89 protein-coding genes, 2 tRNA genes, 1 other RNA gene, 1 pseudogene and 1 riboswitch (1 of these 94 running past the window's edge) are annotated in these 115,343 nt (G+C 48.8%); of the genes and pseudogenes, 50 read left to right on the forward strand and 43 right to left on the reverse strand.

What is annotated here, in order from left to right; genetic code table 11:
• The 10 genes and pseudogenes from tuf to rpoC form a co-directional block, all read left to right on the forward strand.
• Positions 1–307 (forward strand): annotated as a pseudogene (gene tuf / locus QZ311_RS01280) (elongation factor Tu); the annotation flags it as partial.
• 124 nt (positions 308–431) lie between these two features.
• Positions 432–504, forward strand: a tRNA-Trp gene (locus tag QZ311_RS01285).
• Positions 505–519: 15 nt separating this feature from the next.
• Positions 520–720, forward strand: a complete 201-nt coding sequence (gene secE / locus QZ311_RS01290) for a preprotein translocase subunit SecE (RefSeq protein ID WP_123613573.1) — start codon at positions 520–522, stop codon at positions 718–720.
• Positions 721–741: 21 nt separating this feature from the next.
• A complete protein-coding gene (gene nusG, locus QZ311_RS01295; RefSeq protein WP_297063064.1) occupies positions 742–1,293 on the forward strand; it encodes a transcription termination/antitermination protein NusG in 552 nt (183 codons plus the stop codon).
• Positions 1,294–1,482: 189 nt separating this feature from the next.
• The gene (rplK, locus tag QZ311_RS01300; protein ID WP_297063066.1) at positions 1,483–1,926 is read left to right on the forward strand and encodes a 50S ribosomal protein L11; all 444 of its coding nucleotides are present in this window, start codon (positions 1,483–1,485) and stop codon (positions 1,924–1,926) included.
• A 12-nt stretch (positions 1,927–1,938) separates the two neighbouring features.
• The gene (rplA, locus tag QZ311_RS01305) at positions 1,939–2,634 is read left to right on the forward strand and encodes a 50S ribosomal protein L1 (protein WP_136414882.1); all 696 of its coding nucleotides are present in this window, start codon (positions 1,939–1,941) and stop codon (positions 2,632–2,634) included.
• Between the two features lie 22 nt (positions 2,635–2,656).
• Entirely contained in the window at positions 2,657–3,187 is a 531-nt protein-coding gene (gene rplJ / locus QZ311_RS01310; protein ID WP_297063070.1) for a 50S ribosomal protein L10, read from the forward strand.
• Positions 3,188–3,267: 80 nt separating this feature from the next.
• Positions 3,268–3,642: a 50S ribosomal protein L7/L12 gene (gene rplL / locus QZ311_RS01315; RefSeq protein WP_123613568.1), complete on the forward strand. Its 375-nt coding sequence runs from the start codon at positions 3,268–3,270 to the stop codon at positions 3,640–3,642.
• Positions 3,643–3,942: 300 nt separating this feature from the next.
• Entirely contained in the window at positions 3,943–7,758 is a 3,816-nt protein-coding gene (gene rpoB, locus QZ311_RS01320) for a DNA-directed RNA polymerase subunit beta (protein ID WP_297063073.1), read from the forward strand.
• Between the two features lie 103 nt (positions 7,759–7,861).
• Entirely contained in the window at positions 7,862–12,184 is a 4,323-nt protein-coding gene (rpoC, locus tag QZ311_RS01325) for a DNA-directed RNA polymerase subunit beta' (protein WP_297063075.1), read from the forward strand.
• Between the two features lie 240 nt (positions 12,185–12,424).
• Here the strand turns inward: rpoC and QZ311_RS01330 are convergent, their stop codons facing one another.
• Positions 12,425–13,693, reverse strand: a complete 1,269-nt coding sequence (locus QZ311_RS01330) for an ATP-binding protein (RefSeq protein WP_297063077.1) — start codon at positions 13,691–13,693, stop codon at positions 12,425–12,427.
• Positions 13,694–14,506: 813 nt separating this feature from the next.
• Here QZ311_RS01330 and QZ311_RS01335 point away from each other — a divergent pair.
• The 11 genes from QZ311_RS01335 to ffs all read left to right on the forward strand — a co-directional run bounded on the left by QZ311_RS01335 (position 14,507) and on the right by ffs (position 27,006).
• Positions 14,507–15,235, forward strand: a complete 729-nt coding sequence (locus tag QZ311_RS01335) for an HNH/ENDO VII family nuclease (RefSeq protein WP_297063080.1) — start codon at positions 14,507–14,509, stop codon at positions 15,233–15,235.
• A 135-nt stretch (positions 15,236–15,370) separates the two neighbouring features.
• Entirely contained in the window at positions 15,371–16,855 is a 1,485-nt protein-coding gene (locus QZ311_RS01340; RefSeq protein WP_297063082.1) for a hypothetical protein, read from the forward strand.
• Positions 16,845–17,921 carry an AHH domain-containing protein gene (locus tag QZ311_RS01345; protein ID WP_297063084.1) on the forward strand — a complete coding sequence of 359 codons (1,077 nt, stop codon included), beginning with the start codon at positions 16,845–16,847 and terminating at the stop codon, positions 17,919–17,921. Before QZ311_RS01340 ends, QZ311_RS01345 begins: the two co-directional genes overlap by 11 nt.
• A gap of 706 nt (positions 17,922–18,627) precedes the next feature.
• On the forward strand, positions 18,628–19,479 hold the full coding sequence (locus QZ311_RS01350) for a WYL domain-containing protein (RefSeq protein ID WP_297063086.1): 852 nt from the start codon (positions 18,628–18,630) through the stop codon (positions 19,477–19,479).
• Between the two features lie 611 nt (positions 19,480–20,090).
• Positions 20,091–20,396 carry a hypothetical protein gene (locus tag QZ311_RS01355; protein WP_297063088.1) on the forward strand — a complete coding sequence of 102 codons (306 nt, stop codon included), beginning with the start codon at positions 20,091–20,093 and terminating at the stop codon, positions 20,394–20,396.
• Positions 20,393–20,758 carry an HNH/ENDO VII family nuclease gene (locus QZ311_RS01360; RefSeq protein WP_297063089.1) on the forward strand — a complete coding sequence of 122 codons (366 nt, stop codon included), beginning with the start codon at positions 20,393–20,395 and terminating at the stop codon, positions 20,756–20,758. Before QZ311_RS01355 ends, QZ311_RS01360 begins: the two co-directional genes overlap by 4 nt.
• Positions 20,759–20,783: 25 nt before the next feature.
• Complete coding sequence (locus QZ311_RS01365; protein ID WP_297063090.1) at positions 20,784–22,544, forward strand: hypothetical protein; 1,761 nt, start codon at positions 20,784–20,786, stop codon at positions 22,542–22,544.
• Between the two features lie 213 nt (positions 22,545–22,757).
• Positions 22,758–24,917 (forward strand): cation:proton antiporter, encoded by a 2,160-nt coding sequence (locus tag QZ311_RS01370; protein ID WP_297063092.1) that lies wholly within the window; start codon positions 22,758–22,760, stop codon positions 24,915–24,917.
• Between the two features lie 36 nt (positions 24,918–24,953).
• Positions 24,954–25,223 carry a hypothetical protein gene (locus tag QZ311_RS01375; RefSeq protein ID WP_297063094.1) on the forward strand — a complete coding sequence of 90 codons (270 nt, stop codon included), beginning with the start codon at positions 24,954–24,956 and terminating at the stop codon, positions 25,221–25,223.
• A gap of 475 nt (positions 25,224–25,698) precedes the next feature.
• Positions 25,699–26,721 carry a hypothetical protein gene (locus tag QZ311_RS01380; protein ID WP_297063096.1) on the forward strand — a complete coding sequence of 341 codons (1,023 nt, stop codon included), beginning with the start codon at positions 25,699–25,701 and terminating at the stop codon, positions 26,719–26,721.
• A 185-nt stretch (positions 26,722–26,906) separates the two neighbouring features.
• Positions 26,907–27,006, forward strand: an RNA gene (gene ffs, locus QZ311_RS01385) — signal recognition particle sRNA small type.
• A 127-nt stretch (positions 27,007–27,133) separates the two neighbouring features.
• Here ffs and QZ311_RS01390 read toward each other — a convergent pair.
• The 6 genes from QZ311_RS01390 to QZ311_RS01415 form a co-directional block, all read right to left on the reverse strand.
• The gene (locus QZ311_RS01390; protein ID WP_297063098.1) at positions 27,134–28,168 is read right to left on the reverse strand and encodes a hypothetical protein; all 1,035 of its coding nucleotides are present in this window, start codon (positions 28,166–28,168) and stop codon (positions 27,134–27,136) included.
• Positions 28,169–28,281: 113 nt separating this feature from the next.
• The gene (locus QZ311_RS01395; protein WP_297063099.1) at positions 28,282–28,872 is read right to left on the reverse strand and encodes a sigma-70 family RNA polymerase sigma factor; all 591 of its coding nucleotides are present in this window, start codon (positions 28,870–28,872) and stop codon (positions 28,282–28,284) included.
• A 499-nt stretch (positions 28,873–29,371) separates the two neighbouring features.
• A complete protein-coding gene (locus QZ311_RS01400) occupies positions 29,372–31,549 on the reverse strand; it encodes a M3 family metallopeptidase (RefSeq protein ID WP_297063101.1) in 2,178 nt (725 codons plus the stop codon).
• A 79-nt stretch (positions 31,550–31,628) separates the two neighbouring features.
• On the reverse strand, positions 31,629–32,774 hold the full coding sequence (locus QZ311_RS01405; RefSeq protein ID WP_297063104.1) for an endonuclease/exonuclease/phosphatase family protein: 1,146 nt from the start codon (positions 32,772–32,774) through the stop codon (positions 31,629–31,631).
• Positions 32,771–33,727 carry a rhomboid family intramembrane serine protease gene (locus QZ311_RS01410; protein WP_297063105.1) on the reverse strand — a complete coding sequence of 319 codons (957 nt, stop codon included), beginning with the start codon at positions 33,725–33,727 and terminating at the stop codon, positions 32,771–32,773. Before QZ311_RS01410 ends, QZ311_RS01405 begins: the two co-directional genes overlap by 4 nt.
• Entirely contained in the window at positions 33,714–34,478 is a 765-nt protein-coding gene (locus QZ311_RS01415; protein WP_297063107.1) for a rhomboid family intramembrane serine protease, read from the reverse strand. Before QZ311_RS01415 ends, QZ311_RS01410 begins: the two co-directional genes overlap by 14 nt.
• Before the next feature lie 196 nt (positions 34,479–34,674).
• On the opposite strand from QZ311_RS01415, the gene QZ311_RS01420 reads away from it, so the two are divergent.
• Positions 34,675–34,746: transfer RNA gene (locus QZ311_RS01420), tRNA-Met, on the forward strand.
• A gap of 53 nt (positions 34,747–34,799) precedes the next feature.
• Here the strand turns inward: QZ311_RS01420 and QZ311_RS01425 are convergent.
• Positions 34,800–35,444, reverse strand: a complete 645-nt coding sequence (locus QZ311_RS01425; RefSeq protein ID WP_297063109.1) for a sugar O-acetyltransferase — start codon at positions 35,442–35,444, stop codon at positions 34,800–34,802.
• Positions 35,445–35,606: 162 nt separating this feature from the next.
• Here QZ311_RS01425 and QZ311_RS01430 point away from each other — a divergent pair, with 162 nt between their 5' ends.
• From QZ311_RS01430 to QZ311_RS01470, 9 genes are all read left to right on the forward strand, one after another.
• On the forward strand, positions 35,607–36,095 hold the full coding sequence (locus QZ311_RS01430) for a GNAT family N-acetyltransferase (RefSeq protein ID WP_297063110.1): 489 nt from the start codon (positions 35,607–35,609) through the stop codon (positions 36,093–36,095).
• A gap of 252 nt (positions 36,096–36,347) precedes the next feature.
• Positions 36,348–36,599, forward strand: coding sequence for a hypothetical protein (locus QZ311_RS01435; RefSeq protein WP_297063112.1), 252 nt, complete (start codon positions 36,348–36,350; stop codon positions 36,597–36,599).
• 27 nt (positions 36,600–36,626) lie between these two features.
• Complete coding sequence (locus QZ311_RS01440; RefSeq protein WP_297063114.1) at positions 36,627–37,604, forward strand: substrate-binding domain-containing protein; 978 nt, start codon at positions 36,627–36,629, stop codon at positions 37,602–37,604.
• Positions 37,605–37,798: 194 nt separating this feature from the next.
• Positions 37,799–39,427: a tetratricopeptide repeat protein gene (locus QZ311_RS01445; RefSeq protein WP_297063116.1), complete on the forward strand. Its 1,629-nt coding sequence runs from the start codon at positions 37,799–37,801 to the stop codon at positions 39,425–39,427.
• Positions 39,428–39,636: 209 nt separating this feature from the next.
• Positions 39,637–41,307 (forward strand): AMP-binding protein, encoded by a 1,671-nt coding sequence (locus tag QZ311_RS01450; RefSeq protein WP_297063118.1) that lies wholly within the window; start codon positions 39,637–39,639, stop codon positions 41,305–41,307.
• Between the two features lie 111 nt (positions 41,308–41,418).
• Positions 41,419–41,811 (forward strand): thioesterase family protein, encoded by a 393-nt coding sequence (locus tag QZ311_RS01455; protein ID WP_297063120.1) that lies wholly within the window; start codon positions 41,419–41,421, stop codon positions 41,809–41,811.
• On the forward strand, positions 41,808–42,917 hold the full coding sequence (gene dprA / locus QZ311_RS01460) for a DNA-processing protein DprA (RefSeq protein WP_297063122.1): 1,110 nt from the start codon (positions 41,808–41,810) through the stop codon (positions 42,915–42,917). Before QZ311_RS01455 ends, dprA begins: the two co-directional genes overlap by 4 nt.
• 88 nt (positions 42,918–43,005) lie before the next feature.
• Complete coding sequence (locus tag QZ311_RS01465) at positions 43,006–43,881, forward strand: nucleoside phosphorylase (RefSeq protein ID WP_297063124.1); 876 nt, start codon at positions 43,006–43,008, stop codon at positions 43,879–43,881.
• Between the two features lie 38 nt (positions 43,882–43,919).
• Complete coding sequence (locus tag QZ311_RS01470) at positions 43,920–44,645, forward strand: hypothetical protein (protein ID WP_297063126.1); 726 nt, start codon at positions 43,920–43,922, stop codon at positions 44,643–44,645.
• On the opposite strand, the gene gluQRS is transcribed toward QZ311_RS01470, so the two are convergent.
• Complete coding sequence (gluQRS, locus tag QZ311_RS01475; protein WP_297063128.1) at positions 44,635–45,612, reverse strand: tRNA glutamyl-Q(34) synthetase GluQRS; 978 nt, start codon at positions 45,610–45,612, stop codon at positions 44,635–44,637. The genes QZ311_RS01470 and gluQRS overlap by 11 nt on opposite strands.
• Before the next feature lie 179 nt (positions 45,613–45,791).
• Here gluQRS and QZ311_RS01480 point away from each other — a divergent pair, with 179 nt between their 5' ends.
• The 3 genes from QZ311_RS01480 to QZ311_RS01490 all read left to right on the forward strand — a co-directional run bounded on the left by QZ311_RS01480 (position 45,792) and on the right by QZ311_RS01490 (position 48,428).
• Positions 45,792–46,535 carry a NigD-like protein gene (locus QZ311_RS01480; RefSeq protein WP_297063131.1) on the forward strand — a complete coding sequence of 248 codons (744 nt, stop codon included), beginning with the start codon at positions 45,792–45,794 and terminating at the stop codon, positions 46,533–46,535.
• Positions 46,536–46,611: 76 nt separating this feature from the next.
• Positions 46,612–47,178 carry a sigma-70 family RNA polymerase sigma factor gene (locus tag QZ311_RS01485; protein WP_297063133.1) on the forward strand — a complete coding sequence of 189 codons (567 nt, stop codon included), beginning with the start codon at positions 46,612–46,614 and terminating at the stop codon, positions 47,176–47,178.
• Positions 47,179–47,180: 2 nt separating this feature from the next.
• The gene (locus QZ311_RS01490) at positions 47,181–48,428 is read left to right on the forward strand and encodes a porin family protein (RefSeq protein WP_297063135.1); all 1,248 of its coding nucleotides are present in this window, start codon (positions 47,181–47,183) and stop codon (positions 48,426–48,428) included.
• 11 nt (positions 48,429–48,439) lie between these two features.
• On the opposite strand, the gene QZ311_RS01495 is transcribed toward QZ311_RS01490, so the two are convergent.
• The 4 genes from QZ311_RS01495 to QZ311_RS01510 are packed head-to-tail and all read right to left on the reverse strand — an operon-like array spanning position 48,440 to position 53,777.
• Positions 48,440–49,438: an iron ABC transporter permease gene (locus tag QZ311_RS01495; protein ID WP_297063137.1), complete on the reverse strand. Its 999-nt coding sequence runs from the start codon at positions 49,436–49,438 to the stop codon at positions 48,440–48,442.
• Between the two features lie 59 nt (positions 49,439–49,497).
• On the reverse strand, positions 49,498–50,640 hold the full coding sequence (locus QZ311_RS01500) for an ABC transporter substrate-binding protein (protein WP_297063139.1): 1,143 nt from the start codon (positions 50,638–50,640) through the stop codon (positions 49,498–49,500).
• Positions 50,641–50,650: 10 nt separating this feature from the next.
• Positions 50,651–51,706: a hypothetical protein gene (locus QZ311_RS01505; RefSeq protein ID WP_297063141.1), complete on the reverse strand. Its 1,056-nt coding sequence runs from the start codon at positions 51,704–51,706 to the stop codon at positions 50,651–50,653.
• A gap of 55 nt (positions 51,707–51,761) precedes the next feature.
• On the reverse strand, positions 51,762–53,777 hold the full coding sequence (locus QZ311_RS01510; protein WP_297063143.1) for a TonB-dependent receptor: 2,016 nt from the start codon (positions 53,775–53,777) through the stop codon (positions 51,762–51,764).
• Between the two features lie 25 nt (positions 53,778–53,802).
• Positions 53,803–54,022, reverse strand: a riboswitch (cobalamin riboswitch).
• Positions 54,023–54,203: 181 nt separating this feature from the next.
• Here QZ311_RS01510 and QZ311_RS01515 point away from each other — a divergent pair.
• The 4 genes from QZ311_RS01515 to QZ311_RS01530 all read left to right on the forward strand — a co-directional run bounded on the left by QZ311_RS01515 (position 54,204) and on the right by QZ311_RS01530 (position 58,662).
• The gene (locus tag QZ311_RS01515; RefSeq protein WP_297063515.1) at positions 54,204–55,049 is read left to right on the forward strand and encodes a DUF3737 family protein; all 846 of its coding nucleotides are present in this window, start codon (positions 54,204–54,206) and stop codon (positions 55,047–55,049) included.
• Between the two features lie 190 nt (positions 55,050–55,239).
• A complete protein-coding gene (locus QZ311_RS01520; RefSeq protein WP_297063145.1) occupies positions 55,240–56,403 on the forward strand; it encodes a MalY/PatB family protein in 1,164 nt (387 codons plus the stop codon).
• A gap of 69 nt (positions 56,404–56,472) precedes the next feature.
• Positions 56,473–57,882 (forward strand): MATE family efflux transporter, encoded by a 1,410-nt coding sequence (locus tag QZ311_RS01525; RefSeq protein ID WP_297063147.1) that lies wholly within the window; start codon positions 56,473–56,475, stop codon positions 57,880–57,882.
• A gap of 132 nt (positions 57,883–58,014) precedes the next feature.
• Positions 58,015–58,662 carry a hypothetical protein gene (locus QZ311_RS01530; protein WP_297063149.1) on the forward strand — a complete coding sequence of 216 codons (648 nt, stop codon included), beginning with the start codon at positions 58,015–58,017 and terminating at the stop codon, positions 58,660–58,662.
• A 123-nt stretch (positions 58,663–58,785) separates the two neighbouring features.
• On the opposite strand, the gene ilvC is transcribed toward QZ311_RS01530, so the two are convergent.
• The 17 genes from ilvC to ilvA form a co-directional block, all read right to left on the reverse strand.
• Complete coding sequence (gene ilvC / locus QZ311_RS01535) at positions 58,786–59,829, reverse strand: ketol-acid reductoisomerase (RefSeq protein WP_297063152.1); 1,044 nt, start codon at positions 59,827–59,829, stop codon at positions 58,786–58,788.
• Positions 59,830–59,888: 59 nt separating this feature from the next.
• Positions 59,889–60,638, reverse strand: coding sequence for an acyl-ACP thioesterase domain-containing protein (locus QZ311_RS01540; RefSeq protein ID WP_297063154.1), 750 nt, complete (start codon positions 60,636–60,638; stop codon positions 59,889–59,891).
• A gap of 21 nt (positions 60,639–60,659) precedes the next feature.
• On the reverse strand, positions 60,660–61,208 hold the full coding sequence (gene ilvN, locus QZ311_RS01545) for an acetolactate synthase small subunit (RefSeq protein WP_297063156.1): 549 nt from the start codon (positions 61,206–61,208) through the stop codon (positions 60,660–60,662).
• Positions 61,209–61,221: 13 nt separating this feature from the next.
• Positions 61,222–62,946, reverse strand: coding sequence for a biosynthetic-type acetolactate synthase large subunit (gene ilvB, locus QZ311_RS01550; RefSeq protein ID WP_297063158.1), 1,725 nt, complete (start codon positions 62,944–62,946; stop codon positions 61,222–61,224).
• Between the two features lie 60 nt (positions 62,947–63,006).
• Positions 63,007–64,839 carry a dihydroxy-acid dehydratase gene (gene ilvD, locus QZ311_RS01555; RefSeq protein ID WP_297063159.1) on the reverse strand — a complete coding sequence of 611 codons (1,833 nt, stop codon included), beginning with the start codon at positions 64,837–64,839 and terminating at the stop codon, positions 63,007–63,009.
• A 210-nt stretch (positions 64,840–65,049) separates the two neighbouring features.
• Complete coding sequence (locus tag QZ311_RS01560; protein ID WP_297063161.1) at positions 65,050–67,980, reverse strand: fimbrillin family protein; 2,931 nt, start codon at positions 67,978–67,980, stop codon at positions 65,050–65,052.
• 74 nt (positions 67,981–68,054) lie between these two features.
• Positions 68,055–69,317 (reverse strand): fimbrillin family protein, encoded by a 1,263-nt coding sequence (locus tag QZ311_RS01565; protein ID WP_297063163.1) that lies wholly within the window; start codon positions 69,315–69,317, stop codon positions 68,055–68,057.
• Positions 69,318–69,373: 56 nt separating this feature from the next.
• On the reverse strand, positions 69,374–70,312 hold the full coding sequence (locus QZ311_RS01570; RefSeq protein WP_297063165.1) for a DUF5119 domain-containing protein: 939 nt from the start codon (positions 70,310–70,312) through the stop codon (positions 69,374–69,376).
• On the reverse strand, positions 70,309–71,475 hold the full coding sequence (locus QZ311_RS01575; RefSeq protein WP_297063167.1) for a DUF3575 domain-containing protein: 1,167 nt from the start codon (positions 71,473–71,475) through the stop codon (positions 70,309–70,311). The genes QZ311_RS01570 and QZ311_RS01575 overlap by 4 nt, the downstream gene beginning before the upstream one ends.
• Before the next feature lie 297 nt (positions 71,476–71,772).
• A complete protein-coding gene (gene meaB / locus QZ311_RS01580; RefSeq protein WP_297063169.1) occupies positions 71,773–72,858 on the reverse strand; it encodes a methylmalonyl Co-A mutase-associated GTPase MeaB in 1,086 nt (361 codons plus the stop codon).
• A gap of 33 nt (positions 72,859–72,891) precedes the next feature.
• Positions 72,892–73,974: a DUF1573 domain-containing protein gene (locus QZ311_RS01585; protein ID WP_297063171.1), complete on the reverse strand. Its 1,083-nt coding sequence runs from the start codon at positions 73,972–73,974 to the stop codon at positions 72,892–72,894.
• A gap of 93 nt (positions 73,975–74,067) precedes the next feature.
• Positions 74,068–74,448, reverse strand: coding sequence for a DUF1573 domain-containing protein (locus QZ311_RS01590; RefSeq protein WP_297063173.1), 381 nt, complete (start codon positions 74,446–74,448; stop codon positions 74,068–74,070).
• Between the two features lie 617 nt (positions 74,449–75,065).
• Positions 75,066–77,339 carry an NADP-dependent malic enzyme gene (locus QZ311_RS01595; RefSeq protein ID WP_297063175.1) on the reverse strand — a complete coding sequence of 758 codons (2,274 nt, stop codon included), beginning with the start codon at positions 77,337–77,339 and terminating at the stop codon, positions 75,066–75,068.
• Between the two features lie 189 nt (positions 77,340–77,528).
• Complete coding sequence (locus tag QZ311_RS01600; RefSeq protein ID WP_297063177.1) at positions 77,529–79,229, reverse strand: leucine-rich repeat domain-containing protein; 1,701 nt, start codon at positions 79,227–79,229, stop codon at positions 77,529–77,531.
• Between the two features lie 48 nt (positions 79,230–79,277).
• Positions 79,278–80,093, reverse strand: coding sequence for a DUF6562 domain-containing protein (locus QZ311_RS01605; protein WP_297063179.1), 816 nt, complete (start codon positions 80,091–80,093; stop codon positions 79,278–79,280).
• A gap of 391 nt (positions 80,094–80,484) precedes the next feature.
• Complete coding sequence (locus QZ311_RS01610; RefSeq protein WP_297063181.1) at positions 80,485–81,018, reverse strand: SPOR domain-containing protein; 534 nt, start codon at positions 81,016–81,018, stop codon at positions 80,485–80,487.
• A gap of 37 nt (positions 81,019–81,055) precedes the next feature.
• Positions 81,056–82,258, reverse strand: coding sequence for a threonine ammonia-lyase (ilvA, locus tag QZ311_RS01615; protein ID WP_297063183.1), 1,203 nt, complete (start codon positions 82,256–82,258; stop codon positions 81,056–81,058).
• Positions 82,259–82,513: 255 nt separating this feature from the next.
• Between ilvA and QZ311_RS01620 the strand changes: the two genes are divergently transcribed.
• Positions 82,514–83,131, forward strand: coding sequence for a DJ-1/PfpI family protein (locus QZ311_RS01620; protein WP_297063185.1), 618 nt, complete (start codon positions 82,514–82,516; stop codon positions 83,129–83,131).
• Between the two features lie 162 nt (positions 83,132–83,293).
• Here the strand turns inward: QZ311_RS01620 and trxA are convergent, their stop codons facing one another.
• The 5 genes from trxA to QZ311_RS01645 are packed head-to-tail and all read right to left on the reverse strand — an operon-like array spanning position 83,294 to position 89,788.
• Positions 83,294–83,602: a thioredoxin gene (trxA, locus tag QZ311_RS01625; RefSeq protein WP_297063187.1), complete on the reverse strand. Its 309-nt coding sequence runs from the start codon at positions 83,600–83,602 to the stop codon at positions 83,294–83,296.
• Between the two features lie 51 nt (positions 83,603–83,653).
• The gene (locus tag QZ311_RS01630) at positions 83,654–84,415 is read right to left on the reverse strand and encodes a biotin--[acetyl-CoA-carboxylase] ligase (RefSeq protein WP_297063189.1); all 762 of its coding nucleotides are present in this window, start codon (positions 84,413–84,415) and stop codon (positions 83,654–83,656) included.
• Positions 84,412–84,858, reverse strand: a complete 447-nt coding sequence (gene tsaE / locus QZ311_RS01635) for a tRNA (adenosine(37)-N6)-threonylcarbamoyltransferase complex ATPase subunit type 1 TsaE (RefSeq protein ID WP_297063191.1) — start codon at positions 84,856–84,858, stop codon at positions 84,412–84,414. Before tsaE ends, QZ311_RS01630 begins: the two co-directional genes overlap by 4 nt.
• A gap of 56 nt (positions 84,859–84,914) precedes the next feature.
• Positions 84,915–86,459, reverse strand: a complete 1,545-nt coding sequence (locus tag QZ311_RS01640; protein ID WP_297063194.1) for a bifunctional response regulator/alkaline phosphatase family protein — start codon at positions 86,457–86,459, stop codon at positions 84,915–84,917.
• Between the two features lie 47 nt (positions 86,460–86,506).
• A complete protein-coding gene (locus QZ311_RS01645; RefSeq protein ID WP_297063196.1) occupies positions 86,507–89,788 on the reverse strand; it encodes a tetratricopeptide repeat protein in 3,282 nt (1,093 codons plus the stop codon).
• A gap of 391 nt (positions 89,789–90,179) precedes the next feature.
• On the opposite strand from QZ311_RS01645, the gene QZ311_RS01650 reads away from it, so the two are divergent.
• The 4 genes from QZ311_RS01650 (at position 90,180) to QZ311_RS01665 (ending at position 95,946) form a co-directional block, all read left to right on the forward strand.
• Positions 90,180–91,325: a phosphatidylserine decarboxylase gene (locus QZ311_RS01650; RefSeq protein WP_297063198.1), complete on the forward strand. Its 1,146-nt coding sequence runs from the start codon at positions 90,180–90,182 to the stop codon at positions 91,323–91,325.
• A 179-nt stretch (positions 91,326–91,504) separates the two neighbouring features.
• Positions 91,505–93,214, forward strand: a complete 1,710-nt coding sequence (gene gadC, locus QZ311_RS01655) for a putative glutamine/gamma-aminobutyrate antiporter GadC (RefSeq protein WP_297063200.1) — start codon at positions 91,505–91,507, stop codon at positions 93,212–93,214.
• A gap of 40 nt (positions 93,215–93,254) precedes the next feature.
• Complete coding sequence (locus tag QZ311_RS01660) at positions 93,255–94,589, forward strand: MFS transporter (protein WP_297063202.1); 1,335 nt, start codon at positions 93,255–93,257, stop codon at positions 94,587–94,589.
• 49 nt (positions 94,590–94,638) lie between these two features.
• Entirely contained in the window at positions 94,639–95,946 is a 1,308-nt protein-coding gene (locus QZ311_RS01665) for a porin (protein ID WP_297063204.1), read from the forward strand.
• Between the two features lie 94 nt (positions 95,947–96,040).
• Here QZ311_RS01665 and QZ311_RS01670 read toward each other — a convergent pair whose 3' ends face one another.
• The 8 genes from QZ311_RS01670 to QZ311_RS01705 all read right to left on the reverse strand — a co-directional run bounded on the left by QZ311_RS01670 (position 96,041) and on the right by QZ311_RS01705 (position 104,851).
• Complete coding sequence (locus QZ311_RS01670) at positions 96,041–96,667, reverse strand: DUF3256 family protein (protein WP_297063205.1); 627 nt, start codon at positions 96,665–96,667, stop codon at positions 96,041–96,043.
• 21 nt (positions 96,668–96,688) lie between these two features.
• The gene (locus QZ311_RS01675; RefSeq protein WP_297063207.1) at positions 96,689–98,407 is read right to left on the reverse strand and encodes a DEAD/DEAH box helicase; all 1,719 of its coding nucleotides are present in this window, start codon (positions 98,405–98,407) and stop codon (positions 96,689–96,691) included.
• A 73-nt stretch (positions 98,408–98,480) separates the two neighbouring features.
• Entirely contained in the window at positions 98,481–99,914 is a 1,434-nt protein-coding gene (locus QZ311_RS01680; RefSeq protein ID WP_297063209.1) for a peptidoglycan DD-metalloendopeptidase family protein, read from the reverse strand.
• A gap of 76 nt (positions 99,915–99,990) precedes the next feature.
• A complete protein-coding gene (locus tag QZ311_RS01685) occupies positions 99,991–100,869 on the reverse strand; it encodes a DUF4292 domain-containing protein (RefSeq protein WP_297063211.1) in 879 nt (292 codons plus the stop codon).
• Entirely contained in the window at positions 100,866–102,608 is a 1,743-nt protein-coding gene (locus QZ311_RS01690) for a tetratricopeptide repeat protein (protein WP_297063214.1), read from the reverse strand. Before QZ311_RS01690 ends, QZ311_RS01685 begins: the two co-directional genes overlap by 4 nt.
• Positions 102,609–102,631: 23 nt before the next feature.
• A complete protein-coding gene (dut, locus tag QZ311_RS01695; RefSeq protein ID WP_297063517.1) occupies positions 102,632–103,066 on the reverse strand; it encodes a dUTP diphosphatase in 435 nt (144 codons plus the stop codon).
• Positions 103,067–103,407: 341 nt separating this feature from the next.
• Positions 103,408–104,232: a nucleotidyl transferase AbiEii/AbiGii toxin family protein gene (locus QZ311_RS01700; protein WP_297063216.1), complete on the reverse strand. Its 825-nt coding sequence runs from the start codon at positions 104,230–104,232 to the stop codon at positions 103,408–103,410.
• On the reverse strand, positions 104,216–104,851 hold the full coding sequence (locus tag QZ311_RS01705) for a hypothetical protein (RefSeq protein ID WP_297063218.1): 636 nt from the start codon (positions 104,849–104,851) through the stop codon (positions 104,216–104,218). The genes QZ311_RS01700 and QZ311_RS01705 overlap by 17 nt, the downstream gene beginning before the upstream one ends.
• 177 nt (positions 104,852–105,028) lie before the next feature.
• Here QZ311_RS01705 and QZ311_RS01710 point away from each other — a divergent pair, with 177 nt between their 5' ends.
• The 7 genes from QZ311_RS01710 to secA form a co-directional block, all read left to right on the forward strand.
• Complete coding sequence (locus tag QZ311_RS01710) at positions 105,029–105,910, forward strand: hypothetical protein (protein ID WP_297063219.1); 882 nt, start codon at positions 105,029–105,031, stop codon at positions 105,908–105,910.
• A 153-nt stretch (positions 105,911–106,063) separates the two neighbouring features.
• The gene (locus tag QZ311_RS01715) at positions 106,064–107,413 is read left to right on the forward strand and encodes a peptidylprolyl isomerase (RefSeq protein ID WP_297063519.1); all 1,350 of its coding nucleotides are present in this window, start codon (positions 106,064–106,066) and stop codon (positions 107,411–107,413) included.
• Between the two features lie 37 nt (positions 107,414–107,450).
• Positions 107,451–109,505, forward strand: a complete 2,055-nt coding sequence (locus QZ311_RS01720; protein ID WP_297063220.1) for an OstA-like protein — start codon at positions 107,451–107,453, stop codon at positions 109,503–109,505.
• Entirely contained in the window at positions 109,502–111,415 is a 1,914-nt protein-coding gene (gene mutL, locus QZ311_RS01725) for a DNA mismatch repair endonuclease MutL (protein ID WP_297063222.1), read from the forward strand. The genes QZ311_RS01720 and mutL overlap by 4 nt, the downstream gene beginning before the upstream one ends.
• A 72-nt stretch (positions 111,416–111,487) precedes the next feature.
• Positions 111,488–112,675 carry a DUF4105 domain-containing protein gene (locus QZ311_RS01730; RefSeq protein WP_297063224.1) on the forward strand — a complete coding sequence of 396 codons (1,188 nt, stop codon included), beginning with the start codon at positions 111,488–111,490 and terminating at the stop codon, positions 112,673–112,675.
• Positions 112,648–114,363 (forward strand): alkaline phosphatase family protein, encoded by a 1,716-nt coding sequence (locus QZ311_RS01735; RefSeq protein WP_297063226.1) that lies wholly within the window; start codon positions 112,648–112,650, stop codon positions 114,361–114,363. The genes QZ311_RS01730 and QZ311_RS01735 overlap by 28 nt, the downstream gene beginning before the upstream one ends.
• Positions 114,364–114,436: 73 nt before the next feature.
• Positions 114,437–115,343 carry the start of a preprotein translocase subunit SecA gene (gene secA, locus QZ311_RS01740; protein WP_297063228.1) on the forward strand. It continues 2,510 nt past the right edge of the window, so only the first 907 of its 3,417 coding nucleotides appear in the window; the start codon lies at positions 114,437–114,439; the stop codon falls past the right edge of the window.

A 115,343-nucleotide genomic window follows, 5' to 3' on the forward strand; every position in this document is an offset into this window, starting at 1 on the left:
CTGCCACCCCGGAGTTGTTAAACCTCACAGCAAGTTCAAGGCTTCTGTCTACATCCTTAAGAAGGAAGAAGGCGGCCGTCACACTCCGTTCCACAACCACTACCGTCCCCAGTTCTACATCCGTACTCTTGACGTAACTGGCGAAATCACTCTTCCCGAAGGTGTAGAAATGGTAATGCCCGGTGACCACGTAGAGATCAACGTTGAGCTCATCAACCCGGTTGCTTGCGACGCAGGTCTTCGCTTCGCTATCCGTGAAGGCGGTCGTACAGTAGGTTCTGGTCAGATCACCGAAATTCTCGAATAATACCTTACGGTATAATTCTTAAAAAGCCATTCAAGAGCCTGTTGGTGCAGGCCTCTGAATAAAACCAAAACCGACCCTCGTTTCGGCGGGGTGACTCAAAGAATCGAAGGTCGGTTTTCCTTATACGGGACTAGCTCAGTTGGTAGAGCACCGGTCTCCAAAACCGGGTGTCGGGAGTTCGAGCCTCTCGTCCCGTGCAAAAAACACGACAAATGAGTAAACTTAAACTGCTTACAGATATCGAGGAGTCTTATACCGAACTTCGGTATAAGACTACTTGGCCTACAAGAAGCCAACTGGTCAAGAGCGCAGTTATCGTGCTGATCGCTTCCATCATTATAGCCGCGATAATTTTCGCGATGGATCAGGTGGTCAATACCATAATGCACTTCATTTATAGCCTCGGTCAGTAATCTCTTAACAGAAGAAAATCAATGGCGGAAGAATTGAAAAAAGCCTGGTATGTGCTGCGTGCCATTTCAGGTAAGGAAGCTAAGGTCAAAGAAGTATTGGATGGAGCCATCCGTAACACCGGCCTCGGCAATTACGTCTTTCAGGTCTTGATTCCTACTGAGAAGGTAATGTCAGTCCGCAATGGCAAGAAGGTGGTAAAGGAGAAAAACCTTTACTCCGGCTATGTCTTTGTGGAATGCATTCTTACAGGCGAGGTGCTTTATGAGCTCCGTAACACTACAAATGTGATTGATTTCCTTCGTGGACGTGGCAAGAACGCGGCTCCCGAGGCATTACGCGAAAGCGAAGTGCTTAGAATGATGGGTACTGCCGATGAAATGATTGACACTCCTGACGATGGAAATGATTACATGGTAGGTGAGACCGTAAAGGTGACTTTCGGGCCTTTCAGTGGTTTCTCAGGAACTATTGAAGAGGTTAACCGTGAGAAGAAGAAGCTTAAGGTAATGGTCAAAATCTTCGGACGTAAAACTCCGTTGGAACTCGAGAATTCTCAGGTAGAGCGTGAATAATCATCGCGCGGTGTCGAGGATTTTTCCACGACACCACGGGAGATGTCACAGTTTCCGAGCCAAAATTTGAAACATTAATTTAAATGACGGCTCTCCGGCACTTGGTTACGAAGGTAGTCGGGGAGACATCATGGTGAAGAAGAGATGGCATCGTTTTAACCGAATCATTAACAAAAATTTAGATTTATCATGGCTAAAGAAATTGCTGGACAGATCAAATTGCAAATCAAAGGCGGAGCAGCCAATCCTTCGCCTCCAGTTGGTCCTGCTCTTGGTTCCAAGGGTATCAACATCATGGAGTTTTGCAAGCAATTCAATGCCCGCACTCAGGACAAAGCCGGTAAGGTACTTCCGGTAGTCATCACTTATTATACCGACAAGAGCTTTGACTTCGTAGTCAAGACTCCCCCGGTGGCAATCCAGCTCCTCGAAGCTACCAAGCTTAAGAGTGGTTCTGCACAGCCCAACCGTAAGAAAGTCGGCGAAGTGACTTGGGAGCAGGTTAAGGCAATTGCTGAGGACAAAATGCCCGATTTGAACTGTTTCACCGTCGCATCGGCAATGCGTATGGTTGCCGGTACAGCCAGAAGCATGGGTATCACCGTTAAAGGAACATTCCCCGAAAACATCTAAACTTCAATTGACATGAGTAAACTGACAAAAAATCAAAAGATTGCCCAGGAGAAAGTTGAAGCCGGGAAGGTGTATAGTCTTGCTGAAGCAGTAAACCTCGTTAAGGAAATTACCTTCACAAAGTTCGATGCTTCGCTTGACGTGGATGTTCGACTTGGCGTTGACCCCCGTAAGGCTAACCAGATGGTACGTGGCGTTGTGACGCTGCCCCACGGAACCGGCAAGCAGGTGCGTGTACTCGTACTCTGTAACTCAGATGCCGAAGCTGCTGCTAAGGCTGCCGGTGCAGACTATGTAGGTCTGGACGAATATATCGAAAAAATCAAAGGCGGTTGGACTGACGTTGATGTCATCATCACCCAGCCCGCTATCATGGGTAAGATCGGAGCCCTCGGCCGTGTCCTCGGTCCCCGTGGCCTCATGCCTAACCCCAAGAGCGGTACTGTGACCAATGACGTTGCCAAGGCCGTTGAGGAAGTGAAGAAGGGTAAAATCGACTTCAAGGTTGACAAGAACGGTATCGTTCACTCGTCAGTAGGTAAGGTTTCTTTTGAAGCTCCCGCTGCTGCCGACAATGTCCGTGAGTTCATCAACACCCTCATCAAGCTCAAGCCCGCTGCCGCTAAGGGTACTTATATCAAGAGCATTTATCTTTCGAGCACAATGAGTCCGGGTATCAAGATTGACCCCAAGTCAATCGACGAATAACTTCTAAAGCTGACTGTACAAAATGAAAAAGGAAGATAAAATCATTGCTATTGAGAATATAGCTAAGACTCTTCAGGAGTATAGCTGCTTCTATCTCACTGAAACTGCCGGCCTCGATGCCGAAAAGACCACAGCTCTCCGCCGTGCCTGCAACAAGGCCGACATCAAGCTCATGGTCGTGAAGAACACTCTTCTTCACAAGGCTCTCGAATCGCTCGAAGGTGACTATTCAGAACTCTACGGAGCTCTCCACGGTTCGACCTCTCTGATGCTTTCAAACACAGGCAATGCTCCTGCAAAGCTTATCAAGGACATCAGAAAGGCTGACAAAGACGCCACTCTTCCCCGACTCAAGGCCGCTTACGTTGAAGAGACTGTCTACATGGGTGAAGACCAGCTCGACACCCTCGTGGCTATCAAGAGCAAGAACGAGCTTATCGCCGACGTTGTCGCTCTTCTCCAGTCTCCCGCCAAGAACGTTATTTCCGCACTTTCTTCTGGTGGAAACAAACTTCACGGCATCCTCGAAACTCTTTCGAAGAAGGAAGCGTAAGCCTTATATCCTACAGCCTCTCTGCTCAATACCCCTTAACCAATCATCAAATTTAAAAACAACAATAAAACTATAAAATCATGGCAGATCTTAATGCTTTTGCAGAACAACTTGTTAACCTCACCGTTAAGGAAGTAAACGAACTTGCTCAGATCCTCAAGGAAACTTACGGCATCGAACCCGCTGCTGCAGCTGTTGCAGTTGCTGCCGGTCCTGCTGCTGGCGCACCCGCTGAAGAAGAGAAGACCTCTTTCGACGTAGTCCTCAAGTCTGCTGGCGCTTCTAAGCTCGCTGTTGTTAAGCTCGTTAAGGAACTCACCGGTCTTGGCCTCAAGGAAGCTAAGGAAATGGTTGACGGCGCTCCCAGCGTTATCAAGGAAGGCATGGCTAAGGCTGATGCAGAAGGCCTCAAGAAGCAGCTCGAAGAAGCTGGTGCTGAGGTTGAGCTCAAATAATATTCCTGCTCATCAGGTACAATGGGTTAAGATTCTCCCTTACGGGAGTTTCTTAACCTATTTGCGTTAAAATGGACGGGTTGCTATAAAAAATCATAAATATTTATATTTATAAATAAAAATTCAGCATCGGCCGGTTTCATAAGTCGCTCATTCACGCCTCATTGGGTTATTCTCTTATTTGCCGAGGCCTGAATATTGGGCGATGCTGGGGTTAATTAATGTTAAATTGACTCTTCCTGCGCACTACCATCAACAACACAACGAGTTTCTTTTTTAATGTTTAATCCAAAAGATTAGATGTCAGACATAACTTTAGCTAAACCACGCGTAAACTTCGCGTCGGTTAAAAACCCTCTTCCTTATCCCGATTTCCTCGAGGTGCAGCTAAAGTCCTTTCAGGACTTCCTCCAGCTCGACACTCCGCCGGAAAAAAGAAAAAACGAGGGCCTTTTCAAAGTGTTTGCCGAAAACTTCCCTATCGCCGACACTCGCAACAACTTTGTACTTGAGTTCCTTGACTATTACATCGACCCGCCGCGCTACTCAATCGACGAGTGTCTCGAACGTGGTCTGACCTATAGCGTGCCTCTCAAGGCTAAGCTCAAACTTTACTGTACCGACCCTGACCACGAGGATTTTGCTACCGTGATTCAGGATGTATACCTCGGCCCGATTCCCTACATGACAGACAAGGGTACGTTTGTCATCAACGGAGCCGAGCGTGTTGTCGTGTCACAGCTTCACCGTTCGCCCGGTGTGTTCTTCGGTCAGAGCACCCATGCCAACGGTACTAAACTCTACAGCGCACGTATCATCCCGTTCCGTGGCAGCTGGATTGAGTTTGCGACTGACATCAACAATGTGATGTATGCCTACATCGACCGTAAGAAGAAACTCCCTGTCACCACACTTCTTCGTGCCATCGGCCTTGAAAGCGATAAGGACATTATCGAAATCTTCGGACTTGCAGAGGAAATAAAGGTCAATAAGACCAACCTTAAGAAAGCCGTAGGCCGTAAGCTCGCTGCCCGTGTGCTCAAAACATGGGTTGAAGACTTCGTTGACGAGGATACCGGCGAAGTTGTGTCTATCGAGCGTAACGACGTGATCCTTGATCGCGAGACTGTGCTTGAGGAAGACAATATTCAGGAAATTCTTGACTCGGGGGTTCAGACTGTGCTTCTCCACAAGGAAGATGCCAACACCTCCGACTACTCGATTATATTCAACACCCTTCAGAAGGATACATCAAACTCCGAGAAGGAAGCTATCCAATACATCTACCGGCAGCTGCGCAACGCCGAGCCACCGGACGATGCAAGCGCGCGCGAAGTCATCACCAACCTTTTCTTCTCCGAAAAGCGTTATGACCTCGGCGAAGTGGGCCGCTACCGTATCAACAAGAAACTCGGCCTCACTACTTCGATGGACGTGAAGGTGCTCACCAAGGAGGACATCATCGCCATCATCAAATACCTCATTGAACTTATCAACTCGAAGACCGATGTCGACGACATCGACCACTTGAGCAACCGTCGTGTGCGTACTGTAGGCGAACAGCTCTACAATCAGTTCAACGTCGGTCTCGCCCGTATGTCGCGCACAATCCGTGAGCGCATGAACGTGCGTGACAATGAGGTGTTCACTCCGATCGACCTTATCAACGCCAAGACAATTTCGAGCGTTATCAACACATTCTTCGGCACTAACGCCCTGTCGCAGTTCATGGACCAGACCAACCCTTTGGCCGAGATCACCCACAAGCGCCGTATGTCGGCCCTTGGCCCCGGCGGTCTTTCGCGTGAGCGTGCAGGTTTCGAGGTGCGCGACGTACACTATACACACTACGGACGTCTTTGTCCGATCGAGACCCCTGAAGGCCCGAACATCGGTCTTATCTCTTCGCTCTGTGTCTATGCCAAGATCAACGATCTCGGCTTCATCGAGACTCCCTACCGCGAGGTTAAAGAAGGTGTTGTCAACCTCAACAACGACGAGGTTGTCTATCTCACAGCTGAAATCGAGGAAGGCAAGATCATCGCTCAGGGCAATGCTCCTGTCAAGGACGACGGCGAGTTTATCAACGACCGCGTGAAAGCCCGTCTTGACGCCGACTTCCCGATTGTCGCTCCCGATCAGGTGGAACTCATGGACGTGTCGCCCACACAGATTGCATCTATCGCGGCATCTCTCATCCCCTTCCTTGAACACGACGACGCTAACCGTGCGCTCATGGGATCTAACATGATGCGTCAGGCTGTGCCTCTGCTGCGCAGCGAATCTCCAATCGTCGGAACAGGCATCGAAGGACAGCTCATACATGACAGCCGCACCCAGATTATGGCTGAGCGCGAGGGTACAATCGAATTTGTCGACGCTACCGTCATCCGCATCCGTTATGACCGCACCGAGGACGAAGAATTTGTTTCGTTCGAGGACAGCGTCAAGGAATACCGTCTGCCGAAATTCCGCAAGACCAACCAGAGCACCACTATCGACCTCCGTCCTATCTGCCAGAAGGGTCAGAGAGTGAAGCGTGGCGACATCCTCACCGAAGGCTACTCTACTGAAAAGGGCGAGCTCGCTCTCGGCCGCAACCTCAAGGTTGCCTTCATGCCTTGGAAGGGCTATAACTATGAGGACGCTATCGTGCTCAACGAGCGTGTGGTCCGCGAAGACATCCTCACATCTGTCCATGTCGATGAGTACACCCTCGAAGTCCGCGAAACCAAGCGCGGTATGGAGGAACTTACATCTGACATCCCCAACGTGTCGGAAGACGCTACAAAGGATCTCGACGAGCGTGGTATCATCCGTGTGGGAGCCCACATCGTCCCCGGCGACATCATGATCGGTAAGATTACTCCTAAGGGCGAAAGCGATCCCACTCCTGAAGAGAAACTCCTCCGTGCCATCTTCGGCGACAAGGCCGGCGATGTGAAGGATGCATCTCTCAAGGCTTCTCCGTCGCTCAAGGGTGTTGTCATCGGCACACATCTTTTCCAGAAAGCCGAAAAGAAAAAGACCAAGAAGAGCGCCAGCGCTGTCCTTCCCAAGCTCGACGAGGAATACGAGGATCGTCTCAACGCTCTCAAGGATCTCCTTATCCGCAAGCTCATGACCCTTACCGACGGCAAGACCTCGCAGGGTGTGAAGGATTTCCTTGGAACAGACATTATCCCGAAAGGCTCGCGATTCTCGGCAGCCACTCTCCGTGAGATTGACTTCGACACAATCAACCTCTCGAAGTGGACGTCTGACAACCGCATCAACGATATGATTCGCGCCACAATCGTCAACTATCTGCGCAAATCAAAGGAAATCGATGCCGAGCTCCGTCGCAAGAAATTCGACATCTCTATCGGCGACGAACTTCCTTCAGGCATCATGAAGCTTGCCAAAGTCTATGTGGCCAAGAAGCGTAAGATTTCTGTGGGCGACAAGATGGCGGGTCGTCACGGTAACAAGGGTATCGTGTCGCGCATCGTGCGTCAGGAAGACATGCCATTCCTTGCCGACGGTACTCCTGTCGACATCGTCCTCAACCCGCTTGGTGTGCCTTCGCGTATGAACCTCGGTCAGATTTTCGAGACTGTGCTCGGATGGGCAGGCCGTGAGCTGGGCGAGAAGTTCGCAACCCCGATTTTCGACGGTGCTACGCTTGAAGACCTCAACGAATGGACCGACAAGGCCGGAATACCCCGCTACGGTAAGACCTACCTCTATGACGGAGGAACAGGCGAGCGTTTCGACCAGCCCGCTACCGTGGGTGTCATCTACATGCTTAAGCTCGGCCACATGGTCGAAGACAAGATGCACGCACGTTCGATCGGTCCGTACTCACTCATCACTCAGCAGCCGCTTGGCGGTAAGGCGCAGTTCGGTGGACAGCGTTTCGGAGAGATGGAAGTCTGGGCGCTCGAAGCATTCGGCGCCGCCCACATCCTTCAGGAAATCATTACAGTCAAGTCCGACGATGTTACCGGTCGAAGCAAGACTTACGAAGCTATCGTCAAGGGCGACGCAATGCCGCCTGCCGGCATTCCCGAATCGCTCAATGTGCTTCTCCATGAGCTCCGTGGCCTCGGTCTGAGCATCAACCTTGAGCAGTAATATCACTCTCCTTATTGACGGTGTATCGGAGTCCGGCCATCGTGCCCGGATTTCGATATACCATCGAAAAAATTACTTAACATCGCTTTTGAATATCTAAAATATGGCTTTTAGAAAAGACAATAAACAAAAAACCGGTTTCTCGAAAATCTCTATCGGCATCGCTTCGCCCGAGGAGATTCTTGAGAAGTCAAGCGGCGAGGTGTTAAAACCCGAAACCATCAACTACCGCACCTACAAGCCTGAGCGCGACGGCCTTTTCTGCGAGCGCATTTTCGGTCCTGTAAAGGACTTCGAATGTCATTGCGGCAAGTACAAGCGCATCCGTTACAAAGGCATTGTCTGTGACCGTTGTGGTGTGGAAGTGACTGAAAAGAAAGTGCGTCGTGAGCGCATGGGCCACATCAAGCTTGTTGTGCCCGTGGCTCATATATGGTACTTTCGCTCGCTGCCTAACAAGATCGGTTATCTTCTCGGTCTTCCCTCAAAGAAGCTTGATGCCGTCATCTACTACGAGCGCTACGTTGTCATCAATCCCGGTGCGGCCGCCGATGGTGAGAATCCCGTTCAGCGTCTCGACCTTCTTACCGAAGAGGAGTATTTCGACATCATGGATCGTCTTCCCCGCGAAAACCAGCTTCTCGACGACACAGACCCCAACAAATTCGTTGCCAAGATGGGAGCCGAGGCTATCTATGATCTGCTCAAGGACATCAACCTCGACGACCTCTCTTACGCACTCCGCGATCAGGCAAATTCCGAAGGTTCGCAGCAGCGCAAGACCGAGGCCCTCAAGCGCCTTCAGGTTGTGGAATCGTTCCGCGCCTCTCGCGAGCGCAACCGTCCTGAATGGATGATTCTTCAGGCCGTGCCGGTGATTCCCCCCGAACTCCGCCCCCTCGTGCCTCTTGATGGTGGCCGTTTCGCCACATCCGACCTCAACGACCTCTATCGTCGTGTGATCATCCGCAACAACCGTCTCAAGCGACTCATCGAAATCAAAGCTCCCGATGTGATTCTCCGCAACGAGAAGCGTATGCTTCAGGAAGCTGTCGATTCGCTCCTCGACAACTCTCGCAAGTCGTCGGCTGTCAAGACCGAGGCCAACCGTCCGCTCAAATCGCTCTCTGACTCGCTCAAGGGTAAGCAGGGCCGTTTCCGTCAGAACCTCCTCGGTAAGCGTGTCGACTACTCGGCCCGTTCGGTTATCGTCGTTGGTCCTGAGCTGAAGATGCACGAGTGCGGTATCCCCAAAAACATGGCTGCCGAGCTCTACAAGCCCTTCGTTATCCGCAAGCTCATCGAGCGTGGCATCGTCAAGACCGTCAAGTCGGCCAAGAAGATTGTCGACCGCAAAGAGCCTGTCGTATGGGATATCCTCGAATACGTAATGAAGGGTCACCCGGTGCTCCTCAACCGAGCCCCGACTCTTCACCGTCTCGGTATTCAGGCATTCCAGCCCAAGATGATCGAAGGTAAGGCTATCCAGCTCCATCCGCTCGCATGTACGGCATTCAACGCCGACTTCGACGGTGACCAGATGGCGGTTCACCTTCCTCTTGGCAACGAGGCCGTTCTCGAAGCACAGCTTCTCATGCTCGGTTCTCACAACATCCTCAACCCCGCCAACGGCGCGCCTATCACCGTGCCTTCTCAGGACATGGTGCTCGGTCTCTACTATATCACCAAGCTCCGCAAGGGCGACAAGGGCGAAGGCCTCAAGTTCTACGGACCTGAGGAGGCTGAAATCGCCTACAACGAAGGCCGTGTGACTCTCCACGCCCCCGTTTCGATTGTGGTTGACGACATTGACGAATTCGGCAATCCCATCAAGCACCTCGTCGAGAACACCTCTGTCGGCCGTGTGCTTGTCAACCAGTATGTCCCCAAAGAGATTGGCTATGTCAATGAGATTCTTTCTAAGAAATCACTGCGTACCATCATCTCGCGCGTAATCAAATATTGCGGTATCCCCCGTTCGGCCCAGTTCCTCGACGACATCAAGAACCTCGGTTACTACATGGCCTTCAAGGGCGGTCTGTCGTTCAACCTCGGCGACGTGCTTATTCCTGCCGAAAAGGAACAGTATGTCAAGGAAGGCTACGAGCAGGTACAGGAAGTCCTCAACAACTACTCGATGGGCTTCATCACCAACAACGAACGTTACAACCAGATTATCGATATCTGGACACACGTCAACTCTCGTCTTGCCGACACGCTCATGAAGCAGATTTCTGCCGACAAGCAGGGATTCAACCCTGTCTACATGATGCTTGACTCCGGAGCCCGTGGTTCTAAGGACCAGATTCGTCAGCTCTCAGGTATGCGTGGTCTTATGGCCAAGCCGCAGAAGAGCGGTGCTGAGGGTGGTCAGATCATCGAGAACCCGATTCTTGCGAACTTTAAGGAAGGTCTTTCGGTGCTCGAATACTTCATCTCGACCCACGGTGCGCGTAAGGGTCTTGCGGATACTGCGCTTAAGACTGCCGACGCAGGTTATCTTACCCGTCGTCTTGTCGACGTGGCCCACGACGTTATCATCAACGAAGAGGACTGCGGAACGCTTCGCGGACTTGTCTGCACCGAGATCAAGAACAACGACGAGGTTGTCGCTTCGCTCGGCGAACGTATCCTCGGACGTGTCTCTGTCCACGACATCATCGATCCCACCAATGGCGAACTCATCGTCGCTGCCGGTGAGGAAATCAACGATATCGCCGCCGACCGCATCAATGAGTCGCCGATCGAATCTGTTGAGATCCGTTCAGTGCTCACTTGCGAATCCAAGAAGGGTGTCTGCGCCAAGTGCTACGGTCGCAACCTTGCCACCCACCGCATGGTGCAGATGGGCGAGGCTGTCGGCGTGATTGCAGCCCAGTCAATCGGTGAGCCCGGTACTCAGCTTACACTCCGTACGTTCCACGTCGGTGGTGTGGCTTCGAACATCGCTGCTGTCAACTCACTCACTTCGCGCTACGACGGTATCCTCGAAATCGACGAGCTCCGCACCGTACAGACCGACGAGGCCGACTCAAAGGGCCGCAACGTTGACGTGGTCATCGGCCGACTCGCTGAAATGCGTATCGTCGACCCCAACACCAAGATGATGCTGACCAACGCCAACATCCCCTATGGTGCGAAACTCTTCTTCGACAACGGCGCTACAATCAAGAAAGGCGACGTCATCTGCGAATGGGACCCCTTCAACGCCGTTATCGTCAGCGAAGTCGGCGGTAAGGTCGAATATGTCAACTTCCAGGAAAATGTCACCTACCGCGTCGATTCCGACGAACAGACCGGTCTCCGCGAAAAGATTATCATCGAATCCAAGGAGCGTGGCAAAGTCCCCGAAGCCAACATCGTCGATGCTACCGGCGAGGTTGTCAAGACCTATGCCCTCCCTGTGGGCGCTCACCTCATGGTCGACGACGGCGACACCGTCAAGGCCGGTGAGATCTTCGTCAAGATTCCTCGTGCGGCAGGTTCTGCCGGTGACATCACCGGTGGTCTTCCCCGAGTTACAGAGCTCTTCGAGGCCCGTAACCCGTCTAACCCCGCCATCGTTTCTGAAATCGACGGTGAGGTGCGTTTCGGCAAGGTTAAGCGTGGCAACCGCGAGATTTCCGTGACATCCAAACTCGGAGAGACCAAGAAATACCTCGTGCCCCTGTCGAAGCAGATTCTCGTGCAGGAAAACGACTACGTGCGTGCCGGCACACCGCTCTCCGACGGTGCGATCACTCCCGCCGACATCCTCAACATCATGGGTCCGACAGCCGTTCAGGAATACATCGTCAACGAAGTTCAGGACGTCTACCGCATGCAGGGTGTGAAGATTAACGACAAGCACTTCGAAGTCATCGTACGCCAGATGATGCGCAAGGTCAACATCCTCGATCCGGGCGACACCAACTTCCTCGAGCAGCAGGTTGTCGACAAGCGCGACTTCATGGACGAAAACGACCGCATCTGGGGCAAGAAGGTTGTCACCGACGCAGGCGACAGCGAGAACGTCAAGCCCGGTCAGATCATCACTGCCCGCAAGCTCCGCGACGAAAACTCATCGCTCAAGCGTCGTGACCTCCGTCCGATTGTCGTTCGTGATGCACAGCCCGCCACTTCCGAGCAGATTCTTCAGGGTATCACTCGTGCCGCCCTCCAGACATCGTCGTTCATGTCGGCTGCATCATTCCAGGAAACCACCAAGGTGCTCAACGAAGCTGCCATCAACGGCAAGGTCGACTACCTTCAGGGCATGAAGGAAAACGTAATCTGCGGTCACCTCATCCCCGCCGGTACAGGCCTCCGCTCCTACGAGCGCATCGTGGTCGGTGGCAAGGACGACATCGAGGATGCCTTCGATCTCCCTGTCATTCCCCGTCAGGAAGCCCCCGAAGTCATCGACGTGGCTCACACCGAACTCTGATAAATCCGTCAGACAGCGTCTGAACTCTCAGATAAACGTCTGACCCCCCAATAAACATCCAGCGCCGACCCCACCCGGGCCGGCGCTGCTGTTTTATATCCACCACCGATTTCACCATACCGTCAAAACATTCGACTGTACTCGAAACTTTCCACGAAAACATCAAAACTTTCGACTGTACTCGAAAAAACGATACTTTCCCCTCTATACTGAAAATCTAACTCCAAGCCATGAACCTATCTACAATTCCGTTCCCAATTCCCATGCCCGCAGATGGCGGACACCGTTGCGCATCGGCAACAGGTCGTCGTCCATTGTTATCAGAAACTTCTCACCCTCGCCCTTGACATGTTCAAGAGATTCATACTCCCTCTGAGCCGTTTCCTCATCGAGTACAGAATAAGCGACCTGTGCATAGACGGTGCGCCCGTCCTTCACCGCTATGAAATCGACTTCACGCCCTTTCACAACGCCCGTATTGACAACATAGCCTTTTCTCACAAACTCCAGATACACGATATTTTCCAACACATATCCTAACCCATATCTCACAGACGAAAACAGATAATTATGGTAGGCTTGGTCATTTATATAAAGTTTGAAATTACCTGCGAGCAGTTCCTTACCGCTGATATTGTAGCGCTCTGACTTATGTACGAGAAAAGCCTCCTGAAGATACATGATATAGGCTGCTACCGTATCGTAGGTCGACCTGTTTCCGCGGCTCTTTATGAAATTTACTATACCGGTTATGGAAATCATATTGGAGGCATTGTTGACAAGATATGCAAAGAGACTTTCGAGAAGCCCTACATCCTTTATCGAATATCGTTTTACAATATCCTTGAGCATTATCGAATCGCGCAGTCCGGCCACATAGCGTTGCTTCACCTCATCGTCCGGGAGATTAATCAGTTCCGGCAGTCCTCCGTCTTTCATATATCTCAGAAAAGCTCCGCGTTCTTTTTCGAAGGAGTGAACTCCGCAGTATTCGTCAAACGACAGAGGGGTTATCATAAACTCCACATACCGTCCCGACAGAAGCGAGGCGAGTTCGCCGGAAAGCAGCCGTGAATTTGAACCTGAGATAAACAGCTCTGCCTCCACAGTGTAGTCCTGCGACATTGAATTGACCGCACGTTCCCATTCATCGATTTCCTGCACCTCATCTATAAAGATATAGAGACGTCCGGCGGGATTGAAGCGATTGCGGTAAGCGCTTACAAGACTGCTGAGGTCATCAGCATTTCTTATGAAACCGAACACCGACAGTTCACAGTTGATGAAAAGCGTGTTCTCCGGTTTTATACCGCTCTTTATAAGCTCGTTGGCAACCTGTCGCATGATATAGCTTTTGCCAACGCGTCGCTGACCGGTCAACACCTTAACGAGCCGGTTTCCGGTATACTTCATAAGGCTTCGGGTGTATGTGTCACGTGTGAATCCGGCGGGAAGTTGATTCCCGTACCATAGATTATATGGGGCTATTATGTCTAAATATTCTTCCATAGTCGAATCTTTTTGCAAATATAGCTAAATTTTCGACTGTACTCGAAACTTTCCACGAAAACATCAAAACATTCGACTGTACTCGAAAAAATCCTTACTTCTTTCCCTCTATACTTTAAACTCTATACTCCCATAGTGCCTTGGCGGACTTTACGCTCTGTCGTCACCGTGATACGGCATCCTTGACCAATATGATTACTCACTTAGCCAATTTATGATGTTAAATTTTCATGCTTTTGCTGTCAGGCTACAAAGGGGTGACGTTCTGAATAAATTTCACGGCACTGCGCAACCGAATTCTGAAAATTAAACCACGGGTGTTTCAGTGTTTGAAACACCCGTGGTTTAATTTTGCGGATACATCGAAGAAAATGCGGTCGGGAGAGTGTTAAACCCCTTCCTGATATTGCAAATGTGGAAGGAAAATGATTATATTTGCACAGAGCTACCATCGCGGTAGCCGTCAATCACTGATTATTAACCTTAACATCGTATTATCAAGAACCGGACATTGACCGACTCCCCAAAATATTAAGCCACAAGCTTTGACATTTTATCGTAATCTCCAAGGGTAAATCTGGAAAATTTCTCGACAATGGAATGAATATGATAAAAATGCGGCTAATCAGTGTAGGCTCACGCCTGCACTGTGTGCAAAGTTTTGTGTGTCCTCGATTCGAGGGACACTGACAGCATTTTCTTCGTTTTGTTTCATTCCAAGGCATTTTCCAGAGCCTTCCCGAGATGCAAAACTTGAAATGTGTCAGTGTTCTTTTTTTGTATCGATTAAATTCAAAAAAATAATTGAATTATATGAGATTAAGAAGTACAATAACAATAATCATAGCATCGCTATTTCTATTTCCTGCGTATTCTACTGGACAAGTCGCAAAAACTATTGTAAGACAAATTATAAAGAAAGAAATAAAGCAGGCAAAAAAAATTGGCACTAAAAAGGTGACCAAATTGATTGAAAAAAAAGCGGGTAAAGAGTCTCAGCGTAGTATGATTAAAACTGTTTCTAAATCCACAACGATAGGACTGAGTTCTAAAGTGGCTGCATCAATGACAAAAGAAGTTGCGGAAGTCTTTAAGAAAGGAGCCTATAGTGAAATTAATGTGATAATTAGAGGACGTAGTAAACCTCTTTTAATATCACCTAAATTCGACCCATATTTGAAGATTTCAAGGAAATATACGGGAGATTTTGACCCAGTTAAATTTCATAAAGGTAATCCCCGTTTTGTGAAAGATGGGTGTGAGACGAATTTGGGGAGAATGAAAAGAGGTTTAGCGCCATTATATAAAGACCCTTCCAATCAGAGAATTGCCGACCATGGATACAGTGCTTTTGAACTTCATCATGGAGGTCAAAAATCAAATCCGAATTATTTCGCTTTAATGGCGGAAGATCATAAGACACAGTCATCGGTATTACATCCAATCCGGAAAGGGAGTGAAATTAATCGAGGAGAATTTAGCAAAAAAGAAAGAGCTCCTATGTATAAAGAAATAGCAGATTATATTGATTATATTTTATAATGAAGTTATTTAAAATAAGTAGGTTTGCGATTTTTAGAAAACAACAAAAAATAGCATGAATTCTGTGTTGTCAACTTGAAGCGAAAATATGAAATCAATCAGATAATAACTTAAATAGAAACTATGTGTGATAATATGAAAGGAATTAGTTTTTTAGTGCGATTAATGAAACTAAAAATCGCCATATTTAGCATCGGATTCATAACTTCGATGACTTTGTCGAGTTGTATCACAACAGTAGAGGACGTCGCAGGCCAATATGATATTAGAGGACCGGTTGAATTTGCTCAATGGTATGCCGATGATTTTTCAACCGATTCGCTATGGAATAAAGCCATCGAAGATTCAATAATGCCTCTTATTTTAGCACTTCCTTTTGATGATATTGCGCAAATAGGAGCTATAATTAAAGAAACGCCTGCATTTAAATTATTGTCTGCTTCGGCGATTGATAAAGATAAGATGATGGGTAGTTTTCGGAATCGAAACTTCAAAGAATGTGCGGAATTTTATGCTAAATACTATTCCGTCTTCCCGGAATTGACAAGTGTTTACTGTGATTCGATATTGAAAAATGCAGATAAAGAATCATTTGACCAGATAGCTGAGACAGGTGTTATTGTAAATAAATCGCCAGCTTTAAAACCTTTGATTGGAATGTCTTTTGAGCGAGGAAAAATAATGGAAAGTTTTTATGCGCGAGATTTGGATGAGGGTGTTAACTTCTACATTAAATATCATAGGATATTTCCAATGATGGATTCGATATTTACAGATTCGATTATTCCGATAGCCGAGTCCGCACCATATCCGATATTGGAGAATATTGCTAAGAAGCTTTCAGCTAAAAATATAAAATTTGTTGATGATAGTATTTTAACTGCATCCAAATATTCATATTTAAGCGAAATTCGTGATGAGATTTTTGAATGTAAAATGAATTCAATTGAAATCTATGATCAAATAGTATCTGCATCTATTGAGCTTGAACTGGATTCATTATCGAATGAAAGTCTCAGGAAAGTGATTGATAAATTCTCTGGTGGAATTTTAGATTATAGACGTTTGCTTGTCGTATTCGGTAGAGACGAGTCAAAGTTTAAGGAACTGTGGCAGGAATATATTGACGGTGAGGACTATACTGATATATTTTATCGGCATATATCCTCAATGTTGAGAGATATGTATCAACTTCAATTAGAATATTATAATGCGTTTACCGGCCGAGAGTTGCAGATAGAGCCGAAAATGGTTGACCCTAAGAAAATCAATATAGAATTTCCCGATGGGGAATTGGCGCATATAAAAGAATTTATAGGAAAAGAAAAGACAACAGGCTTGGTTAACGCTGCTTCTAATGCTTTTTCTTTAACTTCTCTAAGTTCAGACCCGAGATTTTTTGCTCTTCAAATAATTGTAGAGGCTGGAACAGATCTTGCTGATGTGATAATTTCTGAACCTGAAGAACTGGATTCAAATGATGAACTTGTTGCATATTGTCAATATGCGATTTTGGCGCAAATACCTGAGAATTATCGGGAAGATTTGAGGAATCAAGTATTGATGCTTATAAATAATAGTTATGATAATCTTTATAATAATATAGCCGATGCGATTTAAAAGAATTTTAGCCTTATTTTTTATCATTGTCTTGATTGTGGGCAATGACTGCTCCTATAACTATGCTAATGCACAGACAGGAAAGGCTGTAAAAACAGTGACAAAAAAAGTAGTAAAAAAGACAGTAAAAAGGAATCCCAAAGAACTTGCTAAATTTGCAATATCGCATGGCGACGATTTATTGGCGAATCAAGTTTTTCGTAAAAGCATGCGTGCTCAGTTGAAAAAGACATTTGAGAGGGAAGGTGTGAAAACGATTCTTGAATTTTCAAAGAAAAAAAGTAAAAACATGATTGTTTCCCCTTCTCAATTACGCACAACAAAGGCTGTCGTCGCAAAACGTTATTCCTCAGTATATAAGCAATCATTGAAATCTGGTTCGAAAGCGATAAAATTATCTTATGCAGGAAAAGTCTGTCTAAAAAGTGGTACAAAAGAATTTTTGCTACCAAAAGGTAAAGAGGCTATTAAGGTTGTGTGGGATCCAGTTAAAAGGAAACCTGTGCCCTTGGTTAAAAATTTAGCTTCTGACGGATCAGACGTATCGAAAAAGTATAATGAAATTCTTCTGCGTGAGCGCAGAAAAGCTATTTCTCCATATCACCAGTTCCTTACGCTTGAACAGATAGGCAATTATGATAAATCAGGACTGATTTTAGGGCAAAAAGCATCCGGTGATATTCTTCGCAAGAATATGTATAAGGCGATGCCGTCCCAAAACAAGAATATTCATTGGGGTTTTGGTGGCGCCGCTGCTCATCATGTAGTGGAAGGCGGTGATAAATATGCCGACCAAAGTAGGAAGATTCTTGAAAAATTTAAGATAGATATAAATGCTCCTGAAAATGGAATCTTTTTGCCAACTGATGTCAATAGTATTTTTAAGGGTGCAGTCCATAAGACAGGCCACCAACGTGCATATTCTGAGTATGTATATTCAAAACTTAAAGATGCTAAAAACGAAAAGAATTGTTATGAGATTTTGAATACTATAAAACATGAGTTATATGAAGGCAAACTGTCTTTGGAAGGGCCAAAACAACTGATAAATTCAAATAAAATTTAAGTGAATCATAAAAGCGTGAATTATTTTATAAATCTAAGTATATGTATAATCGTGAAGAACGAAAAATGAAGTGTGATAAGTGTGGGCATAAGTTTACTCAGATTGTAACATCCGGTTTTATCAAGAGATGTGATCCGAACAAATGCCCTAATTGCGGCTCATATCGGATTAGTCCCAGTTCAGGATTAATTGATTTATTTTTGGATATTTTTAAATAACAATGCGTTCTACCAAATAACCCTCAAAACAAAATAAAATTTATAACCATATAAAAAAACAGCCTATGGCAGATAAAGTAAAATGTAAAAATTGTGGTTGCGTATTCGAAAAGAGATCAATACTACGTTGTCCAAAGTGAGGACCTTTCAGAGTGAAAGGTTATGATTCATGGATTGATAATATTCTTTCAATTTTTGGAAATTAAATAAAACTAAAATTTAAATTAACTGTGTTCTTATAGGAAAACATGATGCTATTAAGGACGTCGAACCTGAAGATGTTGGGACTTTAGTTGGCACTCTTATCAAAATTTTTAAAGATTTAATGAAATAGAGTAGCTAAATCTGAAAAAGAAAGTTCAAATTCTAAACTTTCTCGCAGGTGTTTCACGAAATGAAACACCTGCGTTGTAATTTTGCGGGTGTAAACGAAAAAACAGATTGAAATCATGTCGACTTTACCCATCATACAAAGATATATTTGGCTTGTGAATACGATTGCGCGCTTTGACGGGCGGCTGACCTTCGGAGAAATCAGCCGGAGGTGGGAGGATTCGCCGCTCAACGACGGGTCGCCGCTGTCGCGCTCCACGTTTTACCGCTACCGCGAGGGGATAAGGGAGTTGTTCGGTATAGCGCTGGAGTGTGACGCGGCGCGGGGGAATGTCTATTACATCGCTCAGGACGATTGCGACGGACGCTTGCAGACGTGGCTCCTTGACACGCTCGGCCTTGTCAACACCGTCGGCGAGAGCCGCACGCTGGCAGGCCGGATTCTGCCGGAGCATTCGCCGTCGGGTGGTCCGAAACTCGCCGTTGCTGTCGAGGCTATGCAGGCAGGGCAGGTGATGACGATGAGCTATGCCGGTTTCAATCCCCACAATGTCCCCTCGACGTTCCGCATCATGCCCTACGCCGTGAAGCAGAGCATGAACCGGTGGTATCTCATCGGCGAGGGAGAGGACGGGCGCATCCGCCCCTACGCCTTCGACCGCATCAGGGAGCTCACCCCGACGCAGGATACGTTTGAATTTCCCGCCGGTCTCGATGTCGACGGACTGTTTGTCCACTCCGTAGGCGTGATGACCGACGAAGCCCCGGAGCGCATTGTCATAAAGGTCCTCGACGGTCAGGCCAACTATGTCCGCTCGCTTCCGCTCCACCACTCGCAGGAGGAGGTCGAGGGAGAGCCCGACACGTTTGCGATCTTCGTCCGTCCGACCATTGACTTCATCATGAAGCTCCGTTCCTACGGGCCGGCCATCGAGGTCGTCGCTCCCTCGTGGCTGCGCGGACAGCTCGCTTCGGAAGCCGACATCATCCGACAGCGCAACAGCTGAAAAACAAGGAATCATGGTCGGTGTACAGAAATTCTTGCTGTCAGGCTACAAAGGGGTGACGTTCTGAATAAATTCCCCCCGGCACTGCGCAATCGCATTATGAAAATTAAACCACGGGTGTTTCAAACACTGAAACACCCGTGGTTTAATTTTGCGGATACATCGAAGAAAATGCGGTCGGGATAGCGTTAAACCCCATCCTGATATTGCAAATGTGGAAGGAAAATGATTATATTTGCACTACGCTACCATCGAGGTAGCCGTCAACCACTGATTATTAACCTTAACATCGTATTATCAAGAACCGGGCATTGACCGACTCCCCAAAATATTAAGCCACAAGCTTTGACATTTTATCGTAATCACCAAGGGTAAATCTGGAAAATTTCTCGACAGCGGAATGAATATGATAAAAATGCGGCTAATCAGTGTAGGCTCACGCCTGCACTGTGTGCAAAGTTTTGTGTGTCCTCGATTCGAGGGACACTGACAGCATTTTCTTCGTTTTGTTTCATTCCAAGGCATTTTCCAGAGCCTACCCTGAGATGCAAGACTTGAAATGTGTCAGTGTTCTTTTTTTTGATATGTTTTTTAATATAGTATTCAATTATATGAGATATAAGACTATAATAGCAATATTTGTAACTTTAATGTTTTTATGCCCACTATATTCGGATGGGCAAGTGGCGAAGACCATAGGAAAACAAGTTATAAAAAAAGAGGTAAAACGAGCCGAAAAAGCAGGAGCGAAGAAAGCAGTGAAGACTGTAGGTAAGGATGCCGGAAAAGGAACGGCCCGTAGCCTTGCGAAGACGGCAGCTAAATCGACTGCACGTGGTCTGAGCCCCACTGTGGTAAAGTCCATGACAAAAGAAGTGGCAGCGGTTTTCTCTAAGGGTGGTTATCGTGAAATATGAAAGTCTCGAGGAAGTATACTGGTGATTTTGACCCTGTGAAATTCCACAACGGTAATCCGCGATATGTAAAAGACGGTTGCGAGACTAATCTCGGTCGAATGAAACGTGGGTTAGCTCCACTATATAAGGACCCGACAAATAAAAATGTTGCAGATCATGGGTATAGTGCATTTGAGCTTCATCATGGCGGACAAAAGTCTGATCCAAAGTATTTTGCGTTGATGGCTGAAGATCATAAAACGCAATCGTCGGTTTTGCATCCTATTCGTAAGGGAAGCGAGATAAACCGAAACGAGTTTAGTAAAAAGGAAAGAGCTCCTATGTATAAGGAAATTGCGGAATATATAGATTATCTATTATAACGAACCCTTAAAATTCAGTATAAATATGAAAAGAATACTATTTCTATTGTCTGTAGTGTTGCTGCTAACTTCATGTGGTGACAATGACTCAGACTTGCAAAATGCAGACTATTCATCCTTATATGATGAATTAGTAATGGAGCATACTTCACTTGACAGTCTCAGCAGTCTGACAAATGTTCCAAAAGAATCGCTTGTCAAGATGAGATTCTACTTGATTGACGAGGATTCAGATTTGACGGAAAAACTTAGGGAAATCCTTATTGCTTGCAGAAATAAGGATAAGGACAAATTGAACTCCATTAAAGATGATAAGCAAGATTTTGACTTGACAGATAAGGGCAGCGCGCAGATTGAACGCGCACGCAAATCCAAAGCTGCTGCGATTCAGGAGTTTGCCGCTGTTATAGAGCAGAAAGTCAGCAGTAACGGCTATATCTCCGAGGAAAGCTATAATATGGATATGCAAAAGCTCCATAAAATGCAGCAGGACGCAGAAGCCTATTTCGCGAGTCTCAGCAAAACCTATGATGATATCAGATTGAAGCGAAATCATAAGTTTGGAGAAAAACTTCCGGATATTATTTCCGATTATGTCAGCGAAGAAGTTGACGGTTTTATAGAAAGTAAATATACATTGTTTACGGCGATTCCTAATACATGGAAATATTATACAAAGTCAGATGAAGATTTTGCTCAAGATTTTCTTGCTGAACTGAATACATCTGATTTAGGCGTAAAATGTGAGTCCTATTATGTTCAGCGCGTCAACAACTATAAGAATGTTGTCTGTGAAGAGTCTGAGATCATGGGCGACGAGTTGTCTATCCCGGATTTCAGTATTATTCCCGGAGACAGTCCGATAGAAATAGATTCGACTCTAAAGAATCTTGTTATAGAACGGACAAAATCACAGATTAAAGAAATATCCTCTGATATATTTTGGGATGTGATTATTGTGTTGATTATCAGTTTTATTATCTCCTTGAGAATTGCCAATGCGATAGACGTCGCTAAAAAAGAGGCGATTGACAGTTTCCTTCGTCGTGTAAGGTGGAAAAAGGGTGATGGCATTTTACAAAATTTAGGTAATGCTGCTTTACACGCGTTAGGTGCTTACGGAGAATGTGAATACAAAGTAAATGCGATAAAGGCAAAGTATAATGCATGGAAATATATAGCCAATATCTGTGTATTTGTCATATCGTTTGTCGTCACATGGTTTTTCTTTATCATCCCTCAACTGAGGATGGAGGGAGATATTAATGCCGAGCTTACAACTAAAATCATAGAATCTTCCAATACGCTTAATATGAATCCGGAACGTATAATTAACAGATATATGAATATCGGGGAATCTTATGAAGCCAATGAAAATGAAGCAATTCCTGATGAGGAGATAGTTGTTGAGGCTGACACTTGTTACAGCCCCGACTATTTTGTTGATATGCCAAAATCAATATATATATTGTTGGGAAAAATTGGGAATAATGATGTGAAGGTAAATTTCACGATTAATAATTCTACCAAAGAAATATCGGGTGATTACATCTATTTGAAAAATGGTAAACCATATAGTGCTGTGCTCAATCTTAATGGCAGATATAATGAGCAGTGTAATACTAATGTGTTTACTTTAGATGAGACCACTCAGGAAGGTTTAAAATGTGCCAGTTGGAATGGTACTTTAGAGTTTGATGAGGCTGGAGCTGTGAAGATGAAGGGGCAACTGACTAATAGTAAGAATCAAAGATTTGATTTTGAAATTAATAGTTCGGATGATTGAGTTTAACATGGTCTCTCTATTTGGGATTTTATAAAATATTTTTTGATTTTTCTTCGGAGGTGTTTCAGGTTCTGGAACACCTCTGTTGTAATTTCTTTCCTGTCGGTTTCAGAAAAAAACTTTCATCTCCGGTTTGCGCTTCAGGCTGTGCTTTGCTCTTTTCATGGCCGGGTATTTCGATAATTGCGGGCTTTTAGCTAATTTTGCATCACTATGTTGCTATCGCTCGCCATACCGGCCACTGCCCCGCTGATCACTGCTCCCGTCCCGATATTCCTTACCGTGATGGCTATAATCCTATTGACTCCGCTCGTCCTGAGCCGTCTGAGGATTCCCCACGTCATCGGTCTGATAGTGGCGGGTGTCGTCGTCGGGCCTCACGGCTTCAACCTTCTGGCGCGCGACATGAGTTTCGAGGTCTTCGGACAGGTCGGCATTCTCTACCTCATGTTTCTCGCTGGTATAGAAATCGACATGTACCACCTGCGCAAAAATCTGCGCAAGGGACTGACATTCGGCCTGTTCACATTTGTCATACCGCTGATACTGGGCGCTCTCGTGGCTATGGCAGCCCTTAGGATGCACTTCCTTGAAGCCACGCTGCTCGCCTCGATGTTTGCCGCACACACGCTGATTGCCTATCCTATAGTGACACGCTTCGGGGTGACGAAATCGCCTGCCGTCGTGATAGCCATCGCCGGAACTATCGTCACCGTGCTCGGCTCGCTCATCGTGCTTGCGGGCGTCCTCGGTGTCTACCGCGACGGATCGGTCACCTCGCTCATCCCCGTCATCTGTTATCTTGCGCTCTACTGTGTGGGGCTGATATACATCTATCCGCGTGTCACGCGTTATTTTTTCAAACGCTACAACGACGGCATAGCCCAGTTCATCTATGTCATGGTGATGGTCTTCGGGGCTGCCGCCCTTGCCTCGTTCATCGGTCTCGAAGGGGTGTTCGGCGCATTCTTTGCCGGACTGGTGCTCAACCGCTTCATCCCGGCACGCTCGCCGCTGATGGGACGGCTGGAGTTTGTCGGCAACGCCATTTTCATCCCCTATTTCCTTATTGGAGTCGGGATGCTGATTGACCTCCACGTGGTGATGGACGGGTGGTCCACGCTCTACACCGCAGCGGTTATGAGCGCCGTGGCAATGCTCTCGAAATGGATTGCCGCATGGGTGACACAGAAGGTCTACAGGCTCACTCCGATTGACCGCTCGATAATGTATCAGCTGTCCAACGCACACACGGCTGTGGCGCTCGCAGTGGTCATGATCGGCTATGAAATGCACCTGTTTGACGTGACTGTGCTCAACGGAACGGTGGTGATGATACTTGTCACCTGCACCGTGTCGTCGTTCGGAACGGAGCGTGCAGCCTCGCGCCTTAAGGTCCAGCTGCTTGAGCAGGACGATGAGGAGGGCGTCAAGGATGATTCGACCGCGCATCCGCGCACTCTTGTGGCCATCTCCAATCCGCTGACCGCCCCCTCGATTGTCGACCTTGCGCTTTCGATGCGTTTCCCCGACACATCAGTGACCGGCGACCTTTATGCCCTTCATGTCCGCAACGACAATTCCGCCTCGTCAAAGGCCATCGGGCGCAATTCGCTCGACGTTGCCGAGCGTGCGGCCGCCGCTGTCGAGACAAGTCTTACTGCAATCGAGCGTTTCGACCTCAATTTCATCACCGGTGTGCTCAACACCATGGAGGAACGCGACATAACCGAGCTCGTTCTCGGAATCCACCGCCGCACGAGCATCATCGACTCTTTCCTCGGCGAGAAAATCGAGCAGCTGCTGCGCTCGACCAACCGCATGGTGGTCATGTCGCGCTGCTTCATTCCGCTCGCCACCGTGACGCGCATACTGGTGGCTGTCCCCAAAAAGGCGCAGTTCGAGACCGGTTTCCGCCGCTGGGTGCAGGCCGTCGGTAATCTCGGCCGTCAGGTGGGATGTCGCGTGGAGTTCTGGTGTGAGGATTCGACCGCGCCTCTCATACGCACCGTAATCACCCAGAGCAAACTGGGCATACGGATGTCGTTTTCGACCGTGGAGAGCTACGACGACTTTGTCATCAAGTCAAATGATATTAACGACGACGACCTGCTTATCGTCATTTCGGCGCGACGTTCGTCGGTGTCGTTTGACAGCGACATGGATGCCGTCCCCGAATATCTGCAGAAATATCTTGCAGGCAACAACCTTATCGTGATCTATCCGGGTCAGTTCGGCTCTGAGCCTCCGATGACCATGGCCGAGACGATGGCTACCGATATCGTTTCGCCACCCAATCCTGTATTCCTTTTCGCCATGAACCAGCTCCGCCGTCTGCGCAAGATGTTGCGTAAGGCATATGGAAGGAAGTGAACCGGCCGACGATTCTATCTCCCCCAGGATGTAGTTATGGAAAAATTCATTCTGTCAATCATTACGCTTCTCTCGCTATTTGCCGTTGCCGGATGCTCAGGCTCTGCCGACCGCACACTCTACGAAGCTGAGGCGGTGATGACGGAGCATCCTGATTCCGCCTCTCTCGGGCCTATTTGTTTGAGAAATAGGAAATTTCAGGATGCGAGAAATGTCCTCCCGAAGTCAAAAAAGGAAAATTATATCAGTAAAAACGTTAGATACGAGAGTCTATTGCCACTAATCGCCAATTTCTCAATCATTTAATTTTCGTCAAACTTGCGTTGAAATAGTAATATGAGGTAAATATGTCATCCATTTCAAAGAATATATTCGATATATACACAAGCATATTTTATCAATGTGTGGTAGTCGTTGGCTTGATTGTGGCTATTTGCTATATGATATGGGAAATAAGTACAGGCTCAATCAACGATAGAAATGTAATAGTAGACATATGGGCTATTATTACGTGTGTAACTTATATTATGGGTAAAAATAGCAAGTATAAATACATGGTAATGTGGATAGTGCTGTTTTCTCAGCTCATGTTGGCATTATGGATTGTAAAATAAACAGTAAAATAGATGTTACCATTATCCTTAATCCGGGTTACACAAATGATAGACGGCACAGCTGTGGCGGCACAGGTTTGCATTGGTTAATCAATTAGTAAATTTAATAAATATTCAGTGCATTCATCGTTAAGACGATAGATGTTCTGAATTAAAAATATCATATTATGAACTTACAAATTATACGCCTTTTACTATTATTTTTATCATGCGTATTAGTGACATCCTGTGACAATAATGACAGTCCCGGCCGTCCGGGCAATGAAAAGCCGGGCGATGAGGAGACATTCAGTCCGCACTGGGACTATATTGTCGAGACAGGTATGCCGGACAGCCAGACTTTTATAGGTACACGCTATCTTGGGATAGATGATAGAAACGAAAGCATCCCCATGCCTCCGTCTGATGGTCTTTATGTGGGCTGTGTATGTAAGAGTGATTGTTTCGGAAACAGTTTTGATGATGAGGTGACAGGTGACAAGAACCAAGCAGGGATTATCGCTACATTTGGGAACGGTTGGAGTGACTATATGGCGAATGACTATATTCCCCGGTCGATAAATTATGTTGATTTTATAAAAGCGACAATACGTTCGCAGGAATATGCTGACTTTATAGCTGACAAACATTCGCCGGGAGTCTATGGCTTTTGCAATCTGGAGTCGATGGACAATCTGAAGTATTTTTTCTCGGATAATGTGAAGTTTGCCGAAGGAATTGCCGAGAGCATCCGTCTGCGTTCGGGCATCGAGAGCCCCGGGAGTCTGATGTTTGGCAAAGCGGTGTTTAAGGGCATGACAGTCACACTGGAGACACCGGCTGACGGTATTTTCAAGACTGCTCCTGCCGATGCCGACAGCCTTGTCTACATCAAAAGTCTGACTTATGGGGCATCGGCATATTTCGTCGTGGTTAGTGATAAGGAGTATGCCGATGTGATGGCCTGTTTCAAGGGACTTGGTGGAAGGACGTTGCAAGAGGAATTCAGTGAGGAGGATGGAGTGCTTCGCGGATCGGAAATTTATACATTTATCATAGATGATGTGACGCAGAATGCCCGTGTCGGTACGACGGTTGACAGCCTCATAGACTTTATGGATAATCCGTTCAAGCCTCTCGGCTACGGCTATCCTCTCTATGTCGACGGATGTTGGCTGAATGGAGATGGCGCTTACCGACCCGAAAAATAATGACGACTGACTTCGTGGCTCGGAATATTGATGGGCGTATGGTGCTCCGGCAGTTTTTATTTAGCGCTGTCGGTGGGCGTGACACTCTGAGATAATAGGCATATAGCTAATGAAATACGTGAAGTCGCGAAATTAAACCGCCGAAAATGCTTGCGGATTCAGAAAAAAGTCGTACCTTTGCAGCCGGGTAAGTCCTACACGACCAGCTCCCCGAAAACCCCGCCAGGTCTTGATCGAAGCAACGGTATCGGGTTGTAGCGGTGCGATGTAGTCAGCTTACCCTTTTTTTTGTAGTAATGTTCCGGCAAAAGGCCGGAAAAACATATCTGCGCAAGCGACCGATAAAGTCACTTGCGCAGATATGTTTTTTGTCTCAAGCTGAGAGATTCCTTGGGTGGCTGATAGCCTGCCGTCAGAATTTAATGACCATTTCGGCGCATATCTTGTCACCGCCGCCGACAGGGACTGTGGCATCGTGGTGGTAGAAATATTTTTCGTAGTCAAGCCTGAGGTCGCAGTGGATGGCTTTGTAGTTATATGAAAGAGTTCCGCCTACGGTGATGCGGTTGCGGGCCGAATGGGTGGTCGAGAGGAGGCCGAGGTCGTTGCGCAGGCCGTTGCTGTGGGCTGTCATGCCATCGAAGCGTGCTTGGACTGAGGCGCGGTTGAATACGCCGGCATTAACCGGGAAGGCGTAGTCGGCAAAGAAGTTATAGCCGTGGGCTGCTTTGTGGGCGTTGTTGACGTAGTGTTTGTTGAGGTATTCGCCTTCAACGGTCCAGCGTCCGCAGGACCAAGTGGCGGATGCGGTCAGGGAATTAATGCGGACTGAATCCGGGATGAGGGTTTCAGCTCCGGCGGCTAATTTCACGTTGCCTACCGAATAAAGGGCTTTGCCTCCATAGGCCATTTTTTTGACCCAGATGTTCTGGTCGGTGATTGTCGTCGGGTTGAATGCTCCGGCTTCGACGAGCAGCGACGAGCTTTCGGGAAGGGCGAAGGTGTAGGAGAGTTTTGCGCCTACGCCACGGACGTTGTTCATCGTCCCGCCGATAAATGAGCGGTTGGCGAAGATGTAGTTGCCCGGACCACGGAAGCAGTCAGTGCCGAAGGGGATGCGGAACTGTCCGGCCTGAAATTTCAGTGCGGGAGTGATGGCTATGCGTCCCCAACCGTCGAGAAACAGGATTTTGCCTCTGTCGCAGAAATCGGCCTGAAAATAGTAGTCGATTTCAGGAGCGAGCATTCCGTTGACGCTCAGACGTGCGTTGCGGAGCTGGAAACGGTTTTCACCACCTTTTGTGTCCATTTCCCAGCGCGGGCGGATGACACCGTGGAGCTGTGGGGTGAGGTCGACATTCTGTTTGGTTTCCACGGCTGCCACAGGCATGGCGGTCAGGATTGAGAGCAGGAGTAGAGTGAGATTGCGAAACTTGAAACGTGACATGTTTTTTATCGGAATTGATGAGATGCAGATGGCGCGTGGAGGAGTAGGGCGGCAGGAGAAGAGGTGATGATACGTAGGGATGAGAGGAATGGCATTGGCGCGGTCTGATGGAATCAGATGGCCAATGCAATTTTGTTTTCAGCTGCAATGCGGCGCATGTTCATGATCGCATAGCGCATTCGCCCGAGGGCTGTGTTGATGCTGACGGATGTCGCTTCGGCTATTTCCTTGAACGACATGTTTCGGTAGAACCGCATCACGAGCACTTCGCGCTGGGCATCGGGGAGGGCCATGACTATGCGACGGAGATCTTCGTCAATCTGTGTGCTGACGAGGACATCCTCGATGTTCCCTTCGCAGAGGTCACGCCGGTTGAGTATGTTGGTTCCTTCTTCGTCGGCCGACACGGCATTTTCGATTTTTTCCTGACGGAAATAGTCGATTATTAGATTGTGGGCGATACGGGTTAGCCATCCGGAGAATTTTCCGTGCTCCATATATCTGCCCTGTTTGATAGTCATGATTGCCTTGACGAAAGTTTCCTGAAAAATGTCGTCGGCGACATCCTTGTTTTTCACAATGTGTAAGATATAGGAATATACTTTCTGCTGATGGCGCTGGAGAAGTACGTCGAATGCTTCATTATTGTTGTTGGCATAAGCGGCGACCAGATCCCGGTCAGTAAGCTTAGTCAGTTGTTCCATTTTATCGGTTTTGATTGGTTAGAGTAGCAGTGTGTCTATAGGCGGTTAAAATTTAGTTAAAAATATTAAAAATGAGAATTGTTGATACAATAAATCCGTGTATCCTACGCAAAAGTAGGTATTATTCGCAGTACTTACAATATAATTGACATTATTTAACCCCATAAAATCAGATTGCTATGCAATAATTCTGCGATGTTGGAGTAAGTGATGGCGGCAGGTCTGTTTGTGCAGACAAGAAATCCGGCTACTCTCACGAGTGGCCGGATTCGTAACCTATGATTCACTTATTAGTTAACGTAGGTTGTTTCTAACATAATGCAATAGTTTAGAATAAATACGTTACATGTGAATTTTAGGGTTTCGCAAATTGTTATGTATCCGATTTAATTGCTGAAACAAAGATAGGCCATTCTTTTGGAATGGCCTATCTTTGGGGATATGTTAAAAAGCATAATGAGCTTCTTTTAACATTAATTATGAATTTAGGGGTATGGCTTTATTTGCCGCCGGGGATGTTGATATCGCCACCTTTTGCAGCTTCATTGCGGGGAGCAAGTCCACGGAGACGCAGGAGGGCGTCGACTTTGGGCTCATGGCCGCGGAAGCGCTTGAACAATGTCATCGGGTCTTCGCTGCCGCCCATTTCAAGAATGTTTTCCTTGAATGACTTAGCGGTAGCCGGGTCGAAGACTCCCTTTTCGGTGAAGAGTTCGAAGCCATCGGTGTCGAGCACTTCGGCCCACAGATAGGTGTAGTAGCCGGAGGCATATCCGTCACCGCCGAAGATGTGTTTGAAGTAGGGCGAGCGGTAGCGGTAGGCAATCTGTGAAGGCATGTCGAGTTTGGCAGCGACCTGCTTTTCGAATTGGTCGATGTCGATGTTGTCGCTGTCGGAGGGGTTGAGCGCTCCCCATTCGAGGTCGAGAAGTGCGGCAGTCACACGTTCGGTCATTTCAAAGCCCTGATTGTGGGTAGAGGCGGCTTCGAGCTTCTTGATGAGTGATTCGGGGATGACTTTGCCGGTTTTGTAGTGGAAGGCGTATTCTTTCAGGAGTTCAGGTTCCAAGGCCCAGTGTTCGGTGATCTGAGAGGGGAGCTCGACGAAATCGCGGTCGACGTTTGTGCCTGCTTGACTGCGGAGCTTCGCTTTGGTGAGCATTCCGTGGAGTCCGTGGCCGAATTCGTGGAACATGGTCTGCACCTCGTCGATGGTAAGGAGGGCGGGAGTGTCGGCTGTCGGACGGGTGAAGTTGCCCACGTTGTAGACGATGGGGCGTGCGGAAGTACCGTCGGCATCTTCAAATGCGCCTCTGAATTCGCTCATCCATGCGCCCTGACGCTTTGAGGGGCGGGGGAAGTAGTCGGTCATGAACACGGCGACATGGTTGTTGTCCTTGTCCTTGACTTCGTAGACGTTGACTTCGGGATTGTATTTGGGCGCATCGGGAAGTTCGGTGAATGTCACTCCGTAGAGGCGTTCGGCAAGGGTGAAGATTCCTTTGCGCACGTTGTCGACAGAGAAATAAGCGCTGACCTCGTTCTCGTCGAGGGCATATTTCTTGCTACGTACCTTGTCGGCATAGTAATAGTAGTCCCATGGAGCAAGCTTGAATTTCTCGCCCGATTCATCGATGTAGGCCTGCATCTCTGCGACTTCTTCGGCCACTTTGTCCTTGGTCGGACTCCAGATCTGGAGCAGGAGGTTGCGAGCGGCTTCGGGAGTCTTGGCCATCACCTTGTCTGTCATATAGGACGCGAAATCGTCGAAGCCGAGAAGACCGGCCTTTTTTGAACGTGCTTTGACGATGTTGCCGATGACAGGGCGGTTGTCATAAGGAGCTTCGGAGGCAAGATTCATGTAGCCTTTATACATTTTTTCGCGTAGCGTGCGGCTGTCGGCATATTTAAGAACCGGCAGACGGCTTGGGGCATGGAGAGTGAAAACCCACTGGCCTTTTTTGCCGCGTTTCGCAGCTTCTTCGGCAGCGGTGCTGACGATTCCGGCGGGGATGCCTTTGAGTTCGGCAGGGTCGGTGACTGTAAGCTCGAACTTGTTGGTCGCTGCGAGGAGATTTTTATTGAATGAGAGGAAGAGCTGGGTCAGTTCGTTGTTCACAGTCTTGAGTTCTTCCTTCTTTTCGGCTGAAAGGAGAGCGCCGTTGCGGGTGAAGCTCTTATAGGAGAGTTCGACCGCACGTTTCTGCGGACCGTCGAGATTGAGTTTGTCGCGGTTGTCGTAGAGATACTTGACACGCTTGAACAGCTTGTCGTTCATCATGATTTCATCGGAAGCGGCCGAGACCATTGGATAGGCCTTCTCGGAGATAGCGAGCATGTGTTCGTTGTTGTCTGTCTCGTCGAGCGCACCGAACACAAGCATTACTTTTTCAAGCAGCGCGCCGCTTTTTTCCATCGCAAGGATGGTGTTGTCGAAAGTCGGAGTGGCCGGATTGTTGGCGATAGCCTCGATTTCGGCTTTTTTGTCGGCTATACCTTTCTCGATTGCAGGAAGGTAGTCGTCATAGGTGATTTTGTCGAAAGGCGGAATCCCGAATGGAGTCTCGTAGGGAACCATGAACGGATTCTGACGTGTCTGTGCATACATGTCGGTCGGGAAGCTAAGTGCCGCCGGAAGCATTACAGCTCCGAGCGCGGCGGTTAGAATTTTATTCATCGCAGGATTATTTAATGTGATAAATTGTTTTCGTGGTATATTGAATAAGTGTATGAAGGAGGCGGATCGGAGAATCGTGTTATTGTTTCTCCCTGTCGAAGACGAACGTTGCGAGAAGCGGGTTGTGGTCGCTCGACGAAATGTCGCCGCGTTCGATATCTACAGCTTTGAACGGTCCTCGGTAGAGAATCTGGTCTATGCGGAAGTAGAACTTATCGCCATGATATGTTATTGTCGGTCCGAAGGCAGCCTCGGCATATGCGTCGTGCATGTCTTTCCCTTTGATTGTGCGGACCGCATAGCAGTTTGGGATATCGTTGAAGTCGCCTGCAACTATAAACGGCCCTCCGATGGAATCGACGATGTTTCTTGCGGTACGGGCCTGTATGGTCCGTATCTTGAAAGCTTCCGAGAGTTTGGACAGGAGCTGTGATTTCACTTCCTTGAGTTCGCGTTTAAGCTCGGATTTGGTTGCCGGCAGGTCAAGGGCTTCCTTGTAGAGAGTCTTGTCCTCGGGTGTGAGCCCGATTGATTTAAGGTGGACGTTGATGAGGTGGATTTCATGCCCTTTTATGTTGAGCTTGAATCCAAGCATTGCCAATCTTGCTTCGCGTGGGGTATGAAGTTCGATTTGTTCAAACGGGTACTTGGAAAAAAGAGCGTATTTGAGGTCCAGATCGGTATATTGATACGGATAGAGGGTTTTGAGCGAATCGACCTGCGATTCTTTGATTTTCCAAGGGCCTTTAGTGTCGAGGACGTCGTATTCCTGTATGTTTACGACATCGGCATCTGTAGAAAGAATATAATCGAGGGTTTCATTTCTTTCCACTCCGGGATAGTCTTCTCCACGGAAGTCCCAGAAATGAAGCACGTTGTATGTCAGAAAAGTAAACGAGTCTTTTTGCTGCTGCTCGGTCAGTGACGGTTTCCAGAAGTGCAGGGGTGAGAAGACGAGTATGGAAGGGAGGGAAACTGCCCATCCGGCTGCAATTACAAGAATGAGGCGTTTGTCGAACAGAAGGTCTATGGCACTCAGGACGATGCCTGCAATAAGCAGGAGCGGGAGCACCATGGCTGCCATCGAGGCGATGACTCTTTCTTCCGGGTTGAATGTTCCGCCGTAAGCCGAAAATATCGTGAGCATTGCCACGGCCAAATTAAGGCCGACGCCCAATGCAAGAATGGTTGATCTTACCGGTTTATGTGGGGTGGGAAATTTCATTTTATTTTTCGGCTTACATCGAAGAGTCGCTGTCGTTCCTGAGGTGTTAGGGCTGAATAGCCTGATTTCTTTATTTTGTCGAGAATTGCGTCGAGCACTTCACGGTCGTTGTCGTCGCAAGTCGGGGTTTTGCCATAGGGTGGGGGAGTCGTGTCGGCTTGATATTGTCGCCGCCCGGAAGCCTGATTGGGTGCGGAGTTCTTGGCTTTTGAAGAGAAACTTCCCCAGACGGTGGAGGCGAACCTGTTCCATAGGTTTGCCATGCGGTCAAAGGCTCGGTTAAACGGGCCTGTTATGTCGTGGCCGCGTTTCAGCCTCAAGGCGTATATCGCTCCGGTCAGCACTCCGCCGATGTGGGCGATTTCACCTCCGGCATTGTTTCCTGTGACTCCGATGAGCACAAGGGCTATAGTCGCGATTGCAATCCATTTCAGGGATATAGAGCCGATGAACAGCAGGTGCATCCTGAAGTCGGGCATTAGTATGGCGGTCGCTGTGACAATTGCGATGACTGAGGCTGAAGAGCCGATAAGCATCGCGCTATGAAACGCGAAGACCGGCATGATGGCATAGCATACGAGAAAAAGAAACGCTCCTCCGAGACCTCCGAGTATGTAGAGGGCGAAAAGCTGGCGCTGGGTTGCCACCATCATGAACAGTGTCCCGAACCAGTAGAGCCATAGGAGATTGAAGAGTATGTGGAGGACGTCGTACTGCGCGAACATGTATGTAGCTATCGTCCACGGGCGTGTGACGAGTATCGCAGGGTCGCTTGGCAGCTGGATGTAGCTCATGATGATGTTTATGAAATCCGGGCTGCCTGCAAACATGCAGACTATCGCTGACACGCGCAGCAATATGAAAATGCCGATGTTGATCCATATGATTTTCATCAACATTGTTGAGCCGTCAAACGAGCGGCGCATCTGCTTCATCGTATCAGTAACCCCCATGGAAAGTTCCTTTCTTTTTCCAGTAGAGAATTATGAGGAGTCCGAAAATCATGCCACCGAGGTGTGCGAAATGTGCGATGCCGTCTGCCTTGCCTGCTGCTTCGCTCAGTCCGATGAGGACCTCGATTGCTCCCATGCCGATTACCATCCATTTGGCTTTTATCGGCACAGGGATAAAGAATAGGTAGAGAGGAGCATTGGGATATAGCATGCCGAATGCGAGCAATATGCCGTAGACTGCTCCTGACGCGCCGATGGTCACGAACATATTGAGGTTTTGGGCGATTGCCGCTTTGCCGTCGGGTGTCGACATGAGATGTCCGATGTACTCACGCGCCTCGGGAAAGTCAATTGCGTTGTATTTTGCAAGCAGGCTCACCATAGTGTCTTCCCATGTAAGAGCCCATACGAGTTCCTGAACAAGAGCCGCTCCGACGCCGCACGATACGTAATAGAACAGGAAGCGCGCGCTGCCGAGCGTGCGTTCAAGCGCCATGCCAAACATCCAAAGAGAAAACATATTGAAAAATATGTGTGCGAAACTCTGGGTGGAGTGCATGAACATGTATGTTATAAGCTGTGCAGGGTTGAAGTCGGATGCAAGAAAATAGTGGAGACCTCCGAAGTTTTCAAGACCTGTGCCGAGACGACCCGGCAATACGAACATCGCCAGCCAGACTATCAGGTTGATGATAATCAGATTTTTTGTGACCGGCGGTATCTGCGAAAAAAATGATGATCCGTTGTGCATAAGTGCAAATTTACGAAATCCGCATCGAAAAAACCTTGTGCGGACAATTAAAATTGATTCTCTCTTCACATATAACGGATAAAAGAGTAAAAAATGGGACGGCAATTGAGCGATTAAATAATTTTAACACAATATTCATGGCTAAAATTTTGCTATTAATGAAAAAGTCTCTACCTTTGCACCACGAAAATGACATCGCGGGGTGGAGCAGTGGTAGCTCGTTGGGCTCATAACCCAAAGGTCACAGGTTCGAGTCCTGTCCCCGCCACTAAGAACGACATTCGAATTAATCGGGTGTCGTTTATTTTTTACCCGGATGTTTTATCGGTCAGGCTTCTTGTGTGGAAGCTCAGCCCCGATGATGGCTGTGTGGATTTTTTTAATTGGGACGACATTGTCAGACTTGTCGATTAAGCGGCGGGCTCGACATGGATTTCCTGTCGCGAGTGTGAATGGAGGCAGGCTATGGGTGACGACACTGCCTGCGCCGATGACACAACCCTCGCCTATTGTGACCCCGGGCAGTACCACTACATTTGCGCCAAGCCAGACATTATTGCCGATTGTGACAGGGAGTGCGCGCATGACTCCGGCATTGCGCTGTTCGGGCAATAAGGCATGGTTGATTGTATAGATGCCACAGTTTGGCCCGATGAAAACATTGTCGCCGATTGTCACCTTCGCTTCGTCAAGTATGGTCAGATTGAAATTGGCCACAAAGTTCTTGCCGATGGTGATATGTTTCCCAAAATCGCAATGGAATGGAGAATGGATGGTGAAGGGTTCGTCGATTTTGCCGAATAGAGCTTTGATGATATGTGCCCGTTCGGTCTCGCGGCGAGGCGACAAAGAGTTGAGTTCAAAGCAAAGTTCTTCGGTGTCAAGCAGTAGCCGGCGGATTTCTTCGCCAAAACCATAAACCCACATTCCTGCCTGTAAATTGCCGATAGTCTCGTTGACATCCATAGAAATCAAGGATTAAAAAGCTTCTTCAGAATATTTTCTGCAAATATAGTCAGTATCTGATGAAAAAATACTGTGGCGGACCGACAAAAGATCCGGTGCGTTGCAAAAAAACGGTTGGAAATACATATTTTTGTAACGGTTAATTATCATTACGATTGTATTATGCTGACAGTACGCTTATCACAGATTTCAGATATCGAGGTCATAATGGACATTTATGACCATGCGAAAAATTTTATGGCCGTGTGTGGTAACCGGGGGCAATGGGGCAACGGCTATCCCCAACGAAAGCTGATTGAGTCGGATATCGAAAACGGATACAGTCATGTCGTAACCGGCTCCGGCGGGCGGATTGTCGGAGTGTTCAGTTTCATCATAGGCTCTGATCCGACATATGCTGAGATTGAAGGGGCGTGGCTTGACGATTCGGCCTATGGGACAATCCATCGTATAGCGTCGGCAGGTGTCGAAAAAGGCGTGGCTGACTGCTGTCTCGCCTATTGCCTGTCTAAAATCGGCAATATAAGGATTGATACTCATTCTGACAACGTCCCGATGAGGCGCTGGATTGCAAAATCGTCGTTCAATTTCTGTGGGATTATCCATACCGATAACGGTTCGCCCAGACTTGCATTTCAATTGAGAAAATAAGAGGGTATCGGGGGCTGCGTGGATGATTGCGGACTAAGGGAGATGTGTTAAAGGTTTGAAATTTAGTGAAAGGAGAGCTGTAATTTAAGATATTTTCATTAATTTTACAGCGTTTGTTTGCAATATGACTGACATTGATGTTTAATTGTCAGACGGTGCGAACTTTAGTCATGACCAATTGTTAAATTTATAAGCGTAAACATTTAGTGGCTACGCATGAATTAAAAATTTAACGTTTTAAACTATACAGCTATGAGTGCTCAACGAAATTCTTCCGGAACGCCTGCCGCAATGCGCAAAATCTTCGGGATTATAATGATTATTATTTATGTGGGAGTAGGTATCCTATTCTTCTGCGGATTCTTTGATATACTTTTCCCCAACTGGAGCTGGATGCGTTGGGTTGCCGGCGGTCTGTTTACAGTTTATGGCTTATGGCGTGCCTACAGGCAGTTCAAAGGCATAGAGCCCGGTTATGGCAACGACCACGATATGATTGAATAACGGTAATACATATTATATTATAATATAATGACAACAGCATTGAAAAGCATAGCCGCTGTCACAGCGTTCGTACTTCTTGCCCTTCTTAGCGGATGTGGCAAGAAGTCGTCGTCGATGCAGCCCGCTCCATTGGCCAAGGTTGCCTGTGACGAGTCGTTTGAAAACATCATGGAGCAGGAAATAAATGTCTATGAGTACATTTATCCAAAAGAGGATGTCGTGGCATATTATCTTCCTGAAAATGCCTGTATTGATTCCATTATGGCTATGGGTAGTGTGAAAGCTGCGGTTGTGACACGCCCTCTTACCGAAAAAGAGGTGAGCTATCTTCGCAGTAACAAGAAGCTTGTCCATCAGCAGCGCATCGCTGTCGATGCTCTTGCCATTATAGTGAATCCCCAGAATCCTGTCGAGATTCTGTCGCGCAAGGAAATTGCTGAAATACTTTCGGGCGATGTCACCCGCTGGGATCAGGTAGAACCATGCAAGCTTGGTGAAATCTCTGTGATTTTTGATCATCAGGGATCCTCGACGGTGAAATATATGCGTGATTCTATAATGAACGGCCGCCCGTTCGGCCCGAATGTCTCGGCTGTGAAGAAAAATCCAGAAGTGTTCAAGGCCGTCGCTGAGAACAAGAATGCCATGGGTGTGATCGGTGTCAGCTGGGTCTCAAGTGATATGAAAGGCCGCGAGCAATCTGTTGAAGAGCTTGCGAAGGCTGTCGAGAAGAGCGATACCACCATGCTTGATTTTAATCAGGATGTGAAGGTGCTTAAAATCCGTGGAAACGATGTGGTTCAGGCATATAAGCCCTATCAGGCCTATATTTTTGACGGAAGCTATCCTCTGTTCCGTTCGGTATATATGATTTCGACTGCTCCCGGTGGCACGACGACACACCGTTTCTATAGCTTTGTTACCGGTTTCCAAGGTCAGAAACTGATTCAGATGACAGGTATTTTACCGGCAACTTTGCGTCCGCGCATGGTATCGGTTGAATAAGTGCGACAAAAAAAATTATGCAGATTCTTGCATATTGGAAATAAAATGTCGTATTTTGCGTTAGATTATAATAGTAGGCTCTTGTAGAGCCCTTGTTTGTCGTGTCGTAGACCGGCTGTGTGTCGGTGGGACGCGGTCGACAGGACAGATAACAATGAATTGAAAAATAAAAAATAAAATAATAAACCATAGACATGAAATTCCGTACTATCTTTTCCTTTGTGCTTGGAGGCATGGCGATGACTGCTTTCGCACAGGGTGGCTATCAGGATGGCGTAGATTACTACAATGCCGAACGTTTTGACAAGGCAAAGACTATTCTTGAAAAGACACTAAACGATCCTTCAACCAAGAAGGCTGTGTCTTACTTCTATCTCGGTTCACTTGAGCTTGACAATAATAATGTTGCAGCTGCTTCCGAAAGTTTCAACAAGGGTGTGCAGGCTGATCCGGCATATGGCTACAACTATGTAGGTCTCGGACAAATTGCCCTTAAAAACGGAAACAAAAAAGAAGCCGAGACTTATTTCAAGCAGGCTCTTGAGGGTAACAAGAAAGATGCGTCGGTGATGGCAGCTATCGCACGCGCCTATTTCAACGTAGATCCCACTCTCTATGCCAAGGAGATTGAGAAGAATATCGCCAACGCCATGAAGGTGTCTAAAAACAAGGAAGCTCAGGTCTATGTGCTTCAGGGCGATATGGCAAAGGGTTCTGACATAGGTCAGGCCGCAGGTTTCTATGAGCAGGCCATGATTTATGATGAGCAGGCAGGAAACGTAAATCCCGAAGCATATGTGAAGTATGCAAACCTTTACAACAAGGTTAATCCGGACTTCGCTATCGGCAAGCTCGTTGAACTTAACGAAAAACTTCCGACTTCGGCTCTCGCTCAGAGTGAGCTTGCTGAAAAATATTATGACGGCAACCAGTTCACAAAAGCTGCCGAGCAGTATGGCAAATATATCAAGAACCCTAACCACTTCCAGGGTGACGAGCAGCGCTATTCAGGTCTCCTTTACTTCGGCAAGAAGTATCAGGAATCGCTTGATGTTGCCAATCAGGTGCTTGCAGCTGACCCCGAAAACGAGTATATGCAGCGCATGGTGATGCTCAACAAGGCCACTCTTAAGGACTTTGCCGGAGCTGAGGAAGCTGCAAAGAAACTTTTCTCTCATACAAATGCCAAGTTCACAGCGACCGACTACTCTACTTATGGTGATATTCTCGGAGAGCTTGGCCGTCCGCAGGATGCGATTGATGCCTACGTGAAGGCTTATGAAATGAATCCCGAGAAGAACAAGCAGATGCTTGCTGAAATCTCGTCGATGTACAACGATCTTGAAAATGACCAGAAAGCTGTGGAGTACATGCAGAAGTTTGTTGATGCAGGCGACGCCACTCTTAATGACTACTTCATCCTTTCAAACCGTTATAAGAACCTTGGTCTTTCTCTCCCTGAGGGTTCGCCCGAGCGTGCGGAAGCAGCAACCAACGGTATCAAGAACATTGACCTTGCCATCGAGGGTGCAGCCAACAAAGGCCCGCTTTACCGTAACAAGGCCACTCTTCTCATGATCCGCGACGGTGCTGAGAACACAACTCCGGAGCTCATTGAAACCTACAAGGCCATGATTGCCGCATATGACGAAGATCCCGCCAACAAGGAGAAATATGCCGATGCCTACAAGATGGCTTATACCCGCATGGGCTCTTACTACATGCAGCAGGGCGACAATGCACAGGCTCGCGAATACTTCCAGAAAGTACTCGAGATGGATCCTGAGAATGCTCCCGTCAAGGAAGTTATGAAGAAGCTCTGATTCGATCGGATTTTTAGTTAATTTTGATATCTATAATGGCCTCGCGCCCGTCCCCCCCCCACCGGAGGGGCGCGCGCGAGGTGCTTTTTTTAGAGGCGGCTTAAAAAAATACCGGTTATTTTTTTGACTGTGGATTTTTATAGGGCATAGCATAAACCCTTGTCTGAAAGCCGACGTTATAAAATAACAAACATTTATGAGAGTCACCCATGAATAATAAAGATAACCTTTTGCAGATTTACGCTTCAAGTTTCCGGCAAAACTGGGATCTTCCGGCGCTAACCGAATTTGGCAGCGGTCAGACCATGACATATGCCGATATGTCGCGTCGTATCGCGGCACTCCACATGCTGTTCAAGGAATGTGGAGTGAAACGTGGCGACAAGATTGCTCTGATGGGGCGTAATTCCTTCTCGTGGGTGGTTGTCTATATGGCTACTCTGACTTATGGTGCGGTAGTGGTTCCGGTGCTTCATGATTTTAATGTTCAGGACGCACAGCATATCATCAATCATTCCGACAGTGTGATGCTTTTCATAAATGAAAGCATATTTGACAACATGGAGTTTGAGAAGATTCCTCTGGTCAAGGCTGTCATGTCGCTTGACCGCCGTGAGGTGCTGGCCGAACACCCTGTCAATAACCGTGCTGTTGAAAAATTCCTTTCACGTCTTCCCGAAAAGATGCGTCGCAGATATCCTCACGGGTTTACCACAGCCGATATTGATTATCCCGATATTGACGAGAGCGAGTTGGCCGAGATAAATTACACCTCCGGGACTACGGGTTTCTCAAAAGGTGTGATGCTTACTCTCGGTAATCTTGGCGGAAATGTCAGGTTTGGTGTCAATTCGCGATTGCATTTCCGTGGCTCGCGGGCTTTATCCTTCTTGCCATTGGCCCATGCCTACGGTTGCGCTTTCGATATGCTTGTCCCGTTGGCTGTAGGCACTCATGTCACGATTCTCGGCAAACTTCCCACTCCTAAGCTGCTCCTTAAGGCATTTGCTGAAGTGAAGCCTAACCTTGTCATCTGTGTCCCGCTGATATTGGAAAAAATCTACCGCAACAAGTTGCGTCCGGTCATCGAAAAGCCGGCAGTGCGCAATGCACTCAAGCTTCCGGGGCTCAAGACACTTGTCTTCCGTAAAATCCGCAATCAGCTTGTCGAGGCTTTCGGCGGAGAGTTCGCTGAGGTGATTGTCGGTGGCGCTCCGCTCAATCGCGAGGTAGAGGAATTCCTTCACCGCATCAAGTTTCCGTTTACTGTCGGCTATGGCATGACCGAGTGCGGACCGCTCATCAGCTACACTCCGTGGCGGCAGTTCATACCGTCGTCTTCCGGCAGGACGCTTCCGTCGATGGAATGTAAGATTGCCGATAGTGCCGACCCCGAACGCATTCCGGGTGAGATTTGTGTCAGGGGAGAGAATGTCATGCGTGGATATTTTAAGAATCCCGAAGCAACCGAAGCGGTCATTGATGCCGAAGGCTGGCTTCATACAGGGGATATGGGCACGCTTTCCGATGACAGAACCATATTCATCCGTGGGCGCTACAAGACAATGATTCTCGGCGCGAACGGGCAGAATATCTATCCCGAGGAGATTGAAGCCAAGCTTAATAATATGCCATACGTATGCGAAAGCCTCGTCGTCGAACGTGGCAAGCATCTTATAGCGCTCGTATATCCCGATTATGAGGCGATGGACCGCGATAAGATACAAAACGAAAAGCTTCCGGAACTCATGGAGCAGGTGCGCGCGGATCTCAACAAGCTTGTCGCTCCCTATGAGCGGATCGACCGCATCCAGTTGATTGCAAACGAATTTGAAAAGACTCCGAAGCGTTCGATCAAACGCTACCTCTATAATGCTTAACCTGATTCATGATATGCCGTTCAGGGCTGATGGACTTATAAGTTAAGTAAAGTCGGTAAATCATGAATCAGGCCTGAATTAAGCATTCAGTAAAACTATGAATTGAAGAAAATGGAATATCAGCTGCAAATAAAAGTTCGTGACTATGAAGTGGATTCTCAGGGAATAGTCAACAACGCCAACTATCTGCACTACCTTGAAATCACGCGACATGATTTCTGCGAGCATGCCGGAACATCGTTTCGTGAGATGCAGGAAAAAGGACTTGATCCGGTGGTGCGAAAAATCGAGATTGAATATCTCTCCTCGCTCACCCTTGGAGAGACTATGGTTTCGCGCCTGTCGATGAGGCGCGAAGGGGCTCGATTCATTTTTGTTCAGGACATCTACAATGAAGCCACCGGTGCTCACGTTGTCCATGCCCTTGTCACGGTTGTATGTCTTGAAAACGGTAGGCTGTCACGTGGCGACATACTCGCCGAAGCATTCCGCGACTATCTATGACCGACGATTCTCTGACATATCGCATCGCTTTCTCCTCATTACGTTCGCTAACGCCGCCTCTTGCCGCGACCATTCTTGAGCGAGTCGGGTCTGAGGAAAATTTCTTTGCGTTTACCGAATCGCAACTCTCGGCCGTAATGGGGTTTTCCAACAGGCTTTTCTCTTCCTCCGTGCGTGGCGAGGCGCTGGATAAGGCTCGTAGTGAAGTCGAATTTATATGCTCAAACTCGATTTCGGCCATATATTTCCAATCCGACCAATATCCCAAACGGCTTTTGGAGTGTGACGACGCTCCTCTGATGCTCTACGGACTTGGCGATTGTGACCTCAATCATTCACGGTTCATATCCATCGTGGGGACTCGCCATGCCACCGCCTATGGAGTAGATTTTGTCGAGCGGTTTGTCAGTGACATTGCGTCGTTTTTCCCGGAAAAGCCTGTGATTGTCAGCGGACTTGCCTACGGCATAGATATAGCGGCCCATAAGGCGGCTCTTCGTTATGGGCTTCCGACCGTTGCGGTGCTTGCCCACGGTCTGAACACCCTTTATCCTTCTCAGCATAGGTCGGTCGCAGTCGAGATGGTCAGGAATCAGGGAATGTTGCTGACCGATTACCGCTCATCAACGCCTGTCCATAAAGGTAATTTTCTTGCGCGTAACCGTATTGTGGCCGGTCTCTCGGATGCCCTTGTGGTTGTTGAATCAGCAAGCAAGGGAGGAGCGCTTGTCACCGCCCGTCTTGCCTCGGGATATAATCGGGACGTGTTCGCGCTTCCGGGACGTATTTCCGACAGATATTCTGCCGGCTGCAACAGCCTGATTGCAAACCACATGGCCGCCCTTGTCACATCGGCTTCCGATTTTTGCAGCCAGATGAGATGGCCTGTGGCCGGGACAGATGATGCAGTCCCGAGTCTGTTTCCAGAGCTGACACCTGAGGAAGAAGCCGTCATTGCAGTGCTTACTTCGCGTGGGGAGGCCACGCTTCCTGAGCTGAGCAGCCGTATCGACATGCCTGTCGCCCGGCTGATGTCCATGCTTATCGACATGGAATTCCGTGCACTGATTATCAGCATTCCCGGCGGACGCTATCGTCTCCGTTAAGTGTCCTCTCTCATAAACATTAAGAATTATTCCGGCGTTTTTTACCTATATAATAGTTTATACTAATCATCTTAACAGTTAACCTATCATGGAAAATAAAATCATAGCTCCGTCTGAACTTATCATCAATCCTGACGGATCGGTGTTTCATCTTCATCTCCTTCCCGAGCAATTGACTGACCGCGTTATTCTTGTCGGAGATCCGGCGCGTGTCAACATGGTGGCTTCCTTCTTCGACACTACTGATTTCGAGGTGTCGTCGCGTGAGTTCCACACAATCGGTGGTACTTACAATGGCAAACCTATCATGTGTCTGTCTCATGGCATAGGTCCTGACAACATAGACATTGTCATCAATGAGCTTGATGCCCTTGCCAATGTTGATTTCAAGACACGTGAAGTAAAGAAGGATAAACGTCGCCTGACTCTTGTGCGCATAGGCACATCGGGAGCGCTTCAGCCTGAACTCACAATCGGCACGCCGGTAATTGCCGAGAAAGCTATCGGTTTTGACGGTGTGCTCAACTATTATGCAGGCAGAGACCTTGTGGCAGATCTCGATTTCGAACACGCTTTCTGCGATGCCGTCGGCTGGAATCCTCTTTGGGCCAAGCCCTATGTGGTGAATGCCGACGAAGAGCTTGTCAACCGGATCGGAGGTGACGACATGGTGCGTGGCAACACTATTTCGGCCGTGGGATTCTACGGTCCTCAGGGACGTGAATTGCGTCTGCCGCTTGCCAATCCAGACCTCAACCGCAGGATAGAGGAATTCCGTTTCAATGGACGTAAAATCACTAACTATGAGATGGAATCAGCACCCCTTCAGGGACTTGGCCGTCTGATGGGACATAGAGCCATGACGGTTTGCTCTATCATTGCAAACCGCATGAACAATAATGCCAATCCCAATTATAAAAATGCGGTTAAGGACCTTGTTGCCACAGTTCTTGAACGTATATGATACCTGATCACTCATATCCAAATTCAGAATTCTAAAAAATGCTCTGTTCTTCCGGCGATCTTGAGGCGAAAGTGATTGAAATCGGTTTTCTGCCTTTTTTCAGAAATTCAGTCAAGGGTTTTTCCATTCAGGAAATGGTTGATCCGGGGCTGTGGTTTTCTGAAGAAGAAGGTCCGTGGGAATGGAAAGGTCCGGTGATTCGCAATATGAATTGCGCCTACGGTAAATTGTTCAATGGCAAGGCCGGGTATGTCAGTCTTGAATGGCTACCCGACTTTGCCAACTACCGTCGGGCTTTGCGGCCTTCAGCCTCTGTAGGGTCTGACGTTGCGTCCGGTGTCTCCGAAAAGATGATTCTCGACGCTATACGCGCTCATGAATCACTTCTGTCAAAAGAGTTGAAAGACCTCTGCGGGCTGACCGTAAAGCGTCATCGTAAATCGTTTGACCTCATTGATGTGATTGAACCGGCGACGGTAGGTAAAACCAATCGTCGTCGCGGAGGTCTTGAGCCGGCGCTTACCCGCCTTCAGATGTTGACGCGGATTGTAATCGCCGATTTCGAATACTCAATTTCACGTTCCGGTGAATCCTACGGATGGGGTATTGCGCGCTATACGACTCCCGAGGCGCTCTACGGTGATGATTTTCTTTCGTCCTGTGAAGACCGGACACCGGAAGAATCCTACAGCCGCATTATGACACATCTCCGGTCGGTGTTTCCGGCTGTTGACATTCAGCGTCTCCGAAAGCTTATTGACTGATGCGATGGACCATTGACATGGTCTTAGGTATCTTGTCCCAACTGAACGACCTGACAAGATCATTTAGCGAGCATGGTGAATATGATGGTGTCAGATTGGCCAGAGCTGCGATATGGCCGATTACTTCATCGGGGGAATAGCGCAGGCGCAGAGCTTCCATGCTTAGGCTCTGGTCGCGTTTCGACAGGCGTCGCATATCCTCGTTGCATATTAGAGGCAGATGTACGTAGGACGGAGCTTTAAATCCCAGTAGATTGTAGAGATAGAGCTGTTGAGCGGTTGATAGCAGCAGGTCAGAGCCTCTGGTAACTTCTGTTACACCCATAAGGGCATCATCGACCACCACTGCCAGCTGGTAGGCCCATGCTCCGTCGGCGCGTTGCAGCACAAAGTCTCCGCAATCCGTCGCGAGATTGCTGGTCTGTTTGCCGAAAATTCCATCATTGAATTCTATGTCCTTGTCAGGGACGAAAAGTCTGGTCGCATGTCGCTGTGTGGGCGCTGTAAGTGAGCCGGAAAGAGGAAAATCCTTCGGGCGGCATGTCCCCTTGTAAATGATACGTCCGTCGGACTGATGCGGAGCTTGGGTTGCCATTATGTCGGCGCGTGTGCAGAAACAGGGATATGTAAGGCCGGTCGATTTAAGGCGTGAGAGATATTGATTGTAGATTTCGCCTCTGAGACTCTGACGGTATGGACCGTGCGGGCCGATGTCATCGACTCCTCCTTCATCCCATGTCAGACCAAGCCATAGCAGGTCATCTTCGAGCTGTCGGGCATACTCATATTTCGAACGTTGTGGGTCGAGGTCTTCGATGCGTAATATCCATCGTCCGCCTCTTGAGCGGACGGATAGCCATGATAATACGGCGGTAAATATGTTGCCGAGGTGCATGCGCCCTGTCGGTGACGGAGCGAAGCGTCCCACCGGCACTGTCTGATTGTCTGTGTTGGTCGAAGTGTCCATTACCGGCTGTGATTCTTGATATTCTGTGGCAAAGGTAAGGAATAATGCAAAAATCTTTATGAAAAAAATTTCATCTCCATGCAAGATTTGTGAAAATGTGGATTTATAGAGATAGAATGACCTCTGTACAGGATATATTCACCACATAAAATCAATCAAAAGAATAATCAATAGAAACCATGAATCAGTTTGTGAAAAAGGCTGTCCGCTTTTTACCCCTCGTTGCGCTTACAGCCATGTCTGTCTCTTTACAGTCGTGTCTTGATGATGACAACGACAACAGTTCTCTCTATCGTCCGACTGCGGTCGTGACCGTATGCCCTTTAGAGGATGGAACATTCAGTATGGTGCTTAATGATGAAACATCGCTTGTCGCAACCAACATGACTGCTTCTCCTTTTGGGGATAAAGAGGTTAGGGCTTTGGTAAATTACACGGAAGATCCGTCCTATTCTGGAACCAACGGGGTTCAGATCAACTGGATTGACAGCATCCGTACGAAAGAACCGGTCATCATACATATCGATGAAGATGGCCTGACGTATGGTTCTGATCCGATTGAAATTGTAAAGGACTGGGTGACTGTTGCCGAAGACGGTTATCTGACCCTCAGAATCCGCACCTTGTGGGACGGAAGCGGCAAACCTCACTTTATAAACCTTCTTTCGGGCATTGATCCTGAGAATCCCTATGAACTCGAACTTCGCCACGATGCTAAGGGTGACATTAACGGTCAGTATGGCGACGCTCTTATCGCATTTAACCTTAACAATCTCCCTCATTCCGACCGTGGCCCTGTAAAAATCAAGCTCCACTGGAATTCATTCAGCGGGAAGAAATCGCTTGAATTTGACCTTACAATGCGCAATGAGACTCATGGTGAAGCTCCGTCGGGTCTCGTGTCGGCAGCATTGTTGAAATAGGATGACAGTCAGTTTCTGACACTAAATATGCTTCTTACTTCGTTAAGGATACATGAGAAACTTCAGATAATAGCGATTGAAAACAGTTGACAGCGAACAGGAATTGCTACGTCTCGTCAACGCCGGCGAGCCTGCGGCTTTGAGAATGGTATATTCTCGATATATCAGAATTCTCACAGCCGTATGCTCCCGTTATCTTCTTGAAGAAGAGGATGTGAAAGATGTGCTGCAGGAGAGTTTCATCAAAATATTTGCTTCGATTGGAGATTTCTGTTTTCGTGGAGAGGGTTCGCTGAAGGCATGGATGATAAAGGTGGTTGTAAACGAATCGCTTAAATTTATACGGAAAAGCACCCGGATTGATTTCACGGAAGTGACCGACCAACATGCCGACATGCCTGATGAAGAGCCTGAAGTAGATACAATCCCCACCGAGGTCATATATGGATTCATCCGTCAGCTTCCCGATGGTTACCGAATGATATTCAATCTGTATGTGGTTGAGGGTAGAAGCCATAAAGAGATAGCCGGACTGCTCGGTATCAAGGAAAGCACATCGGCTTCACAGTTACACAGGGCCAAAGCTATCTTGGCGGAAAAAATAAGGAGTTATCAGAAAGAATGTCAATTAATCCGGAATTAACTATGAAAGACCTTTGGCAGAAAAAAATACAGGATAAAATGGCCGATTTCGAAGTCGAAGAACCCGAAGGGCTCTGGGACTTAATCGAACAGCGCCATAAGTCAATGTCGGAATCCCCGGAGGCAGCTGAGACCGGGAGCAGGCCTGCAATTGTTGTCTTCGGCGCTCGATTGCGCGCTTTGGCTGCTGTTTTGGCACTACTTTTAGGCTGTGCAGGGCTTTGGCTGATCTTGGGTGGTCATGAAGCGGAGATTGCAAATTCGCCTGCTTACTATACCGATTCCGAGCCTGTGGTTATGGAATCTGTAGATGTCCAATTGGCTGAACAGCTTGCAAAAATATCTGACAAGGTGATTGCCTGTTCCCATGTCGATGTCAGGACTACTGAAAAACATGTAGATGTCTCGGCTGTTGATGTTGATGCGGAGCAGACGGTTTTCCCGGATTCTGTCAACGTAGAGAAGAAAGAAGCCCCGGATCTTCCAACGGAAGCGAATAAGAGCGACAGACCTGTCAGACGGGAAGCAGAGACCTATAATTATGATAGACCTATCGTTACTAAAAGGACTTCACGGTTGACTTTCGGGCTTTATGCTTCAGGCGGAAATTCGTCATCGATTGGCAGGACTTCTTCGCCGCAGCCTGTTTCAGAACCGGGAGTCGGAATTGACCAATACATGTGGGCGGACGATCCTATGCTTGGCATAATCCTGCTTAATCGTGGCAACGAACTTAAGACATCAATCAAACATCGGCAGCCGGTGCGCTTCGGACTTTCGTTGCGATATGATTTCAATGACAGATTGGGCATCGAGAGCGGTCTGACCTACACAAAACTTGATTCCGACATGAGAGAGGGGAGTGATAAGCATTATTTCGTAGGAAATCAGTCGCTCCATTATGTCGGAATTCCTGTCAATCTGAAATACCGTCTGTTCACATGGAAATTTATCGATCTCTATGCTTCGGCGGGAGGAATGGTCGAGAAGTGTGTTTCGGCATCGCAGACAAGAAACTATGTGATTGAAAATGTCGTGAAATCAAGTGAGACAGACGATTTGAAAGTCAAGCCTCTGCAATGGTCGGTTAATGCGTCGGCAGGTGTGCAGTTCCGCCTTACAAAATTTATGGGTGTTTATGCCGAGCCGGGTATCGCTTATTATTTTGATGACGGTTCTGATGTCAGGACCATCTATAAGGAAAAACCTGTGAATTTTAATCTGAATCTGGGTCTGAGGTTTGAACTTTAATTCAGTTTTTGTCAGGCTCTTTTTCGCCCTCGCAGTAAAATCCAGATTACTACTGGCGCACCGATAATCGGAGTGACCGCATTGACCGGAAGTATGGAATTGACCGGAAGCACGCAGAGCAGGTTGCAGCATAGAGTGACCCCTCCTCCCACGAGAATTGTCGCCGGCATTAGTGTGCGGTGGTCATCTGTCCTGAAGATAAGGCGGGCGATATGAGGGACAGCCAGTCCGATGAATGATACCGGCCCGCAGAAAGCCGTGATTGCAGCTGTCAGGATTCCGGTGGCGAGAAGCAGCACGTTGCGGACTCTGCCTATGTTGACACCGAGGTTGCGAGCATAGCCGTCGCCGAGGAGAATAAGATTGAGAGGCTTCACCAGAAGCAGTGCTATGACAAGGCCTGCGGTCGTAAGCCCCACGAAGAGTGGCAGCTGTGACAGGGAGACTCCGTTGAATGTGCTCATTCCCCACATGACATAACTTTGAACCCCTTCGGCAGTCGAGACATAATTCAGAAGCATGATTGCCGACGAGACAAGATAGCCGATCATGATGCCGGTTATCAGGAGCATCAGGTCGTTTTTCAGCACGGTTGACAGCGATAGCAGTATTGCCATAATCAGCAGGCTTCCGAAAAAAGCGCCCGTGATTACGGCTGCATATCCCCCGATGGAGACAGTTCCGGCCGAGATTGTACCGCCGAGCAGGAGCATGACCAAGGCCACTCCAAGACTTGCGCCCGAGCTTATTCCAAGAATCGAAGGGCCTGCCAGCGGATTGCGGAATGCGGTCTGGAGCAAAAGGCCGGAGACCGCAAGTCCCGCTCCTGCCAGCAGTGCGGTGACTGCCATCGGCAACCTGCTCCCGAGTACGATGAATTCAGCCGTTCCTCCGTCACTGCGGCCCATAAGTATGCCGGAAACTTCGCTGGCCGACAGATTGACCGAACCGATGTAGAGGTTCATGACAAACAGGATGAGGACAGTGACGGTTGTTATGATAAATTTCATAGCGGATTGGTGTAGACGGGTGATTTTGATGCCGGCAGTCAGCATATATCTGAAACCTTTTAAGGTTTCAATGGAGTGAAATATCTGTTTTTGTATTCCGGATCGGAGATTTCCGGATGGATGATGCTTATTAAATCCTTCAGCAGCCAGTGTGGATGAAAGGGTGTTTGTTCGTAGTAGTTGATTTTTTCGGTGTTACACCCATAGACTCTTCCGTCTTTCAGTGGTTTGAATTGTCCGTAGATGGGGCTGTCGGATGCAAGCTCGCTTAAAGTTTTGTCTGTGGCTTGTCCGTAGCGAAGAATCCATATATCGGCGTTGCCGGCTTCGTGTAGAACCTGTTCGCCGGATACTCCGATGCTTCCGGCTTTTCCTGCGCCGTCAAAAGGATTGCTGCCTCCTGCATCTTTAATGTATCGTCCCATAGTTGAATTGGCTGACGGCACATACCAGCTGTTGCCGTAGAGACGGTCTATCATGACTTTCGGACGGTAGCTCACGGTGTCGGTAAGCGCGATGAGCCGTTTGTATTCCTGTTCGATATTTTCGAACATTTCGGCAGCCTGTGTTTCTGTTCCGAAAAGTATGCCGTAGAACTTCATCCATTCCGTGCGTCCGAGTGGAGAACTTTCCATGTAGTCGGCACATTCGATGATGGGTATTCCCATCTGGCCTATTTTGCCGTAGTTGCCTGAATTTTCAAAGGGGGAGAGGAGAATGGCATCAGGGTTGAGCTGTATGATGCGTTCGAGGTTTGGTGTGTAGCTGTTGCCGCAGTCGGCCACCTTGCCGTCGGCTATCCGTTTGAGCAGTTCGGGATTGTGGATATATTGGGTGTCACACACTCCACCGATGGCTTCGCGTGCGCCGAGCTCGCCGACGAGCGACTGGTGGACTGTCGAATAGATGAGTGCATTTTTGAGCGGCACTCTGATTACTGTCCCTTCCGGAATCCCATTGAGCGTATTGATGCTGTCGGGAACAAGAAGATAGGTATGGAGTGTTTTCGTAGTGTCCCACGGATTGCGGACGGTTGCCTTGACAAAACCGTCATACCGTTCGAGTGTGAGATTCCGGGCATAGTCGAGATGGAGCGTGTCGGAATCCCCGGAAATGGAATTAAGGCTATTGCCCCTTTTGCACGAGTGCATGAGGGGCAATAGCAGGACAGCTATAAGAGATAGAAAAATTGAATGTCTCATTATATGATTTTCAGAATACGAAGCATCCGGCTCCGATACCTACGTTATACTGGTCGACAAAACTGCCTGATGCGGTGTATTCATTGACGATACAGGGCTCTTTGTAACCAAAGGGTATGGAGTAGCTTGCAACGAAGATGTTGTTTGTGGCAGGGTTGACACCTATTGCGGTCGGAGTGATGAGCTTGTCAAGTTTAAGCTCGGTTTTCTTTCCGCTTGCGATGTCATACGCCCAGTAGGTAGGAGTGGCATACGGATCGTTGATGGTGTAGAGTGTATTCCCGTTGATTGCCATCAATGCTGCTTCGAAGAGCGGTTCAACGCTGTTGTCAGATTTGATGCGTTTGAGCGTAGGGTTCACGTCCTTGTAGTTGCCGGTGCAGATGACAAATACCTCGCGTCCGTTTGTGACGAGTTTGTTGGTGTTGATGCCTGCATCGATTTTTGCTTCCTCTGTGAAGGTCGGGATATTGATTTTCGATACATAGCCGTCAACACAGTTGTTAGAGGTGTTATATCCGTCGGAAACGGCTACATAAAGATAATTGCCTGCGATTCCGAGTTCTTCCGGACATGGGCCGAGTTTGAGTGTCTTGTCGATAGACAGCGAAAGGGTGTCGATACGTGCCACATAGCCGTCAAACATTGTGACGTAGACATAGCCGTCTTTTGCGGTGAGGCTGCGCGGAGAGCTTCCTTCGCCGGTAGGCTTGATTGTCTGGATTGATTTCATGGTGACGGGATTGACCACTTCGATGATGTCTGACTGGGTTACGGCTACGTAGAGCTTGCTGCCGTGGATAATTGCACCCTGAGGAGTGTCGCCGAGGACACGTCCGTTTGCTTCGCGGAATACATTATTGGTCACCGTGCCTGTTGCCATGTCGATTGACGAGAGGCTGCCGGGGATATTGCCCGACATATTGCCGTTGTTGAGCACGAGTACGGTCTTTCCGGCATAAAATCCGGGTACGTCATCGGGGCGAGCGTCATTATCGTCATCATCGCTGCAAGCTGTGAAAGAGAGTGCGCAGAGTGCAAGAGCAAAATATTTGCTTAGTTTCATAATTGTGATTGGAATAAAAGTGATTACGGTTTGAATTATAGTGTTGGATATCCTTTTACAGTGTGAATTTAAGAGAGACACGCCAAGAGCGTCCCGGCATTGGATAGCGCGCCACGACCACATACTGGCGGTCAAGAAGGTTCATGAGGTCTCCGCGCAGTTCAAAGTCGTGCCCCTTGAATCCGAATACACGGTAGGCTGTAAGCCCCACGTCGGCATAGCCTCCGAGACGGGTGTCGGGATTGTTGTTGTTTGTAGCGTAGCGTCCGCTGACGGCGGTCGTGTGGACCGACAGATTGACCCACGGATTCTCATAGCTGACTGTTACGTTGCCTGAATGACGCGGGATGTAGGCAATCTGTTTCTTGTACTCTGTGACCTGTGAAGGGGTGCGAGGTTCAGCCCGCTGATAGCTGTAATTTCCGGTGAGAAGTATCTGTTGCCGGCGTCCGACGTTAAATGTCGCGGTTTCGGTGAGGTCGACTCCTATCATGCGGGCCTTGTCGAGATTGACAACGGTCCAGACGAACATATTGTAGGGTATGGCGACGATTTTGTCCTTGACTTGGTTGACATACGCGTCGGCGGTGATTTCAAGGTCAGGAAGCCATGAGAGCGATGGTAGGCGATAGGTCACACCGACGTTGAACTGGTTGGCTGTCTCTGGCTTTACTTCCGGATTGCCGTAGTGATAAAAGTAGGTTTCGTTGAAGGTCGGCATGCGGAAGATGTTCTTATAGGACAGGCGCACGAAGAACATCTCATCAGCGAACGGCTGCACCGAGACGCTTGCCGAGGGTGAGAGGCGGCTGTAATCGTGTGCCCCTTCGCCGATTTTCGCGCTGTTGTCGTAGATTGAGCCGAGAATGCGGGCCGATGCGGTCAGACGGCGGCTTCGGTAGCGCGCGGTGAGCGATTGCAGGATGCTGTTACGGCGCGGATAGGTCTCGGTGGTCAGGTTGCTGTTAAGATTGTTGAAGAAATAGTCGGCAGAATAGTCCAACGCCCATTTTTCGTTCGGAAGGAAGAGCACACAGGCACTTGCGTAGGCTTCGCGCTGCCAGTAGTTCTGGTTAAGCTCGCCACCGGGATATTTGCCGTTCTCGTCGTGATAGAGCGATGAGGCCCAGTTGAATTTTCCGTGAAGCTGGAGCGACCATTTTGAGTTGAAGGCATTGCGGTATTGTAGCTGCCCGAAGAAGTTGCGGTCGCGCAGTGTCTCATGGTTTTCGTTGCTGTAGTAGATTGCCGGCCCGGGTATCTGGCGGTCGTTGTCATAGTAATAGAGTTTTGCGCTGAGGTTCGACCGGCTGTCAGGAGTCCAGATGGCGTTGAGTTCGCCATGACCGCTGTTCATGCGTGAATTGTTTCGGCGCTCGGTAGTGGTGTACTGACCGTTTTTGAGGCGGAAAGGATAGTCGTTTTCAGCGTAAGTATAGTCACCGATAAGATTCATCGAGAACTTTTCGGTGAAAGATTTGCCTATGCGGACGTAGGGATTGACATAACCGAAAGAACCGTATTTCACCTGCGCCGTGAGGTCGAGTGGCTTATCGGGGTCGGGGCGACGGAAACTTGAGATGCTGAACGAGGCCGCCGAGGCTGCTACACGCGCCGGCATGAAGATGTCGTCGTTGTCGCCTATGACCATTGAGAGGGATTCCACGTTGTCGAGCGAGTAGCGTGCCACGTCTACTTCGCCACTCTGACAGTCGCTCAGGACGATGCCGTCGTAGACAACTGCCGTGTGCTGTGAGCCGAGACCGCGTACCGAAACTGTTTTCAGCCCTCCGAGTCCTCCGTAGTCGCGTAGGTTCACTCCGGGCAAGCGGTGGATTGCATCGGAGATGTCTGTCACACCGAGCCGGTTGAACTCTTTTTCATTGAGGTTGAACACCGGTGCGGAGCTTTTGATTGATTTTTTGGTGTGGGTCTGAACGACCTCCACTGTGTCAAGCTCTATCGTTGACGGTGTCTGGGCACGACAAATCTGCGGGACGAGAGCCAGAACCGGCACTGCCACGCAGGATAAACAGCGTATGTAGCGTAGAATGAAATTATTTGTGATCATGTCTTCTCGTCCTCGAAAGAAAAACATCATTAGTAGTGACATTGGCAGGTCTTCGGACTTATTCCGGGCTTTTCTTCAGAACGCCTTCCCATGACCGTTATCCGTCCACAGTGGCATGTATCTGAGCCCATTGTTATTGGAAATTACCGCAGCGGGACTGTCCGGGATTCTCACCCGTGTTCCCTTTTAATCGGAATGATGCAATCAGTCATGCACGCCTCCGAACCAATGAGAGTGCAAAATTACACAAAAATTCAGAATAGCAAACCAAAAATTCGGATTTTATGAGATTGTATTTTTTTGTCATTGAAATTGAGTAATTTTGTGCTATTGAATTTAAGAGGCTGTTGAATAAGAATTTTTAAGTATACTTTTAAAGAAAAGCGGCACACTATCAGTTAACTTCGGAATATGGAAAAAAGTAATATAAAGGAATTAAAAGATAAGGAATTCGGGGGTGAACGCCCGTTGTTTGCATCCCATTGTCTTCGACTTGAGAATGTCACGTTTCATGCCGGTGAATCGGCGCTGAAATGCTGTGGCGATATTGTCGCTGACCGCTGTACTTTTGAAGGTAAATACCCTTTCTGGCATGTCGACGGTTTTGAGGTGAAAGATTGTCTTTTCACACCCGGTGCGCGTGCGGCGCTGTGGTATTCGCGCAATCTTGTCATGACCGACACTCTTGTCGAAGCTCCCAAGATGTTTCGTGAGATGGACAATCTGTCGCTTGCTAATGTCCGCATTCCCGATGCGCAGGAGACATTGTGGCATTGCCGTGGTGTAAAGCTGCGCAATGTTGAGGTCGCAAATGCCGACTACCTCTTCATGCACTCGTCGGATATAGATATTGACAATTACCGCCAGCAGGGCAACTATTCGTTTCAGTATTGCCGTGACGTTGTGATACGCAATGCAGTCATAGATTCCAAAGATGCGTTCTGGAATACGGAGAACGTTACAGTCTACGACTCGGAGCTCACAGGCGAATATCTTGGCTGGCATTCACGGAATCTGAGGCTTGTCCGCTGTCGGATTTCGGGCACACAGCCGCTCTGCTACTGTGAGAATCTCGTGATGGAAGACTGTCAGATGGGCGACGATGCCGACCTTGCTTTTGAGGACTCGTCGCTTCAGGCCGTGATTAATTCCAGCATAGTCAGTGTCAAAAATCCCCGTAGCGGTTCGATAAAGGCGCTTGCAATCGGCGAGACTATCCTTGATGAAAATCTCCTTGCTCCGGGCGATTGTAAGATTGTCACGGAAATATAAATAACAAAAAGCTCGGTAACTCTTGAAAATTAACTATATTTGAAGTGCGTTTTATCGAAAGGGAAAATCAATGGGCGATGGTCGATATGTCGCCAACCTGATTTTCCCGGCTATAGCTGCAAGAAGTATGGATGCTTCTTTCAGGGTTACTTTCTCGAAAATATGAACTGCTAATTTTAAAGAGTTACTTATGGCTAAGGATTTTAATTTTGACAAGATTGTGCTCCGCAGGGGGGCAGGGTCTTTGAAATGGGACTCGCGTCACGATGTGATTCCTCTGTGGGTTGCCGACATGGACTTTCAGGCTGCTCCCTGTATCCTTGAGGCGCTCCGGCGTCGTGTGGACCACGGTGTGTTTGGCTATACGTATGTGGACGAAAACTACTATGATGCGCTTATCGACTGGTTCAGCTCGCGCCATCTCTACACGTTCGACCGCAGTGACGTGATTTACATTCCCGGTATCGTGCCTGCTCTCTCGGCCATAGTCAAGGCTCTTGCTCCTGCCGGGTCGGGAGTAATTGTCCAGACACCGGTCTATAATTGTTTCTTTTCTTCGATTCGGAACAACGGTTGCCGCGTGGTCGAGAATCCTTTGTTGCGCAAGGAACTGTCGGATAACGAATTTACCTATGTCATGGATCTGGAGGGTCTTGAACGTCTTGCGTCTGATCCGGCCAATGTCCTGATGCTGCTGTGTAATCCTCATAACCCGGCCGGACGTGCATGGACGCGCGAGGAACTCGAGGCAGTGCGCGACATCTGTCAGCGCCACGGAGTGACTGTCGTAAGCGATGAGATACACAATGAACTCACGATGCCGGGTTACCGCTATGTGCCTTACGGGACTGTCGACCGCAAGGCTACGGTGTGTGTTTCTCCTTCGAAATCGTTTAATATCGCAGGTTTGCAGATTGCCAATATAATAGCGCCTGATTCCACAAAGCGTTCGCGCATAGATCGTGCGGTCAACGATAACGAAGTCTGTGATGTCAATCCGTTTGGAGTCGTTGCGCTCCGTGCGGCATACTCTTCGGAAGGAGAGGAGTGGCTGGAGGCTTTGAAGGTCTATCTCCATGAAAATTATCTTTTCTTCCGCGAATATCTCGGACGCAGACTTCCGCAGTGTCCTGTCGCACGGCTTGAAGCGACTTATCTTCCGTGGGTGGACATCTCAGCTCTCGGCATCGGTTCTGACGAACTTGTCAAGAAGGTTCTCGATGAGGCCCGGGTGTGGCTGAATTCGGGAGTGATGTATGGTGTCGACGGTTATGTGCGTTTCAACATAGCCTGTCCGCGCAACACTCTTGAGGAAGGTCTCGAACGCCTGTGCGATCTTCTCGTGAAGGCTTGAAAAAATCAAAATCAAGTATGGTGTCCGGGCTATATGGTCCGGACACCGCAATCTTATCGTATTTCATTAATGGCCGATATATCACTCATCCGTTCCGGTGCTCCTCTTGATTTCCGTCAGCAGTTGAAACTGACAGTGCAGCTTTCATGGCCTGCTATGATGGCGCAGCTTTCGAGTATAATGATGCAATATATTGACGCTGCTATGGTCGGACGGCTCGGCGCGGACGATTCGGCGGCTGTCGGGCTGGTATCGACCAGCCTATGGCTTTTCTGGGGTATATGTTCGGCTGTGACTGTCGGTTTTTCCGTTCAGGTCGCCCACCGTATAGGAGCTTCCGACCATGACGGAGCCCGGCGTGTGTTGCGTCAGTCGATAGTGGCCTGTCTTCTGTTCAGCCTCGCCGTAGTCATGATCGGTGCTGCCATCGCGTGGCCTTTGCCTCATTGGCTTGGAGGAACGGATGTGGTGTGTCCCAAGGCATCGCTTTATTTCCTCGTTTTTGTGCTTGCACTTCCGCTGCTGACCATGAATTATCTTGGAGGAGCGATGTTGAGGTGTGTCGGCAACATGAAAGTCCCCGGTGGTCTGAACGTGATGATGTGTGTGCTTGACATTATCTTTAATTTTTTTCTGATATTCCCGTCGCGTGAAGTCGGGGTTCTGGGGCATGCATTTCATCTTCCCGGTGCGGGACTTGGCGTGCTCGGCGCGGCTCTCGGGACTGTATCGGCCGAGATTGTAACGGCCGGATTGATGATGTGGTATTTGTGTGCGAGAGAAAAGTCAATATGCCTTGTGGGACATCCCGGCTCGTTCCGGCCGACGCGTCAGGTGCTTGCGAGAGCGCTGAAGGTGTCAGCGCCCATGACTCTCGAACATGCGGTGATATGCGGAGCTCAGATTGCTGTGACGGTGATTGTCGCGCCTCTCGGTGTGATGGCCATCGCTGCCAATGCCTTTGCGGTGACGGCTGAAAGTATATGCTATATGCCGGGCTATGGCATCGGTGACGCGGCGACCACGCTTGTCGGGCAGAGCTATGGGGCAAAACGCCTTGATGTCGCACGTAGGTTCGGCTATATCACCGTTGGTCTCGGCATGGTCACAATGACGCTGATGGGTGTGGTCATGTATATCTGCGCTCCGTGGGTGATGGAGCTTATGACTCCTGTTGGCGGTATTCAGTCGCTTGGAGTTGAGGCTCTGCGCATCGAGGCATTTGCCGAGCCGATGTTTGCCGCGGCTATAGTGAGCTACGGTGTGATGATAGGAGTCGGCGACACGATTATCCCGGCTTCGATGAATTTCGGAAGTATCTGGCTTGTGCGTCTTCCGATTGCGGCGTTGCTTGCCCCCTCTATGGGGCTTGCCGGAGTATGGCTTGCGATGTGTGTGGAGTTGTGTTTTAGAGGCGCGATATTTTTATGGAGGCTCATATCAGGCGCTTGGCTGAAAAAAGGTTTAAAGCAGGCTTGAGAGCGACAGATGGTAGATAATATTGGTCGGTTAACTATGTTTAACGTCCGATTTACTGATGGCAGTCGGCTAAATGTCTATATTTGTCGATGAAACCATTCACAAATCACGTTTTAAATATTATTTAACATCATGTGCCGTATTTTACTCTCTCTGATGCTTTTGGTGGCCGGTCTGACCGCAACAGGAGCAGAAAATGAATTCCCGTTGTCGATTCCGACAAGTGTTGACAGTGTTTCCTCCGTTGATGTGCGACCTGCGATGAGCCGTAATATCTTTGCTGAGTTTTTTGGACCGTCGTTCGGTGTCGGCATTGGTTTTGATTCCCGTTTCAGGGCCGGTTCGGTTTTCGGCTATCGTGTAGGACTCTCATTTACGTCGGGTTCATTGTCGTCTGATTATGACATGAGGGACTTGGAATTCAATGGAGTGTGTATTCCCCTTGAGGCCAATGCGATTCTTGGCGGTGGAAAGAGTAAATTCGAGGTGGGTCTGGGTATAGTCCCGTCTGTTCTTAAGCGCAGGGAGTTGACGATTTCCGGCCAATGGATATGGGATGATGAGACAGGCGACATTATTTCTACTCCGGATTGTAATTTCCGTCAGGTCACGCGTCCGAATATACTGGGTCTGATTAATGTCGGGTATCGCTATCAGCGTACCACAGGATTCTTTATGCGTATAGGCCTGACGGCGTTAATCGGTTCATGGGATTGTTCGCCGATTGACGGAGTTATCTTTCTTCCCAACCTGTCGCTTGGCTATACAATCAGACACTGACCTGCGATATAAGGCATAAGCAAAAACAACAGATTCATATCTCATGCCGAAACACAGTCGGATAGAGATATGAATCTGTTGTTTTGCTTATCCGCTATTCCCTTTTATTGAGGGATTGTGGATTTATGCGTTTTCGGGACGGAGAGTGCGTACGGTAGCACCTGCGCGCCACATTTCGCTTTCGCGGAGAGCCTTGAGTTCTTCTTCAAGTTTCTCGCGGTAGTCGGGCTGGGTGTTGGAGTCGATTGAGCGCTGTGCCTCGCGTCCTGTCTTCACGCTCTCGTAGAGGTCATAGACAACGGGCTTGATTGCATCGTGGAACGGGCCCATCCAGTCGAGAGCGCCGCGCTGTGCGGTGGTCGAGCAGTTTGCATACATCCAGTCCATGCCTTTTGCAGCAAAGAGGGGCATGAGTGACTGAGTGAGCTCTTCGACTGTCTCGTTGAACGCTTCTGAAGGAGTGTGGCCGTTTTCACGGAGCACTTCATACTGGGCGAGGAGAAGGCCTTGGATCGCACCCATGAGCGAACCGCGTTCGCCGGTGAGGTCGCTGACAGCTTCGCGCTGGAAGGTGGTCTCGAAAAGATAGCCAGAACCGATGCCGATGCCGAGGGCGAGTGTGCGATCGAGTGCGCGGCCGGTTGCATCCTGATAAACGGCAAAACTTGAGTTAGTGCCCTTGCCTTCCTTGAAGAGAATGCGGAGCATAGTGCCTGAACCCTTGGGGGCAACCATGATTACGTCAACGTCGGCAGGGGGAACGACGCCGGTGCGGTCGCTCCAGTTGATAGCGAAGCCGTGGCTGAAGTAGAGAGCCTTGCCGGGAGTGAGGTGTTCTTTGATTGTAGGCCACTGAGAGATTACAGCAGCATCGCTGAGCAGACACATGATGATAGTGCCACGCTTGCAGGCTTCTTCAATCGAGAAGAGAGTCTCGCCGGGAACCCATCCGTCGGCAACGGCCTTTTCGTAAGTCTTGCCTTCGCGCTGGCCTACGATTACGTTGAAACCGTTGTCGCGCAGGTCGAGTCCCTGACCCGGGCCTTGGACACCGTAGCCGATGACTGCGATTGTTTCATCCTTGAGTACTTCACGTGCTTTTTCGAGAGGGAATTCTTCGCGGGTGATGACGGTCTCTTCAACACCGCCGAAATTTAATTTTGCCATAATATTTTTTTAGTTTAAAGTTTTTAATTTGAAATTCCGATGGGAGAGGAGAATGTGAGTCAGTCGCGGGCTACGAACCGGATACGTGCGAGACAGCATGATGTCGAGTTGACACGGATTTCAACGTCGTTTACCTCCGGACTCCCTTCGTGGGATGCTGCGACTACGACGGCTTCTTCATCATAGCGGGCCTCGTGTTTGAATGCGATTTCAAACCTTGCCGGCCTCATTGTGTCATAGTAGTCGAGCGGCCACATGTCAACAATCAGGTCGATGTAGCGACGTGTGGTGACGTGGCGGTTGACATCAATGTCGGAAACAGCAAAACGATAGCTGTTCTCCCTTTCGGGGTTGCGTGAGGGCAGGAGCTTGCCGCCTTTATCGCCTGTGTATCTGCGGTCGCTGATGACATCGAGTCCGTCGAATATCGGAGTGAGGTCTCCGGGGCGGCGTGTGGTCATGTTGACCGCCATCCATGTCGAATGGGCTCGCATCACTGTGTGGCCGGTCTCTGCATCTGTCATTTCGAAACCGCGTTCTGAAAACAGACGGCTGGCGCTTTCAACCCACGTCTCCATCCGGTATGTGCGGTTGACTGTGACAGGGGAGTCGATGTCGACAGTCAGTCTGCTCAGCACCCATGATATGCCTTCGCGGATCATGCGGTCAAAACCGATGCCGATCAGATTGGCGTGGCCGGTGGCAGTGTCGATCAGTGTGGTGACGAGGCGGGAGAGAGACATCTCACGCTGGGCGTTGACCTCTGAAGCCGTAAGATAAAATTCGTAGGAATAAAGTTTAGGATTCATCGGGCTTATGCGGTCTGACGGTTACTTGTCGGTCTGCTGTCGACGCGATTCCTGCTCGTGCAGATAGTGGGTGAAATGTTCTGTCGGCGATTTGGTGATGCAGATTCGTCCTGAACGTATGAACTGGAGTATTCCGTATTTGTTGAGCAGCTCGTAGAGCGCCTGAGTCTCGCTTTCGTGGCCGGTCTTTTCGAGTATGGTGTACTCGCGAGTCAGTTCCAGAATGCGCACGTTGTGGACACGGATGATTCTTTCGAAATCCTTTTCGTCGAGCAGTTTCTGTGTCGGGACTTTGTAAAGTGCGACCTCCTGATAGATGATTTCATCGTCGGTGTAGAGATAGGCGCGCAACACGTCGATGCACCGTTCAATCTGCTTGATGACCTTCTCCATTGTCTCGCGGTCCGATGTACATGTGAAGTTCATTTTGTGGATGCCGGGCATTGAGCTTGCGCTCGACGATACGCTCTCCAGATTGAGTCCGCGCCGGGTGAAGATGATGGAGATGCGGTTGAGAAGGCCGACCTGATTTTCGGTGAAAACCGATATGGTGAACAGTTTCTTTTCCATGTCTTTTTGCAGATTAGCCTTGATATTTGGTGGTTTGGTTTATTAAGATGTCGTCGACAGCCGCACCGGGGACTACCATCGGGAAGACCATGTCTTCAGGATCGATGTTGACATCCAGCAGATAAGTGCCATCGTGACTCAGCATGCGGGCAATCGCATCGTCAAGTTCGGCACGACACGCCACTCTCTCGGCCTTGAAGCCGTAGGCCTCGGCTATGGTGACGAAATCAGGGTTGACCATAGGGGTAGCGGAGAAGCGGTTGTTGTAGAACATCGCCTGCCATTGCCTTACGTTTCCGAGGAAATCATTGTTGAGGATGATAACCTTGACTCCAATGTTATATGCAAGCATAGTGCCGAGTTCCTGCATGGTCATCTGGAAGCCACCGTCGCCCATGAAGGCGAATACCTGACGCTCGGGGGCGGCGATTTTTGCTCCGATTGCTGCCGGAAGACAGAAGCCCATAGTTCCGAGGCCACCTGAGGTCAATACACTTTTGGGGAGTGTATATTTGAAATAGCGTGCAGCCATCATCTGGTTCTGTCCGACATCCGTCACGAGTATGCCGCAATTGCCGGATGCTTCCGAGATTTTCCGTACCACTTCGCCCATGCGCATAGCTCCGTCAGGCCCGATATCGGATGGGTCGAGTTCGCGTTTTATCACCTCTTCGCGTTCGACTTCTTCAGGTCTGTCAAATGATGCGAGCCAGTCGGCATGGCAACTTTTGTTGACAAGCGGAAGGAGTGCCTTGATAGCTTTGCGTGCATCGGCATGTATGGTGGTGTGGGCCTTGACGTTTTTATTGAACTCGGCGCAGTCGATGTCGACGTGGATGATTTTGGCTTCGGGGGCGTAGCCCTTGATTACGCCTGTCACACGGTCGTCGAAACGGAGACCGACCGCGAGGATGACGTCGGCTTTGTTTGTATTAATGTTAGGGCCGATATTTCCGTGCATACCCACCATGCCTTTGTAAAGAGGATGGTCGGAGGGAATGGACGAAAGTCCGAGCAGCGTCGACACCATAGGTATGTCGGCTTTTTCGGCGAGCGCAATGAGGTCGGCTTCAGCGTTTGAGAGCATGACTCCGTGGCCGGCGATTATCATCGGACGTTCGGCTCGGTTGAGCAGCGATGCGGCGCTGAGCATGTTGCCGGGCTGGAGTTCCGGGTCCGGGTTATAGCTCCGGATATAGGAGATTTTTTCGTAGTGCCATTCCATTGTGCCTACCTGTGCGTCGCGTGTCACGTCGAGCACCACCGCTCCCGGACGTCCGGTCGAGGCGATGTAGAAGGCGCGAGCGACAGCCCATGGAATTTCCTCCGGGGTGCGTATCTGGTAGGTCCATTTAGTGACAGGCAGAGTGATTCCAATCACGTCGGTTTCCTGAAAAGCGTCTGTTCCCAGAGAGTTTGTAGCCACCTGTCCGGTAATGACCACTAATGGAGTGCAGTCGATGTTGGCATCAGCCACGCCTGTGATGATGTTTGTGGCAGCCGGACCGGAGGTCACTGAGACCACGCCTACTTTGCCTGACACGCGAGCATAGCCCTGAGCAGCGTGTACCGCTCCCTGTTCGTGGCGTGTCAGTATGTGGTGAAGCTTGTCTGAAAAATCATAAAGCTTGTCGTAAAAAGGCATTATCTGGCCTCCCGGGTAGCCGAAGATGGTGTCGACACCTTCAGCCAGCAGGGCGCGGCATAATGCTTCAGAGCCTGTGATTCGTTCACTCATACAGAGTCTTTGGAATAATGTGTGCGAATAATTATTTATATACCGATGAATCGGTGTGTGTCAGTCGTCGAGATGTCTGACGCCGCCTTTGTCGGCTGAGGTGACCATTGATGCGTAAGCGCGGAGAGCCTGCGAGACTTTGCGGTCGCGGTCGCGGGGAGTGAAGGCTTTGTTGCCGAGGGCTTCCTCTTCCTTGCGTCGCGCGGTGAGTTCTTCGTCTGTGAGTCTGACGTTGATAGTTCGTGTGGGGATGTCAATTTCGATTATGTCACCGTCCTTGACGAGACCGATATTGCCGCCGTTGGCTGCTTCGGGTGAGATGTGGCCTATGGAAAGACCTGATGTGCCTCCCGAAAAACGGCCGTCGGTGATGAGCGCGCACTCTTTGCCGAGATGCTTGCTCTTGATATAGGAGGTGGGGTAAAGCATTTCCTGCATTCCCGGGCCACCCTTGGGGCCTTCGTAGGTTATGACTACGACATCTCCGCTTTTCACCTTGTCGCGGAGGATTCCGTCGACGGCAGCTTCCTGCGAGGTGAACACTTTGGCCGGTCCGCTGAAACGGAATATGCTTTCGTCGACACCTGCGGTCTTGACGACACATCCGTCCTGTGCGATATTTCCTTTGAGGACTGCGAGGCCGCCGTCCTTGACATAGGCATGTTCCATGTCGCGGATACATCCTTTCGCGCGGTCGGTGTCGAGAGTGCTGTAATAGCTCATCTGTTTGCCGAGTTCAGTGGTGCGCTTCATTCCCGGAGCGCTTTTCCAGAGTTCGTCGGCATGATTGTCGAAGTCTTTACCACCGATGGCATATTTGTCCATCGCTTCAGCGAGAGTCATTCCGTCGACGCGTTTCACGGCTGAATCAATCAGCCCTGCGTCGGAAAGAATCTTCATGATAGAGAGAATTCCTCCGGCACGGTTGACATCCTGAATATGGTAGTGGGAATTGGGGGCTACCTTACACAGCACAGGGGTGTGGCGCGAGAGCGCGTCGATGTCGTCCATCGTGAAATCCGCACCCGCTTCGTGGGCTACGGCAAGGAGATGGAGCACAGTGTTGGTCGAGCCTCCCATTGCAATGTCGAGCGTCATTGCGTTGAGCATCGCCTGACGGGTGGCTATGTTGCGCGGAAGGACGCTTTCGTCGCCGTCGCGGTAATAGGCATAGGTGTTTCGCACAATCATGTCGGCAGCTTTCTTGAAGAGCTGCAGGCGGTTGATGTGGGTGGCCACGACTGTGCCGTTGCCGGGGAGTGCGAGGCCGATGGCCTCGTTGAGGGAGTTCATTGAGTTGGCGGTGAACATTCCCGAGCAAGATCCGCATGTCGGGCATCCCTTCTGTTCGAGTTCGGTTACGGCTTCGTCGCTTACGGTCGAGTCGGCGGCGTCAATCATTATGTCGATGAGGTCGACGGGACGGCCGTTGACATCGCCGGCCTCCATCGGGCCTCCTGAAACGAATATGGCAGGGATATTGAGGCGCATGGCAGCCATGAGCATGCCCGGGGTGACTTTGTCGCAGTTGGAGATGCAGACCATTGCGTCGGCCTTGTGGGCATTTACCATATACTCGATTGAGTCGGCGATCATATCGCGTGAAGGGAGTGAATATAGCATGCCGTCGTGGCCCATTGCAATACCGTCGTCAATGGCGATGGTGTTGAATTCGGCAGCGAAACAGCCCTGTTTCTCGATTTCGGCTTTTACAATCTGTCCGACTTCATGGAGATGTGTATGTCCGGGGACAAATTGAGTGAAAGAGTTGACAATTGCTATGATAGGCTTACCGAATTGCTCGTCTTTCATGCCGTTTGCGCGCCATAGGGCACGGGCGCCGGCCATTCGGCGACCCTCTGTGCTTGCTGCGCTTTTCAAAGGAAAACTCATAATTATTGCGAACCTATGAATTTGTTAAAATTATCCGCAAAATTACGATAATATGTTGTAAAACACAAAAAAATAGCGAAATATTTTTATTTCGTGCTGCCTGAGTGGGTGTTTTTGACAGAATATGAGAGTAGAAACAATCCATACCCGGATACGTATTTACGCTATCGGAGTATGGATTGCATGTGATTTCTGTTGAGATTTTATCGTTTAATCAGCAATTGGCCAGACTGTAAAGCCATATGAATTATTGGAGCTGGTACACGATCCGAAATTTCGGCCTCCGCTAAGTCCTGTCCATGATCCGGATTTGGATGCTCGGTTGTCAAGATAAAATATCAATGTCTGGTTGTCGCTATTGAGGTTTGAGGAACAGATATAGGTAATCATGCTGTATGCAGCCCAAGTTGTTCCTTTTAGTTGGGGCGGTATATTATTCGGGTTGGGTACATGCATGTCTCTCATGCCTGTAGCATATAGTTTGATTTCATTGCCGCTGCCGTCGGAATTGCTATGAAAAGTCCAGCATCTTGAATTGCTATCCCATATTATTGGATTGTTTTCATAACACCAATCTTTAATATAAACACCGTTGTTAGGCGCTGCAAAACCTGTAAAAGCGTTTGCAGGAGCAATATGATAGCCCGCCGGAGAGGGATCATATATTGTTTTGGTAACAGGCTGGGAGTTCTTTTCGTCAGCGTTTCCCGCGTTACCTCCGAAAGAAGATGTGGAATTCCATGCATTATACATGTTTTCACCAGCATCAAGATATGTAGTTCCATCCGGGTTATGCCAATGATGACGATAGTTTTTGGTTTCATCCTCTTTTATACCCATGACAAAATGGTGGGGATGCCTGATGGCTTCTCCGAGGCTCATTCCGTTATCGCGTTCTGAGCGTGAGAATTTAAAGTCGAGATTGTAGTCAAACACCCTTTTGTTGAGCATTGTGAATTCGCCTACCATACCATTGTTGTAATATATGTGGTCTGGCTTGTCATATACACCGGCGACCATAGGGTCTTTTCGTCCCCATTGGTAATATGTGTTGTCGCCGGCCAGCGATGCGATAATTCCGTGTTGTGTACGGCTGATTTCTTTGCTGATAGTCCCGCATTTAAGGGCGGAAAGGTCAAACTCGAATTTTATTTTCATCTTGCGCTCGGCAGCGGCGGGATGACTGTCGCAATAGCCAAGAGTGCTTTGAGGGAATATATACGTTTTATTATCAGCTCCGGTGGTGGTTATACGGTTTAAAGTCCAGTCATAGTTGGTCACCCATATATGCCAGCTCCAAACAATATCTCCAGCTTCATTTCGAAGTGCGATAGCTGCATTTCCCTGTGCAATAGAATGCTTGCTTAGACGGAAACTGATAAAGTCACCACTCTTGTCAAGTTCCACTTGATCGATGAGTCCCGGAGAATCAGACCATAGGACGAAGGCATCTTTCAGCGGGCCTGCCTGCTGTTTTATGTATGGAGTTGTGATTTCATTGTTTTTATGGTCCGCATAGAATTTCATGCCCGCTTCGGCATCTGGTGCAGAACGGTTGATAGTATAGGCACTCTTGTTTGCTATCCCGTTTTTCATGGAGTTGCCATAGACAGTCGAGAACGTATAGCAGCCGGGACGGAGGATCATGTAGCAGTTGGCTGATTCTTGCTCCGAAAGGTCTTTCATTTCCGTATTGAATTCTCTGTCAGGAAATTTTGCCGTCTGTAGTTCTGTAAACAAAGGCTGCGCCGGAAGAATCAGCGACCCGGTATTGACACGTGATTGCAACACTTTTTTGTCAGCAACCGTTATGTCGTCAGACTCCCACAGGGCTTCCTGCCATGACTTACCGTCGTCGGTAGATGCAAGAATTCTTATGGGCGCATCCACTTCTTTAGTTTCAGCTCCTTCCTGTGTCACTCTCACGTAGGATGTGAGTTTGAGATTGCGTATGATACCCGAGAAGGGGACAATCGAATCAAACTTAAACTCAGTGTTGTCGGCTATGTTTTGGGCAAATTCCACAATTGGTGTTACGACAACGCCTGTCGATGAGACTGAATATGTGTAAAGCCTTCCTGCTTCCCATGACTTGTCCGTGCCTCCGAGGGTTGCTGTGAGTGTGCGTTTGGTCTGGGTCAGTTTGTCGGTGAATTCGAGAGTGAGTTTTGCCGAACTTGTGAGTTTTTGCGGTATCATGAAGAAAGTCAGTCCGTCGCTTTTTCCTTCGTTGTTCTTGCCTCCGGCTATGTTGAGCCCGGGTGATGAATTCAGCTTGTTGTCATCGGAGTCATAAAGTCGTAATGCGATGTCAGCGGAATAAGAGGCGGTCGGCTCGCCTGACACACTCCAGCTGGAAGTTGAGAGTGTGAGCCTGCCGCTTCCGTAGATGCCGGAGAGCGTCGCTTTTGTGATGTCGCCCGCAAGCATGGCGTCGCCGGTGCGGATTGTTATCGCAGCCAAGGCGTGGCCGAATTTCAGTCCGACAGTCGGAGTCCCGCTTCCTGCCAAGTCGGTAGTTGCGGTGAGCAGGTCGGTCTGGGATGCGACATCGCCATTTACCGTGAAGTCAATGGCAGGATGTGTGTTGGATGCGGTATGGACTATTCCGTTATCGGTGGTCGCGTAGGGTGAGTATGCCATGAAACGTATCCGTCCTGAGCCGGGCCACGATAGTTTGTCGGATGCCGCCCATTGGTCGCCGGTGGCACTTACGGATGTATTGCAGGCAAAGTTTGCAATGAAGTCTGACAGGTCGGCAGCTTCTGAAGTGCTGTTGTAGCAGATGGCTGAGAGTCCGAATGTCTTGGGGAATGTCTCTGCTGTGACTGTTGTGCCTCGTGATAGCTTGTGATGCTCTTCCGGCTTGTCAGCGAGTGTTTCGGATTCCGAGATAAGATACATTTCTGTTTCGAACCCTCCCTCGTCAATTTTTTCGATGGAAATGTCGGAATCGGTGTTCCTTGACACTACAGTGCCTTTCACCCATGACGATTCAAATTCGACTTCAAAGGTGGGATAGGGCGCAGTATTATTATTGTCTGACATTATCCGGTCCTCGCATGACGATAGCACAGCCATCAATGCCACAGTCTGTAGGGATATTTTAATGAAATGTGGTTTGAAAGGAAAAAGTATCATTATTGTCGGTAAAATAAAAAAGAAACGTGACATGCAGCCAAAAATGCGACATGTCACGTTTCAATAAACATTGATTAGTTCATGTCGATATTACCCTCGGTCCAACCGCCGGCTGAGCCTCCGGCATCAACCCAATCGGAAACAGTTACAGTAAATCTGATGGGATCGTCGAGTACGGGGTCGCCAACTTTTTTCTCTTTTGTTCCATCTTCTCCTACAGGTCGCGTCTTGATGTACTTACCATTGCCGTCAGGCATTTTTGTAAGGATATCCTCAGGAGGATAAATACCGGCTCCACTTGTGGCTCCGCAGAATGAGAGATTGTAAATATAACGTTTTCCCGGTTCCCACTTTGTGCCGATGGGAACACAAGTATAGCCATATTGTGCTTCATCGAATGTCTTGGTGTCAGGGAAGAGCTGATGAGTATGTTTGCCATTTTCAGATTTTATAGCAGAATCAGAACCGCCCTCATGCAATTCTCCGTCATGGGTGGCTTCGACTCGGCAAAGGAACAATATGTATGCTCCTTTATTTACATTTTGTTCGTCTTGTGTACCTGCCCATGCTTCCAATTGCTGAGGTATCAGCAGGAGATTGGTTTGCGGATTTTTGATGTCGTCGTTTTTGGGGTCAAAATCAAATATGGAGGAATATGTATGAGATAGAGTCTTGACATTGGAAAACTCCATGCCGTAATAGCTTTTTGTTGTTGAACTTGCAGCCCAGTTTAGTTCGGTTGCGGCGTCGTTAGTGGAAAGCGTACCGGATGCTGCGGGATTGACAATCCAAGCGCCTTTGATTTGTATATTCTTGGAGTCGTCGGTGTCAGTCCCTTCGGATGCTCTTACTACTATCTGGGAAAGTGCATGGCGGAACTGAAGGTTTATTGATGTTCCCTCAGATCTTTGGGCTGTGGCATTGGCGACAATAAGATCTTCTTGCTCCAAAGGATTTTGCTTGGGAGTATAGTTTTGTATTGTCAGCTTTTTACCTCCGTCTTGCTTGATGTTTGGAGTTGAAACTGGAGCTATGGCCCAGAATTTTAGGGTTTCGACATCAGATGGCCAGAAAATTGAATGGTCGAATGAAAAATAAGAGTTATTCCCTTTTTTTGTAACGGTTTCGTCTTGGATAAAGGGGGCGCTGTCTGTAATGTCGGAGAAAGCCCAGACTTTAAAAGATTCAAGGTTTGACGCATCGAGGTTCTGTGCACGGCTGATGCTGGTGTTGAATGTGATTTCCGAACCATTGTTGACCAGCTCTACACTGTCCTCGGAACACGCAGAGGTCAACAAAAGTACTGCTGCCCCGAGAAAAGATAATTTAGTGTTCATTTTGTGATGTGGTTTTAAACAGTTATACAATTATTATTTATTTTGATGATTATGATTCAGCTCATGTCGACATCGAGATATACGTCTTCAGTCCAGTCGCTGACAGATGGAAACATGCCACCGCCCTCGTTATGCCCAGGCAGTTTGATTCCGTCGATTACGATTGTGATTCTCCGTTGGTCGGGTGCATCATGAATCTGCGAAGTGACATTGAAGTTATAATAGTGTTTGTCGGATGTGTATAGTGTAAAGATATGTTGCTGTTCGGATGTCGGGCAATGTCCAAACAGAGTGACAGATCCTTCGATTGTCGAAGGGGCGGTCATTGTCAAGGCTATGGGAACGGTCACGTTTCTGCCGGTATGTTTTTTCATGGCCGGGCTGAAATTTTCCGACATTGTAGAGATAGCTCCGCTTATGCCAAGCGAAGGTGTCAGATTTGTGACCCCGGTGAGTTTTATCATGTATGTGACAGTAGCTTCTGTCGGAGTGAATCTTACCGACTGTCCTGAAGTCATTTTAACTGATATGCCTTCTTTTTTGTCGGCCCATATAATGTCGGGGGCGGCTTTGACAGGTTCGTCCTTCACGGCATCGTAGCGGGGAGGTTCGGGCAACGGATTGCGGCTCATTGGAGAAAGGATGTTCTCAACGTCAGTTGTAAGCACAAAGTCGTCAAACGTGGTTGCGCTTTCAATGATGGTCTCAGTGCAGCCGTTGAATACCGCTGCGTTATATTCGCCGGCCGGTACACGGATGTCAGAGCCGTTTATATCAGAAAATTCGTAGCGGAACGGTTTGCTGTCGTCGACCGGGAAAAGATACAGCACCATTGTCTTCGGAGTGGCATCAGGTTGTGCGCTCCAGTCGAAATTGACAGTGAGGTCGGTCCAGTGTGTGTGGTCGAAACAGAGTTCCCTATGGTCACACGAGTGTAACAGGATGCCTGAGATCAAAGCGAGGCCGACGGTCATGCTATGTGACAAGTGTCTCATTCACCACCTCCTTCCTTCTCTTTGATGTTTGTATTGTCAGTGCCTATGAGCCAAGATAGACCTATTTCTGCTTTTGTCGGTCCTATCCAACGGCGGTTATGTGTGGAAATCCACACATCATGTGTGTCGACAAGGTGTTGTTTCATATATTTGCCCCACAGATATCCGATGCCTATCGAGAAATCAAGATTTAGACGGCGTGTGAGTGGCAGAGTGTAGCCGTAAGAGATTCCGGCGGCATAGTTGAATTTGTCGCCTATTATACCTGTGTGCGAGCGTCCTGTCTGGATGTCGTAGGTCACAATTGATGCGTAGAGTCCGATTCGGTGGCCTGAAAACGGATTGTCGGCAAGTCCATGTCCGAGCTGCATGCGGACTTCGATGTCACCGCCATAGACTCTCCAGTATCTACGTCTGTCGCGGTTGCTCCACCATGCGTACATCCAGTCTGCCCAGATTGTGTATTTTTCGTTGAGGCAGATGCCAATGCCTATATTTGGGATAAGGGCTGCATCATAAAGAATGTTCGAGCCTATTGTCAGTCGGATTGGCTGTTGGCGGTAAGCTATGGCATGGTCATGTGTGATTTTGGATGATGATTCGTCTGATACCCGTGCCGGTTCGTGGCTGTGGCTGCTATATATTATTGAATCGCGTGGAAGTGGAGTCTCTGTCTGCTCATGGTTGTCGGATATGATGGTCCTGTTGATTCCGTTATTGTGAGTAGAATTTTCAGGCGGCGAGTAAGAGACCCGTAATTCAGCATATCTGTCATCTGGCCATGCGGATTTAAGTAAGGTTTTACTGACGACAGTTTTTGGTTCTTTACAGTATTGTATTTTGAAATAGTCGGATAGGGCGGAGGCTCTTTTGCGGGCAAGAGTTTGATTGTAGGATTGGTTTCCTTCGGGCGATGCCGAGCCAATGACTTCTATTTGAAATCGGTGTAAAGAATCTGTTTCGGAAAGGAATCGACGTATGTTCTCTATGCGGAAATGGTTGCCATTGAAGTCAGGTTCAATGCTGGCAGATGATGGTGAGAAATATATTTTTTCAGAAAATACGAACTGATAATTAGGCGACGTAGCTTTTACCCCCCCCCATAATCCGCTGATTATCAGCATGGTGAGGAGGAGGGTTTTGCCATAGCAGCGGGACAGCATATTATAAAGGTATAATTTGCACGAGTTTTTCATTGGTTTGTGTGCTAAATTATGGCTAAATCACATTATCGGATATACAAAAAATGGAATACATAATGATGGCGCAAAATTAAAAGTTTTTTTCAAAATAAACAAGTGTGTTACAATATTTTGGTTAAAAATGTGCGGAAATTTTTCGTGTATGAAAATAGACAGCCGGCTATCGCTGTCTGGTCGCAATAACCGGCTGTCTCGGTTCGGTTGTTTTTAGAGGTCGTTAAGGCAACCTCATATGATTCGGGTGTTAATAAAAGGCTGTTAGCTTTTGAAATAGAGGTCGAGTATGTCGCGCGCTGCGGTGAATGATGATTGCTGGTTGTTGAGCACACGGATTTCCTTTTCAGCGAGCATGCGTTCGATTTCGGGATTGTGATAGAAATGGGCGCGGAGCTGCTCGTCGATGGTCTCATACATCCAGTAGCGCGCCTGTTCGCTGCGCTTGCGTTCGAAGTAGCCGTTTGCGTCGACGAATTCAAAGTAGCGGTCAATCATATCCCATACCTCCGGGATTCCAAGTTCGAAGTAGCCGGAGTATGTGAGGACTTCCGGACGCCATCCTGATGCCGTAGGCGGGAAGAGGTGGAGCGCGCTGCGGAACTGTGCCTGTGCGAGCTGTGCGCGCTGGATGTTGTCGCCGTCGGCCTTGTTGATGACAATGCCGTCGGCCATTTCCATGATGCCGCGTTTAATGCCCTGAAGTTCGTCTCCTGTGCCTGCAAGCTGGATCAGCAGGAAGAAATCGACCATTGAATGTACGGCTGTCTCGCTCTGCCCGACACCGACGGTCTCGACAAATATATTGTTAAATCCGGCGGCTTCGCAGAGGACTATTGTCTCGCGGGTTTTTCTGGCCACGCCTCCGAGTGAACCGGCCGACGGACTGGGGCGGATGAATGCGTCCGGGTGAACCGAGAGTTTCTCCATTCGGGTTTTGTCGCCGAGGATGCTGCCTTTGGTGCGTTCGCTCGAAGGGTCGATTGCAAGCACGGCGAGTTTGCCTCCGCGTTTGAGCACATGGAGTCCGAATACGTCGATTGACGTGCTCTTGCCTGCGCCGGGCACGCCTGTGATGCCTATGCGCCGGGAGTTGCCGGAATGCGGAAGGCATTTTTCAATGACTTCCTGAGCGATGGTCTGATGCTCGGGCGAAAGGCTCTCGACAAGTGTGACGGCACGGGCGAGTGTGGTGATGTCGCCTTTCAATATGCCTTCGACCAGTTCTCCGGCATTGGGAAGCACGCGCCTGCGGCGTGGGCGTAGATATGGATTGACCACGGGGGGCTGGTCGACACCTTTGTTGACGGTGAGACCGCCGAACTGCTCATCGTTTTCTATATGTTCCATGGGTAATTAAAAACTATCTAAGGTGGAGATTGATTATTTGATTTCGGCTACGACGCGTATCATCGTTGAAGGATGGTCGGGGTCGTTGGCCACAATGTTGATGCGGGCATTCAGCAGATTGCTGTCACCGAATAGTGCCGGAGTGACCGTCACACTGACTTTCTCGCTTTTGCCCGGTTTGATTTCACTGTTTTTGTATTTAATGCCGACGGAGTTGTCAGGACAGCTCATTTTGCGTATCGTCAGAGGCTTCTTGCCTTTGTTGGTGATTGAGAATGTCTTTGTCACCGGCGACGATTTGCGTGATATGCGCTCAAAATCAAGTGCGGTGACATCAGCGTCGAGTAGCGGGGCGTTCTTGCGTTCTTCGGACGACAGTCCTGAAAAGTCCTCATTGACAATTGCGACTGTCTCTACGACGATTTTATCATCGGATGTCGGGCCGAGGCTGACAGTCATAGAGTCGGTCACAACGCCCCAGTCGTTTATTTTATCGGCATCGATTACTGTTGAGATTACAAACCGGTCGCCCGGAGGGACGACTGCCGGTTCGACCATCACCTTTATATAGTCGGGAATGTCAGTGACCGTGGGGCGCAGGCTATCGGCCGAGGCATTATAGCCTTCAAGAAACTGTCCGCCGGTGTGTCCTTTGAGCACTTCGCCATAGGCGATAATTTTTGACCTGAGCTTCATCGGCCCTACCGAAACCGGGAATCGGGATTTCAATGTGTTTGAAGAACCGATGACTGTTCCGTGGATTGACAGCGATGTGCGCTTGGGCTTGGCGTCGAGATCGACGTTGACATATTTATAGAATCTGCCGGGACGGCCTGTCGGGTCAAAACCGACGCGTATAACAGCAGTATCGCCGGGAGCGATAGGGGCGCGGGAATACTCGGGCCGGGTGCATCCGCAGTTGGCGCGTGCGTTGATGATGGCTATCGGTTCGTCGCCGGTATTGACAAGATGAAAATCGCAATACACTGTACCCAGTCCCTCGTCAAATGCACCGAAATCGTGTTTCTGTTCCAGCCATACGCCCTGTCCCTCGGCAGCAGCGCTGATGGAGCAGCAACCGACGGTCAGGAGCGATAGTAATGCAGGCAGTTTCATAAATAATAGTTGAGTATTAAACTATATGGCAATCATTAAGCAGTCTGCTTAAATGATTTTACCCTACTTATCCCGATAGTAATCAAGATTCCGTCAGGGGACAATCACACCGTTAAATGTCAGTGTCTTACGTCCGGATTCTGCATTCGTTTTCACCTTCACTGAGCGGTTGAACTCTCCTGAGCGGCCTTTGGGCTGAAAGGTGATTTTAATTTCCCCTTTCTTTCCGGGCGCTATCGGGGCTTTCGGGAAATCAGGTTTGGTGCATCCGCATCCGCCGTTGGTGACGGTGATGATGGTCAGTGGCTCGTCGCCGGTATTGGTGAAAGTGTAGATGGCTGAAACCTTTCCGCCATTTTCCTTGATTGTTCCGAAGTCGTGTGCGGTCGTGTCGAATGTAATCTGGGCTTTTCCCTTGGCAGCTGCGCTAAATGTGGCGAGAGCGAGCAGAATTATGGTCAATATTTTTTTCATAATCGAAATGATATGAGAATGTTGTTTCCTCTTGGCTTGATAGGGTATCCATTTGTGAGATACAGTGCAAAAATAGCGAAAATCATGGATATAACCCAAATTATAAACATTTTCAGTAGTGTCAATGTTTAGAAACAAAGACTCCGGACTTGACATTCACATCTTTCAACTTGATTATGAGACGAAAAAATTTAACGACCTTGATTGTCACGCTGATTATATCCGTGATATTGCCCGCGGCTTTAAGCAGCTGTGGGTCTGTGCGTACGCATTGGGGGGTAGAGGGCGACTATGAGCTTCCGTTTGGTGATGATGACTATTATCGTCCAAAGCATAAAAAGCATAGGAAACATAAGAAACACAAAAAGCACCATCACGACGATTGTGATTATGCCCCAGTCTACCATAGCGAAGATGAAATGGAAATCCCGCTTTGAGTAGATGTTTGGTGGCAAAAAAGACCGATTAGCCCTTAAAGTGATGTGGCTTATAGTTTTTACCCCAGATGGCGGATTATAATGACTGACACAGGTATTTAGCAAACAGCCAAGGGAGTCATCGTCAATAGCTCGACGATGACTCCCTTGGCTGTTTATTGAGAAAACTTTCGTTTGTTTTTACTTGTGATCCATTGTGGCTGCATCAAGACCTGCCACAGCGATGAGGTTGATGATGTCGCGGACTTCGGCATCGACATTGATGAAGTGGACCGGCTTCTTGAGACCCATCTGGATCGGGCCGATTGACTCGCCGACTCCCATTTCGAGCATTATGCGGTAGACCGCATTTGCTGCGCTGAGGTTGGGGAACACGAGGGTGTTGACATCCTTTCCGTAGAGACGTGTGAATGGATACACCTTGTCGCGGACGGGTTTGTTGAGCGCATAGTTGACCTGCATTTCACCGTCGACCACCATTTCCGGATAGTCACGGTGGAGGCGTTCGACTACATTGTGGACCATTGACGGCTCAGCCTCTTCGTTAGAACCGAAATTCGAATACGACACGAGTGCCATTACAGGATCGTGGGCAAAGAATTTGACTGCATCGTTGGCGAGGCGTGCGATGTCAAGGAGCGCGCTTTCATCGGACGAACAGTTGACCATCGTGTCAGCGAGGAAGTATGTTCCCTTGGTGGTTTCAAGCACATGCATTGATGCAAAATGGTTGAATCCGTCGCGCAAACCGATGACTTCGCGGGCGATATCGGCTGCATTGTTGTTGGCTGACCGTGTTCCGGCGATAAAGGCATCGGCATCGCCTGTCTCAACCATCATCATACCGAAATAGTTGCGGTCAAACATCTTGTCAAGCGCACTTTCGAAATTTTCTCCCTTGCGCTGGCGTTTGGTGGTGAGCATTGCTGCGTAGCGTTCGCGGCGAGATGCTTCGCGGTCGTGACGCAGGTTGACAATTTCGATTCCCTCGATGTTGAGGCCGAGACGGTGGGCGCGCTTCTCGATCATCTCCTCGTTGCCGAGCAGGATGGGAACGCAGAGGCCGTCGGCTGCAGCGATGGCCGCCGCACGGAGCATGTTGTCGGTATTGGCTTCGCCGAACACAACACGTTTCGGGTTGGTGCGTGCGGCTTCGTTGATGCGGCGGGTAAACTTGCGGTCATTGCCCTTGAGCTGACGAAGTTTTTCGTCGTAGGCATCCCAGTCTGTGATCGGGCGACGTGCGACACCGCTGTCCATCGCTCCTTTTGCAACGGCGGGGGAAACAGAGGTGAGCAATCGGGGGTCGAAGGGAGTCGGGATTATGTAGTCACGGCCAAATTTAATGTCAGAGCGGTTATAGGCGGCGCTCACAACCGGAGGCACAGGCTTCTTTGCAAGTTCCGCGATTGCGCGCACGGCATAGATTTTCATTGTCTCGTTGATTTCCGATGCGCCACAGTCGAGAGCACCACGGAATATGTAGGGGAAGCCGAGCACATTGTTAATCTGATTGGGATAGTCGGAGCGACCTGTTCCCATGATGATGTCGGGACGCGCGGCCACGGCTGTTTCGTATGCGATTTCGGGATCAGGGTTGGCCAATGCGAATACGATGGGCTTTTCAGCCATGCTCTTGACCATCTCGGCGGTGACCACGTCCTTGACGGAGAGTCCGAGGAACACGTCGGCATCTTTAATCGCCTCGGCAAGAGTTGTAATCGGCCGGGATGTGGCGAACTGGGCTTTTTGCGGGTTGAGGTTTGTGCGGCTTGTCGAGATTACGCCCTTGCTGTCGCACATGACTACATTTTCTTTCTTCACGCCGAGGGCGCAGTAAAGTTTCGTACATGAAACGGCGGCAGCTCCCGCACCGTTGACCACGAGACGTATGTCTTCAATTTTCTTTCCCTGAATTTCTACGGCGTTGAGCAATGCGGCTGCTGAAATAATAGCTGTGCCGTGCTGGTCGTCGTGCATCACGGGGATGTTCATCTCAGCTTTGAGTCGCTCTTCGATTTTGAAACATTCAGGGGCTTTGATATCTTCCAGATTTATACCGCCGAATGTAGGGCCGAGAGCCTTGACAATTTCGATGAATTTGTCAGGATCGGTCTCGTCGACTTCGATGTCAAAACAATCGAGTCCGGCAAATATCTTGAATAGAAGTCCCTTGCCTTCCATGACCGGCTTTCCGGCAAGTGCGCCGATGTTGCCGAGGCCGAGGACGGCCGTTCCGTTGGAAATCACGGCTACGAGGTTGCCTTTGTCAGTGTATTTATATACGTCGTCCGGGTTGTCCTTAATCTCCAGACAGGGATAGGCTACTCCCGGCGAATAGGCCAATGCAAGATCCGCCTGAGTGGCGTAGGGTTTTGTCGGGATTACTTCGATTTTACCGGGGCGCGGGTAACGGTGATAGTCAAGCGCCATTTCTTTTGTAACTTTTGCCATATGTGTTGTTGCGTATCGTCTACGGTGACAATTTTATAGAATTATATGCGCAAAGTTAACAAAAATCTATTATACTCCCGATCATACTTACAATATTTTAACTTTAAGAATCTTAATTGAGTTTTATTTGTATTATCAGCCGTCGCAGACAGGCATGTCATATCGTGTCTGCGACGGTTGATTGATTTGTCATTCGGTCGGAGGAGGTCCGATGGCCCACTTTGGATTGCAGCTTGTCCATACCTTTATGCCGTTTTTGGGTTCTTGCAATTTTTCCATCATGGTTTGAGAGGCTACGTATATAGTCAGATTGGGCATTTCCGCAGGACCGAAAACCGTATTTTGCGATTGAGGAACATCGGTGCATCGTGTCAGGTCAAATGTCGTCAGGCTGTCACATTTTTGGAAGGGAAAAGAATAAATTCTTGATAGGTTTCCAAGCACAACCGATTGCAATGACCTGCACCCCTCACAGGCGTTAGCTCCTACTATGGTCACGTTCTTTGCATCAAGTCGTGTTATTCCGCTACGGTAAAACGCCATTTCTCCTAATTCGGTCACAGTCGACGGTATTGTCACGTCTGTGAGATTTATGCAATCGACAAATGCGCCTTCTGGAATTTTTGTCAGCCCTTCGGGTAAAATGATTTCTTTTAAGCCTGAAACGGGATTTGGATTTTCTTTTCCATGTATATTTAATGTCTGCGTGCAGAATGCAAGGTTCGGCAATTCGGTTATTCCGGCATTTTCAAGATTCAGTGCCAGCTGTTTGTCTTTTCCATTGCCATCGGATGCGAGATAGGTGCGGAGGACATTGAAATCAGAGTCGTTCATCGGGCCTGAAATCTTCACTGAATTCCCGGAGCCGATAGCTTCAATCAGTTTTTCTTCTGTGAGAGTTCCTGCTGTCGTTAATGTTATTTCCGGATAGGTTGTCGGTTTGGTGTCATCGCCTGGCCCGGGTACGGGTGTGTCATCGCCAACTCCGGGAATGGTATTGTCATTCCAGCCTGTGTTGATGGTTACGGAGAATGATTGGGCCACTTTCGACAGACTCATGATGTTTCCCTCGATAATGGTTCTGTGATTGGCTTTAAACGATACATTGGAAATCTGTTGGGTGTGAGATGCTGATTCTCCGTCAGGTTTATATGTCAGGGAAAAGTCCTCGACAAACATGGATGGATCGTTTCCGGCCTTGTATGAATCATTGGGTGCAAGCATATAAACAGATATTATATCGCCGCTTTGATTCGAACTGTCAATGGTCTTTTCCAGTGATACGGTTGTTGAACCGCTTTCTTTCGTATAGCTCTGTCCGACGGCCGAATAACTGTAGTTAGCCCTTGTGAATGACACATTGACGAGGTCTCCGACGTTAAGTTGCGAAGATTCACGGATTACGAGTTTGGCAACGGCGTGTTGCAATATGATTGTTGCTGTCGATTCGCTTGGTCTGAAGTTGCTATTGCACTGTGTATATGCGATTGAAGGGCTGTTGTTGGATGACTCGGAATACTTTATGGCCTCAAGTCCGCTTGTAGAATCGAATTTATATCCGCCTGCATCAGCCCAGAAAGCGACAGTGTATGTGTGGCTGCGGTCAAGTTCCAGAGAAAATTCGAAAAGACCTCCGTTCGGATTGCCCGGCATCGCTCTCTGTAGGATGGCATTGTTTGAATTGTCTTTAATATACATAAATGCTCTCGTTGGCGGAGAGTCTGGGAGGTTCGTCCCGGCTCTTGACTGTTGTTCCTGATCTGCCGACACGCTGAAAGTCATGTGGATTGGGGAACTGTCGATTGAATCAGGCGAAAAACCATCATTCCGGCTGCATGAACCGATGAGCAGTGCTAACGTGCCAGTCAATAAGAATTGCTTGATTTTCATGGAATGTTATTTTTTATGTGATTGGTTTGTAGTTTAATAATCAAGGATTCAGAAGCGTATTATGATATCCTCACGCCAGCTTGTGTCAATCTGTATGCCTCCTGATGCGACTCCGAGTGTAAGAAAATTTCCTGTGACGGTTGTTTCATATCCACGGCGATAATCAATTTTAAGACCGGTGGCTCTGCTGATGGTCTGACCTGTAGTGCTTTTGATTTCAATGGTCAGTGTTACCGACGAATCGCTGTCGGATGCAAAAATCATATCTCCTCCGAGCATGACAGTGTTGGAGATTATAGCGCCTTCCGCCGGACATGGTTTAAAGCTATATCCGATGCCGTTGGCGGAGTCATTGGGTCTGCCGGTATCAACGTTGAACGAAGAAATGATAAAGAATTCATATCGGACATCGACCTTAATGTCCTCTATCGGCGGGTATTTGTCGGGGTGCAGTTCTCTCATGCGTATGTATCTTTCAACATCAGTGGAGATTATACGGTAGCTTGCCAGAGGTCTATTGAGAAAAGCCTCCACGGTTGATGTCATTCCACAATCAAGACTTAAGCTACTGACGGCTGTGCATGAAGCCTCTTTGGAAGGGATAGTTCCGATGTAATCGTCAGGCATGACCGTAACCGTGTGCAGATTGTCGGTATTGTAGTGTAAATCCCTGTCAGGTTCATTGATATTCGTATGGTCACACCATATTAGAATGTTGTAAATGCCTTCATCGGCATTGATTTCAATCTGACGGCAATGGCCTTCTTTGTCGGCATCCATTCGCTCGACGTGACGGAATGCTTTAGTGCCATCAGCTGAATTGTAACCTTCAACAACGCAACGCATAGCATAATTGTCTGCCATATCGCTTCTTCCAAATGGTTCATATGGAATCATTGCTGACACAGGCATGTGCAGTGTCAACAAAATCCGTGGCGGTTCTGTCTCATCGGAATATATGCAACTTGACAGGCCAAAAGCTGTTACCAACAGAGCTTTGGTCAATAGTTTCAAAGTCGCATTATACCGGCCGCAAAGTGTTTTTATGTTATGACGGTCGAAGGTTGAAACGTGGTTAATTAGGTTGTATCGCAGAATTTAGTCGGGATATTGAGACGTGAAATCAATATCCATAGCCGTTGCAAATTTATGCTTTTAAATTCAATTTAGCATAAAAATGTCAATAAAAATCCCATTATTTTAATAAATTATTGGTGAAAAAATCCTGCGATGCTATCATGCAAATCCTCATTTGTTATCTTGCCAGATGAGCCGGCCGGAGGATGAAGGGGAGAGGGTCGCGAAGCACGATTGATTTGTCTGTTTTCACCCTTACAAACGCTTTTTCGGCTTCTTCGGGGGTAGCGCACGCCTGAGTGCAGACATAGTAGAGAGGTTCGCGTGTATGTATAATAAAGGTCGAGTCATAGCCGGAAGCCTGAAGGCGTGCACGCATCTGGCGGGCATTGAATACTTGTTTGAACTGTCCGACCACCACATTGTAACGGCCGATTGTTTCGCGCGAAGCCCCGCCGTCTTCGGTATATCCGATATATTCGGTGCGCATGGGCATAGTGTCCCCTTTCACGACAAGGTCGGATGTACGTGCGCTATTGCGGATTTTGGCGTAGATGGTCGAATCCACGCCCGATGAATCACGATTTTTGGCAACTGCCGTTTCATATGCCTGACGGTAGTTGCTCTCGGTGGTTTTACAACCCTCTGCCACCATGGCGATAGCCATGAGTGACAGCGGGAGCAATGCCATTGACGAAATGGTCTTTCTCATAGTGAAATGAATCAGGATATTGGTTGCGATATATAGTTTAAACAACGTGATAGCCCTTTTCGGTCAGTGCGTTGCGCAGAATTTCGATATGGTCATTGTTGCGGGTCTCGACCTCGACGCGAATAAGACATCCGTTGATGGAGGTGATATGTGAATTTCTTTCGTGGGTGACAGAGATGATGTTTGCGCCATTCTCGCCAAGCACGTGGCAGACGCCCGACAGCTGTCCCGGCTGGTCGGTGAGGTCGAGGGTGAGCGTGCAGTTACGTCCGCTCTTGACGAGGCCTCTGGTGATGACGCGGTTGAGAATGGTCACGTCGATGTTTCCGCCTGACACCACGCATACGGTCTTTTTGCCCTTGATGGGGACTTTGTCGAACATTGCGGCTGCCACAGAGACTGCGCCCGCGCCTTCCGATACGAGTTTCTGTTGCTCGATGAGAGCGAGGATTGCGGCTGCGATTTCGTCTTCGCTCACAGTGACAATCTCGTCGACATACTTAGAGCAGAATTCAAAAGTGTTAGTGCCCGGCTCTTTTACAGCGATTCCGTCGGCGATTGTCGCCACCTTTTCAAGACGTACACGTTCGCCGTCGTTGATTGACTGGAACATGGAGGGAGCGCCTTCGGCCTGCACGCCGTAGACTTTTACATCGGGTTTGAGCTGCTTGAGCGTAAAGGCTATGCCTGCAATCAGACCTCCGCCGCCGATGGGGACGATGACGGCTTCCACATCGGGCATTTCTTCGAGGATTTCCAGTCCGATAGTGCCCTGACCTGCGATTACTTTAAGATCGTCGAATGGATGGATGAAAGTGTAGTTGTGTTCTTTCTGGAGTTCGACTGCTTTCTGGTAGGCATCGTCATACACACCCGGGACGAGACACACTTCCGCACCGAGACGCTTCGTAGCCTCGATTTTTGAAATCGGAGCTCCTGCCGGCAGACAGATTAGTGATTTGATGCCGTTGCGCGTGGCTGCGAGCGCTACACCTTGGGCATGGTTGCCTGCCGAGCAGGCGATTACGCCATGAGCTTTTTCTTCAGGGGTAAGCTGTGAGATTTTGTAATATGCGCCACGGAGTTTGAATGCTCCTGTGTGCTGGAGGTTTTCAGGTTTTAGATAGACTTCTGCTTCAGGGTTGATTTTGGGGACACCTATTAGGCGCGGATGGCGCGCTACGTCGCGGAGCACTTGTGCGGCGCGATAGACTTCTGAAATTTCCAATGTTTCTGCCATGGTGTAGATATAAATTTTGGCGGTGATATGATTTGACGCAAAATTAGGAAATACCTGTCGATTAACCAAAATAAAAATTCAAAGACAACTGTCGCTATACATATATGGATTGACAGGTTGATGGAAATTCGTATATTTGACTCAAAGAAATGGCTTGTGCCACCGCTTACCGGCCTGAAGGTCGACGAACGCTTTTCTTTTCATCGAATATTCTCACTATATTTGTGACTGTTTATGTTTTAAAAATATAAAACTATGAGCAAAGAAGTCATATATGTACTACTGCCCGACTATGCGGCGCATGAAACTGTCTATCTTTCACAAGCAATATCATCTGATGAATTTGCCTTGAAGGAGAATCCGAAATATGTCAACAAAGTGTTAGCTCCAACAATGGAGAGTGTCAAATCGATAGGCGGATTCCGCATAGAACCTGACTATTCATTGGATAGAATCGAGGAGTTGCCCGACGATTATGCCGCGCTGGTACTTATCGGTGGTTTCGGATGGGCCACTCCTGTTGCCGAGAAAGTTGTGCCTGTAGTCAGGCAAGCCATTGAACGCGGCAAGATTGTAGGTGCGATATGCAACGGGGCTTCGTTTATGGCTAAACACGGTTTTCTTAATTCGATAAAGCATACCGGCAATGGGATTGAGCAGCTCAGGCTATGGGGCGGAGAGACCTACACAAATGCCGACGGATATGTCAACGCGCAGGCTGTCAGCGACGGAAACATTGTGACAGCCAATGGCTCGGCGGCTCTTGAATTTGCCCGAGAGATGCTTTTGCTTCTCGAAAATGACACCCCTGAACGGATCGAGATGTATTATCAGTTTAACAAGCAGGGCCTGTGTGCACTTATGGCCAGATAATATAGACTATGGAAATCATCCATCGGATGAGGATAAATAGCCGCAGACCGTTACGGTTAGTCATGGCAAAGCCCCGCTTCATTAAGCAAAATAATGAAAGCGGGGCTTTACGTATGTGTAATCGTAGCTTAAATTGTCGTATAATTTAATAGTTGGACCTGCCTATTTTCCCGGCTGCTCCTGAATACGGAGTTTGTCTTCAAGCAGTTCGAGCTGCTGGAGTCCGGATGCACGCCATTGAGGCTCGCCGTTTTTAAAGATGATGATAGTCGGGACACTGCGGATCTGATACTTGGCAGACAGGTCCGGATTGCGGTCAACATCGACTTTTACGATGTTGGCTGCGTCGCCGACTTTATTTTTCAACTCGTCGAGAATAGGGCTTTGCATTTTGCAAGGTCCGCACCATGTGGCAAAGAAGTCTACAAGCGTTGGCTTGTCACTGTTGATTATTTCATTGAAATCATTCATAACTTTAGAGCTTTTAGTGCAGGTATAACGCCGGTGCAGCTCTGAAAGTTTTTACAGTAAAGATTCTTTAACCACTGCGCTTATTTCCTTGAACGCGTAGCTGCGATGACGGCCGGAGGGAAGACGCAGAGTGATGATGCCGTCGGGGGCTACGGAAACAATCTGTGCGTCGATACGTTCATGACGGATATTGTCGAAATATGGATAGTATGAATCAGTGCGCCACAGGGCGTTGAAATATCGTTCGCCGAGACTGTCGGTGCAATTGTTCAGTGATGACGCTATCGCGCAATCGACTTCCCGGAGTATCTCTTCGGCGAATTCAACGATGAGGTCACGCACGTCAAACTTTTTCCCTGCGAACTGTGTCATCGAGACGGGATTCGGAGCGTCAGACAGAAATACGGTCTGATTCACGTTTATTCCGATACCGACGATTGAATGATTGATGTTTGTTGGGGTGATGCTGTTCTCGATGAGTATTCCACAGATTTTGCCGTCGCCGACATAGATGTCGTTTGGCCATTTGATTCTTACGTCATGTCCGGGAAGGTGACGGCGCAACACATTGACGATGGCGAGCGATACAGCCTCAGAGATGATGAACTGACGTGACGGATGCAGACCATCAGGCTTCAGGAGTAACGACATGGTGATGTTCTCGCCGGGGGCGGATTCCCATGAGTTTCCTCGCTGGCCGCGGCCTGCGGTCTGTGTATGTGCGCTGACGACAGTCCCGTGGGATGATTCGCGTGCTATTCCGGCGAGATAGCTGTTGGTCGATGCGCTTTCGTCAAGTTCGATCAGTCTCATGCCTTGGCTACTTCTTCCTGCGAACCGATTGAGAGGCGGCGGCTGCCGTCGGGCATAACGTCGATTTTAACCCATACGGTGTCGTCGGGGAGAATGTCGGCGATACGGTCGGGCCATTCGATGAGGCAGAGTGCGCCCGAGTCGAGATAATCCTCGATGCCTATGTCGAAGGCCTGTTCAAGATTTTCGATGCGGTAGAGGTCGAAGTGATAGATGAGTTCGGCGGTGGTGTCTGAGCGATATTCGTTTACTATCGAGAATGTGGGCGAGCCTGTCGGGTCGTCCTCAACACCGAGTGCGCGGCTGAGTGCGTTGATGAACGTTGTCTTTCCTGCTCCCATCTCTCCGTCGAAAGCGTAGACGGTAGCGTCGTCCATAAGACCGAGGAATTCTTGGGCTGCTTCGGGCAGGGCTTCGGCCGAAGGTATCAATATCTGTTTCATATATGATAAAAAATATGTATGTGTTGTTTGAATGCTGTCGGATATTTTATGTATGGTTACTTTGCGGTGAGAGTGATGAGAGGGACGAGCATTTCTTCAGGTGAAATGCCTCCGTGCTGGAAAGTCCCCTCATAGTACTGCACATAGTAATTATAGTTGTTGGGATAGGCAAAGAAGTCGCGGCCTGTCGCGAAGATATATGTCGATGAGACATTGGGGGCGGGGAGACCGAGACGGCCGGGATTCTTCACCTCGTAGACCTGCTTGGGATTGTAGGCAAGATTTTTACCTATTTTATAGCGTAGGTTGGTATTTGTGTTCTTATCACCTACGACTTTTACGGGATTGTCGACTCTGACAGTTCCGTGGTCTGTGGTCAGAATAATCTTATAGCCTTTGGCCGCGATGCGACGGAATATCTCTATGGCCGACGAGTGGCGGAACCACGACTCGGACAGTGAGCGGTAGGCGGCGTTGGTCGAAGCAAGTTCGCGAATCATTTTAGACTCCGTGCGGGCATGTGAAAGCATGTCGATGAAGTTGAAGACAATCACATTCAGGTCATTTGCCAGCAGGTTGGAGAATTCACGCAGCAGCTTCTCGCCGGCGGCGGAGTCGTTGATTTTTGTATAGGAAAATTTGCAGTGACGGCGGTAGCGCTCAAACTGAGTGGCAATCAGAGGTGACTCATTGAGGTTCTTTCCTTCGGGTGAATCCTCGTCGACCCATAGTTCAGGAAACATCGACGCGATGTCTTTAGGCATAAGACCTGAGAATATGGCATTGCGTGCATATTGTGTCGCTGTCGGAAGAATCGAGCAATAGAGTTCTTCGCGGAAGTTGAAACTGTCGGCAAGGAGAGGCTTTATCGCCGCCCATTGGTCAAGACGGAAATTGTCGATAAGTATGAAGAAAACTTTTTCACCTGCGTCAAGGAGCGGGAACACGTGGGTCTTGAATATTTCAGGCGACATGAGAGGACGTCCCTCTGTCTGAGGATTGACAATCCAGTCCGCATAGTTGTTTCTGATAAATTTGGCAAAGGCGGTGGCGGCTTCCTTACGCTGCATGTCGAGAAGTTCGTCCATCTGTGTCTCTGTGGCCGACAGTTGTATTTCCCAGTGCACGAGCAGGCGGTAAAGCTCCATCCAGTCATTCACGTTGGATGCTTCGCCTATCATCTGTGATATGCGGGTGAATTCCTGCCGGTAATCGTTGCCTGTCTGCGACGACACGAGCTGGTCGGAGTGGAGATTTTTCTTGATTGAAAGGAGTATCTGTTTCGGGTTGACCGGTTTTATGAGATAGTCGGCGATTTTGTTGCCGACTGCCTGATCCATTATGTTTTCCTCCTCGCTTTTGGTAATCATGATCACCGGTATATGGGGCGATTCGAGCTTGATGCGTTGCAGCGTCTCAAGTCCTGTCAGTCCGGGCATGTTCTCATCGAGGATGATGAGGTCAAAGTTTTGTTCGTTGACGAGGGCAATGGCGTCAGCTCCGCTGCATGCGGTGACAACGTCATAGCCTTTCCCTTTGAGGAACATTATGTGGGGTTTTAGCAGGTCGATTTCATCGTCGGCCCATAGTATGGTGGACATGTATTAAGTGTTAAGTTTTGAGGATTAGGTATTAAGTCTGGAGGGTATCAGTCATCTTCATCGCCTTCACTTCCGAGCGGATAGTCTGGAAGTTTTGGTTTTGTTGGCTGAGGTTTGGGGACAGCCGGCTTTTGTGGCTGCTTTTTGGCCTTAGGTTTCGGCACAGGTGGCTGTGTCGGTTTGACTACGGGTCGAGGTGTCGCCTTCTTCAATGTATCGGCAGCGTTTTTCAGACTGTCGCCCTTGATTGTCTGGACGGCAGACGGTTTAGGCGCGGTGACATTGGTGGTGACGCTGTCTGTATTAACACTTTCAGTAGCCGGTTTTGTTTCAATGACGGGGACAGGAATGTCGAAGCCATCTGATGCTTCCGTATTGTCGTTTGGCGTTTTTTCAGGAGCGGTGGCCGGTCGGGCAATGGTTTCTTCATCATCGGTACTTTCACCATCGGCACTGTTGTCATCGCCTCCGCCATACATTTCTCCGGCCGAAGGGTATTCTTCGGGCGAAAGGACTGACTCATGCGTCTCTCTGATGCTTTCCTCTCCGATGAAGCGGAAATAGTCGTCGAACGAACCGCCGCTTTGCAGGAGTTTTTCAAAGTTGCTTTTGCTTATCTGGACAGGCCTTACTCCTTCGGGAAGCATCACTCCATTGTCCTGCGCGAGCAGCGAACGGTAGTGGTTGAGCTCTCCTTCATTTCTGAATCCTTTTATCAGCAGGAGACCGAGTTGCCCGAAATTCATCACTTCGAGGTCGAAATCCCTCACCATATAGGTGGTGAAGTTATGGCGTGCCACATCAAACAGGAGCTGATTTGGCGAAATGTTCTCGGTGGAGAATAGCAACACGAGATAGTGTGGCTCTTCGGGTTCGAGTGTGAAGTCAATTTCTCCGCTTTCGGTTGAAGTGGAGTCGTTCGACAGGCGTATGTCCCAGAGCATACTGCGCATGTTCGAGCCTCCGCTGCGCAGTTTGCGTCCCTGCGCGAGTCCGCGGAGATATGCCGAGGCCATGGGGGTGACATCCGTGTCGGGATAACGTTCGAGAAGTTCAGTGAGTGTCGCGCCAAATTCGTCGGGCTTGTTGTCGGTGACATAGGCGAGCGCTTCAAGGAACATGAATTTCGGCATCAGCGGCGACAGCGGATATTCGGTCTTCATTCTGCTATAGGCCTCATGGACCTTAGCGTTGTTATCGGCGAGATAATTGGCATAGGCATCTTCATAGAGCTGTTCCTGACGGGTGAACATCGATCGCAGATTCTCGATATAGTTCGGGTCGGCCATGGCTTTTGCAAAATTCGATTCGGGAAAATCGCTCAAGATGAGCTGACGGTAGCGTTCGGCCTCCGCCGGACGGTTGGCTCTGAGATTCATCAGATATTCGTTGTAATAGATGTCGAGCCGGTAGATATTGTCGGGATAACGGTTCATGAGCCGTTGCCATTCCGCATCGGCTGCATCGAAATCTTCAAGTTTGTCTTTCAGGATAAGGCCTGAGTTGTAGAGACCTTCGCGTATGACATCTTCTGCCGTGGTTTTCTCGACGTCGGTCGACGGTATCTGCTTCAGATAATATTCCGGATAGTGAGGGTCGTTGGCTTTTGCCGCTTCACTCTTCTTTTCATCCGAACTCTTGTCATCGTTCTCCTCCGGGTCGTCGGCGTTGTCGTCAGTATCCGTTTCGTTTTCACCCGAGCCGAAATCGTCGAAGCTGAACGACGATTTGTTTCGTCGACGCCAGTCGTTTTCGAGCTTTCGTGAGCCCCATCGTTTCTGGAAGTCCGTGCGGCCTGCGTTGCGGGTGGCGGTGTTGTAGAAATACCATGAATTGTCAGTGTTCAGATTGAATGAGGTCGGAGCTTTGGCATTGTCCTGTTTCAGGTTTGATCCGGCGGCCTGCTGCTCGGCAAGATACTCTTCGCGGCGGGCGGCGTCTGTTTCTTCTTTTTCCCGCTTTTTGAGGTCAGCGATGATTTTGTCGATGACGGCGAGGCGTTCGGCTTCCGGCATGGCGGCCAGCCGCAGCAGTGAATCATTGAGATTTACATTCTGTGAGTAGACGGCCAGCTCGTCGAGCACATCTGACCTCTTTCTGAGAGTTGCTATGTCAGGGTAGTCATCGGGAAGCAGCGGGACGGCCTCGGCATAGCATGGCTGTGCGAGGTCATAGCGGTGGCTGTCGAAGTACAGGCCTCCGAGTGTTATCTGCGAGAATGCTTTCTCGACACCGCCACGTGTCGATTTTTCTGCTGCAAGAATGTAGTTGGCTATGGCATTGGCTGTGTCGCGTCTTGACAGGTAAAGATTGCCGATAGCATAGTAAATCTGGTCGAGATACTCTTTGTTGCGGTCGTAGCGCGTCATCCGTTTAAGGGCCTTGACCTCGGGTGTGATGTCCGCGCCTTCAAAGACTTCGCTTTGTTTGATACGTGCGTTGAACTTGGTGCGATACGAGGCAGAAGTTGCCTTGCCTGCTTTCTTATATGCCTGATATGCCGCCGTTTTGTCACCTTCGGAAGCATAGAGCTGTCCTAAAAGAAAATTCAGACGCGTCTTCTGTGAGCCACCGGCGAATGTCAACGCTTCTTTGAGCATAGGTATCGCCTTCGCATTGTCATGCGAACGGATATAGAAATCGGCATAGGTGAAATAATAAAGCTCCTTAAGCCGTGAATTTGTCAGCTCGTCGGATTTGATTCGCGTAAGGATTGTTTCTGCCTCAAACAGCCAGTCGAGCCCGCAATAGCTCCGGGCCTGCCATAGTTTTGCTTCTGTGACTGTTTCCGGCAGCCATGTGAAATGCTTTACGACGTAGTAAAAAGTGGAGGCTGCTCCAAGGAAGTCGCCGTTGAAATACTGGCTTCTGCCCATGAGCATCCACGCGTTGTGGATAAATGGATTGTATTCCTCTCGTTTAAGCCATTTCTTGTATTCCGGATTGTTCGACTGGCCCGGTTTGCGCTTGGGGCGTTTCTTTATACTGTGGAGCTGAATGGCTTTCTGGGCTTTTTCGATCGAACGGGTGAATGATCCGCTCGGTTGTGGTGCTTTGGGATTGGAATAGGCTTCGACCGGGTGCATGAAGAGTTGCGAGGTGTAGTCATCCTCGTAAGCACTTTCCATTTCTTTCAAAGTTTCTTTGAAATGCTGGTCGCCGTTGAAATATACATTGTAGCGGGTGATGAAGGCCTGATAGTTGCGCGAGGCAGCAGTGTTTTTTTTAGTCGAGCATGAAGATACTGACGCGACTATCACCGCGACAGCAATGAGCGCCATTACCCTGCACAGGAAATGGCAGCAGAACAGGTCTGACCTCTTTTTCATCTCTTTTTCTTCAACGTAAATACAGGGGGATTATTGCGTTTTGTCTATAATATGGCAACAGACTGAATTTAGAGCAGTTAAATTTAAATATATCTCTGTGAAAAACATTAAAAAATGTAAAAATAAAGTGGCGGTTTTTATTTTGAGTTGTTATAAAAGCAACGTCAGCGAAACGTATGCTTCACAGACGCCCTGAAGTCAAAATTGATTGAAGGTGCGGCATGCCTGTCGGTAATTCCAAGGGTAGGTGACATGTAAATCAAAAGATAGACTACAAACCGAATAAAAATATGGCCCTGCATGACGGTCTACGGGGGATTAGACAAACTTCTTCGAAGCCAGAGTGTCCGGTCAATAAATAAAAATTATAAACACTTAATTTATTATTACTATGGCAGACAAGAAGTATTCACCAGTAGTACAAGAACTCGCAGACCTCATCAAAGAAAACAATTGGGAGGACAAATTCAATCAGGCTATCGCCAAAGTAGTTTCCTACAAGATTCCCGGACTTTCTGATATCGCCACGATTGAAGACTATCTTGACTATCTCGAAGCTTACATGCACTGGGTTCCTGCTGAAAACAAGGAAGGCACACATGTCTATCAGCATCTTTTCCGTTCCTTCTTCCTTCTGGATCAGGAACCTGTGAAATCGCTCCAGACTCCATGCGCGCCTGCTGATCAGCAGCCTGAGCTTACACCGCTTTCAAAATGGATGGTTGACTATTGCTACGGAATCGGCAACTGGCTTGACAGTCCTGAATCAATCACCGACGACAGTGTCAAATCGTTCTACGACTGTGCGGTCTATAACATGGACGAGTATCTTGAACCCCGTGGCGGATGGAAGACATTCAACCAGATGTTTGCACGTCACGTGAAACCCGGCTATCGTCCTATCGCAGCCATTGACGACGACAAGATTATTGTCCATCCTGCCGATGCTTGTTTCGGCGGTCAGTGGGAAATCCGTCCTGACACTCATGTTCGTATCAAAGGACTTGACTGGAGCATAGACGAACTTCTTGAAGGCAGTCCCTACAAGGATAAATTCAAAGGCGGCATGTGGTGTCACTCGTTCCTTAGCTGGACTGACTATCATCGTCAGCACGCCCCGCTTTCAGGCATTGTCCGCGAGGCTCGTGTCATTCAGGGCGCATGTTACGTTGATCTCGTCGCAGTTCCCGATAAGGTCAATCCTGCCACCAATCAGGTTGAGGCATGGCGTGCGACCGCTCCTGATCAGGCCGGTTATGAATTCATGCAGACCCGTGGCCTGATTGTGCTTGAGACAAAATATGGATATGTAGCCATTCTTCCTATTGCGATGCCACAGGTTTCGTCGGTTGTCGTTACTGCTGAAGAAGGTGTCGCCCTTAAGAAAGGTGATGAAATATCTTACTTCCAGTTTGGCGGATCGGATATTGTCTACCTCTTCTCAGCAAACATGAACGTGTCAATGTCTGCCCATAAGGGTACTCACTATAAAGTCGGTACAAAGATTGGAGAAGTCTATCCGGTGGTTGAACTCTGACCATAGTAAAATCCGATTTTCTCAAATTTCAGCTATGAAGTGATTTTTTTGAACGTATTCATGACCATTTGCCGGTCATGACACAGCGGGGGCCGGCATCACCGCCGGCTCCCGTTTTTTACCTCACGCTCTGATTCATTGCTTCACACCCGTTTAATAATCTATTAATTAAGGCATATATGGCTACTTCAACTTCACCCCGGTCATCCTCTGACAAGCCTCAGGTGAAAAAGCCATCGGCGGCTTTGATCTCGACAGGAGCGATGACTGTAATGATCATCACTACTGTGGTCAGTCTCCGTGGACTCCCATCGCAGGCTGAGTTTGGCATTCAGTCGATTTTCTACTATCTGTTTGCCGCAATCGTTTTCCTGATTCCGTTTTCTCTTGTCTGTGCCGAACTTGCTTCCACATACACTCATTCCGGTGGCCTTTATCGTTGGGTGTCAGAAGCTTTTGGTCCACGATGGGGATGGACGGCAATGTATCTTGAGTGGCAGACTCTGGTAATCTGGTTTCCTGCCGTCCTCATGTTTGCAGCCGTGTCGCTCGCATACATATTCTGGCCGGAATCATTTGACGCGAAACTGTCGGCCAACAAGATTTACACACTTGTAGTGGTGCTTGCGGTCTATTGGATAACGAATTTTATTGCTTTCCGTGGCATGAAGTCGTCGAAGATTCTGAGCACGCTCGGAGGTCTGTTCGGCACTATAGTGCCCGGTGCGGTTCTGATTATTCTCGGTGTCGCATATCTCTGCATGGGAAAGCCGATTATGCTCACCCATGAATCTTTCTTCCCTGATTTTACAAAAATAGGCACTATAGTGCTTGCCGCATCAATCTTCCTGTTCTACGGCGGTATGGAAATGAATGCTGTCCATGTGCAGAACATGAGTAATCCTGCCCGTCAGTTCCCTCGTGCGATTTTCCTTGCGGTCGCCGTTATCGTGCTTATATTTGTCTTCGCCACACTTGCCATAGGTTTTGTCGTCCCTGCAAAGGACATCAATCTTCTTGCCTCGCTGCTGGTTGCCTACAATGACCTTTGGGCATCTATCGGAGTGCCTTGGCTCGGAAATGTGATGGCCTTGCTGATTACTTTCGGTGTCATAGGGCAGGTCAGTGTCATCATTGCCGGCCCGTCGACAGGTCTTGTTGCCGTCGGTGAGAGCGGTTATCTTCCCCGTAGTCTTCAGAAGACAAATTCGCGCGGTGTCAATAAGCCGATTCTTTATGTTCAGGCTATTTTTGTCAGTCTGCTTTCGCTTGTGCTTGTTGTGCTCCCGTCGGTTGAATCGGCCTATCAGGTAATGTCGCAGATGGCTACTGTCATCTATCTGATTCTGGTATTGATGATTTATTTCGCATTCATCAGACTGCGTCGCACCCAGCCGCAGAAACATCGCGGTTTCCGTATCCCGGGTGGTAAATTCGGTGAAATCGTTGTCGGTGGCATCGGTATTCTCGGCGCGATTGTAGCTATGGTTCTTAGCTTTTTCCCGCCATCTCAGATCAACACCGGCAGCCCGGTTGTGTATGTACTCATAATCCTCTGTGGCGCTGTCCTGTTTTTCTGTGTTCCTCTGATTGTCTTTGCCAAGCGTAAGCCGTCATGGCGCAATCCGCAGGCCGATTTCTATCCCTTCGACTGGCAGATTGAGAACCGTGAGCCTTCACAGCCGTCAAAATGGAGTGCCGGTTATGAGCCTACTCCTGCCGACATTGCTGCTACGGATGCAAGAATTCTTGCCGAAGAAAACGGCGCGACTCCGGCTGAGGCAGAGACTATTGCTGCAGAAGCTGCTAAAGCTTACGATGGCTCTGCCAATCCACAGGCGGTGGCTTACGATGTCTATAATAAAAATAAAGGTGGCACAGCGAAGTGATGTCTGACATTCCCATCACATCCCACAAACAGTCAACATTATGAAAATCAACACCGGAAAGGGCACAATCTCCCTTATGACCCTGATTGCGATATGGTCAATCTCTCTGACTGTCAATCTGCCCGGGCTTGCCATCACACCGATGTTAGGCAATCTGGACAAGATATTCCCTCACACGTCTGAACTGGAGATTCAGCTCCTCACCGTGTTGCCAAATCTTTTCATAATCCCGTTTGTGCTGCTTTCGGGAAAGCTGTCGCTGTCCAAAAGCAAAATTAAAATAGTAGTGGTGGCACTCGCCATATATCTGGCGAGTGGCATCCTCTATTTCTTTGCCAAAAACATGGTCGACCTGATTGTCATCAGCTGTCTGCTTGGCATCGGGTGCGGATTGCTCATACCGCTTGCCGCCGGTCTTCTGGCTGATACGTTCGTAGGAAAGTATCGTATGAGGCAGTTGGGCATCAAGTCGGGCATTTCGAATATCGCCCTTGTGATTGCTACCTACGTCGTCGGTTGGCTCAATCATGGAAACTGGCGTCTGCCGTTTCTCGTTTATCTGATTCCGGCGATACCTCTTGTATTGTCTGTATTTCTGCGTGGCATTCCAAAAGCCGATCTCTATCCCGCATCTGTCACACCTTCGCCCGACGTAAAGGCTACAGCCAAGGTTGCGTCCAAGGCTTCTGCTGCCGGCGTGCCGGCCAAGGCTATTCATGCCAAAGCCCCCGCAAGTGTCGATGATGCAGCGAACGGCAACTCCGGGCGTGTGAAGAACGGCTTCATAGTCTCGCGCGTATGGTCGCTTATCGCAGTCTATTTCTTTGTATGTTATGCAACCGTAATAGTCAGCTACTATACTCCGTTTCTCATGCAGGCAGACGGGATGGGTGATTCTGAAGTCGGGACTGTCACCGCTATTTTCTTCCTCGCGGTGTTCCTTCCGGGGTTCATATTGCCATATGTCGTGAAGGCTCTGCGGCAGACGACGCTTATTGTTTGTTCGCTTGTCATGGCAGGCGGTATAATCCTCATGGTGGTGGGACATGATTTCGGTGTGATGTGTGTGGCAGCCGTTCTGGTCGGATTCGGCTATGGAGTTTTCCAGCCTCTGATCTATGACAAAGCTACGCAGATAGTCACTGACCCGGCCAAATCTACGCTTGCGTTGGCAATTGTGCTCGCGGCCAATTATATTTCAGTCAGCGCCACGCCGTTTATTGTCGACGGGTTCAGGGACATCTTCGATCCTCATCATCTCAACAATGCGTTCCCGTTTGTGCTTAACTCGGTTCTGCTTGGCATATTTACCATTATTGTGATTGTATTTCGCAAGTCATTTGTGTTCCGCATAGATCCCTCGTATTATGAGTGAACCGCTTACGGATACGCACTAATATTTTAAAGCTTCTTTATTTTTCACAATGAATACTTTTACACGTTTCATCATCTTTTGTCCGGCCTTGGCTATAGTGCCTTCTGTTTCCGGACAGTCTCATCCTCTTACGCCTGAGTATCAGGAAGTGACAATAGTTAATCCTCACTCCGCTGCATCGTCAGATACGACCGTAGTGAATGTCTATGACATATTCCTTGAAAATTCACCTAAATCGTTTAAAGTTCCCGGTGCTCCACGGTTTGCAATCGAGGGGAAGGACAGAAAATTTTATTTAGGTATAGGAGGAACGGCCAAAGCGACACTTTCCTATGATTGGGGTAATCCGATTGATAATGCCTACGATTTCACAACCTCTGCAATCCCGATGACACAGCGTCCCGGCGACGGAGGTCTTGTGCAGGCCACAGCCGCAACAAGCGGTCTTTTTGTCAATTTCGTGGCGATGCCCGGTGATAAGAATCAGCTTGGGGTTTATTTTAATTTCAATCTGACCGGCAATGGTAATGACTATGGGTTCAATCTCTGCTATGCCTATATAAAGTATAGAGGTTTCACTGTCGGTTATGACTATAGCCTCTTTTCTGATATGGCGGCCGCACCTCCGAGCATTGACAACGAAGGCCCGTGCGGATTCACGGCCATACCCAACGGAGTTATCGACTATCGCCACGACATCAATTCGAAATGGAGCGTTGCTATAGGCGCTGAGATGCCTATGGTATCGGCCACGACCGGTGAGAATAGCTATGTGGTGAATCAGCGTGTCCCCGACATCCCGGCCTATGTGCAGTATTCATGGGGCGGAGGCAAAAGTTGGCTTCGTTTTTCAGGTATAATGCGCAATATGCTATATCGTGATGAGGTCTCCGGCAAAAACCGTGATGTGGTTGGCTGGGGTGTGAAAATGAGTGGAAGTGCCTCTGTTTCTTCATTCCTCACCGCGTATTATCAGGCTGCCTATGGAAAAGGCATCACGAGCTATTTTCAGGATCTGTATGAAGGAGGCCTTGACATGGTTCCTTCGGGCGACGGCTCACTTAAGGCCGTGAAGGCTTGGGGCGGTTATCTCGGCCTTCAGTACAATATCTCGCCTAAGGTCTATGCGACCACGACCTACAGCCATGTGCGCAACTATGCCCCTGACTATTCCGGCGGCGTGACTGCTTGGAGCGGGCAGTATAAGTATGCTCAATATGCGTTGGCAAATATAATGTGGAACATCACTCCACAGATTTCAACAGGCCTCGAATATATCTATGGCCGGCGTGTGGATATGGATGGCATGTCGCGTCACGACAACCGCATACAGACTATGCTTCAGGTGACATTCTGACGGTTCAATGATAGTCTGATAATTGAAAACGGCTGTCAGCTCAGGGATTGTTCCTGATGCTGACAGCCGTGATGTTTAAATTTCGCTTGGGCTATTATTTTTTTACCTTGAATCCTTTTCCGGTCCATTCATAGGTGAGCGACGGTTTTAGGTCGGAAGACAGGTCATCGTAGAGAGCCTTGTCAAGAAACTTGTCGAGATTGTTGGTGAGAGTGAGAGTCGATGTCGACGGATCGATGCGGTAGGAGGCGAGCATGAATGGTACTTGCATAGTCACGTTCGCTTCGTTTTTGCTTCCGCTTTCGGTCAGCCACTCTTTCCAGCCCGGTTTGGTGAAATAAGTTTCAGTCGGCAGAGGTTTCCAGTCCGGGTCATAGAATCGGATATTTGAATCCAGACCGGGAGTGGCTACAGTGCTTATAAGGGCAATGATGTTGCCTTTTGATCCTTTCAGCTCCACCAGCTGTATGGCTGACGAATCGGTCATCTTCACAGTGATTGATTCAGGTGTCATTTCTGTGATTGCCGAACGTCCGTCGAGCTGGTTTTGAGAGGGTGTGGTCATACCGTTCTTGAAATAGTCGACCATGTCAAGACGGGTGTTGCGGTCAAGCAGCGGAAATATGTTTTGCGGTGCTGAGGTGAACAGGTCGGCGGCTGACTGAGCGGTTGCTGTCAGCGATGCTGCCCCGATGGCGATGGCAAGGAGATATTTTTTCATTGTCGATATGTCTGAGGATGATTATTTGTTGCTCTTTTTGCCTTTGCGTTTATCGGCTATTTTGGAGTAGTCGCGCTCTGCGTCGGCGATTTCGCTGTGGAGGCGTTTGCCATAGAAATCCGCACCGGTGAGAGCTCCCACTACTTTCCGGGCATCAGCCTTCTTCACGTCAAAGAGTGAGTAGGCCGGTAGCAGGTCGATACGGCCTACGTCAACACGCTTGCCGGTGACGAGTTTGTTGAGCATCTCGATGAGGTTTCCGGCAAAGAAGCCGTCGCGTTTGCCGACGTTGATATATATGCGTTCCATTCCGCGTTCGGCTGTCCGGCGGTCCTTTTCCTTGTCGTTTTTAGGACGTTCATGTTCGCGCTCCCCTTTGTTGCGTTTGCGCTCGGCTTTCGACTGTTTCACGTCGATGACATCGATTTTAGGCGCGTCTTTGTAGTAGTCGAGCAGTCGGTTGAATTCGAGCGATATGACACGCTTGAGCAAATCTTCTTCCGAAAGCCATTCGAGTTTGCGGGAAATTCCCGGAAGATATGCGGCGATTTCTTCCTCGTTGACTTTGACACGTTCGATACGGTCGGCAAGATTATAGAGCTGCTTTTCGATGATATGTTCCGGGGTCGGGACTTCCTTGTGCTCGAAAGTCTTGCCGATGATGCGTTCGATTTCGCGTAGCCGTCCTTTCTCGCGGGAGTGGATTATTGCAATCGACACGCCCGACTTTCCGGCACGGCCTGTACGGCCCGAACGGTGGGTATAGACGGCTGTGTCGTCAGGAAGCCCGTAGTTGATTACATGGGTCAGATTGTCGACATCAAGACCTCGTGCGGCAACGTCGGTGGCCACGAGCAATGGGACGACATGGTCGCGGAACTTTTTCATAACGATGTCGCGCTGCTGTTGCGACAGGTCGCCGTGGAGTGCTTCGGCGTTGTATCCGTCACGGATGAGGTTGTCGGCGATTTCCTGTGTGTCGCGACGTGTGCGGCAGAATACGATTGCGTATATGTTGGGTGAGTTGTCGACAATGCGTTTAAGTGCGAGATATTTGTCGCGCGCGTTTACCATATAATATATGTGGCGGACGTTTTCAGCTCCTTCGTTGCGTGTGCCGACTACGATTTCCTCATAGTCTTTCATATAGCGCTTGGCTATTTTGAGGATATCCGGGGGCATTGTCGCTGAGAACAGTAGCATCTTGCGCTCCTCGGGGACGTATGACAGAATCTGTTCGAGTGATTCAAGGAAACCCATGTTGAGCATCTCGTCGGCTTCGTCAAGCACCACTGTATGGACATCGTTGAGCTTGACGACTCCTCGTTTGATGAGGTCGATAAGGCGTCCCGGAGTGGCTACGATGACCTGCACACCTTTTTTCAGCATGCGTATCTGGCTTTCGATGCTTGAACCTCCGTAGACGGGGAGCACTTTCACTTCGGGTACGTATTTTGAAAAGTCCGCAAGGTCACTTCCGATTTGCAGGCAGAGCTCGCGTGTCGGTGCAAGAATCAGTGCCTGCGGGCGGTTGATATGTGGGTCTATGCGTTGTAACACCGGCAGGCCGAAGGCTGCCGTTTTACCTGTGCCCGTCTGGGCGAGGGCTATTATATCGTGTGCGTCGCCGAGCAGACGGGGGATGACACGTTCCTGCACTGGCATCGGAGATTCAAATCCGAGTTCTTCGACGGCTTTGCGCAGTGGCTCGTTGACGCCGAGTTCTTCAAAAGTTTTCATAATTATGTAATTATATATATTTGGTAATCCACTTCTAATATAACCACAGAGAAGGCCTTAAAGTTGATATATGCTATCTTACCCATTGTGAGGGGTTAAGTTTCTGGCGTTCATTGCGTATTTCGAAGTGGAGTATGGTTCGGTTACCATCGTCGGGGTCGGAGTGGATTGTACCTAAAGTGTGGCCGGCTTTTACATAGTCGCCGCTTCTGACACTCACACTTCCGAGACCTGCATAGATGGATATATAGCGTCCGTGACGTATCATTACGATAGAGTTGAAGCCGTCCTGCTTGAAGATTGCCGATACCGTGCCTGCGAATATCGAGCGGGCTGTGCTGCCCGGTGCTACTTCAATGTCGATACCTGAATTGTCGGTCTCGACGTGGCGCAGGGTGGGGTGGGGCTGACGGCCGAAAGGACGGACTATTTTATACTTCCCGTTGACCGGGAAAAGTAGTTTGCCCTTGTTGGATGCGAACGAGCCGGACAGCGCTTCGGCATCGGTCGATGCAGCTGTGCGTGTGGTCGCTTTGGCGGAGGCCACTTCTTTGGCCGACGGGCTGTCGGTTTTTGCAGCTTCGCTGCTCTGGGCTGTTTCTTTGTTTTTTGAGCGAGCCGCGGCAGCCTGCTCTTTTTTCTTTCTCTGGCGTTCGGCTTCGGCGGCTTTGCGTCGTGCTGCCTCTTCCTCGCGTGCGATACGCGCCTGTTCGGCTGCGATAAGCCTGTCGAGCTCGCGGTCGAGTGCGGCGGCTTTGCGTTTCTGCTCGTTGAGCGATTGTCTGAGAGCTGAATCTTCCTTGCGCAGCTTGGTCACCATTTCTTCCGACTCCATCTGCTGGCGTGAGAGGGTCTGCCGTGCCTGTTCTGCTTTGCGGTATGCCACGTCCTGACTGTGGCGCAGGTTGGTGAGATGGGCGCGGCGGTCGGCTATACGGTCGATAGCGCTGTGTATTTTCTCCACTTTGCGTTCCCTCCATGCGGTGAACTGACGCAGATACCTGATGCGGCTGTAGGCTTCGGAAAATGTTTCGGCGGAGAAGATGAACGAGAGGTCGCTCGCTGCCCCGGAGTGGGGTTGCAGGTCTTTCATCGCCTTGACATAGGCACAGCGCATGCTTTCAAGTTCGCCTTCGAGGATTTTGATTGAATCGGCAGTTGCGTTTATGGCCGAGCCGAGCGAGTCGATGTGTTGTCGCAGTCCCTCCACCTGATTTTTGGTGGTGGCGATGTCTGCGTTGAGCGAATTGAGCTTGTTGAGCTGCCGGTTGAGTTCTTTGGCATTGGTCTGGAGCTTGGTGGATGTCTCCGAGATTTTACGCTCTGTCGAACTCTTGTCCTTCTTCACAGTTTCCATTGTACGGTGCTGGGTGCTGCTGCGCTGTGTAGTGCGTTGCGTTCGACTACGCTTCTTGTTTGTCTGTGCGTCCGCCGGCCACGACGCAAGCAGCAGCCCCATCAGGATGATGGTCAGACAGCGGATCCAGAATCTTGAAAACTGTGGCATTAATAGTAATGGTGATGAATTAGGATGTGATTGAGAGGATTGTTATTAAATATCCTCTTTTAAGTCGGTGTAGAAATTATTTTTTCGCGTTGAGCTTCTTTATGATGTCTTCAGCATGTACGCGTGTATACCCTTTGGGTACAGTCCATGACTTGCCGTAGCCTTTGCCCCAGTCTGCTTTGCGTGGATTGAGGGTTATTTCACCCGTGAATGTCGTTTTTGAGGTTTTGGCAGAGATAGAGGTATTGCCGGCCATAGGGCCTGTCTCAGATGTATCGAAGTCTGAATAGTCGGCTGTTATTGGTGACCGGGCAGGAAGGTTGACTGTCAGTAGCTCCACATTGCCGGTCGGGGTGTCGATTGTGAAGTCATATTTCATTCCCATTGGACTGCGGTCAGGGGTGATGGTCCATGTAGCGCCATTTCCTGAAAGAGTGCATTGCGAAAGAGCTACGTTATTTTCTCCAAGCACGAACGGCCGTCCAAGTATCATGTCCTGAACGTTGCCCACGGTTGCCGGAAATCCTCCCATAAGGTCGCGGATGCTTTCGGCGAAATAGATTCTTTCGAGTTTATATGCGGCATATATGCTGTCTTCCGTGACCATGAGCGATGCCACTTCCATGCCGAGAAATCTGAACGACATGTGTATCGAGTGGTTGCGCTCCATGCTCAGTGTCCCTCCAATGCTCATGTTTTTGGGGCTTCGGAGCGAGAGGGTGACAGGCATCTTCATGCTTTCCCATTCTGAGTAGCCGTTTTCAAGACTATTGAACAGCTCTTTGAGCACTCCTTGCGAGAGAGCCTCTGCAGAATTGTGTTCATAGCCTCCTCCGCTGACAACACCTGTGCGCGACGAGTGGCATCCGGTGGTCATGACCGACAGCATCGCTATGAGCAATGCCACGCAGATTTTCGAATTTGCCTTATATAGATTTATGATTCCTGTTGTCATTTGAAGAAATATGTCTTGTGTTTAACTTTCCGTTCGAGCAGTTCATTTTCGGGGGCGAGCTTCAGGGCTTCTTTCCAGAATTCGAGAGCCCCGTCGGGGTCTCCGTCCATGAAATGGATGTCGCCGGCGTGCTCAAGTATCTCTTCCGAGCGCTCATCGGTCAGCCCGAGTGTCTTGTCAATGATTTCGCGGGCCTTGGCGTAGTCCTTGAGTTTGAACAGGACCCAAGCGTAGGTGTCGAGCGTCGTCGGATTCTCCGGTTCGGCGGCGACAGCTGTCTCGACCATCGAAAGGGCATTGTCAAGGTCGCGTCCCTCGCATGCGAGATAATATGCGCAGTTGTTGAGTGCAAGATAATTTTCGGGGTCATAGAGGAGTGCTTTCTGATAGACAGTGAACGCGCTGTCGAGCAGTTGGCGGGCATAAAGGTTGTCGCCCATCGCACCGTAGATACGTGATATGGTCTTGGTGTCGGTCGAGTCGATTAATTCGAGTGCGCGTTCATATTCCTTCGGAGCTTTCTCACGTTCTCCCTGCTGGTCATAGATTGAGCCGAGCACGAGATACTGACGGCCGTTTTCCGGATAGTAGCGGAATGAGCGTTTGATTGCCGCTTTGGCATCGTCGAGTTTGTTTTCCTGCAGATAGAGGGATGTCAGCATTTCCCAGCCTTCTTCGTCGGCGGGGTCGAGGTCAAGTGCGCGTTCGGTCTGTTCGGCGGCTTTCACATAGTCTTTGGTGACAATCAGGTAGCGGGAGTAGAGCGCATGGATGTCATGCTCGTGGGGATGCTGGTCAATAAGTACATCGAAAAGTTTGCCGACGCGGGGAAGCTGAGTGGAGTCGTTATACATCTCCTGTATGTAGCTGCGCAGTATCGCGAGCTTTGTCTCCACATCGAGGCTTTTTTGCTGCAGGGCTTGGAACACTTCGCGGTTGAATGCCGTGCTGTCGCCCATTGAATTGTAGAATTGGGCACGTGAATAGTAGGCAAGACCGCTTGACGGATCAAGTTCGCAAGCGCTGTCATAGAAAGCTTTTGCCTTCTCGTTCTGTCCGAACATTGCATATATGTCGCCTGAGAAGACTTGGAAATCTACGTTTTTTGGCGACGATTCGCGCAGACGGTCCACCTCGCCGAGTATAGCGGCAGTGTCCTGACGGGCGAAATAGAGCTGTATCTTTTTTGTCGAGAGCGGAATGCTCTTTCCTTCGGCTATCTCGACCGAGTCATAGACCGCTATGGCCTTTGCCCTGTCGGCATCCGAACCTCCCTGCCCGAGCGCGTTGGCATAGCGGTAGGTTATTTCAAGGTGTTCCGGATAGTAGGTGTGAAGTCTTTCCCAAGTTCTGATAGCCTCGTCGCGGTTGAGCAATTGCTCGTTGATCATTGCATAGCGTCCGCCATAATAAAGGTCAGACGGGTTTGCCTCATTATAGTCACGTAGCATTGCCATTGATTCTCCTATCAGGGTCGAGTCGGTCTGCGACAGACGTAGGAGATAGAGCGACAGCTCCACGCCGATATCCTTGTCGGCTGAATTAAGTTCGCGAGCTCTCTGAAGCAGCGAATAGGCTGCATCATGCTTACCCTGCGATTTGGCTCGCAGAGCTTCAAGATAGATATAGTCGGCTTTTCGTGAGTCCTCAGCCGTGGTGGCATATTGCCGGTCTTTGGCCATGACAGACAGCGCTCCGATGGCGAGGATCGTGAGGATCAGGACGGGAAGTTGTTTCATTTTGCTTTAGTGTGGTTTGGCTTTCAGTTGACCCCTGTATGGCCGAATCCGCCATCGCCGCGTTCTGTTTCGTCGATACGGTCGACCTGTTCCCATGTCACATGTACATATTCTTTGATGACGAGCTGGGCGATGCGTTCACCGTTGGTGATGGTGTAGGGTTCGTCTGAGAGATTGATGACAATGATTCCGATTTCACCACGGTAGTCCGCATCGATTGTTCCGGGTGTATTGACGAGCGAGATGCCGTGTTTCAATGCCAGTCCTGACCGCGGACGCACCTGACATTCATAGCCTTGCGGAAGTTGAATGCGTAGGCCGGTTGGAATGAGAGCCCGTTGTAACGGCTTAAGGGTTACGGGTGATTCGAGTCGGGCGCGAACATCCATTCCGGCTGATGAGGGGGTCTCATAAGCGGGTAGGGGATTGGAAGAGTCATTGATGATTTTTACCTTGATACGTTCCATCGTGGGAGTTGAAAACGGATTGAAAAATAGTTGAAACTAATAAAAATTCTTATTGTGGCGACACGATTGTTGCACGTGTCTGAATAATTGAAATCGCGCATCGAATTGTTAATTCGATGTTTAATCCTATAGATTTGCCAATCCCGCCTTTTGTTGCGTGAGATTATGATTCTCACCCCAATTTCTACGCATTAAGCGACTGGCATTATCAACAGTTACTATAATTAACAAGCGAAAGTAGCAAAATTCCTGCACATAAACGCACTTTTTTACTTATTATTTACATATATCAATGGTTATAAGCATATTTTTGCCAGTAAGCAGTGCTTATTTCACTCAAATCGTATGAGATTGGCGAGTTGAATAAAATAGTCATTCGACCATATTTCAAGCTCGTTCGGATTTTTCATAAATGGAGCGACATCTTTTTTCACAAGTTCGATATCTGTGGTTGAAAGTCGCTCGCGAAGCATTGCTTTGAAGTCTTCGGTTGTAAGATTCAATCCGTTAAAATCTTTTGTGCGTTGAATGAAATGGTCAAAGTCAAGTGGTATATTATTCCTGACATACCACTCAAAATCATACCAGTCTCGTCCTTTTACCCGTTTGCCCCATGTGCGGAATATGAGTGCATGCATTTTACCTGCAAATAGTCCCGGCAGGGTCATGCAGCGAGTCATGAATGAAAATGGCTGAAGTAGTAATTTTTGTTCGGTCTTGAAGCCAAGTGGCGGATTTGTGTCAACCTCAATCTTGACTTTAATGCTTTTTTCTGTCTGAAATGCCAGATTGTAGACATGGGTGTCATCTTTCAGGAATGCGGATTCGACTTTTCCTTGATTTCTTTTTTCTTTTTTTGTAATCATGACGTCGCGTCCGGCGGCCTTAAACTCGGCTATTATTGACGGAAAATAGTTCTCGATATTAAACGAATCATCGGATTGCAACAATGAAAAATCCATATCTTCGCTAAAACGGTTTAACTGATGGAATATGCGCAGGCATGTTCCACCGTAGAAGGCAGCTTTATCAAAAAATCCTCCACGATATAATCCGGCTAAAGCAATTTGCTGCATGACTTCGTATGTAGCGTTTCGTTTGGAAACCGTAGTAGAAATGTCATATTGCGAAAGCATTTGTTCAAAAATTCCGTCCATAAGATGATATTATTTCAGCGAGATTGTTTAACATGTTTTTTTTACGTGAACACAAGGCGCACTTCTTGATAATTTCTACATCCATACTTTTAAATTCGTCCATATCAAATCTCAGATTGTTTTCTATATAATCGGTCAGCTCTCCTTTGTATCGTAAATTGAGATTTGGTGTGAATACTAAGAGGTCGCACAAGGCTTTTTCCTTTGTTGCAATTAAAAAATTAGTATCCTCTTCGGTTGCGGATGTAACACCGATTGAGTAGTATGGAGATTGTGCGTGGATATATCTGAATGTCCCTAAGAAGTTTGTGAATTTTTTTGCATGTCCGGCTGTTATTGAGATTGTTTCTTGGACTGCCTCTGGAATCAGGCTATAATAGCGGAGAGCAGTGTGCATTGAAATATATGATGGCCCATGTAAATGGTTTGCTATCAGATATTCGGATATATTGGCTCGGCTTGCAAGTGTCGATGCAACATACATTCCTTTCTTCAGTCTGATTATTGTACCATTATTTTCAAGACGTGTGGCTTTGTGTGCCATATCTTTACAGGCCGGATAAATCGCATCCAGATTTGATAATCTAAATGGTATGTTCCTGAAATTTTCGAATGTCATAATAAATAATTTATGAATCAGATGCAAATATAGTAAAAATTTTGATAGATAATGGTATTAATCGCCATTATCTATCAAAATTTTTACTATAAAAAGTTTTTTATTGCTTTTATCCTGTAAAGTGAAAAATAGTCTATATTTGCATTTTAGAAATTTATGCTTGCAGTAAGTAAGAATATGAAAAAAGAATATAAATTTGACGATAATTTCAAACGATGGGCAAGGGCTTTGCAATTTGCTTTTCGTGAGGATGTGTTGAATGATTATAATGAGTTTCGCGCTCCGCAGGTGTTATTAAGTGAGGATAATGCCAGAAATGGGTTGATATTTTACGAAGGTTATCGTGATTCTATTTTAGATAAGGTGGGAAAAGTTGCGACGCAACTAACATCTAATATGCTCAGGAGTGAGCATATTCCATATAATCTATTTACTCCACTTGAAACAATGCCTGACATTGCTGTAGATTTGTTTGGTAGGATAATTGATGTGTCAATTGAGAGAGTTGTAGACATCAAAATTGAATATGCCGGAAAATATGAACATTCTGCTTATTTGAATGATAGAACGTCTTTTGATGCTTATGTAGAATACGTTTCTGTCGATGGCAGGAATGGAGGGATAGGTATAGAGGTTAAATATACGGAAAATGAATATCCGCTTGGCGATAAGGAGGGTAAAGATATTTCAGGCGCTAATCGTAATTATCGTGATATGACGGAATGTAGTGGGTATTTTAAATCAGGATTGGATATTTCGATGTTTCTTACTGCTCATCATCTACGCCAGATTTGGCGTAATCATATATTAGGATATTCAATGTTGAATAATGGTGATGTGGATATAATTCATCACGTTCATGTTTATCCTGAGCGCAACGTGCATTTCCATGATTATGCGTTGCCGGAGTATCGTAATTTATTGAGTGAAAAAGGAAATGAATCATTCAAAACTATTACGTATGAGGATTATTTTGCAATGTTGGATAAATATAGCTTAAATCAAGAAGTTGCAAATTGGGTTAAGTATCTTCGGAAAAGATATTTGGGCGTTGATTGATGTTGTTGATGCACAATAGACTTATGTAAGCAATATCAATGATTGTGAAATTTTCTTTAAATCGCTTTGATTTTGGGGGGATTGGGAGAATTTTTGTAACTTTGGGGCTGATATTCGCAATTCTCACATTTATCATTAGTTAAGCGCGTGAAAATCAAATCAATTATATTGCTTGGCATCCTCCTTCTTTCGGGGGCTGTCTATGTATCGGCCAATACTGACAATGTGGCTGAGGAAGTTGCATGGGTGGTCGGTGACCAGCCTATCTGGAAATCAGAGATTGAGGAAGCCTACCAGAATATGCGCTATGAAGGTGTCCCTGTCGCAGGCGACCCTTATTGCGTTGTTCCCGAACAGCTTGCGATTGAAAAACTATATCTACATCAGGCTGAGATGGACACTATCGAGATTCCCGATGCAATGGTGTTTCAGAACGTCGAGCAGATGCTCAACGGCTATATCATGAACCTTGGTTCGAAAGAGAAGGTAGAGCAATATTTCAACAAGTCAATCCCGGCTCTGCGCGAGTCGCTCCGCGAGATGGTGCGCAACCGAGGCCGTGTGCAGGAAGTGCAGCGCAATCTGACGAAGGATGTAAAAGCTACGCCTGCTACCGTCCGCAGATTTTTTGAAAAGATTCCTGCCGACAGTGTGCCTTGGGTTCCCCTTCAGGTCGAGACTCAGATTCTGACAGTCGCTCCGGCTGTCCCGCGTGAAGCTGTCGAGGATGTGAAAGCGCGTCTTCGCAACTTTACCGATCAGGTCAACAAAGGTGAGAGCTCGTTCTCTACGCTTGCGATTCTCTATTCCGAGGACCCCGGCAGCGCGGCCCGTGGCGGTGAGCTCGGTTTCAGCGGACGTGCGGAATTCGTGCCTGAATTCTCGGCAGTCGCGTTCAACCTCAATGACCCAAAGAAGGTGTCGAAAATCGTTGAGACCGAATATGGATTCCATATCATACAGCTCATCGAGAAGCGTGGCGACCGCATTAATGTGCGCCATATCCTTCTGAAACCCAAAGTGGCCGAGAAGGATCTGACAGAGGCTGTGAACCGTATGGACTCGCTCCGCACCGACATCCTCGACAAGAAATTTACTTTTGAAGACGCTGTGTTCTTTTCGCAGGACAAGACCACACGCAACAATAAGGGACACATGGTAAATGAAAGCACAGGCTCGACACGGTTTCAGATGTCGGAACTTCCTCAGGAAGTGGCCAAGCGTGTTGCAGACATGGAACCCGGAGATATTTCCGAACCGTTCATCATGACCGATCCCAAGACGAACCATGAGATTGTTGCGATGGTGAAACTCACTTCGCGCATCCCCGGCCACAAGGCTAATATGTCGGATGATTTCCAGCTGGTTAAGTCTATGTATGAAAATGCGCGCCGTCAGGAGATTCTTGACGACTGGCTTGCCAATAAGATAAAGAATACCTATATCCGTATCGAGGACGGCTGGCGCAACTGCGACTTCAAGAACAAAGGTTGGATCAAGTGAACACTGATCTGTCCTTAGAACCGGTCTCCGTAGCTTCATGAAGCAATCTCCTATACTTGCATTGATGGCCGTAGCGCTGGTGTCGCTCCCGGCCATGTTTGCGCAGACACCTAAAGACAAGCCTGCCTCGGTGTCCGTGCCCAAGAGCGCTCCCGTGCAACGTAAGAGCGTCATCCGTCCTACTATTCCAGATGCCGACCGCCATGAGCCGGGAAAGGTCTTTCTCGAACGGGCTGACCGGCTTATGTATGATCAGGTGCGCGACTCTGACGTGCAGGTGCTTGTCGGTAATGTGCTGTTCCGTAAAGGCGACATGTATATGTATTGCGACAGCGCCCGTTTCAACGAGGCGACTTCATCGCTCGATGCCTTCAGGAATGTCCATATGGAGCAGGGCGACACATTGTTTGTCTATGGTGATGAACTATACTACAACGGTCTCACCGAACTTGCCGAACTCCGGGCCTATGCCAGAAACAATGTGCGTCTCATCAACCGGGACGTGTCTCTGACAACAGATGTGTTTTTCTATGATATGGCTGCCGATGTCGGATATTACCAGACCGGTGGCACTCTGACCGACAAACAGAATACGTTGCGTTCGCTTCAAGGTTTCTACTATCCTGCGACGAAAGACGCTTTTTTCTATTTGAATGTCGATCTTACAGGTCCGCGAGAGAACGACACTCTGAAGATGTTTACCGACTCGCTGACCTACAATACCGCGACAAACATAGCCCAGCTGATGTGTCAGACGCTGATTGTCAGCAAAGACGGCGAAATCAACTCGTCGTCAGGATTCTATGATACCAAGCAGGGGCTTGCAGATCTCTATGACCGTTCACGCGTACACACGCGCCGTGGCAACTATCTGACAGGTGACACACTTTTCTATGACCGTGAGAAAGGCTACGGCGAGGCTTTCGGAAATATGATTCTGACCGATTCAGTCAGGCAGTCGGAGCTGCGAGGTGAATATGGGTTCTATAATGAACTGACCGACTCGGCTTTTGTTACAGGCAACGCCCTCGCTATGGAATATTCCAAGACCGATACTCTGTATCTCCACGGCGACACAATCAAGGCCTACATGCTTGAGGATTCCACGAAGGTCACCGACGTCTATCGCCGTGTGCGTTTCTTCCGAAATGATATTCAGGGCCTTTGTGATTCATTGAGCTCTGTCGAGCGTGATTCCATATTATATATGTATTATCACCCGATAATCTGGAACGGCGACAATCAGATTGCTGGCAATGTGGTCTATCTCCATTTCAACGACTCGACTGCCGACTGGGCACGTCTTCCCGAATCGGGTCTCGTGGCCCAGCATGTCGGTGAGGACTGCTACAATCAGCTCGCCGGGGCCGACATGACAGCTTGGTTCAATGATTCTACAATCCGCAGGCTGTATGTCGAGGGCAACGTGCAGCAGATTATGTTCCCGATGGAAAATGACTCGACCTACAACAAGTTTGTCTTCACCGAGAGCAGCTATATGGACGCATTTTTCAATGGCAATGACATAGAACATCTTATCATGTGGCCTGAGACTACCGGCAAGGCGACCCCGCTCTATCTTGCCAAGCGTTCATCCTACTATCTCGAACCGTTCAGATGGTTCGGTCCGCTACGCCCGATGTCGCCTGACGAAATTTTTGACTATCCGCCTGAAATGTCTGAGCTGAGTTCGCTTCAGCTGTTCAAGAAAGTGAGCCCTACGGCATATTCAATCCGTGGCACGATGCTGGGGAAACCGAAACCGCAAGAGCCTCAGACCCCTGTCCCCTTGAGTCCTATCGGTCAGGCTTCCGTCCTGCCTCCGAAAGATTCGTTGCATGCGGTGGCAGATTCGCTTTTTCACGCAATTCCCGACTCGTTGCCTGCGGCAACTGATTCACTTCGCATACAGTCCGACTCACTTGGAGTGGATACCGATTCGGTTACCGTAGCTCCTGATGGGATTGAAGTGCCGGTGGTCGAACCACATGCCTATATGCTGCCGAACGAAAAAAATTCAGCCCGGACGACACTGGCAATGGGACGGAATGAAATAATCGGAATAAAAACTAAAGAGGAGGTGGAATCATGAGCGATATCATACGTCTTCTCCCGGATTCTGTTGCAAATCAGATAGCGGCCGGCGAAGTCATCCAGCGTCCTGCATCGGTCATAAAGGAGCTTGTCGAAAACTCGATTGATGCCGGTGCGACTTCGGTTACAATTATTCTTAAAGATGCCGGCAGGACACTGATTCAGGTGATTGACAATGGTTGTGGCATGAGCGACACGGATGCACGTCTGGCTTTCGAACGCCATGCGACCTCAAAAATCCGTAAGGCCGATGACCTCTTTTCGCTTTCGACCATGGGATTCCGTGGCGAGGCTCTCGCATCAATCGCTGCTATCGCGCAAGTCGACCTGCGCACGATGCTTAAGGGGGAGACAATCGGCACGCGCCTGCTCATCAATGGCTCTAAGGTTGAAAGTCAGGAGCCGGAAGCATGCGCACAGGGCAGCAACCTGATGGTCAAGAACCTGTTTTTCAACGTGCCTGCCCGCCGTAAGTTTCTCAAGAAGGACTCTGTGGAACTGAGCAATATCATGCGTGAGTTCGAACGACTTGCGTTGGTCAACATCGGCGTGGATTTTACGCTTATAAGTAACGATGTCACTCTCCACTCGCTTCGGCGAGCCTCGCTCAAACAGCGCATCGCTGACCTGTTCGGTCGCTCGCTCGACAAACAGATTGTCCCTCTCGACACAGACACTTCGATAGTCAGGATAAACGGCTTTATCGGCCTGCCGGAAAATGCGCGCAAGCGTAATGCCCTGCAATACCTTATGGTCAACGGTCGCAACATGCGTCATCCTTACTTCCATAAGGCCATCATGCAGTGTTACGAACGCCTGATTACCGCTGACGTCCAGCCGAATTATTTTATAAATCTGACAGTCGACCTCGAGACGATAGATGTCAACATCCATCCCACGAAGAGTGAAATCAAGTTTGAAAACGAACAGGCAATATGGCAGATACTGACTGCAGCTGTCCGTGAGTCGCTCGGACGTTTCAACGCCGCTCCCGCGATTGATTTCGATGTCGACGAAGCCCCGGACATCCCTGTGTTTTCTCCGGATATCGACGCTGATCATGAGGTCATACTCGAACAGGGCTACAATCCTTTTGCCCAGCCGGCTCATGCTACCCGCAGTTCGTCCCTGTCGGGAGGCGGGTCGTCGGTTTCCGGCATGGGAACATCGGAAAGCAGGAAAATTTCATCCCTTTCCGTGAACCAGCCCCATACCTCCGAGCGTTTTCAGGACTGGGAAAAGCTCTACGACGATTTTGTCAGGAAACGTGACGACAGTTACGCTTCGATGGTCGAGAGTAAAGTCAACAAATCTGAAAACGAGCTTGAGCTTGACAATGACGCTCCTGTGAGCGCCACGCTACAGCTGAAAAATTCCTATATACTGACATCGTCACGCGACGGGCTCATGATAATCGACCAGCACAGGGCGCATAAGCGCATCCTCTATGACAGCTATCTGGCTAAAGTCAAGGAGCGCGATATGGTGTGTCAGAACACCATGTTTCCTGAAATAGTGGAGCTGTCGCCTTCACAGAACGCGGTGCTGACCGACATTGCTCCCTCGCTTGAAGATCTGGGATTCGCCATATCGCCGCTCGGCGACAACTCGTGGTGCATCACAGGCATTCCATCGATGCTCGGCGGTGCAAATCCACGCGATTTACTGCTCGGCATGATAGAGAGCGTGACAGAGACCGGTGAAGAACTGGCATCGTCGCTTCAGGAAAGAATCGCGCTTTCGATGGCACGCAGCAGTTCCATAAAGCGCGGACAGGTGTTAAGCGCGACAGAGATGGATAAGCTCATCAGCGATTTGTTCCGTCTTTCGACCCCTGCGCGAACACCTGACGGCAAAACGGTGTTTACTATTGTGAATATCGAGGATATTTCCAAAATGCTGGGCTGAAAGCCTCGGACTTGACAGCCGAAATTGTAAATTTTATAGATTCATCACAAACACAACGATTCTTTTATAATCATGACGGTTCGCATCATCATAAGTCTCATGCTGATTTTGTCGGGTTCTATTGCCATGGCAGAGGGTGGGGCTGATGATATACGTGTGTCTCTGCTGACCGCGCGGGCCGGAGCTGACATCTATCAGCTCGAAGGTCACACGGCATTGAGAATTCAGTCGCCCGACAGAGGGGACTATGTGATAAACTGGGGTCTGTTTGATTTTGCAGCCCCTAATTTTGTGTACCGTTTTGTCAAAGGAGAGACTGACTACATGGCCGGTGCTGCACCGACCGATAGGTTTCTTGAGATGTATCGTCGTGAAGGCCGTGTAGTAGTGGAGCAGGCGCTGAATCTGACTCCGTTTGAAAAACTGCGTGTCATCGAACTGACCGACAATAATCTTATGCCCGCAAATCGGGTCTATCGCTATAACTATGTGCTCGACAACTGCGCTACACGTCCGCTTGCTGTTATAGAGCGGGCGATTTGTGACACATTGTCGCTCGGAGCGACGTCTCTTCCCGCAAAATCCGTGTCGACTTTCCGCAATGCCATGAGGCATTATCATGTCAACTATCCGTGGTATCAGTTCGGTATCGACCTTGCGTTGGGTAGCGGGATTGACCGTCGGATTTCATCGCGCGAAATGTCGTTTGCGCCTGAGGCTCTTGAGCAAATGATGTCGTCGGCAGAGCGTCGCGACGGAGCGAAACTTGTGGAGGGGACTTCAGTGCTCGTTGGAGCAGAAGGAGAGTCACCGGTGTTGCCGCCTACTCCGTGGTATCTTGCACCGATGTTCTGGTGCAGTATTGTATTGCTTGTGTCGATTTGTGTCTCGGTAGGGCAGATTCGAAGGAAATCGCCGGGTGTGGCTTCTAAGATATTCGACACCCTTTTCTATCTCGCGATGGGTCTGGCCGGGTGTGTAATCATATTTCTTGTGGTCATTTCAGTCCATGAGGCCACGTCGCCCAACTGGCTGTTGCTGTGGCTCAATCCGCTGTGCTTCATCCCGGTTATGGCTGTGTGGGTAAAAAGAATGGAAAAGTTGTTGTTTTCCTATCAAATTCTTAACTTTGCATCATTGATTGTCCTCCTTATCCTGTTTGGCTGCGGAGTGCAATCGCCCAATGCTGCATTCATCCCGCTTATCGTGGCTGATGGAGTGCGGGCATTGTCATGTATAAAAACCAACAGAAACGCCTGATGTCATCACGTAAAAATCATCCGATAAGTACCCGTCTGGCAAGTGTGCTCGTAGTCTCGCTTGTGTCGATCGGTATCGGCGCGTTTACGCCGGTGTTTGCTTCGCGTCCTGTTGCCGCCCCGAACACGAAGAAGGGTGCGGACGGTCCTAACTACACGCTCACCCGCCCGGCTTTGGTTGTCGGGATATTTGTCGAAGGGCTTGACGCCGACTATGTCAACCTGCTCCGCGACAACTTTACCAAGAATGGTTTCAACCGTTTCATCTCTGACGGTGTGACCATTGAAGATGTCAATTATGGGACGGATCTTGACGCCACCGCTGCAACGGCGATGCTGATGACCGGCGCTGCGCCGAGTGTCAACGGAGTGCCGGCGGCAAGGGCTTGGGATACAGAAACAAGATCGGACTATCCTATATTGCTCGATCAGGCGAAAATAGGCAATTTTACTGATGAAACCTTCTCGCCGGCATCATTGCGCGTGTCGACAATCAGCGACGAAGTCCGTATTGCTGACGGAGGTATAGGTCTGGTACATTCTGTAGCTCCTGATGCTCAGGTTGCTATAATCCTTGCCGGACATGCCGGCAACAGCGGTTTTTGGCTCAACGAATTCAACGGAAAATGGAGCACGTCGACCTACTATCGCGATGTCCCGGCTGCGATTGCAAAACGCAACTACGGCATCACGCTTTCGTCTCGTCTCGACACCATATCGTGGACTCCGTCTATACCGCTTGACCTTTATCCCGATCTTCCTGATTATAAAAAACAGTTCCCCTTCCGCCACAACTTCCCTGCGCGTGATCCAAACCGTTTCAGGGCATTCAAGGTTTCCGCTCCCGGAAATCATGAGGTTGCGGAAATAGGAATCGACTATATCTCATCGCTCAATCTTGGTGGTCGAGGTGTCACCGACATGCTCAATCTCGGTTTTAATGTCAGTCCATATCCTTATGGCCGCGACACCGATACGCGTGTCGAAACGATGGATGCCTATATCCGTCTTGATTCGGATATCGCAAACATAGTCCAAGCGATTGAAAAAGGCCCGGGAATGGCAAATTCGGTCGTTTTTATCGCAGGAACACCCGGACCCTCAGGAGGCAAACGTGAGGACGACCGCTGGAATATCCCGGCAGGACAGTTTTCGCCAAAACGGGCCATTTCACTGCTCAATATCTATCTGATTGCCATTCACGGCAACGGCGAGTATGTGAGCGGATACTATGACGGTTATTTCTTCTTAAATAGAAAACAGATAAAGGAAAACGGCCTTGACGAACGTACGATACGGCGTGAAAGTGCGGAATTCCTGACCCGCATGAGCGGTGTGACCGCTGCATATACAATCGACGACATTCTCGAACGACGTGCAGGAGAAGATGCACATGCCCTCCAGCGCAATACGTCCATTGACCATGCCGGAGATGTCATGATAGTGGTTAACCCCGGCTGGCAAATCACTGATTCGTCAGCCGAAGGGAGCAATGACTCGCAGTTCCCGACCATAAGAAATGTAGCTACGACTTCGCCGGTCTATATACTTGCGCCGACAGTCGCTCCGGCTAAGATTGATTCGCCGGTCGATGCGCGAGTGATAGCTCCGACGGTCACAAGGATTTTAAGAATACGGTCGCCCAATGCGGCTTCCCTCCCACCGTTGCGCTTTCCGAAGCGCAAGTAGCATCAGAGACAGATGCTGCACATATGATTAAAATCCAGTTATAAACAAGTTACAAAGATTACCAGAATAAATTATGTCATTTCAATCATTCCTCACAAAGATTTTCGGAAACAAGTCGACCCGAGACCTTAAGGAAATCGAACCCATCGTGAAGAAAATCGAGGCTCTTGAGCCTGAGGTTAAGCAACTCACCATAGATCAGCTCCGCGAGCGCATCGATAATGTCCGTGCTGACATCAGTCAGGCAATTTCTGCGGAAAAAGAAGAAAACGAACGTCTCCGCCTTGAAGTCGAGGAGCTTCCTTTCGACCAGCGTCAGCCGGTGTGGGACAAAATCGACCGCAACGAAAAGACTATACTTGACACTATAGAGGATAAGCTCAACGAGCATCTACCCGAAGTGTTTGCTGTGGTGCGTGAAACCGCAGCCCGTTTCGCCGCCAATGAGACAATCGTTGTCAAGGCTACTCAGCTCGACCGTGAACTTGCGGCACAGGGCCGTGATTTTGTCAGCATCGACGGCGATAACGCCATCTGGAAAAACCATTGGCTTGCCGGCGGCAATGAGATGAAGTGGGACATGGTCCACTATCGTGTACAGCTCATCGGCGGTATCGTGCTCCATCAGGGTAAGATTGCCGAGATGGCTACCGGTGAGGGTAAGACACTCGTGGCAACGCTGCCTGTATTCCTCCGCTCGCTCTCAGGACGTGGTGTACATGTGGTGACCGTCAACGATTATCTCTCGAAGCGTGACTCCGAGTGGATGGGTCCTCTGTATATGTTCCACGGCTCGACTGTCGATTGTATTGACAAGCATCAGCCAAACACCGCGGCACGCCGTGCGGCCTACAATTGTGACATCACTTTCGGTACTAATAACGAATTCGGTTTCGACTACCTCCGTGACAACATGGCCATGTCGCCGGCCGATATGGTGCAGCGCAAGCATTACTATGCTATTGTCGATGAGGTCGACT

The organism is uncultured Duncaniella sp., assembly GCF_910578445.1.
Taxonomy (GTDB): Bacteria; Bacteroidota; Bacteroidia; order Bacteroidales; family Muribaculaceae; genus Duncaniella.

Bases quoted from the DNA above. Each gene is read 5' to 3' on its own strand.
- secE (WP_123613573.1), top strand. From the start codon at position 520: ATGAGTAAACTTAAACTGCTTACAGATATCGAGGAGTCTTATACCGAA.
- nusG (WP_297063064.1), top strand. From the start codon at position 742: ATGGCGGAAGAATTGAAAAAAGCCTGGTATGTGCTGCGTGCCATTTCA.
- rplK (WP_297063066.1), top strand. From the start codon at position 1,483: ATGGCTAAAGAAATTGCTGGACAGATCAAATTGCAAATCAAAGGCGGA.
- rplA (WP_136414882.1), top strand. From the start codon at position 1,939: ATGAGTAAACTGACAAAAAATCAAAAGATTGCCCAGGAGAAAGTTGAA.
- rplJ (WP_297063070.1), top strand. From the start codon at position 2,657: ATGAAAAAGGAAGATAAAATCATTGCTATTGAGAATATAGCTAAGACT.
- rplL (WP_123613568.1), top strand. From the start codon at position 3,268: ATGGCAGATCTTAATGCTTTTGCAGAACAACTTGTTAACCTCACCGTT.
- rpoB (WP_297063073.1), top strand. From the start codon at position 3,943: ATGTCAGACATAACTTTAGCTAAACCACGCGTAAACTTCGCGTCGGTT.
- rpoC (WP_297063075.1), top strand. From the start codon at position 7,862: ATGGCTTTTAGAAAAGACAATAAACAAAAAACCGGTTTCTCGAAAATC.
- QZ311_RS01330 (WP_297063077.1), bottom strand. From the start codon at position 13,693: ATGGAAGAATATTTAGACATAATAGCCCCATATAATCTATGGTACGGG.
- QZ311_RS01335 (WP_297063080.1), top strand. From the start codon at position 14,507: ATGAGATTAAGAAGTACAATAACAATAATCATAGCATCGCTATTTCTA.
- QZ311_RS01340 (WP_297063082.1), top strand. From the start codon at position 15,371: ATGAAAGGAATTAGTTTTTTAGTGCGATTAATGAAACTAAAAATCGCC.
- QZ311_RS01345 (WP_297063084.1), top strand. From the start codon at position 16,845: ATGCGATTTAAAAGAATTTTAGCCTTATTTTTTATCATTGTCTTGATT.
- QZ311_RS01355 (WP_297063088.1), top strand. From the start codon at position 20,091: ATGAGATATAAGACTATAATAGCAATATTTGTAACTTTAATGTTTTTA.
- QZ311_RS01360 (WP_297063089.1), top strand. From the start codon at position 20,393: ATGAAAGTCTCGAGGAAGTATACTGGTGATTTTGACCCTGTGAAATTC.
- QZ311_RS01365 (WP_297063090.1), top strand. From the start codon at position 20,784: ATGAAAAGAATACTATTTCTATTGTCTGTAGTGTTGCTGCTAACTTCA.
- QZ311_RS01370 (WP_297063092.1), top strand. From the start codon at position 22,758: ATGTTGCTATCGCTCGCCATACCGGCCACTGCCCCGCTGATCACTGCT.
- QZ311_RS01375 (WP_297063094.1), top strand. From the start codon at position 24,954: ATGGAAAAATTCATTCTGTCAATCATTACGCTTCTCTCGCTATTTGCC.
- QZ311_RS01380 (WP_297063096.1), top strand. From the start codon at position 25,699: ATGAACTTACAAATTATACGCCTTTTACTATTATTTTTATCATGCGTA.
- QZ311_RS01390 (WP_297063098.1), bottom strand. From the start codon at position 28,168: ATGTCACGTTTCAAGTTTCGCAATCTCACTCTACTCCTGCTCTCAATC.
- QZ311_RS01395 (WP_297063099.1), bottom strand. From the start codon at position 28,872: ATGGAACAACTGACTAAGCTTACTGACCGGGATCTGGTCGCCGCTTAT.
- QZ311_RS01400 (WP_297063101.1), bottom strand. From the start codon at position 31,549: ATGAATAAAATTCTAACCGCCGCGCTCGGAGCTGTAATGCTTCCGGCG.
- QZ311_RS01405 (WP_297063104.1), bottom strand. From the start codon at position 32,774: ATGAAATTTCCCACCCCACATAAACCGGTAAGATCAACCATTCTTGCA.
- QZ311_RS01410 (WP_297063105.1), bottom strand. From the start codon at position 33,727: ATGGGGGTTACTGATACGATGAAGCAGATGCGCCGCTCGTTTGACGGC.
- QZ311_RS01415 (WP_297063107.1), bottom strand. From the start codon at position 34,478: ATGCACAACGGATCATCATTTTTTTCGCAGATACCGCCGGTCACAAAA.
- QZ311_RS01425 (WP_297063109.1), bottom strand. From the start codon at position 35,444: ATGGATGTCAACGAGACTATCGGCAATTTACAGGCAGGAATGTGGGTT.
- QZ311_RS01430 (WP_297063110.1), top strand. From the start codon at position 35,607: ATGCTGACAGTACGCTTATCACAGATTTCAGATATCGAGGTCATAATG.
- QZ311_RS01435 (WP_297063112.1), top strand. From the start codon at position 36,348: ATGAGTGCTCAACGAAATTCTTCCGGAACGCCTGCCGCAATGCGCAAA.
- QZ311_RS01440 (WP_297063114.1), top strand. From the start codon at position 36,627: ATGACAACAGCATTGAAAAGCATAGCCGCTGTCACAGCGTTCGTACTT.
- QZ311_RS01445 (WP_297063116.1), top strand. From the start codon at position 37,799: ATGAAATTCCGTACTATCTTTTCCTTTGTGCTTGGAGGCATGGCGATG.
- QZ311_RS01450 (WP_297063118.1), top strand. From the start codon at position 39,637: ATGAATAATAAAGATAACCTTTTGCAGATTTACGCTTCAAGTTTCCGG.
- QZ311_RS01455 (WP_297063120.1), top strand. From the start codon at position 41,419: ATGGAATATCAGCTGCAAATAAAAGTTCGTGACTATGAAGTGGATTCT.
- dprA (WP_297063122.1), top strand. From the start codon at position 41,808: ATGACCGACGATTCTCTGACATATCGCATCGCTTTCTCCTCATTACGT.
- QZ311_RS01465 (WP_297063124.1), top strand. From the start codon at position 43,006: ATGGAAAATAAAATCATAGCTCCGTCTGAACTTATCATCAATCCTGAC.
- QZ311_RS01470 (WP_297063126.1), top strand. From the start codon at position 43,920: ATGCTCTGTTCTTCCGGCGATCTTGAGGCGAAAGTGATTGAAATCGGT.
- gluQRS (WP_297063128.1), bottom strand. From the start codon at position 45,612: ATGGACACTTCGACCAACACAGACAATCAGACAGTGCCGGTGGGACGC.
- QZ311_RS01480 (WP_297063131.1), top strand. From the start codon at position 45,792: ATGAATCAGTTTGTGAAAAAGGCTGTCCGCTTTTTACCCCTCGTTGCG.
- QZ311_RS01490 (WP_297063135.1), top strand. From the start codon at position 47,181: ATGAAAGACCTTTGGCAGAAAAAAATACAGGATAAAATGGCCGATTTC.
- QZ311_RS01495 (WP_297063137.1), bottom strand. From the start codon at position 49,438: ATGAAATTTATCATAACAACCGTCACTGTCCTCATCCTGTTTGTCATG.
- QZ311_RS01500 (WP_297063139.1), bottom strand. From the start codon at position 50,640: ATGAGACATTCAATTTTTCTATCTCTTATAGCTGTCCTGCTATTGCCC.
- QZ311_RS01505 (WP_297063141.1), bottom strand. From the start codon at position 51,706: ATGAAACTAAGCAAATATTTTGCTCTTGCACTCTGCGCACTCTCTTTC.
- QZ311_RS01510 (WP_297063143.1), bottom strand. From the start codon at position 53,777: ATGATCACAAATAATTTCATTCTACGCTACATACGCTGTTTATCCTGC.
- QZ311_RS01520 (WP_297063145.1), top strand. From the start codon at position 55,240: ATGGCTAAGGATTTTAATTTTGACAAGATTGTGCTCCGCAGGGGGGCA.
- QZ311_RS01525 (WP_297063147.1), top strand. From the start codon at position 56,473: ATGGCCGATATATCACTCATCCGTTCCGGTGCTCCTCTTGATTTCCGT.
- QZ311_RS01530 (WP_297063149.1), top strand. From the start codon at position 58,015: ATGTGCCGTATTTTACTCTCTCTGATGCTTTTGGTGGCCGGTCTGACC.
- ilvC (WP_297063152.1), bottom strand. From the start codon at position 59,829: ATGGCAAAATTAAATTTCGGCGGTGTTGAAGAGACCGTCATCACCCGC.
- QZ311_RS01540 (WP_297063154.1), bottom strand. From the start codon at position 60,638: ATGAATCCTAAACTTTATTCCTACGAATTTTATCTTACGGCTTCAGAG.
- ilvN (WP_297063156.1), bottom strand. From the start codon at position 61,208: ATGGAAAAGAAACTGTTCACCATATCGGTTTTCACCGAAAATCAGGTC.
- ilvB (WP_297063158.1), bottom strand. From the start codon at position 62,946: ATGAGTGAACGAATCACAGGCTCTGAAGCATTATGCCGCGCCCTGCTG.
- ilvD (WP_297063159.1), bottom strand. From the start codon at position 64,839: ATGAGTTTTCCTTTGAAAAGCGCAGCAAGCACAGAGGGTCGCCGAATG.
- QZ311_RS01560 (WP_297063161.1), bottom strand. From the start codon at position 67,980: ATGATACTTTTTCCTTTCAAACCACATTTCATTAAAATATCCCTACAG.
- QZ311_RS01565 (WP_297063163.1), bottom strand. From the start codon at position 69,317: ATGAACACTAAATTATCTTTTCTCGGGGCAGCAGTACTTTTGTTGACC.
- QZ311_RS01570 (WP_297063165.1), bottom strand. From the start codon at position 70,312: ATGAGACACTTGTCACATAGCATGACCGTCGGCCTCGCTTTGATCTCA.
- QZ311_RS01575 (WP_297063167.1), bottom strand. From the start codon at position 71,475: ATGCTGTCCCGCTGCTATGGCAAAACCCTCCTCCTCACCATGCTGATA.
- meaB (WP_297063169.1), bottom strand. From the start codon at position 72,858: ATGGAACATATAGAAAACGATGAGCAGTTCGGCGGTCTCACCGTCAAC.
- QZ311_RS01585 (WP_297063171.1), bottom strand. From the start codon at position 73,974: ATGAAACTGCCTGCATTACTATCGCTCCTGACCGTCGGTTGCTGCTCC.
- QZ311_RS01590 (WP_297063173.1), bottom strand. From the start codon at position 74,448: ATGAAAAAAATATTGACCATAATTCTGCTCGCTCTCGCCACATTTAGC.
- QZ311_RS01595 (WP_297063175.1), bottom strand. From the start codon at position 77,339: ATGGCAAAAGTTACAAAAGAAATGGCGCTTGACTATCACCGTTACCCG.
- QZ311_RS01600 (WP_297063177.1), bottom strand. From the start codon at position 79,229: ATGAAAATCAAGCAATTCTTATTGACTGGCACGTTAGCACTGCTCATC.
- QZ311_RS01605 (WP_297063179.1), bottom strand. From the start codon at position 80,093: ATGGCAGACAATTATGCTATGCGTTGCGTTGTTGAAGGTTACAATTCA.
- QZ311_RS01610 (WP_297063181.1), bottom strand. From the start codon at position 81,018: ATGAGAAAGACCATTTCGTCAATGGCATTGCTCCCGCTGTCACTCATG.
- ilvA (WP_297063183.1), bottom strand. From the start codon at position 82,258: ATGGCAGAAACATTGGAAATTTCAGAAGTCTATCGCGCCGCACAAGTG.
- QZ311_RS01620 (WP_297063185.1), top strand. From the start codon at position 82,514: ATGAGCAAAGAAGTCATATATGTACTACTGCCCGACTATGCGGCGCAT.
- trxA (WP_297063187.1), bottom strand. From the start codon at position 83,602: ATGAATGATTTCAATGAAATAATCAACAGTGACAAGCCAACGCTTGTA.
- QZ311_RS01630 (WP_297063189.1), bottom strand. From the start codon at position 84,415: ATGAGACTGATCGAACTTGACGAAAGCGCATCGACCAACAGCTATCTC.
- tsaE (WP_297063191.1), bottom strand. From the start codon at position 84,858: ATGAAACAGATATTGATACCTTCGGCCGAAGCCCTGCCCGAAGCAGCC.
- QZ311_RS01640 (WP_297063194.1), bottom strand. From the start codon at position 86,459: ATGTCCACCATACTATGGGCCGACGATGAAATCGACCTGCTAAAACCC.
- QZ311_RS01645 (WP_297063196.1), bottom strand. From the start codon at position 89,788: ATGAAAAAGAGGTCAGACCTGTTCTGCTGCCATTTCCTGTGCAGGGTA.
- QZ311_RS01650 (WP_297063198.1), top strand. From the start codon at position 90,180: ATGGCAGACAAGAAGTATTCACCAGTAGTACAAGAACTCGCAGACCTC.
- gadC (WP_297063200.1), top strand. From the start codon at position 91,505: ATGGCTACTTCAACTTCACCCCGGTCATCCTCTGACAAGCCTCAGGTG.
- QZ311_RS01660 (WP_297063202.1), top strand. From the start codon at position 93,255: ATGAAAATCAACACCGGAAAGGGCACAATCTCCCTTATGACCCTGATT.
- QZ311_RS01665 (WP_297063204.1), top strand. From the start codon at position 94,639: ATGAATACTTTTACACGTTTCATCATCTTTTGTCCGGCCTTGGCTATA.
- QZ311_RS01670 (WP_297063205.1), bottom strand. From the start codon at position 96,667: ATGAAAAAATATCTCCTTGCCATCGCCATCGGGGCAGCATCGCTGACA.
- QZ311_RS01675 (WP_297063207.1), bottom strand. From the start codon at position 98,407: ATGAAAACTTTTGAAGAACTCGGCGTCAACGAGCCACTGCGCAAAGCC.
- QZ311_RS01680 (WP_297063209.1), bottom strand. From the start codon at position 99,914: ATGCCACAGTTTTCAAGATTCTGGATCCGCTGTCTGACCATCATCCTG.
- QZ311_RS01685 (WP_297063211.1), bottom strand. From the start codon at position 100,869: ATGACAACAGGAATCATAAATCTATATAAGGCAAATTCGAAAATCTGC.
- QZ311_RS01690 (WP_297063214.1), bottom strand. From the start codon at position 102,608: ATGAAACAACTTCCCGTCCTGATCCTCACGATCCTCGCCATCGGAGCG.
- QZ311_RS01700 (WP_297063216.1), bottom strand. From the start codon at position 104,232: ATGGACGGAATTTTTGAACAAATGCTTTCGCAATATGACATTTCTACT.
- QZ311_RS01705 (WP_297063218.1), bottom strand. From the start codon at position 104,851: ATGACATTCGAAAATTTCAGGAACATACCATTTAGATTATCAAATCTG.
- QZ311_RS01710 (WP_297063219.1), top strand. From the start codon at position 105,029: ATGAAAAAAGAATATAAATTTGACGATAATTTCAAACGATGGGCAAGG.
- QZ311_RS01720 (WP_297063220.1), top strand. From the start codon at position 107,451: ATGAAGCAATCTCCTATACTTGCATTGATGGCCGTAGCGCTGGTGTCG.
- mutL (WP_297063222.1), top strand. From the start codon at position 109,502: ATGAGCGATATCATACGTCTTCTCCCGGATTCTGTTGCAAATCAGATA.
- QZ311_RS01730 (WP_297063224.1), top strand. From the start codon at position 111,488: ATGACGGTTCGCATCATCATAAGTCTCATGCTGATTTTGTCGGGTTCT.
- QZ311_RS01735 (WP_297063226.1), top strand. From the start codon at position 112,648: ATGTATAAAAACCAACAGAAACGCCTGATGTCATCACGTAAAAATCAT.